The sequence below is a fragment of the Coriobacteriia bacterium genome (assembly GCA_030652115.1).
Lineage (GTDB): Bacteria > Actinomycetota > Coriobacteriia > Anaerosomatales > Anaerosomataceae > UBA6100.
In genome coordinates, this window is sequence record JAUSBK010000013.1 from 55,716 (window position 1) to 169,052 (window position 113,337).

The 113,337-nt window shown below is 66.9% G+C and carries 113 protein-coding genes, 1 tRNA gene and 2 riboswitches (2 of these 116 running past the window's edge); of the genes, 80 read left to right on the forward strand and 34 right to left on the reverse strand.

What is annotated here, in order from left to right:
* Positions 1-186, forward strand: the 3' portion of a protein-coding gene (locus tag Q7W51_10745; protein MDO8848849.1) for a LytTR family DNA-binding domain-containing protein. 555 nt of this gene lie to the left of the window's left edge; only the last 186 of its 741 coding nucleotides appear in the window; its start codon lies off the left edge, out of view; the stop codon is at positions 184-186.
* Positions 186-1,289, forward strand: a complete 1,104-nt coding sequence (locus Q7W51_10750; protein ID MDO8848850.1) for a hypothetical protein — start codon at positions 186-188, stop codon at positions 1,287-1,289. Before Q7W51_10745 ends, Q7W51_10750 begins: the two co-directional genes overlap by 1 nt.
* 79 nt (positions 1,290-1,368) lie before the next feature.
* Here Q7W51_10750 and Q7W51_10755 read toward each other — a convergent pair whose 3' ends face one another.
* The 4 genes from Q7W51_10755 to Q7W51_10770 form a co-directional block, all read right to left on the reverse strand.
* On the reverse strand, positions 1,369-1,836 hold the full coding sequence (locus Q7W51_10755) for a hypothetical protein (protein MDO8848851.1): 468 nt from the start codon (positions 1,834-1,836) through the stop codon (positions 1,369-1,371).
* Between the two features lie 220 nt (positions 1,837-2,056).
* Positions 2,057-2,848, reverse strand: a complete 792-nt coding sequence (locus Q7W51_10760) for a DUF2808 domain-containing protein (protein ID MDO8848852.1) — start codon at positions 2,846-2,848, stop codon at positions 2,057-2,059.
* A 129-nt stretch (positions 2,849-2,977) separates the two neighbouring features.
* Positions 2,978-4,345 carry a PFL family protein gene (locus Q7W51_10765; protein ID MDO8848853.1) on the reverse strand — a complete coding sequence of 456 codons (1,368 nt, stop codon included), beginning with the start codon at positions 4,343-4,345 and terminating at the stop codon, positions 2,978-2,980.
* 13 nt (positions 4,346-4,358) lie between these two features.
* A complete protein-coding gene (locus Q7W51_10770) occupies positions 4,359-4,634 on the reverse strand; it encodes an ACT domain-containing protein (GenBank protein MDO8848854.1) in 276 nt (91 codons plus the stop codon).
* 77 nt (positions 4,635-4,711) lie between these two features.
* On the opposite strand from Q7W51_10770, the gene Q7W51_10775 reads away from it, so the two are divergent.
* Complete coding sequence (locus Q7W51_10775) at positions 4,712-4,930, forward strand: DUF951 domain-containing protein (protein ID MDO8848855.1); 219 nt, start codon at positions 4,712-4,714, stop codon at positions 4,928-4,930.
* Positions 4,931-4,941: 11 nt separating this feature from the next.
* Here the strand turns inward: Q7W51_10775 and Q7W51_10780 are convergent, their stop codons facing one another.
* Complete coding sequence (locus Q7W51_10780; GenBank protein MDO8848856.1) at positions 4,942-5,685, reverse strand: hypothetical protein; 744 nt, start codon at positions 5,683-5,685, stop codon at positions 4,942-4,944.
* Between the two features lie 146 nt (positions 5,686-5,831).
* Positions 5,832-7,037 carry a CapA family protein gene (locus Q7W51_10785; protein MDO8848857.1) on the reverse strand — a complete coding sequence of 402 codons (1,206 nt, stop codon included), beginning with the start codon at positions 7,035-7,037 and terminating at the stop codon, positions 5,832-5,834.
* A gap of 170 nt (positions 7,038-7,207) precedes the next feature.
* On the opposite strand from Q7W51_10785, the gene Q7W51_10790 reads away from it, so the two are divergent.
* From Q7W51_10790 to Q7W51_10840, 11 genes are read left to right on the forward strand one after another with little or no spacing between them, the layout of a single operon-like run.
* Positions 7,208-7,516, forward strand: a complete 309-nt coding sequence (locus Q7W51_10790; protein MDO8848858.1) for a hypothetical protein — start codon at positions 7,208-7,210, stop codon at positions 7,514-7,516.
* Positions 7,516-9,702, forward strand: coding sequence for a V-type ATP synthase subunit I (locus Q7W51_10795; GenBank protein ID MDO8848859.1), 2,187 nt, complete (start codon positions 7,516-7,518; stop codon positions 9,700-9,702). The genes Q7W51_10790 and Q7W51_10795 overlap by 1 nt, the downstream gene beginning before the upstream one ends.
* Positions 9,699-10,202, forward strand: coding sequence for a V-type ATP synthase subunit K (locus Q7W51_10800; GenBank protein MDO8848860.1), 504 nt, complete (start codon positions 9,699-9,701; stop codon positions 10,200-10,202). Before Q7W51_10795 ends, Q7W51_10800 begins: the two co-directional genes overlap by 4 nt.
* Before the next feature lie 9 nt (positions 10,203-10,211).
* Positions 10,212-10,793 carry a hypothetical protein gene (locus Q7W51_10805; GenBank protein ID MDO8848861.1) on the forward strand — a complete coding sequence of 194 codons (582 nt, stop codon included), beginning with the start codon at positions 10,212-10,214 and terminating at the stop codon, positions 10,791-10,793.
* Between the two features lie 7 nt (positions 10,794-10,800).
* Positions 10,801-11,793, forward strand: a complete 993-nt coding sequence (locus tag Q7W51_10810) for a V-type ATPase subunit (GenBank protein MDO8848862.1) — start codon at positions 10,801-10,803, stop codon at positions 11,791-11,793.
* A complete protein-coding gene (locus Q7W51_10815) occupies positions 11,790-12,122 on the forward strand; it encodes a V-type ATP synthase subunit F (GenBank protein ID MDO8848863.1) in 333 nt (110 codons plus the stop codon). The genes Q7W51_10810 and Q7W51_10815 overlap by 4 nt, the downstream gene beginning before the upstream one ends.
* Positions 12,123-13,889, forward strand: a complete 1,767-nt coding sequence (locus tag Q7W51_10820; GenBank protein ID MDO8848864.1) for a V-type ATP synthase subunit A — start codon at positions 12,123-12,125, stop codon at positions 13,887-13,889. It abuts the gene before it with no gap.
* Between the two features lies 1 nt (position 13,890).
* Entirely contained in the window at positions 13,891-15,306 is a 1,416-nt protein-coding gene (locus Q7W51_10825; GenBank protein MDO8848865.1) for a V-type ATP synthase subunit B, read from the forward strand.
* Positions 15,303-15,497 (forward strand): hypothetical protein, encoded by a 195-nt coding sequence (locus Q7W51_10830; protein MDO8848866.1) that lies wholly within the window; start codon positions 15,303-15,305, stop codon positions 15,495-15,497. Before Q7W51_10825 ends, Q7W51_10830 begins: the two co-directional genes overlap by 4 nt.
* A 2-nt stretch (positions 15,498-15,499) precedes the next feature.
* Positions 15,500-16,141 (forward strand): V-type ATP synthase subunit D, encoded by a 642-nt coding sequence (locus Q7W51_10835; protein MDO8848867.1) that lies wholly within the window; start codon positions 15,500-15,502, stop codon positions 16,139-16,141.
* A 46-nt stretch (positions 16,142-16,187) separates the two neighbouring features.
* Positions 16,188-17,243 (forward strand): M28 family peptidase, encoded by a 1,056-nt coding sequence (locus Q7W51_10840; GenBank protein MDO8848868.1) that lies wholly within the window; start codon positions 16,188-16,190, stop codon positions 17,241-17,243.
* Positions 17,244-17,505: 262 nt separating this feature from the next.
* Here Q7W51_10840 and Q7W51_10845 read toward each other — a convergent pair whose 3' ends face one another.
* The 5 genes from Q7W51_10845 to Q7W51_10865 form a co-directional block, all read right to left on the reverse strand.
* Complete coding sequence (locus Q7W51_10845; protein ID MDO8848869.1) at positions 17,506-18,849, reverse strand: TldD/PmbA family protein; 1,344 nt, start codon at positions 18,847-18,849, stop codon at positions 17,506-17,508.
* On the reverse strand, positions 18,846-20,288 hold the full coding sequence (locus Q7W51_10850; protein ID MDO8848870.1) for a TldD/PmbA family protein: 1,443 nt from the start codon (positions 20,286-20,288) through the stop codon (positions 18,846-18,848). Before Q7W51_10850 ends, Q7W51_10845 begins: the two co-directional genes overlap by 4 nt.
* A 60-nt stretch (positions 20,289-20,348) precedes the next feature.
* On the reverse strand, positions 20,349-21,533 hold the full coding sequence (locus tag Q7W51_10855) for an NlpC/P60 family protein (protein ID MDO8848871.1): 1,185 nt from the start codon (positions 21,531-21,533) through the stop codon (positions 20,349-20,351).
* A 153-nt stretch (positions 21,534-21,686) separates the two neighbouring features.
* A complete protein-coding gene (locus tag Q7W51_10860; GenBank protein MDO8848872.1) occupies positions 21,687-24,515 on the reverse strand; it encodes a cytochrome c3 family protein in 2,829 nt (942 codons plus the stop codon).
* 26 nt (positions 24,516-24,541) lie between these two features.
* Positions 24,542-25,273, reverse strand: a complete 732-nt coding sequence (locus tag Q7W51_10865) for a hypothetical protein (GenBank protein MDO8848873.1) — start codon at positions 25,271-25,273, stop codon at positions 24,542-24,544.
* A gap of 233 nt (positions 25,274-25,506) precedes the next feature.
* Here Q7W51_10865 and Q7W51_10870 point away from each other — a divergent pair.
* The 15 genes from Q7W51_10870 (at position 25,507) to Q7W51_10940 (ending at position 43,351) form a co-directional block, all read left to right on the forward strand.
* Positions 25,507-25,583 (forward strand) — tRNA-Met (locus Q7W51_10870).
* 290 nt (positions 25,584-25,873) lie between these two features.
* Positions 25,874-30,355 carry a multicopper oxidase domain-containing protein gene (locus tag Q7W51_10875; GenBank protein ID MDO8848874.1) on the forward strand — a complete coding sequence of 1,494 codons (4,482 nt, stop codon included), beginning with the start codon at positions 25,874-25,876 and terminating at the stop codon, positions 30,353-30,355.
* Positions 30,356-30,769: 414 nt separating this feature from the next.
* Positions 30,770-31,804 carry a 4Fe-4S dicluster domain-containing protein gene (locus tag Q7W51_10880; GenBank protein ID MDO8848875.1) on the forward strand — a complete coding sequence of 345 codons (1,035 nt, stop codon included), beginning with the start codon at positions 30,770-30,772 and terminating at the stop codon, positions 31,802-31,804.
* Positions 31,801-32,646, forward strand: a complete 846-nt coding sequence (locus tag Q7W51_10885) for an FAD/NAD(P)-binding protein (protein MDO8848876.1) — start codon at positions 31,801-31,803, stop codon at positions 32,644-32,646. The genes Q7W51_10880 and Q7W51_10885 overlap by 4 nt, the downstream gene beginning before the upstream one ends.
* Positions 32,647-33,399 (forward strand): NADH:ubiquinone oxidoreductase, encoded by a 753-nt coding sequence (locus Q7W51_10890; GenBank protein MDO8848877.1) that lies wholly within the window; start codon positions 32,647-32,649, stop codon positions 33,397-33,399. It begins immediately after the preceding gene.
* A gap of 8 nt (positions 33,400-33,407) precedes the next feature.
* Positions 33,408-34,724: a Ni/Fe hydrogenase subunit alpha gene (locus Q7W51_10895; GenBank protein ID MDO8848878.1), complete on the forward strand. Its 1,317-nt coding sequence runs from the start codon at positions 33,408-33,410 to the stop codon at positions 34,722-34,724.
* Between the two features lie 71 nt (positions 34,725-34,795).
* Positions 34,796-35,248, forward strand: coding sequence for a hydrogenase maturation protease (locus Q7W51_10900; protein MDO8848879.1), 453 nt, complete (start codon positions 34,796-34,798; stop codon positions 35,246-35,248).
* 126 nt (positions 35,249-35,374) lie between these two features.
* On the forward strand, positions 35,375-36,589 hold the full coding sequence (locus Q7W51_10905) for a branched-chain amino acid ABC transporter substrate-binding protein (protein ID MDO8848880.1): 1,215 nt from the start codon (positions 35,375-35,377) through the stop codon (positions 36,587-36,589).
* Between the two features lie 147 nt (positions 36,590-36,736).
* Complete coding sequence (locus Q7W51_10910) at positions 36,737-37,957, forward strand: branched-chain amino acid ABC transporter permease (protein ID MDO8848881.1); 1,221 nt, start codon at positions 36,737-36,739, stop codon at positions 37,955-37,957.
* A 3-nt stretch (positions 37,958-37,960) separates the two neighbouring features.
* Positions 37,961-39,097 carry an ABC transporter ATP-binding protein gene (locus Q7W51_10915; GenBank protein MDO8848882.1) on the forward strand — a complete coding sequence of 379 codons (1,137 nt, stop codon included), beginning with the start codon at positions 37,961-37,963 and terminating at the stop codon, positions 39,095-39,097.
* A gap of 2 nt (positions 39,098-39,099) precedes the next feature.
* Positions 39,100-39,888, forward strand: coding sequence for an ABC transporter ATP-binding protein (locus tag Q7W51_10920; GenBank protein MDO8848883.1), 789 nt, complete (start codon positions 39,100-39,102; stop codon positions 39,886-39,888).
* Positions 39,857-40,585 carry an ABC transporter ATP-binding protein gene (locus Q7W51_10925; protein ID MDO8848884.1) on the forward strand — a complete coding sequence of 243 codons (729 nt, stop codon included), beginning with the start codon at positions 39,857-39,859 and terminating at the stop codon, positions 40,583-40,585. The genes Q7W51_10920 and Q7W51_10925 overlap by 32 nt, the downstream gene beginning before the upstream one ends.
* Positions 40,586-40,691: 106 nt before the next feature.
* The gene (locus tag Q7W51_10930) at positions 40,692-41,774 is read left to right on the forward strand and encodes a hypothetical protein (protein ID MDO8848885.1); all 1,083 of its coding nucleotides are present in this window, start codon (positions 40,692-40,694) and stop codon (positions 41,772-41,774) included.
* Between the two features lie 8 nt (positions 41,775-41,782).
* On the forward strand, positions 41,783-42,418 hold the full coding sequence (locus tag Q7W51_10935) for a hypothetical protein (GenBank protein MDO8848886.1): 636 nt from the start codon (positions 41,783-41,785) through the stop codon (positions 42,416-42,418).
* Positions 42,419-42,490: 72 nt separating this feature from the next.
* Entirely contained in the window at positions 42,491-43,351 is an 861-nt protein-coding gene (locus tag Q7W51_10940; GenBank protein MDO8848887.1) for a HEAT repeat domain-containing protein, read from the forward strand.
* Positions 43,352-43,375: 24 nt separating this feature from the next.
* Here the strand turns inward: Q7W51_10940 and Q7W51_10945 are convergent, their stop codons facing one another.
* Positions 43,376-44,485: an ABC transporter permease gene (locus tag Q7W51_10945; GenBank protein MDO8848888.1), complete on the reverse strand. Its 1,110-nt coding sequence runs from the start codon at positions 44,483-44,485 to the stop codon at positions 43,376-43,378.
* Complete coding sequence (locus Q7W51_10950; GenBank protein MDO8848889.1) at positions 44,478-45,212, reverse strand: ABC transporter ATP-binding protein; 735 nt, start codon at positions 45,210-45,212, stop codon at positions 44,478-44,480. The genes Q7W51_10945 and Q7W51_10950 overlap by 8 nt, the downstream gene beginning before the upstream one ends.
* A gap of 165 nt (positions 45,213-45,377) precedes the next feature.
* On the opposite strand from Q7W51_10950, the gene ord reads away from it, so the two are divergent.
* From ord to Q7W51_10970, 4 genes are all read left to right on the forward strand, one after another.
* Entirely contained in the window at positions 45,378-46,388 is a 1,011-nt protein-coding gene (gene ord / locus Q7W51_10955) for a 2,4-diaminopentanoate dehydrogenase (protein ID MDO8848890.1), read from the forward strand.
* A 24-nt stretch (positions 46,389-46,412) separates the two neighbouring features.
* A complete protein-coding gene (gene ortA, locus Q7W51_10960) occupies positions 46,413-46,793 on the forward strand; it encodes a 2-amino-4-oxopentanoate thiolase subunit OrtA (GenBank protein ID MDO8848891.1) in 381 nt (126 codons plus the stop codon).
* Position 46,794: 1 nt separating this feature from the next.
* Positions 46,795-48,204 carry a 2-amino-4-oxopentanoate thiolase subunit OrtB gene (ortB, locus tag Q7W51_10965; GenBank protein MDO8848892.1) on the forward strand — a complete coding sequence of 470 codons (1,410 nt, stop codon included), beginning with the start codon at positions 46,795-46,797 and terminating at the stop codon, positions 48,202-48,204.
* Positions 48,205-48,405: 201 nt separating this feature from the next.
* Positions 48,406-48,978 carry a hypothetical protein gene (locus Q7W51_10970; GenBank protein MDO8848893.1) on the forward strand — a complete coding sequence of 191 codons (573 nt, stop codon included), beginning with the start codon at positions 48,406-48,408 and terminating at the stop codon, positions 48,976-48,978.
* 58 nt (positions 48,979-49,036) lie between these two features.
* Here Q7W51_10970 and Q7W51_10975 read toward each other — a convergent pair whose 3' ends face one another.
* From Q7W51_10975 to Q7W51_10985, 3 genes are all read right to left on the reverse strand, one after another.
* On the reverse strand, positions 49,037-49,450 hold the full coding sequence (locus Q7W51_10975; GenBank protein ID MDO8848894.1) for a type II toxin-antitoxin system VapC family toxin: 414 nt from the start codon (positions 49,448-49,450) through the stop codon (positions 49,037-49,039).
* Positions 49,447-49,734, reverse strand: a complete 288-nt coding sequence (locus Q7W51_10980) for a type II toxin-antitoxin system HicB family antitoxin (GenBank protein MDO8848895.1) — start codon at positions 49,732-49,734, stop codon at positions 49,447-49,449. Before Q7W51_10980 ends, Q7W51_10975 begins: the two co-directional genes overlap by 4 nt.
* A 78-nt stretch (positions 49,735-49,812) precedes the next feature.
* A complete protein-coding gene (locus Q7W51_10985) occupies positions 49,813-50,829 on the reverse strand; it encodes a permease (protein MDO8848896.1) in 1,017 nt (338 codons plus the stop codon).
* 337 nt (positions 50,830-51,166) lie between these two features.
* On the opposite strand from Q7W51_10985, the gene Q7W51_10990 reads away from it, so the two are divergent.
* The 5 genes from Q7W51_10990 to Q7W51_11010 are packed head-to-tail and all read left to right on the forward strand — an operon-like array spanning position 51,167 to position 52,534.
* Positions 51,167-51,421, forward strand: a complete 255-nt coding sequence (locus Q7W51_10990; protein ID MDO8848897.1) for a hypothetical protein — start codon at positions 51,167-51,169, stop codon at positions 51,419-51,421.
* Positions 51,408-51,722: a metalloregulator ArsR/SmtB family transcription factor gene (locus Q7W51_10995; protein ID MDO8848898.1), complete on the forward strand. Its 315-nt coding sequence runs from the start codon at positions 51,408-51,410 to the stop codon at positions 51,720-51,722. The genes Q7W51_10990 and Q7W51_10995 overlap by 14 nt, the downstream gene beginning before the upstream one ends.
* 37 nt (positions 51,723-51,759) lie before the next feature.
* A complete protein-coding gene (locus Q7W51_11000; protein ID MDO8848899.1) occupies positions 51,760-52,002 on the forward strand; it encodes a thioredoxin family protein in 243 nt (80 codons plus the stop codon).
* 1 nt (position 52,003) lies between these two features.
* A complete protein-coding gene (locus tag Q7W51_11005) occupies positions 52,004-52,285 on the forward strand; it encodes a hypothetical protein (protein MDO8848900.1) in 282 nt (93 codons plus the stop codon).
* Between the two features lie 39 nt (positions 52,286-52,324).
* Positions 52,325-52,534: a hypothetical protein gene (locus tag Q7W51_11010; GenBank protein ID MDO8848901.1), complete on the forward strand. Its 210-nt coding sequence runs from the start codon at positions 52,325-52,327 to the stop codon at positions 52,532-52,534.
* 7 nt (positions 52,535-52,541) lie between these two features.
* Here the strand turns inward: Q7W51_11010 and Q7W51_11015 are convergent, their stop codons facing one another.
* Positions 52,542-54,449, reverse strand: a complete 1,908-nt coding sequence (locus Q7W51_11015) for an ATP-binding protein (GenBank protein MDO8848902.1) — start codon at positions 54,447-54,449, stop codon at positions 52,542-52,544.
* A 176-nt stretch (positions 54,450-54,625) separates the two neighbouring features.
* On the opposite strand from Q7W51_11015, the gene oraS reads away from it, so the two are divergent.
* Genes oraS through Q7W51_11035 form a run of 4 tightly spaced genes read left to right on the forward strand, consistent with a single transcriptional unit; the run spans position 54,626 to position 60,118 of the window.
* A complete protein-coding gene (gene oraS, locus Q7W51_11020; GenBank protein ID MDO8848903.1) occupies positions 54,626-54,988 on the forward strand; it encodes a D-ornithine 4,5-aminomutase subunit OraS in 363 nt (120 codons plus the stop codon).
* On the forward strand, positions 54,985-57,243 hold the full coding sequence (gene oraE, locus Q7W51_11025) for a D-ornithine 4,5-aminomutase subunit OraE (protein MDO8848904.1): 2,259 nt from the start codon (positions 54,985-54,987) through the stop codon (positions 57,241-57,243). The genes oraS and oraE overlap by 4 nt, the downstream gene beginning before the upstream one ends.
* 28 nt (positions 57,244-57,271) lie before the next feature.
* On the forward strand, positions 57,272-58,759 hold the full coding sequence (locus tag Q7W51_11030; GenBank protein ID MDO8848905.1) for a tetratricopeptide repeat protein: 1,488 nt from the start codon (positions 57,272-57,274) through the stop codon (positions 58,757-58,759).
* 12 nt (positions 58,760-58,771) lie between these two features.
* The gene (locus tag Q7W51_11035) at positions 58,772-60,118 is read left to right on the forward strand and encodes a glutamate mutase L (GenBank protein MDO8848906.1); all 1,347 of its coding nucleotides are present in this window, start codon (positions 58,772-58,774) and stop codon (positions 60,116-60,118) included.
* Between the two features lie 79 nt (positions 60,119-60,197).
* Here the strand turns inward: Q7W51_11035 and Q7W51_11040 are convergent, their stop codons facing one another.
* Positions 60,198-62,054 carry an aldehyde ferredoxin oxidoreductase family protein gene (locus Q7W51_11040; GenBank protein MDO8848907.1) on the reverse strand — a complete coding sequence of 619 codons (1,857 nt, stop codon included), beginning with the start codon at positions 62,052-62,054 and terminating at the stop codon, positions 60,198-60,200.
* Positions 62,055-62,314: 260 nt separating this feature from the next.
* Positions 62,315-62,437: riboswitch (molybdenum cofactor riboswitch) on the forward strand.
* A gap of 263 nt (positions 62,438-62,700) precedes the next feature.
* Positions 62,701-62,821: riboswitch (molybdenum cofactor riboswitch) on the forward strand.
* A 137-nt stretch (positions 62,822-62,958) separates the two neighbouring features.
* Between Q7W51_11040 and Q7W51_11045 the strand changes: the two genes are divergently transcribed.
* The 3 genes from Q7W51_11045 (at position 62,959) to Q7W51_11055 (ending at position 66,445) form a co-directional block, all read left to right on the forward strand.
* The gene (locus tag Q7W51_11045; GenBank protein MDO8848908.1) at positions 62,959-64,425 is read left to right on the forward strand and encodes a GEGP motif-containing diheme protein; all 1,467 of its coding nucleotides are present in this window, start codon (positions 62,959-62,961) and stop codon (positions 64,423-64,425) included.
* 151 nt (positions 64,426-64,576) lie between these two features.
* Positions 64,577-65,644 carry an alanine/ornithine racemase family PLP-dependent enzyme gene (locus Q7W51_11050; GenBank protein MDO8848909.1) on the forward strand — a complete coding sequence of 356 codons (1,068 nt, stop codon included), beginning with the start codon at positions 64,577-64,579 and terminating at the stop codon, positions 65,642-65,644.
* A 39-nt stretch (positions 65,645-65,683) separates the two neighbouring features.
* Positions 65,684-66,445, forward strand: coding sequence for a hypothetical protein (locus Q7W51_11055; GenBank protein ID MDO8848910.1), 762 nt, complete (start codon positions 65,684-65,686; stop codon positions 66,443-66,445).
* Positions 66,446-66,456: 11 nt separating this feature from the next.
* Here Q7W51_11055 and Q7W51_11060 read toward each other — a convergent pair whose 3' ends face one another.
* Entirely contained in the window at positions 66,457-67,707 is a 1,251-nt protein-coding gene (locus tag Q7W51_11060) for a PQQ-dependent sugar dehydrogenase (protein MDO8848911.1), read from the reverse strand.
* Between the two features lie 74 nt (positions 67,708-67,781).
* Here Q7W51_11060 and Q7W51_11065 point away from each other — a divergent pair, with 74 nt between their 5' ends.
* The 6 genes from Q7W51_11065 to Q7W51_11090 all read left to right on the forward strand — a co-directional run bounded on the left by Q7W51_11065 (position 67,782) and on the right by Q7W51_11090 (position 75,758).
* Positions 67,782-68,318, forward strand: a complete 537-nt coding sequence (locus tag Q7W51_11065; protein MDO8848912.1) for a thermonuclease family protein — start codon at positions 67,782-67,784, stop codon at positions 68,316-68,318.
* A gap of 67 nt (positions 68,319-68,385) precedes the next feature.
* Positions 68,386-69,384 carry a hypothetical protein gene (locus tag Q7W51_11070; protein MDO8848913.1) on the forward strand — a complete coding sequence of 333 codons (999 nt, stop codon included), beginning with the start codon at positions 68,386-68,388 and terminating at the stop codon, positions 69,382-69,384.
* Between the two features lie 120 nt (positions 69,385-69,504).
* Positions 69,505-71,736: an immune inhibitor A gene (locus Q7W51_11075; protein MDO8848914.1), complete on the forward strand. Its 2,232-nt coding sequence runs from the start codon at positions 69,505-69,507 to the stop codon at positions 71,734-71,736.
* Positions 71,737-71,897: 161 nt separating this feature from the next.
* Positions 71,898-73,979 (forward strand): hypothetical protein, encoded by a 2,082-nt coding sequence (locus tag Q7W51_11080; GenBank protein ID MDO8848915.1) that lies wholly within the window; start codon positions 71,898-71,900, stop codon positions 73,977-73,979.
* A gap of 27 nt (positions 73,980-74,006) precedes the next feature.
* A complete protein-coding gene (locus Q7W51_11085; protein MDO8848916.1) occupies positions 74,007-74,591 on the forward strand; it encodes a hypothetical protein in 585 nt (194 codons plus the stop codon).
* A gap of 54 nt (positions 74,592-74,645) precedes the next feature.
* Positions 74,646-75,758 carry a hypothetical protein gene (locus tag Q7W51_11090; GenBank protein ID MDO8848917.1) on the forward strand — a complete coding sequence of 371 codons (1,113 nt, stop codon included), beginning with the start codon at positions 74,646-74,648 and terminating at the stop codon, positions 75,756-75,758.
* 28 nt (positions 75,759-75,786) lie between these two features.
* Here Q7W51_11090 and Q7W51_11095 read toward each other — a convergent pair whose 3' ends face one another.
* Positions 75,787-77,100 carry an ABC transporter permease gene (locus Q7W51_11095; GenBank protein ID MDO8848918.1) on the reverse strand — a complete coding sequence of 438 codons (1,314 nt, stop codon included), beginning with the start codon at positions 77,098-77,100 and terminating at the stop codon, positions 75,787-75,789.
* Positions 77,097-77,849, reverse strand: a complete 753-nt coding sequence (locus Q7W51_11100; GenBank protein ID MDO8848919.1) for an ABC transporter ATP-binding protein — start codon at positions 77,847-77,849, stop codon at positions 77,097-77,099. Before Q7W51_11100 ends, Q7W51_11095 begins: the two co-directional genes overlap by 4 nt.
* Before the next feature lie 194 nt (positions 77,850-78,043).
* Here Q7W51_11100 and Q7W51_11105 point away from each other — a divergent pair, with 194 nt between their 5' ends.
* From Q7W51_11105 to Q7W51_11130, 6 genes are all read left to right on the forward strand, one after another.
* On the forward strand, positions 78,044-78,502 hold the full coding sequence (locus Q7W51_11105; GenBank protein ID MDO8848920.1) for a GNAT family N-acetyltransferase: 459 nt from the start codon (positions 78,044-78,046) through the stop codon (positions 78,500-78,502).
* A 164-nt stretch (positions 78,503-78,666) separates the two neighbouring features.
* Positions 78,667-80,247, forward strand: a complete 1,581-nt coding sequence (locus Q7W51_11110; GenBank protein MDO8848921.1) for an ABC transporter substrate-binding protein — start codon at positions 78,667-78,669, stop codon at positions 80,245-80,247.
* A gap of 94 nt (positions 80,248-80,341) precedes the next feature.
* The gene (locus Q7W51_11115) at positions 80,342-81,361 is read left to right on the forward strand and encodes an ABC transporter permease (protein MDO8848922.1); all 1,020 of its coding nucleotides are present in this window, start codon (positions 80,342-80,344) and stop codon (positions 81,359-81,361) included.
* A 92-nt stretch (positions 81,362-81,453) separates the two neighbouring features.
* Positions 81,454-82,356, forward strand: coding sequence for an ABC transporter permease (locus tag Q7W51_11120; protein ID MDO8848923.1), 903 nt, complete (start codon positions 81,454-81,456; stop codon positions 82,354-82,356).
* An 11-nt stretch (positions 82,357-82,367) separates the two neighbouring features.
* Positions 82,368-83,447, forward strand: coding sequence for an ABC transporter ATP-binding protein (locus Q7W51_11125; protein MDO8848924.1), 1,080 nt, complete (start codon positions 82,368-82,370; stop codon positions 83,445-83,447).
* Positions 83,444-84,430: an ATP-binding cassette domain-containing protein gene (locus tag Q7W51_11130; GenBank protein ID MDO8848925.1), complete on the forward strand. Its 987-nt coding sequence runs from the start codon at positions 83,444-83,446 to the stop codon at positions 84,428-84,430. The genes Q7W51_11125 and Q7W51_11130 overlap by 4 nt, the downstream gene beginning before the upstream one ends.
* 25 nt (positions 84,431-84,455) lie before the next feature.
* On the opposite strand, the gene Q7W51_11135 is transcribed toward Q7W51_11130, so the two are convergent.
* Together Q7W51_11135 and Q7W51_11140 are read right to left on the reverse strand one after the other, a co-directional pair.
* Positions 84,456-84,887 carry a type II toxin-antitoxin system VapC family toxin gene (locus Q7W51_11135; GenBank protein ID MDO8848926.1) on the reverse strand — a complete coding sequence of 144 codons (432 nt, stop codon included), beginning with the start codon at positions 84,885-84,887 and terminating at the stop codon, positions 84,456-84,458.
* Positions 84,880-85,179, reverse strand: a complete 300-nt coding sequence (locus Q7W51_11140; GenBank protein MDO8848927.1) for a hypothetical protein — start codon at positions 85,177-85,179, stop codon at positions 84,880-84,882. Before Q7W51_11140 ends, Q7W51_11135 begins: the two co-directional genes overlap by 8 nt.
* 127 nt (positions 85,180-85,306) lie before the next feature.
* On the opposite strand from Q7W51_11140, the gene Q7W51_11145 reads away from it, so the two are divergent.
* The 3 genes from Q7W51_11145 to Q7W51_11155 all read left to right on the forward strand — a co-directional run bounded on the left by Q7W51_11145 (position 85,307) and on the right by Q7W51_11155 (position 86,484).
* Complete coding sequence (locus Q7W51_11145) at positions 85,307-85,639, forward strand: GIY-YIG nuclease family protein (GenBank protein MDO8848928.1); 333 nt, start codon at positions 85,307-85,309, stop codon at positions 85,637-85,639.
* A 64-nt stretch (positions 85,640-85,703) separates the two neighbouring features.
* Positions 85,704-85,979 carry a hypothetical protein gene (locus Q7W51_11150; GenBank protein ID MDO8848929.1) on the forward strand — a complete coding sequence of 92 codons (276 nt, stop codon included), beginning with the start codon at positions 85,704-85,706 and terminating at the stop codon, positions 85,977-85,979.
* On the forward strand, positions 85,969-86,484 hold the full coding sequence (locus tag Q7W51_11155) for a GNAT family N-acetyltransferase (protein MDO8848930.1): 516 nt from the start codon (positions 85,969-85,971) through the stop codon (positions 86,482-86,484). Before Q7W51_11150 ends, Q7W51_11155 begins: the two co-directional genes overlap by 11 nt.
* Positions 86,485-86,499: 15 nt before the next feature.
* Here the strand turns inward: Q7W51_11155 and Q7W51_11160 are convergent, their stop codons facing one another.
* Together Q7W51_11160 and Q7W51_11165 are read right to left on the reverse strand one after the other, a co-directional pair.
* On the reverse strand, positions 86,500-87,729 hold the full coding sequence (locus tag Q7W51_11160) for a DUF4328 domain-containing protein (protein ID MDO8848931.1): 1,230 nt from the start codon (positions 87,727-87,729) through the stop codon (positions 86,500-86,502).
* Between the two features lie 111 nt (positions 87,730-87,840).
* Positions 87,841-88,155 carry a hypothetical protein gene (locus Q7W51_11165; GenBank protein ID MDO8848932.1) on the reverse strand — a complete coding sequence of 105 codons (315 nt, stop codon included), beginning with the start codon at positions 88,153-88,155 and terminating at the stop codon, positions 87,841-87,843.
* Positions 88,156-88,268: 113 nt separating this feature from the next.
* On the opposite strand from Q7W51_11165, the gene Q7W51_11170 reads away from it, so the two are divergent.
* From Q7W51_11170 to Q7W51_11180, 3 genes are all read left to right on the forward strand, one after another.
* Positions 88,269-88,580: a hypothetical protein gene (locus Q7W51_11170; protein MDO8848933.1), complete on the forward strand. Its 312-nt coding sequence runs from the start codon at positions 88,269-88,271 to the stop codon at positions 88,578-88,580.
* A gap of 69 nt (positions 88,581-88,649) precedes the next feature.
* Positions 88,650-88,841, forward strand: a complete 192-nt coding sequence (locus tag Q7W51_11175) for a hypothetical protein (protein MDO8848934.1) — start codon at positions 88,650-88,652, stop codon at positions 88,839-88,841.
* Positions 88,831-89,373, forward strand: coding sequence for a hypothetical protein (locus tag Q7W51_11180; protein MDO8848935.1), 543 nt, complete (start codon positions 88,831-88,833; stop codon positions 89,371-89,373). The genes Q7W51_11175 and Q7W51_11180 overlap by 11 nt, the downstream gene beginning before the upstream one ends.
* 4 nt (positions 89,374-89,377) lie before the next feature.
* Here Q7W51_11180 and Q7W51_11185 read toward each other — a convergent pair whose 3' ends face one another.
* From Q7W51_11185 to Q7W51_11195, 3 genes are all read right to left on the reverse strand, one after another.
* Positions 89,378-89,908: a hypothetical protein gene (locus Q7W51_11185; GenBank protein ID MDO8848936.1), complete on the reverse strand. Its 531-nt coding sequence runs from the start codon at positions 89,906-89,908 to the stop codon at positions 89,378-89,380.
* Positions 89,896-90,432, reverse strand: a complete 537-nt coding sequence (locus tag Q7W51_11190; GenBank protein ID MDO8848937.1) for a DUF6036 family nucleotidyltransferase — start codon at positions 90,430-90,432, stop codon at positions 89,896-89,898. Before Q7W51_11190 ends, Q7W51_11185 begins: the two co-directional genes overlap by 13 nt.
* A 139-nt stretch (positions 90,433-90,571) precedes the next feature.
* Positions 90,572-90,787 (reverse strand): hypothetical protein, encoded by a 216-nt coding sequence (locus Q7W51_11195; GenBank protein MDO8848938.1) that lies wholly within the window; start codon positions 90,785-90,787, stop codon positions 90,572-90,574.
* Between the two features lie 540 nt (positions 90,788-91,327).
* On the opposite strand from Q7W51_11195, the gene Q7W51_11200 reads away from it, so the two are divergent.
* Complete coding sequence (locus Q7W51_11200; protein ID MDO8848939.1) at positions 91,328-91,843, forward strand: ORF6N domain-containing protein; 516 nt, start codon at positions 91,328-91,330, stop codon at positions 91,841-91,843.
* 11 nt (positions 91,844-91,854) lie between these two features.
* Here the strand turns inward: Q7W51_11200 and Q7W51_11205 are convergent, their stop codons facing one another.
* Positions 91,855-92,442 carry a helix-turn-helix transcriptional regulator gene (locus tag Q7W51_11205; protein MDO8848940.1) on the reverse strand — a complete coding sequence of 196 codons (588 nt, stop codon included), beginning with the start codon at positions 92,440-92,442 and terminating at the stop codon, positions 91,855-91,857.
* 184 nt (positions 92,443-92,626) lie between these two features.
* Between Q7W51_11205 and Q7W51_11210 the strand changes: the two genes are divergently transcribed.
* The 12 genes from Q7W51_11210 to Q7W51_11265 all read left to right on the forward strand — a co-directional run bounded on the left by Q7W51_11210 (position 92,627) and on the right by Q7W51_11265 (position 104,858).
* Positions 92,627-93,361: a VWA domain-containing protein gene (locus Q7W51_11210; protein MDO8848941.1), complete on the forward strand. Its 735-nt coding sequence runs from the start codon at positions 92,627-92,629 to the stop codon at positions 93,359-93,361.
* A gap of 200 nt (positions 93,362-93,561) precedes the next feature.
* Positions 93,562-93,978 carry a hypothetical protein gene (locus Q7W51_11215; GenBank protein ID MDO8848942.1) on the forward strand — a complete coding sequence of 139 codons (417 nt, stop codon included), beginning with the start codon at positions 93,562-93,564 and terminating at the stop codon, positions 93,976-93,978.
* A 190-nt stretch (positions 93,979-94,168) separates the two neighbouring features.
* Positions 94,169-97,276, forward strand: coding sequence for a TIR domain-containing protein (locus Q7W51_11220; GenBank protein MDO8848943.1), 3,108 nt, complete (start codon positions 94,169-94,171; stop codon positions 97,274-97,276).
* 350 nt (positions 97,277-97,626) lie between these two features.
* Positions 97,627-97,890, forward strand: coding sequence for a hypothetical protein (locus Q7W51_11225; GenBank protein ID MDO8848944.1), 264 nt, complete (start codon positions 97,627-97,629; stop codon positions 97,888-97,890).
* Complete coding sequence (locus Q7W51_11230; protein MDO8848945.1) at positions 97,887-98,411, forward strand: DNA-binding protein; 525 nt, start codon at positions 97,887-97,889, stop codon at positions 98,409-98,411. The genes Q7W51_11225 and Q7W51_11230 overlap by 4 nt, the downstream gene beginning before the upstream one ends.
* 115 nt (positions 98,412-98,526) lie before the next feature.
* Positions 98,527-98,778: a GlsB/YeaQ/YmgE family stress response membrane protein gene (locus Q7W51_11235; GenBank protein ID MDO8848946.1), complete on the forward strand. Its 252-nt coding sequence runs from the start codon at positions 98,527-98,529 to the stop codon at positions 98,776-98,778.
* Between the two features lie 61 nt (positions 98,779-98,839).
* Entirely contained in the window at positions 98,840-99,658 is an 819-nt protein-coding gene (locus tag Q7W51_11240; protein MDO8848947.1) for a glycerophosphodiester phosphodiesterase family protein, read from the forward strand.
* Positions 99,659-99,851: 193 nt separating this feature from the next.
* Complete coding sequence (locus Q7W51_11245; protein MDO8848948.1) at positions 99,852-100,508, forward strand: DUF305 domain-containing protein; 657 nt, start codon at positions 99,852-99,854, stop codon at positions 100,506-100,508.
* 45 nt (positions 100,509-100,553) lie between these two features.
* Positions 100,554-100,829 (forward strand): hypothetical protein, encoded by a 276-nt coding sequence (locus Q7W51_11250; GenBank protein MDO8848949.1) that lies wholly within the window; start codon positions 100,554-100,556, stop codon positions 100,827-100,829.
* 137 nt (positions 100,830-100,966) lie between these two features.
* Positions 100,967-103,585: a PEP/pyruvate-binding domain-containing protein gene (locus Q7W51_11255; GenBank protein ID MDO8848950.1), complete on the forward strand. Its 2,619-nt coding sequence runs from the start codon at positions 100,967-100,969 to the stop codon at positions 103,583-103,585.
* A gap of 605 nt (positions 103,586-104,190) precedes the next feature.
* Positions 104,191-104,460: an AbrB/MazE/SpoVT family DNA-binding domain-containing protein gene (locus tag Q7W51_11260; protein MDO8848951.1), complete on the forward strand. Its 270-nt coding sequence runs from the start codon at positions 104,191-104,193 to the stop codon at positions 104,458-104,460.
* Positions 104,442-104,858 (forward strand): PIN domain-containing protein, encoded by a 417-nt coding sequence (locus Q7W51_11265; protein ID MDO8848952.1) that lies wholly within the window; start codon positions 104,442-104,444, stop codon positions 104,856-104,858. The genes Q7W51_11260 and Q7W51_11265 overlap by 19 nt, the downstream gene beginning before the upstream one ends.
* A gap of 21 nt (positions 104,859-104,879) precedes the next feature.
* Here Q7W51_11265 and Q7W51_11270 read toward each other — a convergent pair whose 3' ends face one another.
* A complete protein-coding gene (locus tag Q7W51_11270) occupies positions 104,880-105,680 on the reverse strand; it encodes a hypothetical protein (GenBank protein MDO8848953.1) in 801 nt (266 codons plus the stop codon).
* Between the two features lie 116 nt (positions 105,681-105,796).
* On the opposite strand from Q7W51_11270, the gene Q7W51_11275 reads away from it, so the two are divergent.
* Positions 105,797-107,278 carry a DUF2779 domain-containing protein gene (locus tag Q7W51_11275; protein MDO8848954.1) on the forward strand — a complete coding sequence of 494 codons (1,482 nt, stop codon included), beginning with the start codon at positions 105,797-105,799 and terminating at the stop codon, positions 107,276-107,278.
* A 35-nt stretch (positions 107,279-107,313) separates the two neighbouring features.
* Here Q7W51_11275 and Q7W51_11280 read toward each other — a convergent pair whose 3' ends face one another.
* Positions 107,314-108,123, reverse strand: a complete 810-nt coding sequence (locus Q7W51_11280) for a hypothetical protein (protein MDO8848955.1) — start codon at positions 108,121-108,123, stop codon at positions 107,314-107,316.
* Positions 108,124-108,226: 103 nt separating this feature from the next.
* On the opposite strand from Q7W51_11280, the gene Q7W51_11285 reads away from it, so the two are divergent.
* From Q7W51_11285 to Q7W51_11295, 3 genes are all read left to right on the forward strand, one after another.
* Positions 108,227-108,697 (forward strand): hypothetical protein, encoded by a 471-nt coding sequence (locus tag Q7W51_11285; protein ID MDO8848956.1) that lies wholly within the window; start codon positions 108,227-108,229, stop codon positions 108,695-108,697.
* Positions 108,694-109,320: a CheB methylesterase domain-containing protein gene (locus Q7W51_11290; GenBank protein ID MDO8848957.1), complete on the forward strand. Its 627-nt coding sequence runs from the start codon at positions 108,694-108,696 to the stop codon at positions 109,318-109,320. The genes Q7W51_11285 and Q7W51_11290 overlap by 4 nt, the downstream gene beginning before the upstream one ends.
* A 79-nt stretch (positions 109,321-109,399) precedes the next feature.
* Positions 109,400-110,383 carry a glycosyltransferase gene (locus tag Q7W51_11295; GenBank protein ID MDO8848958.1) on the forward strand — a complete coding sequence of 328 codons (984 nt, stop codon included), beginning with the start codon at positions 109,400-109,402 and terminating at the stop codon, positions 110,381-110,383.
* Here the strand turns inward: Q7W51_11295 and Q7W51_11300 are convergent.
* The 3 genes in view from Q7W51_11300 to Q7W51_11310 are tightly spaced (at most 2 nt apart) and all read right to left on the reverse strand, a layout consistent with a single transcriptional unit that may run on beyond the window.
* Complete coding sequence (locus Q7W51_11300) at positions 110,380-111,141, reverse strand: class I SAM-dependent methyltransferase (protein ID MDO8848959.1); 762 nt, start codon at positions 111,139-111,141, stop codon at positions 110,380-110,382. The genes Q7W51_11295 and Q7W51_11300 overlap by 4 nt on opposite strands.
* Before the next feature lie 2 nt (positions 111,142-111,143).
* On the reverse strand, positions 111,144-113,228 hold the full coding sequence (locus tag Q7W51_11305) for a lysylphosphatidylglycerol synthase domain-containing protein (GenBank protein MDO8848960.1): 2,085 nt from the start codon (positions 113,226-113,228) through the stop codon (positions 111,144-111,146).
* Positions 113,218-113,337 carry the end of a glycosyltransferase family 39 protein gene (locus tag Q7W51_11310; GenBank protein ID MDO8848961.1) on the reverse strand. 2,205 nt of this gene lie beyond the right edge of the window, so 120 of the gene's 2,325 nt are visible here — the last part of the coding sequence; its start codon lies off the right edge, out of view; the stop codon is at positions 113,218-113,220. The genes Q7W51_11305 and Q7W51_11310 overlap by 11 nt, the downstream gene beginning before the upstream one ends.

The following is a 113,337-nucleotide window of genomic DNA, read 5'->3' on the forward strand; positions in this document are numbered from 1 at the left end:
GAGGAGCGGCTTTCCGCCGACGCATTCCGGCGCCTTCACCGCAGTTACATGATCAACCTCAACAAGGTGAAGGAGATCGTCCGTGCCGAGGGGGCGTACATGGTGGTCGTGGCCGATCGCGACGAAACCCAGGTGCCCGTGGCGCGCCGCCAGGTGAAATCGTTCCGCGAGGCGGTGGGGATCTAGTGATACGCACACGGCGGGTCGCGGCGGTCCTCGCGCTCGCGATCTTGCTCGCCGCGCTGCCCGGGGCGGCGCATGCGGAGCGGACGATCGCATTGTCGTCGGGAACGTTCGCGTTCACGGTGGACGCCGGCGGCAACGGCGAGGGTGAGGTCATCGTCGGCAACGATGGCGACGAGCCGATGAAGGCGCTTGTCTATGTGAGCGATGTCGAGATCGACGCGGCGGGGGAGCAGACCTTCACGACGCCTCAGCGCGAGGGCGCGAGTCTGATGTCGACCCCGGCCTCGTGGTTCCGCGTCTACATGCCGGCGGACAGCAAAGCGGTGGGCAACACGCCGTATCTTGAGATGGAGCCCGGCGAGAACATCCCTATCAAGTTCGAGTTCACGCCGCCTGCCGGCACCGCCCCGGGCGATCACAACGTGGTGATCTTCTTCGAGATGTTCGAGTTCGCCAATGAGACTGAAGGCTCGGCGGCCGTCATCTCCGGTCGTCTCGGGGCGCGCATCGCGCTTCGGGTGAACGGCACGATCATCGAGAAGGTCACAGTCAAGCCGTTCGAGGTGCCCAAGTTCGTGATCGGAAGGACAGTGCCGTACCAGTTCACCCTCAACAATGAAGGCAACGTCAACGAGACCGTGCTCACGATGGTGAGCCTGCTCGACAGCAGCGAGGCAACGCTCACGGCCTCACAGGTAGCCACCGATACCGCCGTGTTTGCGCAGACGGGCAGACAGTACACGGGTGAGCTCGTGTCGCCGACGGCAAGTTTGGGCCCGCACACGGTCTGGGTGAACACCATCTTCCTGGAGGATGGGGCGACGGTACCGACCGAAGTAGTCGAGAAGCGCACCGTCTGGCTCGTGCCGCTGTGGGCCGTGGTCCTGGTCGCATTCCTGGTGGTCTACTCATTGGGATACCTGGTGTATCGATCCGTGAGGCGGAAGCGTGAACGTCGGGCAGCCAGGGCGGCCCGACACAAGTCGCATCGCGAACGCGAGGCCGAGGCCGAGGAACGGCGGCAGCGTCGCGAGGCGCGGGCGCAGGAGACGGCCGGGCCGACACGAGGCCTCGAGGACTCGCGCGCAGAATCGACCGAGTAGGCGCACCGTGTCGCGAACATGAAGAAGGGAAGAAGGACCCCGCGCGATGCGCGGGGTCCTTCTGTGCGTTGTGCTGCGACTAGTCCTGCGTCACGGTGTAGGTGACGGTCGCGGTGTAGTCTCCCGGGTCGGTGGTCCAGGGCACGTTCACCGTGTACGTGTCGGTATACGTGTTGGCGCCCTTGGCGCCCGAGGCCGGGAAGCCCGCCCGCGATAGTCCCATCAGGGCATCCTGGCCGGCCACTGAGGTGGACGAGGTCCAGCTCTTGTTGGACTGAACCGTTACATCCACGTCCTCGGTGACCGCGGCGGCACCCGGATAGACGTCACCGAACGCGGCCGTCTGCGAGCCGTCCGGGGTGTCGACCGTCAGCGTGAGCTTCGACTTGACGCTCGCCGTGACCTGGACAGGACTTGCGCCGTTCGTTGCCTCGAGATCGCCATCACCGTTCACGGCGCCGGGGTACGGTACGGCGTCCGCGAACGCGGCTCCCACGACACCAAGCACCATGATCGCTGCCAGTGCCAGTACAACTGCCTTCTTCATTGCTTGACCTCCTCTTTGTCCAACGTGCGTGCCATCATGACTGCAGGTTCGATGCCACTATGATGAGCGGTACAAGCGCGCCTTGACGGCCCCTGCGCGTCCGCCGCAGCTCTCCCGCGCTTTCTTCATCGGCAAGCGTGACAAAGAACACAACCCCGACTTTGACGAACGGTTTTCGGCGATGATAGACGGTCATTCCGTGCTTGCGAGCGGCGCCTCCTCACTGCGTCACCGTGTAGACCACGGTCGCCGTCAATGGTATCTCCGGATCGGTGGTCCACAGCGGCGTCAGAACGTAGTCGTCGACATAGCCGGCCGTGCCGGCCGTCTTCGCACCCGTGGCGGTCCCCGATACGAGCAGTCCAAGCTCAGTCCAGCTTCCGCCGACCGTGCGGGCGATGGTGTAGTTTGCTGAGGAGACGACCTGTACGCTGACCTGTCTCGCCGAGGTGGCGACACCCGGATCGATCGTCCCGAAGTCCACGGTCTGCCCCGAACCAGGCGTTGTGATCGTCATGCTGAGATACGGAGCAGCCACGATGCCGTACGTTTCGCCGCTGATGTTGATCGTCTGGTTCGTCGTCCCCTGACGCGTGAACGTCACGGACGGGATGCTGTACGTGCCCGCGGTTGAGGGGTTCACGACATTCCCGAACGCGATGTCGAAGCTGGTCCGCTGGGCGATGGGGGTGCCGAGCACGACCGTGACCGTTCGGTTGTCGGCGGCCACCGTCACCACGTCACCCGCGCCCGGGGAGGTTGCGCCCGAGGCATTGGTGTCGCTCGGGAAGGTCAGTGTGTAGCCGGTCACCGTCTCACCGTTGCCCGTACGGAAGCCGCCGAGATCGTAGGTGGCAGCGTTGTACGTGCCGTTCGGTGTGACCGTGATGGCGAAGTTGCCCCGGGCGGTCACGGCTTCGGCGACCGGGGCTGGCACCAGCGCGACCGCGACGACCGCTGCAAGCAATGCCTGCAACGCGATCCGCCGCCGTGCCGTGCCTGCGCGCAGCATGCTGCCGTTTGCTCCTTCGGATGTGCAACAGGGCACAACTATCCACATCATACATCGGCAAAGAGCAGGCCACCTGTAAGGCACGGGGCTTGTGAACCGACGAACGTGCCCGTGGGCGCGACGAACGCGCTAATTGCGCAGGCTTCCGAGTGGCGCGGGCATGCGCCCGCCGCGCGCGATGAGCTTCGCGCTGCTCCAGGCCGAGACGTCCATCACGGGCGCCGCGCCGAGCAGGCCGCCCCAGCTCGCGTGGTCCCCGGCCTTCTTGCCGGCCACGGGGATCAGCCGCGCTGCGGTCGTCTTGTTGTTGATGACGCCGATCGCGCAGGCGTCCGAGATGATACCGGCGATCGTCTCGGCGGGCGTATCGCCGGGGATCGCGATCATGTCGAGGCCCACCGAGCAGACCGCGGTCATCGCTTCCAGCTTCTCAAGATTGAGTGCGCCGCAGGCGACCGCGCGCACCATGCCTGCGTCCTCGGACACGGGAATGAACGCGCCCGAGAGGCCGCCGATCGATGAGGTGCCCATCGCGCCACCCTTCTTCACGGCGTCGTTCAAGAGCGCGAGCGCAGTGGTGGTACCCGGCGCGCCACAACGCTCGACGCCCATCGCTTCGAGGATGTCGGCTACGCTGTCGCCCTCGGCGGGGGTGGGAGCGAGCGAGAGGTCCACGATGCCCATCGCCACGCCGAGGCGGCGGGCTGCCTCGCGCGCCACGAGCTCGCCCGCACGCGTGATCTTGAAGGAGGTGGCCTTGATGGCCTCGGCCACCGCGGTGAGGTCAGCGGTCTCCGGCATCGCCGCAACGACCGCGCGCACCACGCCCGGGCCCGAGATGCCCACGTTCACCACCACGTCCGCCTCGCCGGCACCATGAACGGCACCGGCCATGAACGGGTTGTCCTCCACCATGTTCGCGAACACCACGAGCTTGGCGCAGCCGATGCTGTCCGCCTCGGCGGTGAGCGCAGCGGTCTCCTTGATGGTGTGCGCCATGCGCGCGATGGCGTCCATGTTGATGCCCGCACGCGTGGAAGCGACGTTCACCGAAGAGCACACGCGCTCGGTGGAGGCGAGCGCAGCGGGGATCGAGCGGATGAGCGCGTCGTCGGCGTGGCCGACGCCCTTTTGCACGAGCGCCGAGAAGCCGCCGATGAAGTCCACGCCCACTGCGGCTGCCGCGCGGTCCATCGCACGGGCCACCGGCGTGAGGTCGTCGCACGCACAGCGGCCGGCCACCGAGGCCACCGGGCTCACCGAGATGCGCTTGTTGCGGATGGGGATGCCGTACTCGCGCTCGATCGCCTCGCACACCGGCACCAGCCGCTCGGCCGCGCGCGTGACGCGCTCGTACAGTCGGCGGCTCATCTCTTCGGCGGTGTCGGCCGAGCACTCGGCGATGGAGATGCCGAGCGTGACCGTGCGGATGTCGAGGTGCTGCTGCTGCACCATGACGAGCGTTTCGGCGATCTCCTCCGGACTGATGCGGAGCATGATGTCCCTCCCGCTACACGCGGTGCATGAAGCGGAAGACGTCCTCCCGCTGCAACGTGATCTGCATGCCGATGCGCTCGGCCACCTCGGCCAGGCGCGCCTGCACGTCGTCGAAGGCATGCGCGTCCTCGTCGACCGTGACGAGCATCGTCATCGAGAAGATGCCGTCGATGATGGTCTGGCTGATGTCCTCGATGTTCACGGTGTTCTCGGCGAGCGCGGTCGCGATGGCGGCAACGATGCCCACCCGGTCTTCGCCGAGGACGGAAAGGACGGCTCTGGTCTTCATGGCTCCCCCGGATCTCAACGCATGGTCACGCGGTATACTCTACCCGCCTTCGCAGGGTCTGTCCGAGGGAGTGTACCGTGACCGTCCCCATCACGCCCATCAAGCTTGGCGATGTGGTGCGCCTCAAGAAGCCGCACCCGTGCGGCACCAATGAGTGGGAGATCACCAAGCTCGGGATGGACATCGGCCTCCGGTGCGTGGGATGCGACCGCAAGGTCCGCCTCGAGCGCTACGAGTTCGACCGGCGGTTCCGGGGCTTCATCACCCGCGAGGGGAGCGGCGGAGGGGCCGGGTAGGATCGGAGGGCCTACGAGCCGCCGGGCTGGGCGAGCTCGCCTTCGGCGGGGATCCGGTTGAACTGCAGGTGCACGTGATCGCCCGCGTTGGCCGTGTAACCCGCGAGCTGGATGTTGATCTTGTCGGACATCATCCGCACGGATGCCAGCTGCGTCACGCCGCCGAGAACGCGGTCGCCAGCCCTCACTTTCACGCCGTCCACGTGGATGAGAACGACGTCCACATCCTCGCGGCCCTCAGGCCGGATGTGGATCTCGTAGTCCTCGTACTTGTCGTACAACAGGTACGGCCGCACGTTGACGACGGTGCCGCTCACCGGTGACCAGACCGGCGTGCCCGGGTTGGCGCCCATGTCCGCAGCCGTGTCGGGTTCCCCCGTGCGATTGCTGCGCCAGAGCCTGAGGACGCACCCCGCCCAAACGTCGTCGTCAGGGTTGTCGCCGCCGTCCACGGGCGGAACCGCGTGCAGCTCCGACGCCAGCACCATGTCGGCGTCGGGGACGAGGGCGGTCATCGGCTGCGCAAGGTCGCCTGAGGCCTGATGGAAGGCCACGGCGGTGAGATCTCCGGGGTCGATCACGAGATGGATCCGCGTGCCGCCCTGTTGGGCGAAGACCGGAGTGGGGTCGCGCTCGGGTTCCTCAGCGCGCACGCTCGCAGCCACGGCCGCGGTTGAGGGTGTCGTCTCGGCTTCCGTTGCCGGACCGTCCCACATGAGCATCCACCCGATCGCGGCGAGGCCGACAATCGTCACGACCACCGTCATCAGGGGGTACGGAGACCGCCTGCGTTGTACGGGCCGGCGCGACCGCACACTGAGGCCGGTGTCGGGCATCGCGCCGCCGACCTGCGCAGCGGGACGTCGGGTGCGGACGCGCGTTCGCCCGGGCGCGGTCCGGCTCACGGGATCACCGCCGCCGAGTCGCCGGATATCTCCACCACGGTGTTGCGCTTGGCGGAGATCGCCTTGAGCCGTTCGAGAATGGTCGCCGCAGCTTGGCCCGTCACGTACTCGGGCCTCCCGTACTGGTCGAGGTACACGGGCGTCACCCGTACCGCGCCGATGCCGCTGGGGCCGATCTCGGCCTCGAGCACGAACGCCTCGCCGGTCTTGCGCGAGTAGTGGTCGAAGACGAAGTCGCCGAGGGAGTAGGCGATGAGCTTCCCGTTGTAGTACTCCACCGCCTGGATGACGTGCGGGTGGTGGGCGAGAACCATGTCGGCACCGGCATCGATCGCCTTGTGCGCATCGGTCACTTGTTCGGCGTTGCAGTCGTCCACGTTCTCGATGCCCCAGTGGAACGAGACGAGCACGTAGTCGTACGTGGCGTCGGCCGCGCGGATGGCTGCCTCCACCTCGGTCATGTTCATGCGGCCCTGCGCGATGCCCGCCCTCGTGTTCGTGGCGACGAAACCGTTCGGCAGGATGTGCGAGAACGCGAGGTAGGCCACTGTCGTGCCGTTCACATCGCGGACGGCGGGCGCCCACGCGGCGGCCTTGTCGGCGCCCGCACCGGAGTGGCCGATGCCGTTCGCGTCGAGGCGGGCGATCGTATCGAGCATGGCGTCGGTCCCGCAGTCGAGCGCGTGGTTGTTCGCGAGCGAGACGAAGTCGATGCCCGCAGCGGCGAGTGCCTCCACCCCGCGAGGGTCGCCCTTAAAGGTGTAGTCCTTGTCGGTGCGGCGTTCACCGAGGTCGGAGAGCGTGCTCTCCAGGTTGCCCACGGTGATATCGGCAGCGGCGAGTTGCGATGCCACCTCGGCAAGCGGCGCGGTGCCGCCTGACTTGTTGATGAGCACCCGCACCTGACGGTCAAAGTGCATGTCGCCCACAGCTGCGACCGTGATGGTCGTGGGGCCCGACGGCGCGGGGGGAACGGTGGCGACGGCGGAGTACGTGGACTCGATCCCTGCGGAGGCGTCGAGCGTGGGGGTCGGCTCGGCAGGTGCCGCGGTCGAGGGGCCGATGTGGCGCACTACGAACCCCGCGGCGGCGGTTGCAGCGAGTACGGCGAACACCGACGCAGCGACGATGATGAGCCGCTTGCGCCTCAGCTGGCGGGCCTCACGGCCTGCCTCGGTTCGATGTGTGGGTCTGGCGGGCATCGCGTCTGTCCGCTCATGGTCGGCCGCCATGCGGAATAAGAGGGTTCTGACGGGGTCGCTGCGTACTATACTGTATGGGTACATCGGCCGTCCCGCCCAGTGGTCAGCCCGGCACACTCGCCGATGTGATGACGTCACTGGCCAGGTCGAACTTCCGAGGGTGGGATCGCGTGGAGAAGCTCGAGAAGATACTGCACGCCGAGGACGCCGCACGCGCAGAGGCCGAGAACGCCCGCGCCACCGCCACAACGATGCTCAGCGAAGCGCGCGCCAAAGCCGCCGAATTGCTGCGCGCGGGCCGGGAGGACCTCCGCGACGCCGTGGCTGCCCGGAGAGAAGCCGTGCTCGAGCAGGCGCGTGCGGACGCCGCCGCGATCGCATCCGACGCCGAGGTCGAGGCCACCACACAGATGGATGCCGCCGAGGGCCGCGCTGATGACGCGACGACGGCCGTTCTTGACGCGCTGAAAGGGATCTAGTGGCCGTTGCGCGCATGCTCAAGGTCACGGTGCTCGCCCATCGTTCAGTGATGGACGACCTCGTGGCCCGCATGCAGCGAGCGGGGGTGCTCGAGATCGAGAGCCAGCCCGCCGAACTCCCGGCTGTTGAGGTCGCTGCCGACGATGAGCGGCTGCGCCGACTCGAGGAATACTTCGCATACGCGACTTTCGTGCGCGACTTTCTCGCGTCCTTCCACACCTCGGACCGCCCCTTCGGCGCATTCGTGTCCGAGAAGATCCATCTGAATACTGCCGAGTACGAGGCGATGCAGGCCGACTCCACGTTCCTGCAGGTCTACCGCGAGTGCGAGGCGATCTCCTCCCAGACCGCCACGCTCGAGCGAGAGCGCGCACGGCTCAAGTCGCTCGCCGACGATCTACTTCCGTGGGAGTCGCTGCACCTGCAGATCTCGCGGTGGAGCGGCACCGAGCATGTGGTGCTTTTCACTGGCATCGTGCCATCGGCCGAAGGTCCGGCCGTACGCCAGGCGCTGCGCGAGGTGACGCCCGACGTGACCGTCGAAGAGCTGCAGTCGGTACGCGGCAGGGCCGCGTGGGTCGTGATGGCGCACTGCTCGACGCTCGACGAGGTACAGGCGGCGCTGGCACTTACGAGCTTCCAGGAGGTTTCGTTCCCCGGGCTCGAGGACTCGCCGGCCGAGGAGCGCGCGATCGCGCTCGCTCGCGTCGAGGAGATCGGCGAGGAGCTGGAGCTGCTCGCCGCGTCGGCATACACGCTCGCCGAAGCACACTACGAGCAATCGGTGGCCCTCGTTGAAGCGGTCGGCTCCGATATCGATGCCGTTCGCGTACGGGAGCACTTCGGCAAGACCGATTGCACCTTCGTGGTGAGCGGCTGGGTGCGGGCGTCGCGGCGAGAGGAGCTTGAGGCGGCACTGGCGCCGCTCGGCACAGAGGTCGACGTCACGCTCCAGGAGCCGGCCGAAGACGACAACCCGCCGGTCGAACTCGACAACCCGCGGTTCATCCGCCCGTTCGAGGTTCTGACCGACCTGTACGGCCTGCCCCGCTACGACGAGATAGACCCCACGCCGCTCCTCGCGCCGTTCTTCCTGGCGTTCTTCGGGATCTGTGTCGGCGATGTCGGCTACGGGCTCATGCTCATCGCGGGTGCCTGGTACATCAAGAACAAGGTCGACGTGGCCCCCGGGGTCAAGCGGTTCATGGACCTGCTGATGGTGGGCGGCGGTGGAGCCATGGTGATGGGCGTGCTGTTCGGCTCATACTTCGCGCTGGACTTCTCTGTGATCCAGAAGTACGCGCCGCCGCTCGCTGCGCTGCGGGTCCTCGATCCGCTCGACCAATTGCCGACGTTCCTCATCATCACCATCGCGCTCGGCATCACACAGGTCACCTTCGGCGTGCTGCTCGCCACATACGATCTCGCACGCCGCGGCGACCGGGCCGCCGCGTTCTTCGACCAGTTCTCCACGGTACTGCTCTTCGTCGCCATCGCCGTGGCGGTAGCAGTCCCCTCGCTCACGCTCCCGGCAATCGTGATCGGCGTTGCCGGGACGGCCGTCTTCAAGGGCCGTGCACTCCAGGCAGCGATGGGTTCGACCGACGTGCCGGTGTGGGACCGGGCGCTCGGGGGTGCGTGGCTTGCGCTGGTAGTAGGTGCGCTCACCGGCTGGGCGTTCGGGCTGAGCCTGCCGCTGGGGTGGGCGGTCCTCGCGCTTACGGTCGTGGGACTCGCCATCTCGAAGACGACGCGGCGCACCCTGGTCGCGTTGCTCGGCGGCCTGTACGCGGTTTACGGGATGTCGGCGTTCATCGGCGACATCCTCTCCTATACCCGGCTGGCAGCGCTCGGTCTGTCCGGCGCGCTGGTCGGCATGGTGTTCAACACCATGGCGGGCATGGTCATTGAGGGTGCCGGAGGGCTGTTCGAAAGCGGCGGCACGGGTATCATCGGCGGCATCGTGGTCGTGGTCCTCGGCTCTCTGGTCTTTGTGGTCGGCCACATCTTCAACGTGGTCATCAACCTGCTCGGCGCGTTCGTACACCCGGCGCGTCTGCAGTTCGTCGAGTTCTTCAGCAAGTTCTACCAGGGCGGGGGGCGGATCCACCGCCCGTTCGCGAAGAGGACGAAGTCACTCGTGTTGCATGCCGGCGAAGCCCGGCAGAAAGGAGCGGGATCGTGAGCGATCTGTTCTTGAAGTTGAGCGGGGCCGACTGGGCGCTCATCGGTGGCGGCATGGCTGCCATCCTGGGCGGCATAGGCTCGGCTATCGGCATAACCATCGCCAGCTCGGTGGTCTCCGGAATCGTGACCGAGGACGGGGAGAAGTTCGGCAAGCTGCTCCCGCTCGCTGCCATGCCGGGCACCCAGGGCATCTACGGCTTCATCACGGCTATCCTCGCTCTGAGCTTCTTCGGGCTCATGGATGGCAGCCAGATCGGGATGGCCGGTGCGGACGGGTTCAAGGTGTTCCTTGCCTGCCAGCCGGTCGGCTGGTTGTGTCTGGTCACCGCGATCTACCAGGGCAAGACCGGGGCTGCAGCCGCAGGTGTCGTCGCGCGCCGCAGCGAGGACGCGGGCAAGGCTCTCATCTTCCCGGCGCTTGTCGAGACGTATGCGGTGCTCTCCCTCATCGTCACGATTCTGATGATGCTGGGTCTGCAGCAGGCCTTCGGACTCTAGGGGCGCTCAGTGGCGATCACCGATATCCTCACCCGCATCGAGACGGATGCAGCGGCCGAGGCGGCTGATGTCCTCGGCGCGGCGCAGGCCGAGTCAGCGCGCATCATCGCGCAGGCCGAAGCGGCGCTTGACGCAGAGCGGGTAGCGGCGATTGCCGCAGCCGAGCACGATGCCGCTGAAGAGGCGGCGACGCTACTCGCGAACGCGCGCCTCCGTGTACGCGATGATCTTCTCGGCCGCAAGCGTGCTCTTGCGGAGCGCGTGCTCGACCGCGCTCGCGGCCAGCTCGAGGCGCTGCCGGATAGCGAGTACCTCGAGATGATCGCTGCAGGGGTGGCGAAGGCGGCGACCGGTGGAGGCACGCTTGCTGTGGCCGCTGCGGACGCCAAGCGTCTCGCAGGGCTCCCGGCGCGGCTCGATGCGGCTGGCGTACGCGTCACGCCCGCGTCCGACCCCGCGCCGCTCGACCATGGCGTGCTCGTCACCGGCGATCGCGTGCGGCAAGAGATCTCCCCGGCCGCGCTCATCGCAGATCACCGCGACAGCTTGCTGTTGGTTGCCGCACGATCGCTCTTCGGCGGAGAGGAGTAGGGCCCGCGTGTACGGTCTGGCCGGCATAGGTGACGACATCCGCTACGGCTACGCCGTGGGGCGCGTGCGTGTGCTCGAAGGCCGGCTGCTGTCGCGCGCGACCTTCGAGCGGCTGCTCGATGCGCCGGATCTGCGCGAGCAGAAGCGGATCCTCGCCGAGACGCACATGGGCCGCTACATCGAAGACGCCGAGACCGCCGCCGACGTCGAACAGGCGCTCAACGCGTCGCTCGCCGACCTCTACGCCGAGTTCCTCGAGCGCGCCGACCTGCCTCCGGCGGTCGTCACGTTCTTCCAGATGCCGTACGACTATGCGAACCTGCGCGCCGCCTTGAAGGCGCGCATCCTCGGCGTTGGGGCAGGCGAGCTCTCCCCGCTCGGCTCGGTGCCTGCCGAGGCGTTTGCAGGCGACGGCGCGGAGCTGCCGGACGCGATGCGCAACCTGCTCACGATGTTCGACGATGCCGAGGAGCCGCCGGCGCTCGACGACGTTGAGGCGCTCGTGGACCGTGCGATGTTCGTGGCGCTTGCCGACGCGGCACGCGCGAGCAAGGTTCGCTTCCTGCGCGGACTTGCCACGTTGCGCATCGACCTAGCCAACGCGCGTCTGCTCATCCGGGCGCGTGCCAAGGGACTTCGCTCGGCCGAGGTGGTCTCTCGTCTCGTACCGGGCGGCTCGAAGGCGCTCGTGAAGCTCGCCTCCGGTCTGACGGGTATGGCTCCCGCCGATCTGGCCGCGGCGATCGTCGATACGCGCGTGCTCGGGGGGCCGAACGAGACCGAACTGGTGGATATCGAGCGCTTTGACATGATGGCTGACTCTCTCGTAGCCGAGCGCATGCTCGCGGCCCGGCGATCGCCCGGCGGTGCCGAGCCGGTGCTCGCGTACGTGCTTGGGCGTGAGGCCGAGGTGTTGCTGCTGCGCACGGCAGTGGTGGGCCGACTCGCCGGCCTCGACCGCGAGAGCGTGCGCGCCCGGTTGAAGGAGCGCATGTCATGAGCGGGATGCGCATCGCCGTGCTGGGCGACGCCACGAGCGTGGCGGGCTTCCGGCCGCTCGGCTTCGAGGTGATCGCGGTCGATCGTCCGGAGGACGCGCGCGACCGGTGGCCGGGGATCGTGCGAGGCGGCTTTGGCGCGGTGTTCGTGACGGAGCCGGTCTTCGCGGCCATCGGCGACCTGGTCGCCGAGATCGCGGACGAGCCGGTTCCGGCAGTGACGGTGATACCTGCGGCCGGCAGTGCCGGCGGCGTAGGCGCGGCCAAGCTCGACCGCGCGATAGAGCGTGCACTCGGCACGTCGGTGCCTCACAGGGAAGAGGAAGAGTAGATGGAACGTGGCACGATCGTGAAGGTCGCCGGACCCCTCGTGGTCGCCGAAGGCTTGAGCGGTGCGAGGATGTTCGACCTCGTCCGCGTGGGCGAACAAGGCCTGATGGGCGAGATCATCGAGATGCGCGGCGACCGCGCGTCGATCCAGGTGTACGAGGAGACCGAAGGCCTCGGCCCAGGCGATCCGGTGGAAGGCACCGGTGCGCCGCTGTCGGTCGAGCTCGGTCCGGGCATGCTCGGGGCCGTATATGACGGCGTGCAGCGCCCGCTCGATGTCCTCGAGCGGATCGCCGGCTCGTACCTCACGCGTGGCGTCTCGGCCCCGGGTCTCGACCGTGAGAAGCGCTGGGCGTTCACGCCCACGCTCTCGGCAGGCACGCACGTGACCGCAGGCGACATCATCGGCACCGTGCAGGAGAACGAGGTCATCGAGCACCGCATCATGGTGCCGCCGGGCATCGAGGGCGAACTGGTCTCGATCACGAGCGGTGAGCACACCGTGACCGAGCCGGTGGCGCAGCTCCGGCTGGCCGACGGCTCGACCCACGACCTCATCATGATGCAGTCGTGGCCGGTCCGCGTTCCGCGGCCGTACGCGCGCAAGATCTCGGCCGATGAGCCGCTCGTGACCGGCACGCGCGTGATCGACACGTTCTTCCCGCTCGTCAAAGGCGGTGTGGCGTGCATCCCCGGTCCGTTCGGCGCCGGCAAGACGGTCACGCAGCACCAGGTGGCCAAGTGGAGTAACGCCCAGGTGGTCATCTTCATCGGCTGCGGCGAGCGCGGCAACGAGATGACCGACGTGCTCATGGAATTCCCCGAACTCACGGACCCGTACTCGGGCTACCCGCTCATGAAGCGCACCGTTCTCGTGGCGAACACCTCCAACATGCCGGTGGCCGCGCGCGAGGCGAGCGTGTACACGGGCATCACTATGGCCGAGTACTTCCGCGACATGGGCTACGAGGTCGTGCTCCAGGCCGACTCCACCAGCCGCTGGGCGGAGGCGATGCGCGAGATCTCCGGCCGCCTCGAGGAGATGCCGGGTGAAGAAGGCTTCCCCGCGTACCTCGGCACCAGACTGGCAGCGTTCTACGAGCGGGCCGGGAAAGTCGAGACGCTGACCTCGGGCGAGACCCGCACGGGCAGCGTATCGGTCGTAGGTTCGGTGTCTCCTCCGGGCGGCGACCTGTCCGAGCCTGTGGTGCAGAACACCCTGCGAGTTGTGAAGGTCTTCTGGGCTCTCCAAGATACCCTGGCATACGAGCGCCACTTCCCGGCCATCGACTGGCTTACGAGCTACTCGCTCTACCTCGAGAAGCTGCGTCTGCACTGGGACGCGGACGTCTCGCCGGAGTTCCGCGTGCGCCGCGACCAGTGCATGGCGATCCTCCAGCGTGAGAGCGAGCTTGCCGAGATCGTGCGGCTCGTCGGCCTGGAAGCGCTCTCCGCCGAGGAGCAGATCCTCATGGAGACCGCCAAGTCCATCCGCGAGGACTTCCTGCAGCAGAACGCATTCCGCGAGGACGATCAGTTCTCATCGCTCGCCGAGCAAGACCTGTTGCTCAAGACGATCTTGCTCTTCCACTCCAAGGCTATCGAGGCACAGGCCGAGGGTGCGCCGCTCAAGGGCATCTTCGCGGCGCCGGTGCGCGAGCGGATCGCGCGGGCCAAGTACCTGACACTCAAAGACATCGCCGTCTTCGACGAGATTGCCTCGGAGATCGAGACGCAGCTCGTCAGCGAAGATGGGGAGGAGGCGTAACATGGCCCGCGAATACAGCACCACCCGCGACATCGTCGGGCCGCTTCTGCTCGTGGAGAAGGTCGCCGACGTGAAGTACGGCGAGCTCGTAGAGCTCGAGTTCCCCGACGGCACCAAGAGCCTCGGCAATGTGCTCGAGGTCAACCGCGACGTGGCGCTCGTCCAGTCATTCGGCGGCACGCGCGGTGCGAACCCGTCTCAGACGAAGGTGCGCTTCCTCGGGCGGTCGCTCGAACTCGGCGTGAGCCGAGACATGCTGGGGCGCGTGTTCGACGGCCTGGGCCGGCCGAAGGACGGCGGACCGGACATCATCCCGGAGGAGCGCCGCTCGATCTACGGCGACCCGATCAACCCGACGGCGCGCGACTTCCCCGACGACTTCATCCAGACGGGCATCTCGGCTATCGACGGCCTGAACCCGCTCGTGCGCGGGCAGAAGCTTCCGGTATTCTCCGGCTCGGGACTGCCGCACAACCAGCTCGCCGCGCAGATCGCCCGGCAGGCGTCGGTGCTCGCGAGGAGCGACGATCCCACCAAGGTAGGCGAGAAGCTCGAAGGCGAGTTCGCCGTGGTGTTCGCCGCGATGGGCATCACCTTCGAGGACGCCGACTTCTTCATCACCGAGTTTCGCAAGACGGCCGCCATCGAGCGCGCCGTGCTCTTCTTGAACCTCGCCGACGACCCGGCCGTCGAGCGCATCGCCACGCCGCGTATGGCGCTCACCGCTGCCGAGTACCTGGCGTACACGTGCGACATGCACGTACTCGTCATCCTCACCGACATGACCTACTACTGCGAGGCGCTCCGCGAGGTGTCCGCCGCGCGCAAGGAAGTGCCAGGCCGCCGAGGCTACCCGGGCTACCTCTACACGGACCTCGCGACCATCTACGAGCGCGCCGGTCGCGTGAAGGGCCGCAAGGGCTCGATCACCCAGGTGCCGATCCTCTCCATGCCCGACGACGACAAGACGCACCCGATCCCCGACCTCACCGGTTACATCACCGAGGGGCAGATCATCCTAGACCGGCCGCTTCACCGCTCGGGCGTCTACCCGCCGATCGCCGTGCTGCCCAGCCTGTCGCGCCTGAAGCAGAAGGGTATCGGTCCGGGCAAGACGCGCGAGGACCACGCCGACCTCAGCAACCAGCTCTTCGGCGCGTACGCGCGCGGCATCCAGGCCAAGGAACTCGCCGTCATCCTCGGCGAGGCGGCGCTCTCGGACACGGACAAGGCGTTCGTGGCCTTCGCAGACGCATTCGAAGACCGCTTCATCCGCCAGGGCGAGCACGAGGAGCGGAGCGTGGAGCGCACGCTCGAGATCGGCTGGGAGCTCGTCGCGTTGCTGCCCACGACCGAGCTCAAGCGCATTAAGGACGAGTTCATCGCGAGATACCTGAAGGAGACGGTCGAGGCGTGAGGGACGTCCTCATCATCCTGCTCTTCGCCGGCCTGGGCGGCATGCTCGTCTACCAGGTCTACATGATCGTGTGGGCGAAGAAGGTCGCCGACAGGGTGCCGAAGACAGTGACCGTGCTGCGGATCATCAACATCGTGGCGCTACTCGCCGCCACCGGGCTCATCGGCTACGTGCTGCTGGTGAGGGGGTAGCGATGCCGCAGATCCGCGCCAACCCGAACCGCATGGAGCTCCTGAAGCTGCGTCGTCGCGGAGTCACTGCCAAGCGTGGCCACAAACTGCTCAAGGACAAGCTCGACGAACTCATGAAGGAGTTCCAGGCCCGCATCACCGACAACCGGCGCCTGCGTCGCGATGTCGAGCGCGAGCTCCAGGCGGCGTTCGGACTGCTGTCGATCGCCCGCACCGAGGCTGGGAGCGGCGCCCTCGCGTCGGCGCTCATGGCCGGAGAGGCGCTGCCGCTGCTCGAGGTGGCCGAGAAGAGCCTCATGAGCGTGCGCGTGCCCGTCTTCACCCTCGGCGAGCTGCCCGAGCCGGGCGGCTACTCGCTCGCGACCACGCCGGCGGTTCTCGACACAGCGCTCGCACGGCTCGCCACGGTGGCGCCGCGAATGCTGGAACTCGCCGAGCGCGAGAAGGCGATCGAGCTGCTGGCGGCCGAGATCGAGCGCACCCGGCGCCGCGTGAACGCCCTCGAGTACGTGCTCATCCCCACCATCGAGGCGACGATCCGCGACATCACGATGAAACTCGACGAGGCCGAGCGCGGCAACCTCACCCGGCTCATGAAGGTGAAGGACATGATCGCGCAGCAGGAGGCGGCCGAAGGGCGGTAAGCTGTACGGAGTGGCCGAGTGATTGCTCGCGAAGGGCGGTCTACTGGTGAGGCTCCGGACCACGGTGCTTGCCGCGGGAGCGGTGGTCGGCGTAGCGGCGATCACCGCAGTCATCGTGTTCGGCGCGTTGCGTGCCCCGGCGCCCGACGTGAGCGACCTCGCCACGAGGGAGAGCACGCGCACCCTCGAAGCCACCGGAGCGGCCACGCCTCCTGCGGTCCAGACCGCCGACCCCGCAGCGACGCTCGCTGCAGTGCAGCCGCAACCGCTCACCGCCACACCTCTCGAGCGTCGGAAGTTCGATGTGAGCGCAGCAATGGCGCACGTCCGTGCGCTGGAGGCGTTCGGCGTGCGCAAGGGCGGCTCGGCGGCCGAAGCGGCTGCCGCCGCCTACATCCGGGACCAGTTGGTCGCACTCGGCCTGAACGCGCGCATCGAGGAGTTCCCGCTCCCGAACAGCACTACGAGCTGCAACGTCGTTGCCCGGGTGCAGGGCTCGAGCGACGTGGTGCTCGTGCTCGGAGGGCACATGGACAGCAAGCCGCCCTCGCCGGGAGCGAACGACAACGGCACGGGTTGCGGGGCGCTCCTGGAGATCGCCGAGATCGTGGCCGCCGACCCAGTGGTACCTACGATCGAGTTCGTCTTCTTCGGCAGCGAGGAGATCATCGACGGTGGGGCCGACTGGCACCACTTCGGCTCGCGGTACCGGGTCTCGCAGATGTCCGCTGCCGAACGTGCGAAGACCGCCGGGATGATCTCGCTCGACATGATCGGCTACGGCTCGGCGTTCCACTCCCGCGCGATGCTCAAGGCCCCCGCCACGCTCTCGGACATGGTGCTCGCGCATGCGAAGAGCATGGGCATCGGAATGACCTTCAAGCAGGACACGTCGTCGACCGGCCTGAGCGATCACGAGGCATACGAGAAGGCGGGGATGCCCGCCACGTGCGTATGCTGGCGCACCGACCCGGTCTATCACACGGCCCAGGACGTCTCGCCGCATGTGGAAACGGCGAAGGTCGCGACCGCGGGCAAGCTGGTGCTCGACTTCGTGCGCAGCCTCGATGCGGCCGAGCTCGCCGCTCTGACGGCTCGCTAGCCTGCCGCTCATCCGCTCAGCAGTGAGCCTCGACCGTTCGTCGCTTGCCCACGGTCCGGTCGTCGAAAGTGGCTCTCGAGGCCTAAAGTCCCAGGTCAGGACGTCCGATGAAGTGAGTGTCAGGATAGTCGGATAGCAACCTGACAGACCGTCCGGCCCGATGGTGGCGCCCCTCCATTCGGAGGGCCGGACAGCGCTCGCAATAGGCCCCGGGGGTCCGAACCCGGGGCCTCCTTCATTCTCTGGTGCGCCGTGCGCGGCGCTACCCGGTCTGGCCGGTGAACTCCCAGCGATCGAGCAAGAGCGCCGGCACGAGCGTGGCACCGCCCTCTCCGGGTCCCACCAGCACGCGCTCGGCGCCGATCGCGCCGAGGTGCGAGAACGCGTCGAGAATGCCCTGGGTGAATCGGAGGTTCTTGAGCGGGCGCGTGAGCTGGCCGTTTTCGATCATGAAGGTGCCGTCGCGCGTCATGCCCGTGAGCACGAGCTTCATCGGCTCCTCGACGTTCACGTAGTGGAACCGCGTGACGTACACGCCGCGCTCCACCGACGCGATCATGTCGGCCTCGGTGGTATCGCCAGCGCCCATCTTGAGGTTGAGCGCCAGGGGCCCGTACGGGTTGGGCGCGGGGAGCGCGTGGCCTGTATTCGGCAGCCCGAGTTTGGCCGCGAAGTACGAGTCGGTCACCACGCCGCGCGCCACGCCCGCTTCGATCAGTGGCACTCGCTGCCGGAGCTGTCCCTCGAAGTCTATGCCGAGACCGATGGTCTTGGGGGCGAGCGCGTCGTCGGAAATGGTGATGCGAGGATCCACGAGCTGCTCGCCGATGCGGCCGGCGAGGAAGGACCCCTCTTCGGAAAGCGGCTTGGCACCGAAGCCGAGCCATCCCATGAACTCGAGGATGTCGCTCACCGCTTCAGGCGCGAGGACCACGGTGTAGGTGCCGGGATCGAGCGTCTCGGGTTCTGCCGAACGTGCGGCGGTGTCCGCCGCGCGGGCGCCCATGGCGGCCGGGTCGAAGCCTGCGGTGCTTGCGCCGAGCCACGAGGCCCAGCCGCTGCCACCGGACGCGCCCATGGTGAGGACGGTCGCGCGGACGTCTCCCGAAGAGGTGGCACGCGCCACGCCGCGGGAGTTTGCGACTGCAAGCGAGTAGAGGCTCTGCGAAACGGTGCCGGCAGCGACAAGCCCCGCTGCGGATGCGGGAGCGATGATCGCAGCTGCTGCCTCGGCGCGCCGGGAAGCGTCGAATACGGTCACGCCGGCGGTGTCCCGCCCGGCCAGGACGCCGGACTCACCCGCGGGCAGTCCGGGAAAGCCCGGGTCTTCGGGGGCATGCCGGGCAGCCTCCACGGCTGCGGAGGCGCAGCGTGCGAGCGCCTCCTCGTCGAGCAGATTGGTGCTCGCCACGCCGGTACGCGTGCCGAGCGCGGCGCGCAGGGTGAGCCGCGTGTCTCTCTCGGCGACGTTCTGGTGGATGCGGTTGCCCGCGAAACGTGTGAGCGCGGCGCTGCCCGATGTGACGACGGCCTCCGCCTCGTCTGCGGCGGTCAGTCCCACAGCGCGGGTTGCGAGGGCGAGCGCCTCTTCGGCCGAAAGCCTCATCGTCCCACCCCCACCCGGACGTTCGTGAAGCGCGCGGGAGCCGCTCCGTGGGCCACGTGGGCGACCTGCATCGGCTCGCCCTTGCCGCAGTTGGGGATCCCCCACACCTGCCAGTGGTCGCGGTTGCCCACCGCGTCGCACGAGCCCCAGAACTCCGGTGTGATGCCCGTGTAGTTGGGGTTCTTGATCATCCGGCCGAGTTTCCCGTTCGTGATCTCCCAGCCGATCTCGCAGGCGAACTGGAAGTTGAGCCTGCGGTCATCGATCGACCACGAGTTGTTCGTCTCGAAGTAGATGCCGCGCTCTGTGTCGGCGATGAGGTCGGGGAGCGTCCAGCTGCCCGGCTCGAGGCTCACGGTGGTCATGCGTACGAGCGGCTGCCGGTTCCAGCCGTCCGCGCGCATGCAGCCGTTCGACGTGCGGCCGATCTCGAGGGCTGACTCGCGTGAGCTCTGGAAGCCGGTGAGGATACCGTCGCGGATGAGGTAGTCGCGCTGCGCCGGCACGCCCTCGTCGTCATAGCCGAAGGCCCCGAGCGAGCCGGGGATCGTCGCGTCGGCGGTCACGCTCACGTGTTCGGAGCCGTAGCGCAGCGCGCCGAGGTCGGTGAGCCCGACCCACGACGTGCCGGCGAAGGCGGCCTCGTCGCCGAGTACGCGGTCGAGCTCGGTGGGGTGGCCGATCGACTCGTGCACCTGGAGGGCCACCTGCGAGCTGTCGATGATGACCGTCGTCATCTCGGCGGGACACGGTGCGGCCGAGAGCAGCGCGGCCGCCTGCTCGCCTACGCGTGGAGCGTTGCCTGCCAGGTCGAGTGCGAGGATCGCCTCCCAACCGCCCTGCACCGCCTGCCCACCGTGCGAGTTGGGGTAGGAGCGGGGCAGCATCTCGCCGCCGCCGAGCGAGTAGGCCGTGATGCCGGCCTGGCTCTCGAAGTACGACTGCTCGATCATCGAGCCTTCGGTCGAGCCGAAGAGCTTCTTCACGTGGAGGAAATCCATCGCCGAGGACGAGATCCGAACGGCCTCTTCGGCGCGCATCGCCTCATCGGCGGCGAGGAGGAGCGCGAGCTTGTCGTCGAGCGAGATGGAGAAGGGGTCGGTCTCGCACGGTCCGGTCCAGGTGTCCGTGTAGGCGCCGACGTCGGCCAGACGGACCGGCGCGAGCAGGGTGCTCGCAGCGGCGCGGGCGAGCGCCACCGCCTCGTGGGCTGCGGCGCGGATGCCGTCGGGCGTGATTTCGCTCGTGGCGGCGAAGCCCCAGGCGCCGTCGGCGATCACGCGAACGCCGATGCCGAGCGACTCGGCGTTCTCGATGCCCTCGACGCGCCCTGTTCGGACGGAAATGGTCTGCTGTCTCGTCTCGACGACGCGCGCATCCGCATAGCGTGCACCCGCCGTCTGTGCGGCGTCGAGCGCGAGCGCAACAAGGTCCCTCATGCGGCCTCCAGGTGTTCGTGCGAGACGATGATGAGCGGCGCGATGCGCCAGCGAGTCAGCCTACTGCACCGCGGTTGTCGGGTCGACGACAGCGCCCGTGATCGGAGAGGTTCGGTACTGCCAGTCGTACCGGCGGGCGCCCGCGTAGTCCTTGCGGTCGGCGAGCTTGGAGAGCTTCACGTAGTCGCCCGTGCGCGGCGCGTGGATGAAGTACCCGGCTCCGACATACATGCCCACGTGGTAGACGGGGGAGCCGAAGAACACCACGTCGCCGGCCTTAAGGTCCGCTGGCGCGACCTTCTCGCCGAGCTGGAACTGGGCCCCGGAGTAGTGCGGCAGGCGCACACCGTGCTGGTTCATCACGTACATGACGAGCCCGGAGCAGTCGAAACCGCTCGGCTTGGCACCGCCCCAGAGGTAGGGGACACCGTGATAGGCGAGTGCGGTCTCGACCGGCGAGCCGGGCTCGACCACGATGCCGGCCCGGTTTGCCCCGGCGAGCACCTGACGGAGCAACTCCGCCTCGGCAAACTGACGCTCGGATGCCCGGCTATCGAGCAGCGCGAGCAGCTCGGTCTGTGCGGCGGCGAGTAGGGTCTCACGCTCCTGGATGCGGATCATGACCTCGATCTGGCGTGCCTGCAGCTCGAACTCGAGCGAGCGGGCGTGCAGCGCCTCGTCCTCGAGCTCGGCCGCCTGGATCGAGATCTGGTCGCGCTGGGCGGCAAGCGCAGCAGCAATATCCGCGTCGCTCTGGCCGATGGCGTGCAGGAACTTGATGCGCGCCAGGAAGTCGGAGACCGACTTGGAGCCGAGCAGGATCTCGATGACGTTGAGATCACCGCTGCGGTAGATGTCGCGCGCACGCTCCGAGAGCGTGTCTTGCTGTATCTCGAAGGCGATCTCGGCGTTGGCGAGGTCCTCCTTGGTCGAGCTCAGGTGTTCTCTCGTGGCCTCGAGCTCCATGACGGCCTTGTTGTAGGCCTCGGCAGCGATCGCGAGTTCCCGGTCGAGTTCGTCGAGCTGCGCCTCGAGTTCGTCGAGCGCAGCCTGCTTGGCCGCCAACTCGGCGCGGAACGCCGCGGTCTCGGCATCGGTAGGCGCCAGGACCGGACTCTCGGCGGCGGGGACCGGTGCTTGGGGCGCGGGTGTGGTGGTCGCCGTCTCGGACGGGACCGCGAAAGCCGGCGCGGAAAGCAACGCGAAGGCGGTTACCAGGGCAACCGTCCGCAGTAGAAATCCCATATGAGTCGTCTTCCTCATGGTGCCTTTCTTGTCAGCACGACTCTCGCACACCGACCTTACCCAGTTCTTGCGAAAACCTTGCCGAGTTTGCCCTTGGCGCAAACACTAGCCGTTGAGCGCCAATGATACACCCCGCGCACCACTCCTTTGAGCCTACCAGGTATCGGTGAACGTGTTCGAGTGCGTGCAGCCGGTATCACATCTGCTTGAGCTCCAGTTCGAGTACGTGTAGCTCTGCAGCTCGACTGCGTACAGCCTGGTCGATGCGTACGTGCCCTCCGTCGTGTAGCCGAGCAGCCGCGGCCGCTTCCAGCCGTGCGGGACCCCGACATGGCAGAAGTTGCACTGGCCTTTGGCGAGCGTGGTGTGACTGCTGTGCGTGTCGTTGCAGGCGTCGAGGTTCGTGTGGCACTTGGCGCAGATGTTGGTCGTGTTGCTCATGCCGGATACCGTGCCGCTGAGATTGGTCGTCCGCCAGTTGGTCGGGTATGCAGGATCGATGATCCAGTTGGTGCTCGATCCGTGCGGTCCCTTCGCCTGTGTGGCCGAGTTCTGGTCGTTCGTGTGGCAGTCCGTGCAGGTCATCATGGAGCTGATGGTCCAGCCGGTCTGCAGGAAGTCCGCGGCCGGCGGTGTCGTCCAGGTGTACGAGGTTCCGTTCACCGTGAACGCGTTCTGCATGCCCACGCTCTGGCCGAGCACGTTGTGCACGCTGAAGTTGCTCGGATTGAACTCCATGGCGATATCGGTCGTGCCGGCAGGTAGCGCGGTGACGTTGGCGCTGTGGCACTTGAAGCACAGGTACGCTTCGGTATCGGTCGTCGCCCCGGTCAGCCGAAGCGGCGTGTACACAGCAGGGCTCGTCCAGTTGTAGGTTCCGGGGTTGGTAATGATTGTCGGCGTCGTCTGGGTGATGTCCCGCACCGCGTCGCCATACAGGGGGACCACACCCCAGGCGCCGAAGACCGCGCTGCCCGGACCGCTCGAGTTCGTGCCAGGCCACGCGGTGTCGTGGACCGCCGAGGCGGATACCTTCTTGGTCACATGCGGATCATGGCAGTCGGTGCACTCGGCGTGCATCGTCGCGCTGATGTCCGCGGCGTCTTCGAGGTCCGAGTGCGCACCGGTTGTGTCGGCGGGATCGTGCGAGTTGGCCAAGATCGCCTTTGTGATCACATCTTTGGCGCCCGCCGCCCTCCGGCTCGTGACACCGGACCCCAGGCTGGTCGTGCCGTTGCCGTGGCACTGATAGCAGAGGTTCTGCTCCTGCGAGGAGGGTGCGTCGGCCGCATCGTTCTCGCGGGTGCCCGCGTTGAGCCCGCTTGCACCGGTGGGCATCGTCCACGCCGTCAGGCGCGGGAAGTTCGACGCGTGCGGGTCGTGACAGGCCGCGCAGGTCGCCTGCCCGTTGGCGGCCGAGACGGTGTAATGCCCCGAACTGGTGAAGCCGAGGGTCGAGTCCGCGCCGATGGCCGACTTGTTCCACGTCAGGAAGTACGGTGACGCGCTCTGGTCGGAGAACGCCACATCGTACGGCACGAGCACGGTCGCCGTATTGGCCGCCGTGGTGGGGGCGGTGCCGTCGTGGCACTCGAGGCAGAACGCCGTGGCGGTGCCGGCGTAGGTGGTCTTCGTATTGCTCGGCAGCGAAGCGCGCACGAGTTGCCACACCGTGCCGGCAGCGCCCTTCTGCACCGCGTGGACGTTGTGGCAGTTGGCGCAGGTGAGCGACCCCGCCGCCGTCGGATGGTGCGACGCCTTGCCGAACTGCGCAGCCACGTCCCGGCCGTTCCAGGCGAAGTTCGTGTTGCCGGTCGCCGTCCCGGCCGCGATCTCAGCGGCATAGCCGCTGGCGCTGTGGCATGCGTAGCAGAGCTCTGCCTGCGCGTAGGTGCCGTCTGCCGAGGTGGCGCTGCTGTCGTCACCGCGGTACGCGATGAGCTTGTCGGCAGCCGAGGCGTGCTTGGCGTGGCAGGCTTCGCACTGGATCCCGGGGTTGGTCTGGTGGCCGTCGGCGTTCGCGAACACGCCCGAGGTGCTGTGCGCCGCGCTCGCACCGTACGTGTGGTCGCCAGCCGTGCGGTCGTACGCGCCGGTGCCGGCGTTGAAGTCCAGCGCCGTCGTGCCGCTACCGTGACACTGCAGGCAGAACGCGTTGCCGGCCGGCACGGCATCGGTACTGTAGTAGTAGCTGGCGTCGGAGATCTCGGCGCGCAAGAGCTGCGTGTACGAGCTCGCGTTCAGCTTGGTGCCGGTAGCCGGGTCCACGTAGTACGGGCTCTTGTGCGGCGTGTGGCACGTAGTGCACTCGGTCTCGTTGTCGATCATGTACTGGTTGTAGTGGCGCGAGAGCGTGGTCGGGATGGTCTGACCCGAGGTGTAGTCGTAGAAGTCGCGCTGGACGTTTCGCACCGCTTTGTCGCCATAGCTCTTGGTGGCGTCGGTGTTGCCATGGCAGCGATAGCAGCCCCATGTGGACGCTGCCCCGAGGTAGCCCTCGGGCGGCGCTCCGTGGACGCTGTGGCAGAGCTGGCAGTTGTAGGTGGCGTATCCGGAGCGCACGCCGCCGTGGACGTTCGGCACGATGTTGCTCGAGACGGCCTTGTTGCCGGTCGTGGTGTTCGTTGCGACCACCATGTAGTAATAGGTGTACTTCTTGGCCAGTTCGTCGGCCTTCGGCGTCACGGTCTCTGTCGTGTTCGAGGTCGTGAGGACGAGCTCACCGTTGGCGAGGTACGTGGCGATCGTCATCGGCACGTCGTCGCGATAGACCTGGTACTGGATCGAGCCGGCGTCGGTATCGGTGGACGCGGTCCACCAGATGGTCACGCCGATACCGCCCTGGTACACGGTGGCATCCCTCACGCCCGGCGCAACAGGAGTGGCCAGAGCAACGGACGGCACTGCAAGGGCCACGACCGTCACCGCCAGACACCACGAGAGACGGGTAGACCACTTCGCGCGTCCGCGAGTGGCAGCCATCGTACTCGACCTCCTCGAGCCGGCCATCACAACACCACCGACTGGACGAACTCCAGATCTGCGCAGGTCTCGCCGAGCGTGCTGAGGCGCCATTCGCCGTTCACGAAGCGCAGCACGATCGGGATGGTGTGCTCCGAGGTGATCCCGCCATCAGTCCAGGTGACGATCGCGTAGGCGAAGTAGAGCGTGGTGTCGCCCGCCGCAAAGACGTTCACGTTGCCGCCAAGCGCCGATTCGGATATGGGCGGGTACGTGCTCGCAAGCCCCTCCACGAACGTGGACTGGTCGCCCTCATCGTCGGCGAGCAGGAGTGACAGATCACCCTCGTCTCCGCGCCCGAGCGCATCGGCCACCGCTTCAGCCATCGCGCCCAGCTCTACGGCGTTGGTCTCCACGACCTTGCGGGTCTCCTCGAGATACGCCTGCTCCTCCGATGTCGTGGGCGGCGGAGTTGAACCGTCGGTCACCGGCGCTGCAGGCGCAGAGGTCTTCTTCGTTGACCTCGTGGACTCTGGCGGGACGATCTCGCCGGTCTCGTGGGTGGCGACGAGCTGAGCGCCTACCGCCGTATCGCCCGAGGTTGCCTGGGCCGTGTCAACCGACCCCGTGCGGTCGACCGGACCCGAGACTGTCAGGTCATCTCCCGGTGCGCTGTCCTCGGACTGGCCGAAGGGGAGTAGGACCGCCGCCATGATGACCAGAACGATCACGACCGCGCCGATCGCGATGCCACGTCGTGAGATCTGCCGAGCCACCATCCACCCCCCACAAGAGAGACTGCTCCAAACCATTCATCGGCCCGCGCGCGTAGTAACAGTAGTGTCCCAAGCGACAGCATTCCGGGAATCGTGCCTGGTCGAACGCCTGTCGGGTGTATTACGCCGCTGGTCCGGTACTTTCCGACGGACGGCGAATGATGATCACGCCGGATTGCATCCCAAAGGGGATGGATTGCATCCCGCTGCGGACCGTGATAACCTCATTCTCCCGTTGCGGGGTGGAGCAGTCTGGTAGCTCGTCGGGCTCATAACCCGAAGGTCGTCGGTTCGAATCCGGCCCCCGCGACCAACAAATCCAGAAGGTCAGAGGCTCAATGCCTCTGACCTTTTTCGATTCTCGGCTCTCGCTGCGATGGACTCATCCAGCCCCCCTGCCGCCGCACGCTCGTCCGAGCCAGAGGAGTCGTGGCGCGCTTCTTGCGTGAGAACGCGTCTTGGCGGGTAGGACATGTAACTAGTGGTACCAAATCCCGTTAACCCCGGGGGGTATCGCGGTATATGGTCACAGCGGTGTCATGCGGGACACCGTGAACTTGCGAAGTACGACACATAGGGGCTGCAAAGTAGGGAGGTAGCGCAATGAACACTCACATGCGTGGCGTGATCGTGAGGCTCGTACTGGTCGCGTCACTGCTCCTCATCGGTCCGGCGCAGGGGATTGCGGTGGCGCAGTCGACCGCTGAGCCCGCTGCGGGGACCACCCAGATGTCGGAAGAAGAGCTCCGCGAGAAGAACAACGACGTGATGAACTCGCGTGTCTCGCAGGAGCAGCGCGAAGCGGCCGCCGTGCGCGCGAAGGTGTTGTGGCAGAACGCCAAGGTCTCAGGCGGCGTGAGCGCGTCAGCCGTGCAGCCCACCCCGAACCCCGGGGGCATCCCCGACTACTTCGGTACGCCGGATCCAATCACGGGTCGCCCGGTTGCCAACTGGGCGTTCAGCCCGCTGCTGCGCAAGTTCGTCGATACGCTGCCCGGAGTCGGGCCGGCGGGTGCCAACAACCTCGGCAACTACATCGGAGTGGCGCATCCTGATACCGTCACGTACCCCGGCTCGGACTACTACGAGATCGAGCTGCGGGAGTACGAACAGCAGCTGCATAGCGACTTGCCTCCCACGCGTCTGCGCGGCTACGTGCAGGTCAACAACGGCACCGATCCCGGTGTGGCGAATCCGACCCTGGCCGACAACACGGTCGCGCCTGACCCCATCGGCTTTCTCGGTCCGTTCGTCTACGCCACCAAGGACCGCCCCGTTCGCGTGAAGTTCACGAACAAGCTGCCGATCGGCGACGGGGGCGACCTGTTCATCCCGGTAGACACCTCGGTCATGGGCGCAGGTATCGGCCCGGACGAGACGACCATGTACACCCAGAACCGCGCGACGCTGCATCTGCACGGCGGCGTCACTCCGTGGATCAGTGACGGAACGCCGCACCAGTGGATCACGCCGGCCGGCGAGGACACAAACTATCCCAAGGGCGTCAGCGTGAAGAACGTGCCGGATATGCCGGACCCCGGCGACGGCTCGATGACGTTCTATTACAGCAACCAGCAGAGCGCCCGACTCATGTGGGTGCACGATCATAGCTACGGAATCACCCGGCTGAACGTCTACGTCGGTGAGGTTATGCCGTACGCCATCACTGATGACGTTGAAGCGGATCTCATCGCGCGCGGGATCATTCCTGATGCCGAGGACACCATTCCGCTGGTGGTCCAGGACAAGACGTTCGTGGATGCCGAGACCATCGGGACCACCGACCCGACGTGGAACTGGGGCTCCACGCCCCCGTATCCCCACACGGGCGACCTGTGGATGCCACACGTCTACGTTCCCGCACAGAACCCGGCAGATCCTGGCGGCATGAACGCGACCGGCCGTTGGCACTACGGACCGTGGTTCTGGCCGCCCACAAGTGACATCGACTTCCCGCCTATCCCCAACCCCTACTATGTGGACGCGGTCACCACGCCGTGGGAGAACCCGACGATGCCGGCAACGCCCAACCCCTCGATGGGCATGGAGGCGTTCCAGGACACGCCAGTGGTGAATGGCGTGGCGTATCCGACGGTCACGGTCGATCCGAAGGCGTACCGCCTGCGGATTCTGAACGGTGCCTCGGACCGCTTCTTCAACCTGCAGATGTACACGGCTGACCCAACGGTGATCACATCGGACGGCCGGACCAATACCGAAGTGAAAATGATCCCCGCGGCGCCGACGCCGGAATACGACACCCTTTACCCCGACATCGTTTGGCCGAGTGACGGTCGGTCGGGTGGCGCACCGGATCCGGCGGCTGCCGGTCCCGAGTGGGTACAGATCGCAAATGAGAGCGGCTTCCTGCCCGCGCCGGTGGTCGTCCCCCAGCAGCCCATCACCTGGAACGGAGATCCCACGACGTTCAACGTGGGCAACGTCCAGGACCACAGCCTGCTGATCGCACCTGCCGAGCGCGCTGACGTTATCGTGGACTTCTCCGCATACGCGGGCCAGACGATCATCGTCTACAACGACGCTCCGACCGCGTTCCCGGCACTCGACCAGCGCACCGACTACTTCACCGGCGGGCCCGACTTCACTGACACTGGCGGCACGTTCCCGACAGAAGCCGGCTTCGGCCCGAACACCCGCACGGTCATGCAGATCAAGGTTGCTGCCGCGGCTCCCGCGCCGGCCTTCGATCTTGACGCTCTCAACGCGGAGTTCGTCTCAACCGGGCCGAACACCAGCGTGTTCGAGCGTGGCCAGCACCCCATAACCGTTCCGGACGCACGCTACGAAGCTGCATACGACAACGCCGTCCCGTTCGTGGATAGCCCGTACGTGCGCATCTACGAGAACCTCAACAAGACCTTCCAGCTGATGGACGGCACGAGCATCACCCTCCCGCTCGAGCCTAAGGCCATCCAGGACGAGATGGGTGAATCGTTCGACCAGATGTACGGCCGCATGTCCGGCAACCTCGGCTTGCAGATCCCGGGTGTTGGCGGAGCGCTGCAGAACTTCATCCTCTACGGGTTCCTGGATCCGCCCACAGAAATCCTCACGGATCAGATGTCGCCGTTGTCCCCGGTGCTTGCCGACGGTACGCAGATATGGCGCATCACGCACAACGGTGTGGACACGCACCCCATCCACTTCCACCTCCAGGACGTACAACTGATCAACCGCGTGGGTTGGGACGGCGCGCTCAGGCCGCCTGATGACAACGAACTCGGCTGGAAAGAAACGGTGCGCGTGAGCCCGCTTGAGGACACGATTGTGGCCTTGAAGCCGGTTGCTCCGAAGCTTCCCTTCGGTGTTCCCGACAGCTGGCGAGCGCTCGACGTGACGATGCCGCTTGGTACTACGGACCAGTTCGCGCCGTGGGATCCGCTCGGCCAGCCGCGCACGGTCACAAACGAGCTCTACAACTTTGGTTGGGAGTACGTCTGGCACTGCCACATCCTGAGCCATGAAGAGATGGACATGATGCGGCCAGTGACGCTCGCGGTTGACCGGGCGATCCCGGACGCACCCAACCCGCTTGCGGCCAGCGGAGACCCGGGCTCGGCGGCCGGAATCGACCTCACCTGGGTCGACCCCACGCCCGTTCGGCCGAACCTGACCATCATGAGCTCACTCGAGACCACCGCCGAGGTAGGCTTCCGCGTTGAGCGGGCGCCGCTCTCCGAAACCGGCGTGGCAGGCGACTTCGAGACCATCAAGATCGGCGAGGCCAACTCCGAGGCGTTCACCGACCTCACCACCATCCCCGGACGCGCCTACCGGTACCGGATCGTGACGTTCAACGCCGCACTCGATCCCACGCTTCTGGGTGCTTCCAACGAGTTCGACATCTTCCCGGCCGGTGACGTCTACTTCGACAGCTTCGTGACCACGCCCACTGCGGGACCTGGCGGCAGTATCTCGCCCGCCACACCGAGCAGCGTGCCGGTCAGCGCGCCTGCCGACCTGACCTTCGACTTCACGCCGGATCCGGGCTATCACGTGGCCGACGTGCTCCTCGATGATGTCTCTGTCGGCGCGCCCGCGTCCTACACGATCCTGGCAGCCGATGCCGCAGACCATACCATCCATGTGACCTTCGCGATCAACGAGTACCCGATCACGCCAACTGCGGGAGCGAACGGACGCATTTGGTGGACGAACACGCAGAACCCGGATCCGGGTGGACCGGTGCCGCCGGCACCTCAGGCGGACCCGTTCGTGCAGCATGCGGTAGAGCTGCAGACGTTCGTATTCGTACCTGATCCCGGGTACCAGATAGCCGACGTACTGGTGAACGGCGTGTCGATACTCGTGCCCGGCCAGGCTCCACCGGAGTTCTACACGTTCTCGAACGTGACGGGACCGAACACGATCCACGTGGACTTCGAGCTCCAGACCTTCACGATCACCCCGAGCGCGAGCGCGGGCGGCAGCATCGCGCCGGCCTCGCCGCAGACGGTCGTGATCGGCACGGATCAGACGTTCACCATGACAGCCGATCCTGGCTATCACCTGTCGGAGCTCCGCATCGACGGCGCGCTTGTGCCGACTGCGAGCACTTACACGTTCACCAACGTGCAGGCTGACCACACGATCGCAGCGACGTTCGTGAGCGATCGCATGCTGCCGATCTACAGGTTCTACAACCTGCTCAATGGCAGCCACTTCTACACGGCGTCGCAGGACGAAAGGGATATGGTCGTGGTGACCTGGCCCGGTGTCTGGGCGTACGAGGGAGTGGCCTACTCGGTCAATCTCGACAATCCGGCGAACGACGATCCGCTCTATCGCTTCTACAATCGGCTGCGTGGTACGCACTTCTACACCGCCTCGCTCGAAGAGCGTGACATGGTGATCGCCACTTGGCCCGATGTGTTCACCTATGAGGGCATCGCCTACAACATCTCCGCAACGGAGGCCGTGGATACGATGCCGGTCTACCGGTTCTATAACGTCCGGACAGGCAGTCACTTCTACACCGCCTCGGCTGGCGAGCGTGATACTGTGATCGCCACATGGCCGGGCATCTTCACCTACGAGGGAGTGGCGTTCTACGTCGGATACTGATGGCGCAGACGTCCGTGAGCGATTCGGCACGGGCCGCTCCTGATTCACCGGATGAACGGCGGGCCGCCCCACACGGGGCGGCCCGCTCGCATTGGGGGAAGCTCCCGGCGGCGCCATTGCCCCATTTGCCCGGCCCCCGATCGATTCGCCGGCGCGACCGGCCCGGCGCCGGGCGGACTTTGTGCCCCGAAGCTACAAGACGCCCTTGCATTCGTTCGTTCCTCACGCAATCATCTACGAGCGGCTGCACGCCAATGTGGCTGCTCCGACGCGCACGCGCGGCATCGCCTGCAAGGAATCATGATCCGTAGGCCTTGCCTTCGGCTGCCGTGCTTCGGGTCAGCCGCGGGCGTAGGGGTACGCTTGTGAGGAATGCTGCCGGTAGAGGGAGGGACCGCCCGTGAGGTGGACGCTATGACCGAGATGTACATCCGCGAGGGGGACTTCGCACCGTTCGTGGACGCGATGATCGCGGCAACGCGAGTCATCGGTCCGGTCGGGAAGCGCAAGAAGTTCGTCTACGAGCCTCTGGAGTCATCTTCCGACCTGCGGCTCGACTTCGATGTGACGGTCTTGCCGCCGAAGAAGGTCTTCTTCCCGCCGGCGCAGGAACTCGTCCGCTTCGACGGCGATCTCGTCGAGGGCTGCATCGCACCGATCGATACCGTGCTCTTCGGCGTTCACTTCTACGACGTCAAGGGCATCGATATGACCGACTTCCTCTTCCGCGAGCGCAACGCTGACTACAACTACCTCGCGCAGCGGGAGGCGACCACGATCGTCGCATCCAACATCCAGGCGATCTCCCCGCGCGCCTTCTGGGATTCGGTGGGGCCGGAAGTCGAGCCGGAGGGCCACGACGCCTTCCTCACGAAGCTCGACGGCGGCTACGTGCTGGAGACGCGCACGCCGAGGGGCGAGACGCTGATCGCGTACGGCGCGTTCCGCGATGCCACGCCGGAGGAAGTACAGGCAGCGGCCGACGTGAACGCCTCGGTGATGGGCCGCTGTCCCGAGCGCCTCGCGCACTCCAGCAACGCGATCGCCGAGAAGGTGCGCGACTCCTTCGGCGATGAGAAGCTGTGGCGAGAGCTTGCGAACGGCTGCTTCAGTTGCGGCTCGTGCAACACGGTGTGCCCCACGTGTTACTGCTTCGACGTGAAGGACACCTGGAACCTCGACCAGACATCGGGACAGCGCACGCGCTACTGGGACTCCTGCCTCACCCGCGAGTTCGCGGCGGTAACCATGGCAGGTGGCGGGACCGAGAACTTCCGCGAGCATCACTCCGCGCGGTTCCGTCACCGCTTCATGCGCAAGACGACCTACCTGAACGAGAAGCTCGGCGGGCCCGCGTGCACGGGATGTGGGCGCTGCGCGCAGGCGTGCACGGTGGACATCGCCGATCCGGTCAAGGTCATCACGACCATCATGGAGGTGACGTCATGAGCTGCTCATGTTCGGGGAACGGCTCGAACGAGAGCCTCTTTCTGCCGCGCGAAGCCAGGATCCTGCACGCCCATCAGCCGACCGCGACCGAGAAGCATTTCACCCTGCAACTTGTCGGCGGTGAGCGTTTCGAGTTCCAGCCGGGGCAGATCATGGAAGTCGGCGTGATGGGTTACGGCGAGATCCCCATCGGACTCGCCAGCTCACCCACGCGCACGGACACGTTCGAGATCGTGGTGCGCACGGTCGGACGGGTCTCGACCGCCATCAACACGAAGGGCAACGGCGATTCGCTCTGGGTGCGGGGACCGCTGGGCCACGGGTTCGATCTTGATGCCCTGCGTGGCCATGACGTGCTCGTCGTGGCCGGCGGCATCGGCATCTGCCCCACGCGCAGTCTCATCCAGTACATCGCGGACCGGCGCGACGAATTCGAGCGGTTCGTGCTCTTCTACGGCGCCCGCGACCCGCTGCAGCTGCTGTTCCCCGAGGATCGTGGGGTGTGGCGCGCGGCCCACGATATCGAATACCACGAGACCGTCGACCGGGCCGATGTCGCCTGGACGGGCAACGTCGGCGTCATCACCACGCTCTTCAAGACCACCCACCTTGCCGCGGACACCCGCGTGGTCATCTGCGGGCCGCCCGTGATGTTCGAGTTCGTCATCCGCGAGCTCGATTCGATCGGCATCAACCGTGAAAACATCTTCGTGGACCTTGAGCGCCGCATGAAGTGCGGCGTGGGCAAGTGCGGGCACTGCCAGATCAACGACAAGTACTGCTGCATCGACGGGCCGGTCTTCCCCTTCTCGGAGATCCAGGCGCTCGAGGAGGCGATCTAGATGACCGAGAAGCGTAAGCCCACCGTCGCCTTCTTCGACTTCGCCTGCTGCGAGGGCTGCCAGATCGAGTTCACCAACTACGGTGACGAGGCGACGCTCGAGCTCCTCAAGCACGTCGAGGTGGTCGAGTTTCGCGAAGCGATGACCGAGACCACCACGGAGCGCATCGACATCGCGCTGGTGGAAGGCAGCTTCACGCGTAAGGCGGACCGCCGGCGGCTGCAGGACATCCGCCGCCGGGCCAGGATCGTCGTGGCATACGGCGCGTGTGCGGCAACCGGCGGCATCAACGCGCTCAAGAACCACCAGGACGACTATCACGAGGCCGTGTACGGCGAGCACGGGCGCGATGCGCACCTGGAGTCCGGCCCCGCGCTGCCTATCTCGGCAGTCATCAAGGTCGACTACGAGGCCAAGGGATGTCCGATGAGCAAGTACGAGCTCCTCGACATCATCTCGTGCCTCCTGCACGGCGCCGAGCCGACGGTCCCGTCGTATCCGGTGTGCGTTGAGTGCAAGCGCCGCGAGACGATCTGCCGCTACGACGAGGGCGACCACTGCATGGGTATGGTGGCCCGCGCGGGGTGCGGCGCGCCGTGTCCGGCCGACGGCATCCCCTGCGAGGCGTGCCGGGGGTTCGTTGATGAGCCCAACCTGCGCTCCCTTGAGAGGGTGCTCATGGAGCGTGCCGGATTCAGTCAGAAGCGTGCGGTCGGCAAGGCCCGCATGTTCACAGCGAACCTGAGGGGCTGATGACGCCGATGCTGCAGAACCTGAATGTGGACATCCATCACCTCACCCGCGTCGAGGGCCACGGCAACATCGTCGTGAACGTGAAGGACGGCACGATCGAGAAGTGCGAATGGCAGGTGCCCGAGGCGCCTCGCTTCTTCGAGGCGATGGTGCGCGGCCGTCACTACTCCGAGGTCGCGCGCATCACGAGCCGCATCTGCGGCATCTGCGCTATCGGTCACACGCTCGCTTCCGTGAAGGCCACCGAGGCCGCACTCGGCATCGAGGTCACGCCGCAGACCAAGAAGCTGCGGACCATCCTCAAGCACGCCGAGAACTTCGACTCGCACATCCTGCACGTCTACATCCTCGTCGCGCCGGACCTGCTCGGCGTGCCTTCGGTGTTCCCGCTCGTGGCTACGCACGGCGAGGTCGTCGCGCGAGCGCTGCGTCTGAAGCGGCTTGCACACGAATGGGGCTCGCTCATCGGCGGACGCACCACGCACCCCACCACGGTCATTCCCGGTGGCTTTGCGAAGCTTCCGACGGTCCGCGAGCTTGCCGCGATGCGCGAGAAGCTGGTCGCTGCGGTGCCCGATCTTGTGGCAACGCTCGAGACCGTGCAGGCGCTCGCGCCGAACATCCCGGCGTTCGACCGGTCCACCGAGTACATGGCGGTCACGTCGGACGACGAGTACGGCCTCTACGACGGCTACGTGCAGACGATCCTGGCCGACGGCGACCGCGCGCGCTACGAGGTGGCGGACTACCGGAGCGTCACCAACGAGTACATCGTGCCGCAGTCGACCGCAAAGCACACGCGCAACCGCCTCGACAGCTACGCCGCCGGCGCGCTCGCGCGCTTCAACGTGAACTACGACCAGCTGCACCCGGAGGCCAAGAAGGCCGCCGAGGCGCTGGGGATCCAGCCCATCTGCACGAACCCGTACATGAACTCCGTGGCACAGGTGGTCGAAGTCGTGCACTCGGCGTATGAGGCGATCCGCCTGATGGACGAGATCATCGCCGAGGGCATCGTTGACGAAGAGCTTGTGCAGCCGACCAGGTTCGGCCGGGGCGCTGCGGCGGTGGAGGTGCCGCGCGGCATCCTCTTCCACGAGTACGAGTACGATGCCGAGGGCATGTGCGTGAACGCCAACTGCATCATCCCGACGAACCAGAACCACGGCAACATCCAGCGCGACTTCGACCAGCTGGTGCCTCAGCTGCTTGCCGCAGAGACCTCGGAGGACGACATGGCACTCCGACTCTCGATGCTGGTGCGTGCGTATGATCCGTGCATCTCCTGCTCGACGCACTACCTGGACGTGGAGTTCCTCAGGTAGTCCGAAACGATGACGCACTCGAGCGCCCGCCCGCGTCGCATGTGGGCGGGCGCCTTCATCCGGAGGGCTTCATGCAGTACCTCGTGGGCATCGGCAACTACAACGGCCTCGACGACTCGATCGGCCTTCGCATCGTCGAGGCGATCGCCGAGGCGGGGCTCGACCGGGGGTTCCAGGCCATCGAGCTTGGTGGCAATCTGCTCGACCTCCTGCACTATCTCGGCGAGGACACCGAGCGCGTTCTCATCGTGGACTCCGCCCGGATGGGCATGGCTCCGGGCGAGTACGCGCTCTTCCAGCCCGATCAGGTGGCCACGCGCAAAGGGTCGGCGGGTTTCAGCACGCACGAGGGTGACTTGCTGAAGGTGCTCGAACTCGGCACAGCGCTCGGAAAGCCACTGCCGCCCGTCACCATCCTGGGAATCGAGCCCGCGGAGATCGAGACGGGCTTCGGCCTCTCGGAGGCGCTCGCGGGTCGCATGGACGAGTACGTGGGGGCGGCGCTCGGCTTCTTCGCCGGGTGATACCGCCGGCGTGCGCACACGCGGAAACACACCGTTCATGCGCGAACTATAGATATTCCAAGCACGCGTGCGATAGAATGCCCTACCACCAGATAGCATCGGCTATCGACGACTAAGGGGGTAGGCATGCTGCAAGAGCGGACACGCAAGGTCCTTGCGCTCGTGCTTGCTGCCGTCCTGACGTTCGGCCTGTTCGGTACCGCGGGCTGCAACCAGGACGACGGCGAGGACGACGGCGAGGACGCCACCGGCGAGGTCGAGGTCATCAAGATCGGCGTTCAGACCGCGCTCACGGGCCCGCTGCCGGACTACGGCGCCGCGGCCAAGAACGGTGTCGAGTTGGCTGTTGAGGAGTTCGGCACGTTCGAGATGGATGGCACGACCTACCAGGTCGAGCTCGTCATCCTCGACGACAAGGCCGAGCCCGCCGAGTCCGCCGTCGTCGCACAGACGATGGTCGACGAGGGCGTTGTCGGCGTCATCGGTTCGCTCACCACCGGCGCCACCCTCTCGGCGATCCCGATCTACGCCGAAAACGGCATCCCGCAGATCAGCGGTTCGGTGACCGGCCCGAAGGCCAACGCCGAGAGTGTCGATACCTTCTACCGCACCTGCTGGAGTGACGCGATCCAGGGCGAGGCGCTCGCTGCATGGGCGATCGAGCTTGGCGCCAAGAAGGTCGTTCTCATGGACGACAACGGCGCGTACGCTGTGGGTCTGGCCGATGTGGCCGAAGCTGCACTGAAGGACGGCGGCGTTGAGACGCTGCGCCAGAACTGCCAGAGCGGCGACAAGGACCTCTCGGCCCAGGTCGCCAACGTCAAGGAGTTCGCTCCTGACGCCCTCATCTTCACCGGTTACCACCCCGAGGCTGGTCTGATGCGCAAGCAGATGATCGAGGCCGGTCTGGGCGACGTCATCTTCATGGGTGGCGACGGCATCAAGTCGGCCGAGTTCGTGGCCGAGGCCGGCGGCGCCGCGAACGCTGCGGGCTGCTACGCCACGTTCGGCGGCTTCCCCGAGGACCAGCAGCCGGGCTATGACGACTTTGCTGCGAAGTACGAGGAAGCATACGGCGAGGCTGTCGGCCCGTACGCGCAGAACAACTACGACGCGTTCGGTGCGCTCATCGCTGCCATCAAGGCCGCCGGCTCCACCGACCCTGCGGACATCGTCGTTGCGCTCCAGGAGCTGGAGTACGAGGGTGTCACCGGCAAGTTCAGCTTCGCTGCCGAGGCTGACGGCGCCATTGCCAAGGGCGACATCGTGGTGGCCGGCCTCGAGCCGTCCAACGTGCCGCGGTATGTCGTTGAGGGCGAGGACTGGGTCGCCGTCAAGTAACTGCGGCTCGTCCAGTACGTGAGTTGATCGGGGGGCGCAGGAGCAATCCTGCGCTCCCCGCGTGCGTCCCGGCGACAGATGGTGCAGAATGCACGGAAGCATCTGCGCGCCACTCCGCCGACAAGGCAGTCCCGCGAGGAGCAACAGTTGAGTCTGGACCACATCGTCAGCGTCACCATCGGCGGCCTGACCGTGGGCATGATCTACGCCCTCATCGCGCTCGGGTACACGATGGTCTACGGCGTGCTGAAGTTCATCAACTTCGCGCACGGCGAGGTCTTCACGATCGGCGGCTACGTGGCGGCGTTCACCCTGCTCTACCTGGGCGTGAGTGACGAAATGTCGCCGCTTGTGCTCGCCGGCTGCATCGCGCTCGCACTTGTCGCAGCCGTGCTCGTGCCGATGATCATCGGCTTCCTGATCGAGCGCATCGCCTATCGGCCGCTCCGGGGCCGCTCGCGCATCATCCCACTGCTCTCGGCCATCGGCGTCTCGATCGTGATGCAGCAGCTCATCATCCTCGTGTTCGGTCCCACGCCGGTCACGATGCCGACGCTCGCGATCGGTTCGGCCGCGTTCGACATCTTCGGCATCCGCATCCGCGTGCTCGCAATCGTGATCATCACGGTCTCGGCGCTGCTCATGCTGGCGCTCACGTACCTCGTGAAGTCGACCCGCATCGGCAAGGCGATGCGCGCGACCTCGCAGGATATGGAAGCCGCTGAGATGATGGGCATCGACACCAACAAGACGATCGCGTTCACGTTCATCGTGGGCTCGGCGCTCGCCGGTGTCGGTGGCCTGCTCGTGGTGATGTACTACGGCTCGCTCAAGTACGACGCCGGTTTCCTGTACGGCCTGAAGGCGTTCACTTCGGCGGTGCTCGGCGGTATCGGCAACATCCCCGGCGCCGTGGTGGGTGCGCTCGTGCTCGGCATGACCGAGACGTACGGCGTGAGCCTCGACCTCGGCTTCCTTGCGTGGTTCCTGGTGGCCGGGCTCGTCCTCGGACTGTACGTGCAGATGGTGCGCGTCCCGCGCCGTCGCCTGCAGCACATCGCCGACGATCGCCGCACGCCGGCCTACGAGCGCAGCATCAACAACGTCTACCGTCTCACTCCGTACTACGGCGTGAAGACGCTGCTGTCCAAGCGCAAGGACGCGCTGCTGTGGGTGTCGGCGGCGCATGCGATGCGGCTGATGTTCGGCAACATCTTCCTCGCGGTGTCCGCGGCGGTGATGTTTGCGAACGCAACGTACCGCATCGACACGCGCTGGCAGCCGGTCATCGCGTTCGTGGTGCTCATGGTGATTCTCATGTTCCGGCCGTCGGGCATTCTCGGCGAAGCCATCACGGAGAAGGTGTAGCCGATGAATCAGATCACCGGTCGCATCTCCTCGCTTCTCGCCAGCGTGCCGCGCGGCGTGTACGTGGCGCTCGGCATCGTGCTCGCAGCCGGGTTCCCGCTGCTCAATCTCATCGGCGTGGTCGAGACGGCGTGGCTGCGCGTGGGCGTGTTGGCACTGCTGTTCGTGATGCTGTCACTCGGACTCAACATCGTCATGGGCGAGACGGGCCTGCTGAACCTTGGCTACATCGCGTTCTTCGCGTTCGGCGCGTACGCGACTGCGCTGCTGTCCTCGCCGAAGTTCGAGATCCAGTGGCCGTTTCTGGCGGTGCTCGCGGTGAGCACGCTCATCGCGATGGCAGCGGGCTTTGTGATCGGCCTGCCGACGCTCAGGTTGCGCGGCGACTACCTCGCCATCGTCACGCTCGCCTTCGGCGAGATCGTGCGCCTCACGATCATCAACCTGCAGGACCTCACAAACGGCCCGAACGGCATCACCGGCATCTACTCGCCGATGCTTGCGAGCGAGAAGGTCGTTGAGGGGCTCGGCGACACTGGGTGGGCGGCGTGGCTCACGATCAACAAGCCGATCGAGTACTACTACCTGGTGCTCGTGTGCGTGATCGCCGTGGCGATTCTACTCTCGAACCTCAAGAACTCGCGGATCGGTCGCGCGTGGAATGCGCTTCGCGAGGACGAGCTCGCTGCCATCTCATCGGGTATCACCGCCTCGCGGGCGAAGATGCTCTCGGTGGTGCTCTCGGCAGGCATCGCGGGCTTCGCAGGCTCGCTCTACGCCTACTACTCCAACGTCATCAGCCCCGAATCGTTCACGTTCATGCAGTCCGTGATCGTGGTCTGCATGGTCGTGCTCGGCGGTATGGGCTCGATTCCCGGCGTGATCCTCGGCGCCATCGTGCTGCAGGCGCTGCCGCAGCTCATCCGCGAGGCCGCGGGTGCGGCACGCAGCGACTTCGAGGTCTACCGGATGCTCATCTTCGGCGTGCTCATCGTCGTGATGGTCATCTTCCGTCCCGAGGGCCTGCTGCCCGACAAGCTGTGGCGACGCGAGTCGCACGAGGTGGATCCGCGCGAGCTGGAGAAGACCCGTCAGAGCCTCTTCGATCTTGAAGAGGGCGAGAAGGACCTGGAGGTGTAGCCGTGGGCGCGATACTCGAACTGCAGGGCGTGTCCATGAGCTTCGGCGGTCTCAAGGCCGTGGACAATCTCTCATTCACCATCAACGAGAACGAGATCGTCTCGATCATCGGGCCGAACGGCTCGGGCAAGACGACCACGTTCAACGTGATCAGCGGTCTGTACGAGCCGGATAGCGGCGAGATCCTTCTCAAGGGGGAGAGCGTTGCCGGTCTGCGCCCCGATCAGGTGCACGACAAAGGTATCTCGCGCACGTTCCAGTCGCTGCGCCTGTTCTCGAACATGAGCGTGCTCGACAACGTGCTCGTGGGCATGCACTCGGTCACCGACGCGGGACTCGTCTCCTCGATGCTGCGCCTGCCGAAGGTCCGCCGCGAGGAGAAGGCGATGCGCGAGCGCGCCCGGGAGATCCTCGAGATGTTCCCGGGCCGGTTCTCCGGTCCGCGGCAGCAGCAGCCTGCGTTCTCGCTCTCCTACGCCAACCGCCGTCGCCTCGAGATCGCCCGCGCACTCGCCTCGGACCCCACGCTGCTCATGCTCGACGAGCCGGTGGCCGGCATGAACCCGATGGAGTCCCACGAGGTCATGGAACAGATCAAGGTCCTGCGCGACAAGGGCTACACCATCATCATGATCGAGCACGACATGCACGTGGTCGAGGGTGTGTCCGACCGCGTGATCGCGATGGACCACGGCGTGATGATCGCCGAGGGCACGTACCACGAAGTCGCCAACGATCCGCAGGTTGTGGAGGCCTATCTTGGCAAGCGAGCAGCAGAAGCCACTGCTTGAGTTCCGGGGCGTCGAGACCTACTACGGGCGCATCCAGATCCTCAAGGGCGTCAACTACGTCGTCCACCCGGGCGAGATCGTCTGCCTGCTGGGCGGTAACGCGTCGGGCAAGTCCACGACGATGAAGACCATCCTGGGCATCGTGAAGCCCGCCAAGGGCGAGGTGCTCTGGGAGGGCGAGGTCATCAACAACCTGCGCACGGCAGAGCGCATCAAGCGCGGCGTGGCCACCGTGCCGGAGAACCGCCGCCTCTTCCCGCACCTCACCGTGCTCGAGAACCTTGAGATGGGCGCCTACACGCGCACCGATACTGCCGAGATAGCGGCCGACCTCGAGCGCGTCTACCAGTTCTTCCCGAAGCTCGCCGAGCGTCGCAAGCAGCGCGCCGGCACGCTCTCTGGAGGCGAGCAGCAGATGGTGGCATTCGGCCGGGCGCTCATGAGCCGCCCCAAGCTCATCTGCATGGACGAGCCCTCCATGGGTCTGTCACCCGCGCTCGTGGACCAGAACTTCGACCTCATCCAGCAGGTGAACGAGCAGGGCGTGGCTGTCTTCGTGGTGGAGCAGAATGCCACCGCCGCGCTTTCGATCGCGCACCGCGGCTACGTGTTGCAGGGCGGGAGTGTCGTCATCGAGGGCACTGCCGCCGAGCTGCTGGAGAACCCCGAGCTCAAGCGCGCGTACCTCGGCGCGTAGCGCGTCTGTCGGACGCCCGGGCCCGCTCGCTCGCAGCCCCTCCCGCACGCCCTGTCCCAGGGAGTACCATCAGTGCAGATGGATCGCCTGAAGGAGGAGCGTCGCCATGTCGCGCAGTCGCCTGTTCGCCGCATTTCTCGTACTTGCGCTGTTGCTGGCCGGGGTCGGCTGTGACGGCGAAGGAGGCGAGGGGGGCGGCACCGAATCAACTTCGGCAGACGAGCTCCCTGACGGGTTCGTGGTCGATGAGGAGAGCGCCGTCGAGCTCGCGGTGACCGGCGACGGCGGCGGCGTGGGCGTGGCGACCGGGGATGCCTACGCGGCGGTCTACGTGCCGCCGGGCGCCGCCGAAGACGGGGCAACCTGGCAGGTCACCCCTCTCGCTGAGGCGCCGGAAGGCGTTCAGTACCCCCTCTGCCCGGGCGTGTATGTGGACACTCAAGGTGAGGACCCCACCGACTGGTGCTCCATCGGCTTCTCGCTTCCGGGCGAGGCATCCCCGAACGCGACCATCGTGAAGCTTGCCGACGACGGCACGGTGGCCGAGGTGGTCGCTACCACCCGCATGGACTACGGCGGACGCACCTTCCTCACCGCCTACGTGCAGGGCTTCTCCCCCTACACCACGTCCGAGGAGGATCAGGCGGCCAGAGATGCCGCATGGGTCGAACAGGCGCAGATGAAGGGACAGACGCCCGACTGGACCATCAAGGTCATCGGGAGCGAGACGCAGAGCGTGCAGGGATGGGAATTCATCTACGATCTCGACATCTTCGCCTCCGGCGGTGGCGTGGGCATGGGCGGGCCGTACAAGGGAACGTGCCTGCTCTCTATGACGGGGAAGTACTCCGAGGATCTTGGCATCGTCCAGAGCCTGGGGGACATCTCCGGCGGCGTTCGTGATGAAAGCTTCGAGTTCTCCGTCGTTGATTTTGAGCTTGTCAATTTGCTCACGGGGGAGACCGGAGGCGAGCCCACGATATGCAGTTCCGGCTACATCAGCGGTGAGGGGTTCGGCAACCTCAACATCTCCGCCACTGCACCTGACGTCCAGGGTGAGTATCATTCCGGCCCCGTCTCGGGTGGTGAGCCCGTTCGCTTCCAGATGCGCATCACCGGCGAGGACGTGCAGGTCGAGATCGAGAACGTCGGCATCTTCCCGGGCAAGATCCTGCGCACGGCTCGGTAGGAGGCGTCATGCTCGCAGCGGCCATCGCCGCACTCATCGGCTCGGCAGCTGTGGCGTACCTGGTCGGCTACACACTCGCTGCTCCGCGCGACGCCTTCATGCGGAAGAAGCGCGGCACGCTCCTGCTCGTCGTGCTCGCTCTGACCTTCATCCCGTTACCGCCGCAGCTACCCGCGCTCGGCGAGGCCGCAGGGCCTCTGAGCAGCGTGGCGGGCAGCCTGGGCTCTGCCCTCGCGTGGCCCGAGGCGCTCGGGAAGGGCGTCTACATGGCGCTTTGGATGATCACGACGCTTCTCGGGCTCCTGGTGGGCATCCGCATCTGGCAGCTAGGCACGGCCGACTGGCGCAGCGGAGCGGGACGCGCGGTCGACTCGTCGGCTGCGAGCAGGGTCATCGGACTCGTGCCGCTTGCCGACTGTATCGAAGACGCGCTCGATGTGGTGAAGCGCGTGGGCCTGACCGAGCGCGAGGTGCCGCGCGTTGCCGAGGCGATGCGCGCCGCAGGGAGGCGGTTCGCCGACAGCCTGCCGCCATCCGACAGCGAGGTGTACCGCCTGGTCTCGGCCCACGTGGCCCCGTCGATCGCGGGCGCAATCACGGGTCTTGTTCTCGAGGGAGCCGGCAGGCGGATCACTCGCGGCTGATGTGTTGCCGGTGTCGATGCGGTCCAAGGCGGGAACGTTCTCCCGTAGTGACGTGCATGGGGGGAGGCCACGATGAGGACGCGACTGTGTTCCGCGATCGTCTTGGGGTTGCTGGTCGCGTCGAGCATTCTCGCCACCGGGTGCGACTCCGGGGTCTACAAGGCCGCCGAAGAGGGCGATGTTGACGCGCTCGTGGCCATGGCCGAGGACGTGACGAAGGACCAGTATGCCATCCGCCAACCCGCCGTCGAGCAGCTCGGTGAGCTCGGGACTCCCGAAGCGGTGGACGCGTTGCTGGGGTGGGCGGAGGGTGAGGCCCCTCTACATCTCGAAGGTGACGTCTACGCGGCACTGGGCGCCACCGGCGACCCGAGAGCGATCGAGCCGCTGCTGACCGCGCTCGCCGCTATCGACCGGAGCAAGTCCGAGTACGACATCGGCCCCGTCGACCAGCTCAAGCTCTGGGGGATCATGCGGGGCCTCGCCAACCTTCCGGACCCGAAGGTGGCCGAGGCGCTGCTCGCCGAACTCGACGCTGGTCACGCGGCTGCCATCAGCGAGATCGAACTCGCCGATGCGCTGGCCGGACAGGGGGAGGCGATCGTCCCGGCGCTCGAGCAGCGCCTGGCCAACGGCGACGAGCCGGTCTTTGTGCCCGCGGCCCGCGCGCTGTGCGACATCTATCGCGCCACGGGCAACGACGCACGGATCACCGAGCTGCTCGCCAACCCCGCGACGTTCCGCATCTACGAAGGAGTGCTCACCACCGGAGGAGTGGTTGAGCCGCAGGTGATGATCGACTCGCTCAACGCCATGGACGATGTGCGCATGGCACAGCGGATGCTCAACTCCAATGTCGAGGAGTACGAGGCTGCGGCCACGGCGTGGGCTGCCGAAAACGGGTACATGATCTCGTCCTGGATCACGCCGTAGCGGCCTCGGCGCGGCCGGCGCGCGTCAGATCCGCCGGTACTTCTTGAGCGCTACCACGTTGGCGCCGAAGAGCACCACGATGAACGCCCAGAGCACGACGAGGTCGAGCCACACCCCGCCGATCCCTTCCGAGCGCAACATCACAGCGCGCATCGCGTCGGCCCCGTAGGTGACCGGGAAGATGCGGCTCAGGAACTGCATCCACCCGGGCGTTTGAGAGAGATCGAGCATGCCCGAGAGCAGGATCTGCGGGATCACGATGATCTGGAGCAGCTGCATCATCTGCAGCTCGGTGGTGGCGAACTCGGAGACCAGGATGCCGAGCAGTAGCGATACGAGCGCCATCGAGAGCGCGATCAGCAGTACGAGCCAGATGCTGCCGAAGTTGGGGAATCCGACGCCGTAGATGCTGGCAAGGACCACGATCGTGCTCTGGGCGAGGGTGAAGAGCCCGAAGCCCTGGGCGTAGCCGAGCACGAGCTCCCATCGGCGGATGGGCATCGCCATGAGGCGTTCGAGCGTCCCGCCGGTGCGTTCGCGCAGGAAGCTGATGCCGCTCGTGACGAACACGAAGAAGAAGATGAACACGCCGATGAAGACCGGGCCGTAGTAGTCGAAGACGCCCATATCGGCTTCGCCGTGCACGTAGGTGATCTCGGGCGCCTCCGGGGCCTTGAACTCCGGCAGGTCGATGTAGTCGGTGATGTCGAGCGTGAGGCCGCCCGGCAGCTTGATCGGCTTGAGGTCGAGTTCGAGAGAGACGAGCGTCTTCATCTGCGCCTGGTTCACCGCTCGCACCACAGAGCCGGTCTTCGCGGCGTCCGAGCCCTCGACCCACACCCTCAGGGTGTCGTCCTCGAGTGTCACGTAGCCGTCGGCATCGGCCTCGCCAAGGCGGGCGAGCGCATCGTTGTACTCCGCGCCGTCCGTCCGGGCACCCGCATCCTCAAGCGCCTCCACGAAGTCGCCGGGGACGTCACCGGTGAGGATGAGCGGCTCGTACTCGGGCGAGCCGAAGATGATGTTGAGCAGGAACAGCGCGAGGATCGGCGCCACGATCATCATGAACAGCGTGCGCGGGTCGTGCTTGAACTGGCGCAGGATCCGGATGGTGACGGCGAGCGCGTTATGCATCGTGATCGGCCCCCTCGGCCCGCGCAAAGTGGAGGAAGGCATCCTCCAGCGTTGCGGCCCCCGCGCGTGCCTTCAGGTCCTCCGGCGTGCCGATGGCGATGAAGATGCCGTCGCGGATGAGCGCGAGGCGATCGCATCGCTCGGCCTCGTCCATCACGTGTGTGGTGACGATGAGCGTCCGGCCTTCGGCGGCCATCTTTCGGAACGACTCCCAGATGCCCACGCGATGAAGCGGGTCGAGGCCGATCGTCGGCTCGTCCAAGATCAGCAGCTCCGGTTCGTGCAGCAGCGCGGTGGCGAGCGAGAGACGGCGGCGCATGCCGCCGGAGTAGTCGCGCGCCTGCTTGCGCGGCTCCACCGTGAGGTTCGCGGTGGCGAGCGCTTTGGCGGCGGCCGCCTTGAGTGCGGGGCCGGTGAGTCCGTAGATGGCGCCGAAGAACTCGAGGTTCTCGCTCGCGGTGAGGTCGGTGTAGAGCGCATCCGACTGCGCCATGTAGCCCATGCGCCGCATGAGCTCGAGCGATGGCATCGGCTCGCCGAATGCCTTGACGAGCCCGGAGACCGGTTCGGCCACGCCTGCCAGGATGTTCACGAGCGTTGTCTTGCCCGCACCGGATGGGCCGAGGAGTCCGAGCACTTCGCCTCGCTCCACGCCGAGCGACACGCCGCGGAGGACCTCCTGCCGGCCGAAGCGCTGGACGATGTCACGGGCGGCGAGAACGGGCATATGCTTCTCCGGATGCGCGCGCGGACGGACAGTGTCGCGAGTGTACGCCTAACCTCCCAACGCGGAGAAGCATCCGCGACCATCTCGCGCGAGAGCGCGCAAGGCGATATCGTGGACTGCATACACAGACCGTCGAACTGCATACACCTTCGGAAGGAGCTTCTCGTGATCAAGGTCGCGGTGTGGGGCACAGGGATGATGGGTCAGGGCCTGCTCGGCTTCATCCTGGACCGGCCGAAAGACATCGAGCTTGTGGGCGCCATCGTCACGAACCCTGCCAAAGAGGGCAAGACGGTCGGCGAGCTTCTCGGCCGCTCGTGCGACGTGAGCATGACCACCGATGCCGCCGCCGTGCTCGCGAAGAACCCCGAGGTCGTGTGCATCTGCACGCAGAGCAATCTGGATGAGATCGCCGATCAGGTAGAGGCGTGCGTGAAGGCCCACGCGAACGTGCTGTGCATCGCCGAGAAGCTCGCGTTCCCGTGGGCGAGCGACCCCGACTGGGCCGAGAGCTACGATGCCCTCGCCAAGGAGCACGACGTGACCGTCCTCGGCACCGGCATCAACCCCGGCTTCATCCTCGATGCACTCATCGTCGCCTGGACGTCGATCTGCCTGCGCGTCGACAAGATCGAGGCCGAGCGCGTGAACGATCTCTCGCCATTCGGCCCCACGGTCATGGCGAGCCAGGGCGTGGGCACCACCGTTGCGGAGTTCGAGCGCGGCGTGGCCGAAGGCACGATCGTGGGACACATCGGATTCCAGGAGTCTATCCGCATGATCGCCGAGGCGATCGGCTGGGAGATCGACGAGATCGTCGAGACACGCGAACCGATCGTGACGAAGGTGCCGCGCGAGACACCGCACGTGAAGGTGGCGCCGGGCGATGTGTGCGGCTGCCGCCACATCGGCCGCGGCTTCAGCAACGGCGAGCTCAAGATCGAGCTCGTGCACCCGCAACAGATCCACCCCGAACTCGAGGGCATCGAGACCGGCGACTACATCCGCATCACCGGCGATCCGAACGTGAACATGTCGAACAAGCCGGAGATCCCCGGTGGCAAAGGGACCTATGCGAGCACCGGCAACTACATCCCGGTCATCACCGAGGCGCCTGCGGGTATCCTCACCGTGACGGACTTGCCCATCCCGCGCTTCTGGGCTCCCACCGAGTAGACCGCCCGAACGAAGGGGCACGCCATGACTGACGAGTTCCGCTGCTCGCCCGGCGACTGGGTCGAGGTCGAGTACGTCCTGCTCGAGCCCGCCGAGCGAGCAGCCGGGCTTCCCGAGGACACCGCGGCACAGCCGCTGCGTGCCTGGGTCAAGGGCTTCGCGCGCGCTGCGGGGATGATTGGAGACGCCATCGAGGTCGAGACGATGTCGGGCCGCGTCGTGGGCGGGCACCTCTCGGCGATCAGTCCCGGCTACACGCACACCTTCGGCACGCCGCCGACCGAGCTTGCGGCCATCGGACGCGAGTTGCGCGCGCGGATCGCGGAGTACCGTGCGGACGCCATGGACGGTGAGTTCGTGCCATCGCACGTGCCGGGCGTCGCCGGCCCGGAAGCGGGTGAGTGAGATGGCGACCCGGTACGAGACCGTCATGGCCCGCAAGGGCGAGATCATGAAGCGCGCGCTCGGCATGGACTACGCCGAGTTCGAGCGGAGTCCGATCGCTTTCGACTACGAGGGCATGATGTCCGCCCACGGCTACACGCTCGAACGGATTCGCGGCATCCAGCGTTCGGCCGGCGTGGGCGGCACGCCGCTGCTCGAGCTACGCAACATCACCGACCTGGTGCGTTCTTATGCCGAACCAGGATACGGCGCGCGGATCTTCGTCAAAGACGAGGCCGCGAACATGGCCGGTTCGTTCAAGGACCGCCGCGCGTCCATGAGCATCCATGTTGCCGGCGAGAAGGGTTTTGCCGGCGTTATCGCCGCCACTTCGGGCAACTACGGTGCTGCCGTGGCGAGTCAGGCAGCGCGTGCCGGCCTCAAGTGCATCATCTGCCAGGAGACCTTCGATTCGCGCCATGTCGGCCAGCCGGAGATCGTCGAGAAGTCGCGGCTGTGCGAGGCGTTCGGCGCCGAGGTCGTGCAGATGACCGTCGGCCCCGAGCTCTTCTTCCACATGCTCGAACTGCTGGACGCGACCGGGTACCTCTCGGCATCGCTCTACTCGCCGTTCGGCGTGTCCGGCATCGAGAGTCTCGGTGCGGAACTCGCCGAGGAGATGACGGCGCTCACGGGCGCGCCACCCACGCACGTGGTGTGCACGCACGCCGGTGGCGGCAACACGACCGGCACGGCGCGCGGTCTCAAGCGAGTGGGCGCGCGGACCGAGATCGTGAGCGCAAGTGTGGACTTGAGCGGTCTGCATATGGCGAGCGATACGGACTTCAACCGCAAGAGCTTCACCACAGGCCACACCGGCTTCGGCGTGCCGTTTGCCACGTGGCCTGATCGCGCCGACGTGCCGCGCAACGCGGCGCGATCGCTGCGCTACATGGACCGCTATCTCACCGTGAGCCAGGGCGAGGTCTTCTACGTGACCGAGGCGCTCTGCAAGCTCGAGGGTCTCGAGCGCGGGCCGAGCGGCAACACCGCCATGGCCGCCGCGATGTCGCTCGCGCGCGAGCTGCCGAGCGACGCCACGGTGGTGGTACAGGAGACCGAGTACACCGGCGCCGGCAAGCACCACTGGAGCCAGCTCGCCTTCGCGCGCACGCAGGGCGTCGAGGTGAGGTGCGGTGACCCGGCCGAGAACGTTCCGGGTAAGGCGATCGTCATCCCCGAGCGTCCCGAGCAGATCCGCGCGCAGGAGGCCGACCTCGGCAAGCTGCACCGCTCCTACGTGCGCAACGCGCTCAAGCACGCCGGCGAGGGCTACCAGCCTACGCCCGAGGACCTCGTCTTCATGGCCGAGGACACGAACACGTCGCCTGCCACCATCGAGGAGATGGTCGCCGGGCTGCGAGCCGGGTAGTCCGTCGCGGGACCCAGGCTTGCGCCGTCCGGCAACGCACGGGCACCGTTCGGCAGCACGCACGCGCCGCCGGGCAGGACACGGGTGTGTTGCAGCGAACGTCTATCGCGAGGGGGCAAGTGGCCCATCTCGTGGCGTCTTGCGACAGCTTTGGTCGATGCCACTCGAATTGCCCGTGCATGTGCGTCAGAGGAGGTAGTGATGATGCGTGACAAGCGACTGTTGGTCCTCGCGTTCGTGCTTGCGGGCATGCTCGCTCTAACGGGTTGCGGCGGCAGTGACGCGGAAGAGGCCGAGAGTGACTCCGCTACCGAGACGAGCGAGGCCGAAGCAGCGACCACCGAAGCTGAAGCTGATGCTGGTGCGCTGCCCGTGATCGATGCATCAACCAACAAGACGGGGTGGGCGCTCGTGTCCGAGAAGTGCACGGTCTGCCACCCCATCACCACGGTGGACGAGGCGCGGCTCGACTGGAGCGGCTGGACCAAGGCCGTCGACCACATGTTGGAGAACGGTGCGCAGCTTACCGAGGAGGAGAAGGCGACCGTCCTCGAGTACCTGACCACACGCGAACAGGTGAAGCTCTACGGCGCCTCAGAAGTCCAGCAGGAGTGCATGGTGTGCCATACCACCGAGCGCGTGAACGCAGCGGTGCTGGACTGGACCGGCTGGGAGGTTGCCGTCGACCACATGATCGAAAACGGCGCGCAGATCGACGATACGCAGAAGGCAGTGATCATCGAGTACCTGGCGATCCGCGGTCCGCAGGGGTAGCCGCTCGACCGCGTCGCATTGAGGGGCCCGGCTCGGGATGAGCCGGGCCCTGTCGCGCTCAGATCAGCCTGAGCTCCACGGGCGTCTCGATGTGGGCGAACGCCTTGCCGTCAGCAGAAACCAGCGGGCACCCGAGTTCCTCAGCGAGCCCAAGGAACAGCGCGTCATAGACGCTGATGTTGTGGCGGTATGACAGCAGGGCTGCGGCGTGCAGGCGCTTTGGAGTGGCCTCGAACAGCTGGATGTGGGGGAGGTCCAGTTGTTCGAGCGCTGTGAGGACGTTCTCCTCGGTGTGCTTCGAGTAGCGAAGGGCGTTTGCCAGTTCGAGCGTCAGGGATCCCGGCGCGACAAGCGCGACCGCATTCCGTGCGCTGGCTTCGAGCAGCGCGAAGGCCTCGGCCACACCGCTCTCACCGATCTGGCAGAACCACTTGAACGCGACGCAGCTGTCGACCACAAGGCATGTGGTCATCGCAGCATCTCGGGGGGAGTGTCCCGGTCCCTGCGCAGCTGCTCCATCATCCGCTGTCCGGTACCCGGCGGCGCCTGAGCTCCTATGCGCTTGAAGGACTCGATCGCGCGCTCGATGTCCTTACGCCGGCGTTCCTCGGCGGACAGGTTCTGGACGTCCACCACGTACCGCGTGCTGGCCTCGGCGATGAACCCGCTTCGGCTCAGGCCGAGCTCGGCCGCGGCCTCGTCGATCTCGCTCACCAGATGCTCGGGCAGGGAGACGTTCACCTTGTAGACTGCCACTCCGGTCACCTCGCAGATACACCAAGTGGATACACCAAGAGTGTACCTACGTGCTCTGACACGCGTCAAGCGGCGGTGCTACACGAACCAGCCGCCGAGCGCGTTGAACGCGTAGCCGATGATCAGGATGCCGGTCACGACCAGGCCGAAGAACGTCGCGAGCAGCGGCGTCTTGACGACCTTCTTGAGCATCACGAGCGACGGCAGCGACAGTGCGGTCACGGCCATCATGAACGCGAGCACCGTGCCGAGGCCGACGCCTTTGCCCACGAGCGCCTCGGCGATCGGCAGCGTGCCGAAGATATCCGCATACATCGGGACGCCGATCAGAGTGGCGAGCACCACCGAGAATGGGTTCTTGTCGCCGAGCACCGCCGCCACCCACTCCTCGGGAATCCAGCCGTGGATGACCGCGCCGATGCCTACACCCGCGAGCACGTAGGGCCACACACGCTTCACGATCTCGGTCACGGCATCCCAGGCGAACGAGAGTCGGTCGCGCCGGGTCATCTCGGGCAGGTCGATGTCGACCAGGTGCGAACCGTACACGAACGGCTCCACGAACCGCTCCATCTTGAGTGCGCTGATGGCCGAGCCGCCAGCCACTGCCAGCACGAGCCCGACGACTACATACGCGCCGGCGATCTTCCAGTTGAAGATGCTCGCAAGCAGGATCACCGAGGCGAGGTCCACGAGCGGTGAGCTGATGAGGAAGGAGAAGGTCACGCCGAGCGGCAGTCCCGCCGACGTGAACCCGATGAACAGCGGGATCGAGGAGCACGAGCAAAACGGCGTGATGGTGCCGAGCAGCGCGCCGAGGATCCTGCCGCCGATGCCGTCGAACCGGCCGAGGATGCGCTTCGTCCGTTCGGGCGGGAAGTAGCTTTGCACGTAGGAGATGACGAAGATCAGCGTCGAGAGCAGGACGAAGATCTTGACCGTGTCGTAGAGGAAGAACTGGACGCTCGCGCCGAGCCGCTCGTCGAGCGGGAGGTGCAGAACGTTCTCCACGAACGCGCCGACCAGGTCGTTCAGCCAGAGCATCTTGAGGAGCTGGTCGTTCATCCAGCCGAACACGGTTGCGAGCAGGTCCATCGGCGTCTCGTCTTTCGGTCGTAGGCCGTACTTCCAGCTGAAGCCCCGGTCCGCGGTCGCTATAACGCTTGTGCCCGTGCCGCGTACACCGTATGCTTCGATGTATGTCGAAGTATACGTACTAGTTCGATGACTGTCGAATCGGAGTTGAGCGACTGTGGCTGACTGTTGCGGGGGGCCCAGAAAGGTTCTTGTTGAGGCGTGCTGCGCCCCGGCTGCTCAGCCGGCGCTGGCGGTCACGCTCGTTTCGGCTCCGGGCTGCGGTTGAGGCGGGGCGCTGATGTGCGACCCCGGTTCGGAGGTCGAATTCGTGGCGGCCGAAGGCTCCACTTGAGACATGCCGTCGGCGTGGCGTGTCCACGTGATCAGCGAGCGGCTTCGCGGCGAGGGTATCCCCGCGGCGGTGATGGAGAAGGATCTGTACTCGCTTGTGGACGACGAGCGCCATGCCGTGCTCGACATCATGGTCCGGCAGCAGGCGGACCCGCCGATGGTGGTCGTGGGCGGGGTGGTTGCCTGCTTCGGCGAGTTGGATCTGGATGCGGTGGTGCGGACGGCGAGGGAGGTGCGTTCCGGTAATGGCTGTTGCTGAAGCGATCACGGAGACGCAGCTCGATGCAGCCCTGAAGGCGCTCGCCTCGGGCCAGCGGCGCGAGATCATCCGCTTCCTGCTCGAGCGCTCGGCGGCGGACACCACCTGCTGCGCCTCTGACGAGGTGTGCGCGTGCAAGCTCTCGGAGCATCTGGGGCTTGCCGCATCCACCATCTCGCATCACATGACCGCGCTCAGGGACGCCGGTCTGGTGACCGCGCGCAAGGACGGCACGTGGGTGTACTACACGGTGCAGCGTGACGTGCTCGCCGCCGTGGGCGCGGCGATCGAAGGACTCTAGCGGCCGCAACCGGCCACGAAACGAAGGGAACCGCTCAATGGAGATCAAGATCCTCGGCACGGGATGTGCCAAGTGCAAGCAACTGGAGAAGACCGTGCGCGAGGCCGTAGACGAGATGGGCCTGGACGCCGAGGTCGAGAAGGTCACCGAGTTCTCGGACATCATGGCGTACGGCATCATGTCGACCCCCGGGCTCGTGGTGAACGGCGAGGTGCGTCTTGCCGGGCGTCTGCCGAAGCTCGCCGAAGTGAAGTCGATCCTCGAGCGCGCCGGGGCGTAGCATGTCCACGCTGTCGCCTGAGGAGTCCACTGCGCCGGAGCATGCGATCTCGGTCGAAGACGAGCTGGCTACGAGCGCCGATGCGCCCCCATCGCCGGGTCGCGGGCGCCTGCTCGTGCTCGTGCTGGCGGTGGCGGTCTTCGCCATCCTGACGGCGATGGTCCTGTCGCGCGGCGGGAGCACCTCGGCGCCGCCTGAGGAGCCGTATGCTACCTCGGCCACGCTCGACGCCGCGCTTGCTGCCGGCGAACCGGTCTACGTGCTCATCCATTCGCTGACTTGAGTCTCCTGCACCGAGCTCGCGGCGGTCGCCGCGGACGTGATGCCGGAGTACGAGGGGCAGGTGGTGTTCGTCGACGCGGTGACCACGGACCCGGCCGCCGATGCGGTACTCGACCGCTACCCCACGCAGTACATCCCCACGTCGGTATTCGTCGGTGCGGACGGCGAGGTCACCGAGACGATCATCGGCCCGCTCACCGAGGCGGAGTTGCGCACACGGCTGGATGGGCTTGCGGCATCCGGGGAGTAGGCCCGGATCAGTGGGGGAGGTCGGGGCGTTCGGGAAGCACGAGCGTGAACGTGGAACCGCGACCGACCGTGCTCTCCACGGTCAGCGTTCCGCCCAGCAGCCGTGCAAGGTTCGCCGAGATAGCCAGACCGAGTCCGGTGCCGAGCTGCGCCGAGCCGGACACGTGCGAACTCTGCACGAATTCGTCGAAGACGCGCTCGCGGTCCTCCTCGGGGATTCCCGGACCCGTGTCCTCGATGCTGATCCCGATCATCCCGGGTGAGTGACGGAAGACCCGCGCCGTTACACTGCCTGTCTCGGTGAACTTCGCCGCGTTGCCGAGCAGGTTCAGTACGATCTGCCGAATCCGGCGGGCGTCCGAGCGGTACGACCTGGCGGCGGGAAGGTCATCGGCGGGCTTGAAGATGAAGTCGAGGCCCTTGCGCTCCGCATCGGGTCTCATCGATTCGACCAGCGCTGAGACAAGTTCGTTGAGGTCGGTTCTGTGGATCTCCAGCTGCACCTGGCCCGCCTCGATGCGCGAGAGGTCGAGCACATCGTTGATGAGCGCGAGCAGGTGTTGGCCGGACCGCTCGATCAGCTCGAGCTGATGGCGCTGTTCGGAGTTCACGTCTCCAGCGAGGCCTTTGCTCATAAGACCGGAGAAGCCGATGATGGAGTTCAGCGGCGTGCGGAACTCGTGGCTGACCGACCGAAGAAACCGGGATTTGGCGTCGCTCGCGGCTGCGAGTCCCTCGTTCGCGGTGGCAAGCTCCTCGCCCGTGTACTGCAGCTCGTCGTTCATCTGCTGCAGCTCCTCGGTGGTGGCCATCAGTTCCTCCGAGGTCGCCTGAAGCTCCTCGTTGGTGGACTGCAGTTCCTCCACCGTGGCCTCGAGCCGCTCGTTCGAGATCGCCAGTTCGTCGGCGATCTGGTGCAGGTCGGCGGTGCGCTCGGCCACCAGCTCTTCAAGCCGCTCGTTGTCGCGCTTGATCTCCGAGGCGTGCATGCGCTGAACGACCAGCGCAGGGGCCGCCAGCACGAGACCGGCCATGATGACCACGAGACCGATGATATACCGCGACCGCACCTGCCAGGCGGCGAACGCCTCGGCCACGTCCACCTTCGAGATCATGAGCCATGGCGTTTCGGGAATCTCCGAGATGTACGCGAGGACCTCACGTCCGCGATAGTCCGGACCTTCCACGATGCCACGCTCGCCAAGCACCGCCTTGACTGCCGGCCTGTCCGTGCTGTCGAGCGGCTCGCGGAGCTCGAGGGCGGTGTCGTCGGCATGCCGCAGGTCGTTCAGGAAGAGCACGTCATCGCCTTCACGCTCCACGAGCAGCGTCTCGGCAGTCTCGCTTGGGGTCGGCCAGCTCTGGATCAGCGGGAACAGGAACTGGTCGACGTCGATGCGCAGGAGGACCGCCGCGATGGCCTGAGCGTCAGGCTCGTCGGAGGCGCTGATGGGCGTGAGCACGTCGAGATGGGGGTCGTGGCCCGACTCGTCGCCGTGAAGCTCGCTCAACACCGGCTCGCCCGACGCCAGTGCCTCCCGGAGGGACTTGAGGGCGTCAGGCTGAAGTTCGATCGCATCGCCGGAGGCGGCGACGAGCATCTCGCCTTCGGTGCTGACGAGCATGACGTCCGCGTATCGGTCGTCGTGCCGAAGCGACCGCAGCGTCTGCACGACCGGTTCGAGGTTCTCATCCGAGGGTTCCGCGAGCCAGTGGATCACCAATTCGCGTGCACCGGGTGCGGCTGCGAGGCGATCGGCGTCAGCGAGACGCTCGCCTCGCCAACGGGCGATCTCCGCCGACTTGAGCTCCGCGATCGTCTCGAGTTCGTTCTCGGCCTGAGCGCGCAGTGTGCGTTCCTGCTCGCGATAGAGCCAGACTCCACCGACGAGGGTCACGACGAGCGCAGAAACCACGGCAGCTGCAATCCATCGCAGCGTTGCGGCTCGCGTAGTGTGTCGCATGGAGTCCCCGCCAAATCGTATCGCGCGGTTACAATCTGCTTTGATAGTACCACCCGACGAACCGATGTCTGCGCTATGCTTGCATGAAACGTACCTTGTTGTGCATAAGTCGACGCGGGAGGACCACGATGGCGCGCGAAGACACGTTTGACGAGGCCCGGAAGCATCTGGTCGGCCTCTCTGACGCCGAACTCGAGGCGCGCTTCTGGGACCTCGCGAAGCAGTGCGTCGATCCGCTCGTGGATCTCGCGCGCACGCACACCTCGCCATCGATCGAACGAAGCGTGCTCATGCGCATGGGCATCGACTCGGTCACCTGCAAGGCCGTGGTGGCCGAATGCGAGGTGCGCGGGTTCCTCGGCCATGGTGCCGGTCACGTGCTGCTCCTGGCGATGGGCGAGTGGGACGTGGATGCGCCCGCAGCCGCAGCCCGCCTCGCGGCTGGCGACGGATGGGACCTCGCCGAGGCGAAGTGGGGTGGCACGCGATGAGCGAGCAGGACCCCCGCTTCGGCAAGCCGCTCAGCGATCCCCCGCTGAGGTCCGACGAGAAGCTCGACGTCGCCGCGCTGCTCGAGGGGCTCGCGGAGTACCGCCCGCGGCGCGAGGGCTGGACGTGGCGAACACTCGTGCCCGGACAGCACGCCTACGAGTTCACCTACCACGAGACGGCCGAGCCGCTCGAGCGCAGCGTGCCGCTCCCGGCGGCACACTACTTCGAGAACATCGACCCGCAGCCTGACTGCGTGATCACGACCGAGATCGCCTCGGGCCGCCCTGAAGACGACATCCGCCGCATGCGCATGGCGGCCTGGCACGGCGCCGACCACATCATGGTCATCCGCACGGCGGGTCAGAGCCACATGGACGGCCTGATCGAGGGCACGCCCGAGGGTGTGGGCGGCATCGCGGTCACGCGCAAGCAGGTGCGCCTCTCGCGCCGGGCTCTCGACCTCATCGAGGACGAGGTCGGTCGCCCGATCAACTTCCACTCCTACGTGAGCGGCGTGGCGGGTCCCGAGATCGCCGTGATGTTCGCCGAGGAGGGCGTGAACGGCGCCCACCAGGACCCGCAGTACAACGTGCTCTACCGCAACATCAACATGTATCGCTCGTTCGTGGATGCCGCGGTGGCCAAGCACATCATGGCGGCGGCGGGCATCCTGCAGATCGACGGCGCGCACAACGCGAACGCCACGGCGGTGAAGGCGTGGAAGGTCATGCCCGAGCTGCTGGTGCAGCACGCCATCAACTGCGCGTACTCAGAGGCAGTCGGCATGCCCGCCGAGCTGATCGCGCTTTCCACTGTGCCGCCGGATGCTGCGCCGGCACCGTGTATGCGCATGGACCTGCCGTACGCGATCGCGCTCCGGGACCTGTTCGGCCGATACAAGATGCGGGCGCAACAGAACACGCGCTACATGGAGTCCGACGGCCGGGACGCGACCGTCTCCCACGTGATGAACCTGCTGATCTCGCGGCTCACCAGTGCGGATATCCAGTCAACGATAACCCCGGACGAGGGCCGCAACGTCCCGTGGCACTACAACAACGTGGCCGCAGTGGATACCGCCAAGCAGTCGCTCGTGGGGATGGACGGCCTGCGCGAGATGGTGCGAGTCGATCGCGAGAACCCGGAGCTCAAAGCGCGCGTACGCGAACTCAAGGAGCGCGCGGTGCTCTTCCTCGAGGCGATGCTCGAAGACGGCGGCTACTTCGCCGGCGTGGAGAAGGCGTACTTCGTGGACAGCGGCGAGTATCCCGAAACCAACGACGACGGTATCGGGCGCGACAGCGCCGGTGGCGTGGCCGCAGGCTCGATCGTGCCGCGGGCGGACGACTACGTGGCACCGGTCTGTCACCACTTCGGCCGGAACAACCTGCCTGTCGGGTACCGGGGGCGTACGTTCGGCGAACAGGCGCCGTGCGCGCTCATGGGCGGCTGCACGTTCTGCGACGATACGAAGATCCCGTTCATCGATGAGCTCGACCCCACCGACAACGCCGCCGAGCGACTTACGCAGACCGCAGAAGCGCGCAGCGCGGGCCTTATCACGCCCGAGGTGGAGTGGGCTGGAGACGGCATCGTGGCGGTCACGATGTTCCTGCCGGCCGCCGAAGCGATCGCCGAGGCCGCCGCGCTCGAGCTCGGCCGTGCGATGAACCTCGAGGACTGCGAGGTCATCCACAAGCGCGTGATGCATCCCGCCGAAGGCACGCTGATCGAGCTCAAGGGCCGCCTCGAGGTGGCGATCGATCCGGCCACCCTCGAGATCCCGGAGCCGCCCGAAGTGCTCACCGACGACGAGATCCGCGACTTCGTCCACGAGCGCAACATCCGTTGCGTGGCGGCCACCGTGGGCGAGGACGAGCACTCGGTGGGCATGCGCGAGATCATCGACATCAAGCACGGCGGCCTGGAGAAGTGGGGCTTCGCCGTGACCTACCTCGGCACGAGCGTGCCCATCGAGAAGGTGCTCGACGCCGCCATCGAGCACGCAGCCACCGTGGTGCTCATCTCCACGATCATCAGCCACGGCGACGTGCATCGCGAGATGATGGAGAAGCTCACCGACCTGGCCGAGGAGAAGGGCGTGCGCGACCGGCTGCTGCTGATCGCCGGAGGCACGCAGGTCACCGACGAGATCGCGTGCGCGAGCGGCATGGACGCCGGCTTTGGCAGGCGCACGAAGGGCATCGATGTGGCAAGCTTCGTGGTGCGCGAAATGCGCGCACGCGAACTGTAACGAAGCATCTTCTGCGCGGAGGCGACCCATGACCAGCAACGACGACTTCGATGTGAACAACCCCGATTCCGCCATCCGCGCTCGCGCGCTCATAGATCGTGGGATCGCGCAGGCCGAGGCCGGCGAGCGCATCGCAGCCATCGCGTCGCTGAAGGAAGCCGAGAAGGTGGCAGCCGATGCGGGCCTCACCTCGATTGCGATCGGGGCGCACATCAACCGCGGCTGGGCGCTGTGGTACGCCGGCGAGATGGCCGGAGCGATCACGCTCTACTCGGAGGGCGCGCAGATGGCGCGGGAGGCGGAGGATATCGAGCACCTTCGCGTGGCGCTGAGCAACCTCGGCGTGGCGTACAGCACGATGGGCCAGCATGCCGAGGCCCTTGCCGTGTACGAGGAGTACCTGCCCTACGTGGTCGACGACGCCGCCGAAAGCGCCGACGCGCATCTCAACACCGGCACTGCGCTCGTGGGGATGGGACGGCCGGATGAGGCGACCGCGCACTTCGAGGAGGCCGAGCGCCTGGCGACCGAGGCCGGTCTGCGCGAGCCGCTGGTCATCGTCCACCTCAATCGCGGCGTCTTACTCGAGCGCGAAGGGGACACAGACGGCGCGTTCGATCTCTACTGGAAGGCGTTCGACATCGCCGAAGAGGCCAAGGATGCGGACCTCGTCGGCAGGGTGACCATGACCCTCGGGCGAGCGTATCTGCGCGTTGGTGACGACACTCACGCGTGCGACTGCTTCGGCGAGGCAGCGAACGCGTTTCGCTATCTCGAGGATTCCGACCGGCTTGCCGACGCCCTTCACCGCCACGGGCTTGCGCTGCGGCGCGTGGGCCTGGGCGACGCCGCAGTCGAGGCGTGGCAGGAGGAGGAACCCATCCTGCGCGAGCGGGCAGACGAGCTCGCGCTCGGCGAGTGCATCTTCTTGCAGGCGCAGGTGCTCGGCGCGCTCACGCCGAGTCCCGCCACCGACCTCACATTCTCCGAGGCTGCGAGCCACTACAACAGCGCGAAGGCGACCGACCGGCTGGCCGAGGTGTACCACGCGCATGCGCAGTGGCTACGCGACCGAGGAATGGATGATGAGGCTGCCAGTCGGCTGAACAAGGCGCTCGAGGCGCTCGAAGCTGTCCCGAACCCGACGGTCGAATGCCGGGCGCGCGGACTGAACGCACTCATGCTCGCGGATTCCCGTGACTTCGAGGCCGCCTCCACTGAACTCGACGCCGCCGAAGCGGTTGCCGAGAGCAACGGCGATCAGCCGGGCGTGACCGGCGTCCGTGCGCGGCGCGGGTACGTGCTGGCGCGGGAGGGGAAGCCGGTTGCGGACGTGATCGCGCAACTGGAGGCCGCACTCGAGCACGCACAGACTCTGCCGAGGCCCGAGATCGGCGAGCAGGCGGTCGACCTGGTGATCGCCGAGATCGATCAGCGCTGCGGCGGCAGCTACGGAGAGACGCTTCGCGGATGGCGAACGCCGCCCCAGGCGGATTCCGCCGCCTCCGCAGAGTAGAGGTAGGAGCCGATGCCCGAACCCCGCCAGGTAGACGCACTCGTTGCTGAGATCGGCTCGACCACCACGGTGGTCTCGGCGTTCGAAGGCCTGTCCGAGGGTTCCGTTCGCCCACTGCGCCTCGTCGGGCAGGGCTTCGCGCCCACGAGCGTGGCCGCAGGCGACGTGGGCGTGGGCGTAGAGGCCGCGCGTGTCTCGCTCGAGAAGACGACCGGTCCGCTCGAGCCTGATGTCACGCTTGCCACCTCCTCGGCGGCGGGCGGTCTGCGCATGACGGTTCACGGCCTCACGCAGAAGATGACCGCGATGGCTGCGCGCGAAGCGGCGCTCGGCGCCGGTGGCGTTGTCGAGTTCCAGACGGCCGGCAGGCTCCGCGACCACGACCTTGAGGCGATCGACCGCGCGCGGCCGGGTCTCATCCTGCTTGCCGGCGGCGTGGAGGGCGGAGACAGCGACGTGGTGGTCTACAACGCCCGGCGCCTGAAGGACCTTAAGTCGCGTCCGATCGTGATCTACGCCGGCAACTCGGCGGCCGCCGATGAAGCCCGCGCCACGCTCGAGGCGGCTCACTTCCGCGTCCGCGTCACGAGCAACGTGTATCCGGGCGTGGATGAGCTCGACATCGTCCCGGCCCGTCACTCCATCCACGACGCGTTCGAGGAGCACATCACCCATGCGCCGGGCATGGAGCGGATCGGTGAGTTCGTCAGCGGCCCGATCCTGCCCACGCCGGGGGCGGTGCTCGTGTCCGCCGAGTTGCTCGCCGAGATGCTGGGCGACCTCGTCGTGATCGACGTGGGGGGCGCCACCACCGACGTGCACTCGATCACCGACGGCTCGCCTGAGATCGCGGCGATCGCCACCGACCCGCAGCCGCACGCCAAGCGCACCGTCGAAGGCGACCTCGGCACGTACGTGAGCGCGCGGCACGTGCTCGAGCTGATGACGCCAGCGGGCCAGATGCACCTGCTTCCTCCCGCGATCCCCGGCACGCCCGAGGAGATCGAAGTTGCTTCGGCGCTCGCGCGGACTGCCGCGCGTGTCGCGGTCGAGCGTCACGCGGGACGCCTGGCGCACCTGTATACGCCGAAGGGTCGGCAGACCGTAGCGCGCGGTCGCGATCTCACCGCCTGCCGGTTCGTCATCGGCACGGGTGGGGCGCTCACGCGGTTGCCCGACGGCGAGGAGCTGCTCGAGGCGGCGCGCGCGGGCGCGTCGGACACCGATCGCCTGCTTCCGCCCTCCGATGCGCGGATCCTCCTCGACCGCCACTACGTCTTCGCGGCGTGCGGTGCGCTCGCGGCGCGCTTCCCGGCCGAGGCGGTCGTCTCGCTCATGCGCGCGAGCATCGGTATCTAGCGGCTTTCAGCAGGGTTCCCGCGAACGGGAACGGGCCGCCCGAAGGCGACCCGTCCCGATCGGTGCTGCGTGACCCGCGCTACACGACTCCCGCCAGGTGCAGCCGCTCGAGCGTCTCGGTTGTGGGGAGCCCCGACTTCAGGTCCCAACCCATCGCTGTGTAGAAGCTGTCGAGCGCCTTGTCGAGGTCCACGACCTGCCCGGCGCCACGTCCGTCTGCGGCCGGTTCGCTCAGGAGCCGCTTTGGCAGCGTGTCGTCCGAGCGATCGAAGCCGAACTTGGCGTTGATCAGGCGCTCGAGGTCGATGACCCGCTCGGCGGAACGGAGCAGGTCCTCCTTCGTCCACACCTCACCTGTGGCCGCGGTGAGCAGCTTGGCCCAGGTGGACGGCTGCACGGCGAGCGTGATGACCGTGAACAGGCACACGCCCAGCTGATTGGTGGCCATCGAGAGCTCCATGAAGGGCTTCACCCAGGCCTTGTTGCCGTCATCGAGGAAGTCGACGTCTTCGGTGATACCGAGTTCCTCATTGCGGTAGGCAAACGCGTCCACGACCGATGCATACGGACGCAGATGGTCAGCGCCGCGTGGCGACACCGCGTGGCTGACCGCCTCGCCCTTGCTCCCGGCAACGCCGCAGCTTGCGAGTTCGAGGCCCTTGACCTCCATCACGTACTTGCCGGCATCGCCGCCGATCTTCTCAGCAGCGCGCCTCGAGCCCTCGGCAAGCGTAGCGCCGAAGCCCTCGCGAAACGCCATCTGGCGGAGCACCTCGGGGAAGATCGTCCCGTTGCCCCACGTGTATTCGAGACCGCCGGTATCGCTGGCCGTGATAATGCCCCGGTCCCACCACTCCATCGCGATCGCGATCACCTGTCCGGCCGAGATGGTGTCCATGCCGAGGTCGTTGCACACGTAGCTCGCCTTGGCGATGGCGTTCACGTCGTCGACGAGGCACTTCGAGCCGAAGGCGCCGAGCGTCTCGTACTCGGGTCCGCCACCGCTTTCGCCGGCCCATTCGCCTGAAGTGATGGTCGTCTTGCGGCCGCACGCCACCGGGCAGCCCGAGCACGCGTACGGCTTCACGTCGAGGGTCGTGTGGTACGCTGCGTGGCCGATCTTGTCGATCGACTCCGGCCACTCCTGGCGCTGCCAGTTCTTCGTAGGCAGCAGTCCGAGCGCGCTGATCGAGTCGTAGAAGCTCGGCGTGCCGTAAGGCTTGAGTTCGTCTTTCACGAACTCCTCGGACAGCAGCTCCTCGCGCGCCGCCTTGGCGATCTCCTTGAGTCCCTCGAGGTCGGCCAACGGGAGGTCCTTGGTCCCACGGACGGCCATCGCCTTCAGGTTCTTCGAGCCCATGGCTGCGCCGCCGCCACCGCGGCCAGCTGCGCGCTCCTTGTCGGTGACTACGCAGCTGAACGCCACGCCGTTCTCGCCGGCGGGGCCGATCGAGGCGAGCTGCCAGCCCTTGCCGTCGAGCGTGGCTTTGAGCGTGTCCTCGGTCTCGCGAACTCCCTTGCCCCACAACTCCGGGGCATCCACGATCCGCACGTCATCGTCATCGATCACCACGTAGACCGGGCTGCTCGCCTTGCCTACGAACGCCACAAGGTCATAGCCGGCCTTCTTGATGGGCGGGGAGAGCTGGCCGCCCACGTTGGCCAGGCCGAGGCCGCCGCTGGTGTACGAGTGGAAGACGAGCACCGTGCGCCCCGAAGACGGCGCCTGCGTGCCGGTCAGGGGGCCGACCGCGAAGATCACGGGCTGCGACGGCGCGAGCGGGTCGGCGCCGTAGTCGGCAAGATCGTTGAACAGGCGCACGCCAGTGCCCTCACCACCGACGTAGTCGCGGAACCACTCGTCCGGGATCGGCCGACGCTCGACCTCCCGCTTTGTGAGATCGACGATGAGTGCTACACCCCAGTTACCCTTCATCGCTCCTCCGATCCTCAGACCAGCCGACAGTCCGCACACCGCCCCGGATGGGGTGGTGGTGTGACCGCAGTCCGCGGCGACGGAGGCCCGTGCGGAGGCGCACGAGAACCGGGGTCGTGAACGCCGACCGGCCGGGGTCAGACGCCGCTATGCAGTCCATACCCATGTTCATGCATGCTTGTGCCGATGTTCACGAGCGAATGTGATGCGCTCGCGATGACGCCGCGCATCGTGTTGACCGTCCTTGAGAGCAGGAGTAGCGTGATAGCTGTCTCCGAGCGTTGCGACCTACGGGAGCAAGAGCTCCACGGTCGCAGGGCCGATAGGGTCAGCAGGGAAACCGGCTGGCCTCCCGCTTGGAAAGGAGATCGCAGGAGCGCCCCCGGCGCTCCGGATTCGCCTTTCCCGCGCGGGGAAGGCGTTCTGCTTCCCTGAACGGGATTGTCGGCATCGCCCGGGAGACGTGGTGGTGCTGGTTGCGCCTGCAACCGCGCCGCCCCGCTCCCTGCGGCGGCAGGACGGCCGGGTCCGCCGTCGCGTCATGAGGGGGCCTCGCTCACGCGGGGCCCCCTTCTCCTGCCCGGAGCACGTCGGCTCACGCGGCGAAGTCCGCCCGCGGCATTGACCGAGTCGGCCGCCGGTAGTAGGGTCAAACGGTCTCCGAGCGCTGCGACCTACAGGAACCAACCCAGGGTCGTAGAGCCGATAGGGTCAGACGTGGAAACGCTCTGGCCTCCCGTTTGGAAAGGGGACCCACAGGGGCGCGTTGTGCCCCGGTCTGCCTTTCCCGACGCGGGAAGGGCTTTCCTTTTCCCGCTCGGGCGCGTTGGCGCGCACCCGGAGACCCTCCGCGGAGGAGGTGGCTTGCGATCGGCTGCTGCCGGTCTGGGGAAGGGGGCGCACTATGCGCAAACGTTGGGCTGTGTTCGGCGTGCTGGCGATCGTGATGTCGGTGGGGGCGATCGCGGTGCTCGCGCCGGGTGCCGAGGCGGCGTATCACCATGCGGGCGAGATGGACTCGGACTACTTCCTGGTGGCACATCCCGAAGCGGCAGGTACGAAGCTCGACTCCTGCACGCTGTGCCACTGCGGCGGGAAGGTCGGCAAGGCGGCACTCGGCACGTGCGAGTGGTGTCACTACACGTATGGGTACGATGCGCACGGCGACATCCTCAAGACGCTCAACCCGTACGGCAAGGCCTACCACGATGCCGGCAGCGACACCAACGCGGTCGTGGCTATCGAGGCGCTTGACTCGGACGGTGACGGCTACAGCAACATCGACGAGATCGCGGCGATCCGCTATCCGGGTGATGCGGACGACGACCCGACCAAAGTCGAGGCGCCGTACAAGGTCTACACGCTCGCCGAGGTCGAAGCGATGCCGTCGCAGACGCAGTTCCAGCTCATGAACACGCACAAGTCGGGCGACTACTACGCTGAGTACACAGGCGTGCCCATGGAGTACGTCCTCGGCGACGCCGGTATGCTGCCGTCGGCGATCGGAATCCAGGTACTCGCCGCCGACGGCTTCGGCGTGACGCATCCGCTCGATCCCACGACGGGCTTTTACCACGTCCGGGGCATCTACCCACAGTCGACGTTCTACTGGGATGCCGAGGCGGACAAAGCGTCGAACCCGGCGTACGGCTGGTGCGATTACAGTGCGGCTTCGGTCGCCGGGCGCGTCAACGGCGACCCGATCCCGGTCGAGGGCGGGGCGCGGCTGCTGCTTGCGTACAAGTACGAGGGCGAGTACCTTGCGCCGGGCGCTCTCAATGCGAGCGGCAAGCTCGACGGTGAGGGTCCGTTCCGCGTGGTACCGCCGCAGCGCGTCCCCGGTCCTCCGGACCAGTCGTCGACGTCGCTCATCCAGGACGTGATCTGGCCGTTCGACCAGCTCGAGCTCACGACCGACCACAACGCGGGCTTCTCGTCGAAGTGCGTCACGGTCGTGAAAGTAGAGCCGCTACCTGCGGGCACGACCGATATCGACACACTCGAAGCCGGCTGGGAGTACGTCCGCGATGGCAAGGTCGTCGTGTATGGCGCCATCGACCCGATCCCGACGGTGCTTGCCAAGACCGCCGACCTGCAGGACTTCGTGTACACGCTCGAGCGCGGGGACCTGCGCGGGAAGAACATGGACGTCGCGTATGCGAAGAAGCTGGACGTCCTTCTCAGGCAGATCGACAGCGGCGCGATCACCGGCGCCGAGGAAAAGATCGTGAACGACCTGCTGCCGAAGGTCGATGGCGTGGTCGAGACCGGTGAGCCGGACGGGGACGACTGGGTCATGGACCCCATCGCCCAGCGCCGCATCTACTGGTCGCTTCAGGAGCTGCTCGTTTTGCTCGCGATCGACGCCTAGTCGATCCGAGCGCCCACCGGGCGGGGGCTTCGCGCCGAAGCGCGGAGTCCCCGCCTCGCATTATCCTTCACCAGGTCGCTTGTCGCGGCTGCCCGCAGTCCCTTGGCGTACGATAGTGGCGCACGCGCAGCCCGCTCGCCGAGGAGCCGCCATGACCGCGAAGGCCACCGTCACCGTCGACCTCGCCAAGGTCACCGAGAACACGCGCCGCGTGGTCGATGCGCTCGGCGGACGCGGTGTCTACGGCGTCACGAAGGTGACGTGCGGTTCTCCCGAAGTCGCGCGCGCGATGCTCGCCGGCGGCGCTGCAGGCATCGCCGACTCCCGGCTCGAGAACGTCGCGCGCATGCGTGAGGCGGGCGTGATCGCCGAGTTCTGGTCGCTCCGCGCTCCGGGCCTTGCGCGTGCCGAGGAAGCCGTGCGCCTCATCGATGTCTCGCTCGAGAGCGAGATCGAGACGGTGCGGGCGCTCGATGCTGCGGCGCGCGCGCTCGGCAAGCGGCACCGCATCGTGGCGATGGTGGACCTCGGTGATCTGCGCGAGGGCATGATGCCCGCCGATCTGCCCGCGTTCCTCGATGTAGCCGAGGGCCTGCCGAACATCGAGGTTCACGGCATCGGCACGAGCCTCACCTGCTACGGCGCGATCGTGCCGGATGCGGAGAACCTCGGCGAACTGGTGACGCTTACACGGACTGCAGAAGCCCAGCTTGGTCGGCGCCTTCACGTGAGCGGCGGCATGTCGAGCTCGCTCGATGCGCTCGTGGACGGCATTCTGCCCGAGCGCATAGACAGTCTGCGTATCGGCGAGTCGATCCTGCTCGGCGTCTCGACGGTCACGCGCGAGCCGATTCTCGGTCTCCACACTGACGCGATCATCCTGAGCGCGCCGGTGATCGAATGTCTGCGGAAGCCGTCGGTGCCGCGCGGCACGAGCGCACAAGACGCGTTCGGGCAGCGGCCGGTCTTCCTCGACCAGGGCGAGCGCCTGCGCGCGATCCTCGCGATGGGGCGGCAGGACGTGGTGCCCGAGGGCATCGTGCCGGTCGATCGGCGCGTACGCGTGCTCGGCGCATCGAGTGACCACCTCGTGCTCGACGTGGAGGATCTGCCCGCGCCACTGCGTCTGGGTGACGCGATCGCCTTCGTGCCCAACTATGCCGCCACGCTTGCGGCGTTCACGTCGCCGTATGTAGAGAAGTGTTTCCTCGGCGGGTAGGAACCAGGCAACACAGTCGGCGCAAAGGGGGCGATCGCCGTGGGGGTGAAGCGGATCGCGGCAGCGTTCACGATCCTGTGCGCGGTGACCGCGCTTGTCGCACTTGGCGGATGCATGTGTTCACCCAGTAGCGAGGCCAAGATCGAGGTCACTGCGTCCGCTCTGGAGGTGGAGGCCGGGGGCACCATCACCCTCACGGCGGAAGCCTACACACTCGGTCCAGGCCTCAACGAGGGGCGCACCAAGTCCGATCGGCAGCCGATCGAAGTGGCATGGAGAGTCACCCCATCGGCGGGCGCGGGTACCGGCTCCTGCAGTCCCGAGTCGGGCAAGTCGACTACCTTCACATCCGAGGATCCCGGGGAGTACAAGATCGTGGGCAAGGCGAAGGACGGCCCCTCGGACTACGTCTACGTGAAGGTCCTCCCCTCCACGTACCTGCTCAACATCGGCAACGGCCTTGTGGTCACCGGTGGCGGCACGCCGCCGAGCTTCACGATCGATGCGCCGCACATGATCACCGAGATGTACTCGTACAACTACGGCGACGGCGAGGGGAGTCCCGGCCCCGGCACCCTCGCGCTCAGGGCCGCGGACGGCACGGTCTACGGTCCATGGGAGTGCACCGCCGACGAAGGCCAGGGAGGCGTGCCGAACGCGCTGTGGTTCGCGTATCCGGATGCAGAGATCCCGGCCGGAACGTACACGGTGGTGAACTCGAACCCTGAGACGTGGTCGCAGAACGAGCAGTCCGGTGGGCTCGGCTTCGCCTATGTGAAGGGCACGCCGGTCGGGGAGTAGGGATATGCCTGCTACTGCCCCAGCATGCGGTACACGCCGCCGTTGAGGTCGACCACGTACAGCTCGCCGTCTTCGTCCTCACCGAAGCTCGCTATCAGCATGTCGTTGTCGATGAGCAGGCGCGTCTGAACGCTTCCGTCGGCCGCCCGCTGCAGGCCCCATACCCGGCCAAAGCTGAAGTCGGCGTAGAAGTAGGTTCCCCACAGCGCCGGCTGCGCGGAACCGCGGTACACGTAGCCGCCCGTGATCGACGTGCCGGTCTGCCGGTCGTACTCGAGCACCGGCATCGTGAAGCCTTCGGCCGAAGGCGATGCCTCCGGCGGGAAGGGGTGGGTCGCCTCCCACGTGCTCCAGCCGTAGTTCTCGCCGCCCGCCGAGGCGCCGGGCTGGAAGTCGATCTCCTCCCACGCGTTCTGACCCACGTCGCCGATCCACAGGTCGCCGGTCTTCCGGTCGAAGCTGAACCGCCACGGGTTGCGCAGCCCGAGCGCCCAGATCTCCGGCGCCCAGCCAGGCTCGCTGACGAACGGGTTGTCGGTCGGCGCGGTGTACGGCGTGCTCGCGTTCGCGCTCCCATCGAGGAGCACGTCGATGCGCAGCATCTTACCCAGCAGGCTTGCCGGGTTCTGGCCGTTGCCCTGCGGGTCGCCGCCGCTTCCGCCGTCGCCCATGCCGATGTAGAGCATCCCGTCGGGCCCGAACGCGATCATCCCGCCGTTGTGGTTCGCGTAGGGCTGCGGGATGGTGAGCCACACGTGCTCGGATGCGGGGTCGGCCTTGTCGCCTGTGACCGTGAAGCTCGAGATCATCGTGGCGCCATCGCCGCGGGTGTAGTTCACCCAGACCGTCTGGTCCTCGGCGAACTGCGGGGAGAACGCCATGCCGAGAAGTCCCTGCTCGCTTTGCGTGCTCACCACGCCTGAGAGATCGAGGAGCGGCTCGACCAGGCGTACGTCGTCCTCGAGGACCCACGCACGGCCGGACTTCTCGAGCACGACCAGGCGGCCCGAGCCGTCGGGGATGCCGGTCACGAAAACCGGCTGGTCGAAGGCGGAGGCCACGGGCTCGAGCGTGAGCGGCAGTTCGGCGAGCGGCGTGGGGGTGGGTTCCTCGGATTCGGCCGGCTCTTCGGCGGCTGGCGTGGTGCCCACCACGTCGGGCTCGCCGGTGGGCTCCTTCTTGCAGCCTGCGGTCACGGCGAGCAGGAGCGCAAGCACGAGCACGATCACCATGGTCCTGATGCGCATGGTCCACTCCCTCATCGAGACGGCCTCCGTCGGCTCCTTAGGTATACCCGCCTGCGGTAGTCGCGATCTCGCACCGCTACAATGGCCGCATGCGAACGCGCGCCGCCTCGACCCTCGTCCTCTTGCTCGCCGTGGTGCTCGCGGCGGGATGCACGCTCCTGCCCGCGCCGTCCGAGGAGCCTGCGCCCGGGGCACCTGTGGTGACGCGTGCCGAGGTGACCCGCCACACCGACGGCGACACCGCGCGCTTCCGACTCGCAACCGGCGCCGAGGAGAAGGTGCGCTTCATCGGCATCGACACGCCCGAGGTGGGTGAGCGCGCCGAGCCCTTCGGCGAGGAGGCTGCTGCCTACACCGCTGGCGCGATCCCCGTGGGCACGACGGTGTGGCTCGAGACCGATGCCGAGCTTCGCGACGAGTACGGCCGGCTGCTGGCGTACGTGTGGCTTGAGGAGCCGACGACAGGCGATGCCGCCCAGGTGCGCGCACACATGCTGAACGCGCAGCTTGTGCTCGATGGCTATGCCAACGCCTACACCTACCCGCCGAACGTGAAGTACACGGACGTCCTCAAGGATCTCCAGGCCGAGGCTCGCGAGGCGGACCGGGGATTCTGGGCCGAGTAGGCACCGCGAGAGGCGTCTCCCGCCGCGCAGTTGTAGACTGCTCGTAACGTCACCCAAGGAGGACTGCATGCCCGCGACCCCCGAACCGCTCGAGCGCCTCAGCTTCGACGCCGCCGTCCTCGTGAGCGAGCACCCGCCGGTGCTCCGCAATACCAACAAGCTGGTTGTCTACACGAGCGCCTGCCCTGAGGGCAGCACGCCTGCCGGCACGATCGGCTACACCCGCTGGTCGGCCATGGCGCTCCCGGATCGCGTGCACCCGGCAGCCGCTGCGGGCATCGCCGAAAGCCGGCCCACCATCTACGACTACGCGCCTGTGGACCCGAGCGCGCTCGAGTGGCACGTCAACTTCGCCGATCCGCTGCTCTTCTACGCATATGGCTCCGGTCTGTTCGCGCAAGACGAGATGCAGTCGGCCGAGCACCCGGCGCTCGGATCGCTCGTTGAGTCCCTGCACGTGGGGACGCACCGCGCACTTGCCGAGGACGACAGCGGCCCGACACCCGTCCTCGTCACCGGTGTGGAGCGTCGGTGTCACGTGGCGACCGACCGCAACGAGGCCGAGGGACGCCCGCGGGGCCTCTACGGCAACGAGTTCTCGGCGGCATCGCAGGAGACGGTGCGCCGCGCCACCACGCGCCTCGACCCGCCCACCATCTCGAACCTCATCGCGCTTGCGGCGCCCTCGTACGGCATGGGCATGTACACGCGCGAGATGATCGCGCACATCCTTGTGACGGCCTATACGGGCTTTGCGGCTGCAGTCGCCGAGTCGGCGAGCATCTGCACCGGGGCGCCGGTCGTCGTGCACACCGGCTACTGGGGCTGCGGCGTCTTCGGCGGCGACCGCGTTGTGATGTCGCTTCTGCAGGTGCTCGCGGCGGGGATGGCCGGCATCGACCGCCTGGTGTTCCACACCGTGAGTGCCGAAGGGGCCGAGCCGTTTGAGGAGGCGCTTGGCATCGTGCGCAACGAGCTTGCGCCCGGCGGCAGCATGACCCCTCAAGAACTCATCAGCCGCGTTGTGACGCGCGGCTTCATGTGGGGCATGAACGACACACGATGAGCGCACGGTGCGCACCCACCCCGCAACGGTAACGGCCGCGGCCGCCCGAGCGTTTACGTGCAATCGGGGCTGTTGTTTGCAGCACCAGGGGCATGCGTTTGCGGCATAGGGAGGGGCACAATGGGGAGACGTTCGATTCGCTTTGTCGTTCTCGTCACCGTGGCGGCGCTCGTGGCTTCGATGGCCGCACCCGCCTTCGGCGTGGTCGCCAGAGGCGGTGATGAAGGCGCCGTCAAACAGCGCGGAAGCGACAAGAAGGCGCATCCGCTCGGCGACAAGAAGGCCGCCCTCAGGGCAAACGCGCTCAAGGATAAAGCCTCCGGCATGGCCACCGGCGACGTCTACGAGGTAGCGCCCGGGCAGTTCGCGGAACTTACGCTCGAGGACACGGGCATGGTCTGGACGGTCCCCGGCGAGTTCTCCGATCTGTCGCACAACAGCATCCTCGAGCCCGACCGCACCGTGGACAACTCCACGATCTGGACCGAGGACTTCGGCACGGAGTACTACAACACGATGCTGTACGCGCGTGGCACCGACGTGAACTCGGTGGCCGAGTACTTCCTTGAGCAGTCGAGCGGGCGCTACACCATCGACGGCGAGTGCGAGGACTGGGTCGCCGTACCGGGTGACCACACCGTCTACGACGACGGCGACGGCACGCCGGATACCTCGGAGAACGTGTGGCTGTTCCTCGACGACTCGCTCGACGGCTGGTACGCGAAGCAGATCGCTTCCGGGATGTCTTCCGCCGAGGTCGACGCCTACCTCGCGCGGTACGACACGTACGACCGGTACGACTGGGACGGCGATGGCGTCTTTGCCGAGTCTGACGGCTACATCGACCACTTCCAGTCGCTCCATGCCGGTGAAGGCGAAGAGGCCGGCGGTGGCGTGCTCGGCGACGAGGCCATCTGGAGCCACAGCTGGTACGCGTACTACGGCCTCATCGGTAAGGTCGGACCGTCTCCGGAGTACCTTCTCGGCGGCGTGCAGATCGGCAGCAGCAGCTACTGGGTCGGCGACTACACGATCCAGCCGGAGAACGGTGGCGTGGGCGTGTTCGCGCACGAGTACACGCACGACCTCGGCCTACCCGATCTCTACGACACCGCGGGCGGCGACAACGCCACGAGCTTCTGGACGCTGATGGACAGCGGCTCGTGGCTCTCGCAGGTCGACTACGACCTCGGCTCGGCGCCGGATCACCTCGGCGCGTGGGAGAAGCTGCAGCTCGGATGGCTGAACTACGCCACGGCCGTGCCGGGGGCGACCGGAACCGTCGTCATCGGCCCTGCGGAGTACAACTCCTCGCAGGCCCAGGCGCTGCGCGTGGACCTGCCCGACAAGAATGTGGAGTGGGACATCGCCGCGCCGTACGCGGGGACGTACTTCTACTACAGCGACAAGGGCGATAACCTGCGCAACGAGATGACGAAGGCCCTCACGCTGGAGGCCGGCGCGAGCCTGGACGCGATGGTCAACTACGGCATCGAGGAAGGCTACGATTACGCGGCGCTAAGGGTCTCGACCGACGGCGGGAGCACATGGGATACGGTGCCCACGAGCCTCTCGAACTCCTCGGTGGAGCCCAACGGCATCGACGGCTTCTCGGGTGGCTGGGTGCCGATGACAGCCGACCTGTCGGCGTACGTGGGAGATGTGGTTCTCGGCTTCCAGTACGTCACCGACGGCGGTGTGGCCGAGGTCGGGTTCATGGCCGATGACATCGCGATCACCGGACAGGCGTTCGACGGCGCCGAGGTTGCTGCGGGATGGGCCTTCGAGGGCTTCAAAGTCTCGACCGGTCACGAGGGCGGCATGTATGAGAACTACTACCTGGCCGAGTACCGGCAGTATTGGGGCTACGACGTAGCGCTGCTCAAGGCCTATAACTGGGGCTTCCTCAAGGGCAAGGACGCGAAGGTCAACTGGGCCGAGCGCTTCCCGTACCAGGACGGCCTGCTCGTCTGGTACTGCGACTCATCGCAGCCGGACAACAACACAAGCGTGCACCCGGGGTACGGTTTCGCGCTGCCGGTGGACGCGCACGCCAAAGCGCTGCGCATCGGCAAGACCAAGACGCTGTGGCGCAACCGCATCCAGACCTACGACTCCACCTTCGGCCTGGAGGCAACGGACTCGCTGCCGCTTCACTACAACGGCAAGTTGTATCCGGTCCCGAGTCTGCCCGGGGTGGCCACGTTCAACGACGCGCTGTTGTACTGGGACGCCACCAACCCGACCGGTAGCGTGATCACCCCGGTCACGGGCACCACGGTGACCGTACTCCGCACCAGCGCTGCTCCCGATGGCGGCAAGTACATGACGGTCCGCGTGACCGCTCCGTAACTGCCGTAGGTCGGACGCACATCGCTCGCACGAAGGGGCCCCCGGAGCGATCCGGGGGCCCTCGGCGTTGCAGGCTCGCATGTTGCAGGGAACCGTCTCGGGGCCCGCTGATGATGGTAGAATCAAAGCAGGTGCGCACTTACGAAGACGGAAGAGACAAGATGCCCAAGCGCAACCGCATTGCCGCCCTGATTTTGGTGGCTGTGCTGGTACTCATCGCGGTTATCGCGTTCGTGAGCCTTCGTTCCACCGAGGGGCCCCGCGAGACCGTCACGCTACCTCCAGCCGATGCCGCGCCCGTCGTATTCGATCATCTCACCGAAGAGGGCACCTGCTCGATCTGCCACGCGCCCACGCGCGAGCATGCCAACATGGAGTTCAATCGGTGCGAAGACTGCCACGCGTATCCCACCTGGGACGCCGAGCACCCGGCTGACCCTGCGTGCGACAAGTGCCACACAGTGACCATTCCGGTGGGCCACATCGCGGTGACCGCCAGCTGTGTCACCTGCCACCCCAACACCGGCGAGTCCTGGGTGTTCGTGCACACGGGCATGGAGACCAACTGCCTCGAGTGCCACACCGCGCCGGCCGACCACTGGGGTGACGACTGCGCGCGGTGCCACGAGCCATCGGTGCCATGGGCTGAGACGCAGTTCCCGCACTCTTCCACGATGAACTGCCTCGAGTGCCACGATCGCCCGCACCAGGACTACCCCGGCGTGTCGTGCGTCCAGTGCCACAGCGGCGTGGGTGTCACCTGGCTGTTCACGCATGGGATCTTCTCGAGCTGCGTCTCGTGCCACGAGGCGGACCGACCTGCCGCTCACTCGGCAGGCGATTGTGTGATCTGCCACAGGCCGCCTTCCTGGACGCCGGCGAAGCACCCGGATGCCTCGAGCAACTGCATCGCCTGCCACATGCCGCCGCACCGCACCGACTACCCGGTGGGTTGCACGTCCTGCCATCCGTACGTCGGCGTGGTCTGGAAGCCTGCGGTCCACGTGCAGCCGATGAGCTGCGTGCTGTGCCACGCGTCGCCGGCTGACAGCGCCTATACGAACCACCCCGACGCAAACTGCGAGTCGTGCCACAACATCCCGCCGAGTACCTGGGCGGACGCTTCGCATCCCACCGCCGCAGTCGACTGCCTCGGCTGTCACGTGGCACCTGCCGGGCACCCGGCGCTCGCCTGCACCAACTGCCACTCGGTACCGCCCGCGACCTGGCAGGACGCCCTGCACCCGAGCTCGGGTTCCGTCTGCACCGACTGCCACAGCTCGCCCGTCGACACGGCGTACACGGCGCATCCCGACGCGGACTGCGGCAGCTGCCACGCGATTCCACCTGCGGCCTGGACCGCAGGGACGCACCCGGCCGCCGACTCCACCTGCCTCACCTGCCACATGCCGCCGCACCGCATCGACTATCCGGTCGCATGCGCCGAGTGCCACCCGCAGGTGGGCGTGGCATGGCTGCCGCTGCTCCACACAACGTATGCCGACTGCACAGCGTGCCACACGGAGCCTGCCGAAACCGCGACCACCGACCATCCGGAGCTGGACTGCGGCAGCTGCCATACCATCCCGCCTGCGGTCTGGCAGGACGGGACGCACCCGGCCGCGGCGGCGACCTGCACCGACTGCCACACGGCGCCGGGCAACACCGCGACCACGGACCATCCGGACCTGAACTGCGGCAGCTGCCATGCGATCCCGCCTGCGGTCTGGCAGGACGGGATGCACCCCGACGCTGCGAGCACCTGCCTCGACTGCCATATGCCGCCTGCTACCGGCCACACCGCGCTGACGGACTGCGCGTCGTGCCATCCACAGGTGGGCGTGGCGTGGCTGCCCGCGCTGCATCCAGCCGCGACGGCGACCTGCACCGATTGCCACACGGCGCCGGGCAACACCGCGACCACCGACCATCCGGACCTGAACTGCGGCACCTGCCATGCGATCCCACCTGCGGCCTGGACCGCAGGGACGCACCCGGCCGCGACAGCGACCTGCGCCGACTGCCACACGGAGCCTGCGGAAACCGCGACCACCGACCATCCGAATGCCGACTGCGGCACCTGTCATGTGATCCCGCCGGGCATCTGGACCGATGCCACGCACCCGACGAACACCAACTGCGTGCTGTGCCACACGCCACCAGCCACCGGCCACACCAAGCGGACGGACTGCGCGAGCTGCCACGATCCGTCGCGGCCCTGGACGGAACCGAACACCCCGTAGCGTTCCCGCCGAAGCTGCAGGAGGCGCATGGCCGGGTTGCTCATCGTGTTGGCGCTGTTCGCGGGGGCGTGCGCGTTCGTGGTGGGTCATGCATTCACCGTCTCGCGCGACTCGTTCTTGCGCACGGCGCCCGGCGGCATGGTGCTCGCAGGCTGCGTGATCGTCGTGCTCCTCGCCCTGTCACTACCCGATGTCGTCTGGCCGCCGGACTCGGGCGCGTGGCCGACAGGCCTTGGCCCCGATCTCTATCGCATCGCGTGCGTGGCGGTCGCGGTGGCTGGCCTGCTCGTAGGTATGCGCGTGTGGCGCATGCGTCTCTTCTCGCCGAACGCCGGGCTCTTCAGCCTCGACGAGTCGCCCGTGAGCCGCGCCGAGAGCGAGCTCCCACTCGCGGGCTCGCTCGCCGGTGCGCTCGACGTGCTCGCGCGCGAGAAGGTGGCGCAGCGCGACGTGGCCCGAATGGCCGCCGTGATTCGCCGCGTAGGCGCGCGCTACTTCCATCAGCTGCCCGAAAAGCCGAGCGAGGTCTACGCACTCGTGGCGCGGCAGCTGCCGCCGGCGGTGGCCGCCGACGTGACCGGGCTGCTGCTCGAAGGCGCCGGACGCAAGTAGGGGAACACGGCATCGTAGCTGTCCGCGTTACACTCTGCCGAGGGGGTAGATCGCATGTCGCTCTTCGCGATGTTCGGCAGGAAAGACCCGTCGGCGTGGCTTCTCGAGGCGGAGGAGCCGCAGGCGCGCTGGATCGCGCTCGCACACCTGCCGATCGACCGTCTCACCGATGCCGAGCGCATCGTCTCACTCGAAGCGACCCACGCTGACGTGCTCTCCCATCCCGGCACGCAGCAGCTCCTCGATCGGCTCCCTGCCAGTTGGGAGGATCCTGCCGAGGCGAGCGGCCACAACAAGCCGGAGCTCGCCACAAACGTGCTCGACCTGCTCGCCACGTTCGGCGTGACTGCCGACGACGATGCACGCATCGCGCCGCTCCTGGACGCGATGCTCTCGCACGCCGATGCCGACGGCCGCTTCCTCGCATACGCCGCCCAGCGCAGCGGCCCCCCGGTGTGGGGGTGCCTCGGCTGCGACACGCACGCCATCGCGGACGTTGCCGGGCGCTTCGGGCGTGCGCACGACCCGCGGGTGCGTTGCGCGCTCGCCGCGGCCGAAGCCGACCTCATCGACACCGAGCTTGGGCGCGCTTGGGGGTGTCGGCCCGACCCGGCCACCGGCTTCCGCGGTCCGGGGCGTGTTGGCGATCCGTGCCCACAGACCACGCTCGAGGCGCTCCGCGCGCTCTCGTGGCTGCCGCCGGAGGAGCGTCCGCCGTGGCTCGCCGAGGTTGCACACACCTCGCTCGAGATCTGGCGCCAGCGCGGCACGCGAAAGCCGTACATGATGGGCCACGGCAGGCAGTTCAAGATGGTGAAGTGGCCGGCGACTTGGTACGGCGCGTACGAGCTGGTGGACACGCTTGGGCGCATCCCGGAGGCGTGGCAGCACACCCCGGAGGACCGTCGCTCGCTAGCCGAGATCGCCGCGTGCCTGCTCGCGTACAACGTGTCTGCCGACGGTCGGGTCACGCCGCAGAGCGCGTTCAAGGGCTGGGAGTGGCTGAGCTTCGGGCAGAAGAAGCAGCCTTCGGCCCTCGCCACCGCGATCGTGTGGGCGTCGCTGGCGGCAGTGAGCCAGCTCGCCGAGGAGATGGCCGTGGTGAACGTGATGAGCCTCGGCAGCAGCAAGGGCGGCACCGGAAGCCCGATGCCGCCCCGGGTGTAGTCGGATCGTCAGCCCCTGCGCAGCGCCGCTACCCCGCGGCCTGCTTCTTCTTGCGCCCCACGCTGAGCTTCATCGTGAGGATGCGGTCGCTCGAGAACACGCGTGCGGCGGCGGTCACGAACACCGCGAACCACAGGAGCTGGTACGCGATCCCGAACCACACGAGCCCGTCGTTGCCGAGGAACAGGTTCGGCCCGGCGATGAACAGGTACGTGAACGGGATGGCCATGATCGCGGTGCGCGCGGCGTCCGGCAGCGCCGAGAGGTCGAGGAACATCGTGAGGAAGTAGGGGATGAACATCATCACCATCATGGGCGTGAGCAGCGCCTGCACCGACTTCACGTTCTCGGCGAAGGCGCCGAGGATGATCGAGATCGACAGCGCCACGAGGATGCCGCCGAAGAGCGTGAGCCCGAGTAGCGCGTAGTCGGCCACGCTGAGCGTGAGACCCAGCTGCTGCATCGCCGCTTGGGATGCCGCCATCGCGCGGTCCGCAGCGCCCTCGCCCACGATGCCCTCGGTGATGCCGGCGGTGAACCGGCTGATGCCGAACATGTACGCCGCCCCCACCAGCAGCGCCACGAGCCCGGCGGCGAGCATCTTGGAGGTGACGATGCTCGTGCGGCTCACGGGATAGGAAAGCAGCGTCTCGAGCGTCTTGTTCTCCTTCTCGGTGGCCACAGCGGTGGCAATCATCTGCGAGGCGAAGATCACCGCCACGAACAGCACGATCGGGATGAACGTGGTCTGCTGGCTCACGAACGCCATCACCGCCGAGGCGGGTGTTGCCGCGTAGCGCTCGCCGATGATCACGTGCTCGGCGGGGACGATCGGCTGCTGCAGCATCTGCGGCGACATGCCGGGCGCGGCTTCGGCACCGATCGCTGCGGCCACTGCCGAGTTGGCGACTCCGAGCGAGTTGGCGAGCGCGGTGACCTCGGTGTTGCCGATGAACGAGAAGTGCTTCACGCGCGTCCAGGTGATGAGGTCTTGCGGCTCGCCCGCGGTGAGGCCGTCGGAAAAGCCACTCGGGATCTCAACGAGGATCGTCGTGCCCGCCTCGTCGAGCGCGGCGTTCACGGTCTCGCCGGAGACCTCGGCGTCGATCATCACGGGCTCGAGGCCCGACTGCTCGAGCGCGGTCACCAGCACGCCGGCATGCGGACCGCCGTCGTGGTCCACCACGGCCACTGGGACGGTGGTGGGCTGCTCGGCACCGACGTCGGCGACCACCTGCCCGATCGAGACGAAGATGCCGATGATGATGAGGAACGGCAGGAACATCTGCAGCGTCACGAGCTCGCGCAGCTCCTTCTTGAACAGCGTCATGAAGCGCCTCATGCTGCCCCCTCCTGTCCCTCGTGCGCCACTTGGGCGAACACCTGCTCCAGGTTCTCGGCGCCGTAGGCGGCCTTGAGCTCGGCGGGGGTGCCGGTGGCGTGGATGCGGCCGGCGGCGATCATCGACACGCGGTCCGAGAGGAACTCGATCTCGAGCATGTTGTGGCTCGAGAGCAGCACCGACATTCCACCTGCGGCCATCTGCTTGATGCGCTCGCGGAGTTCGAGGGCGTTGATCACGTCAAGCCCGCTCGTGGGCTCATCGAGGATGGCGAGCGTGGGCTCGGTCATCACAGTGCGGGCGAGGAGCAGCTTGCGCGTCATGCCCTTGGAGTAGCTGCCGAGCTTGTCGCCCAGGCGGTCGCCGAGGCCGGAGACCTCTCGGCCCACGTCCACCGCACGCGCGGCGCGCTCGCGGTCCTCGAAGAAGACGTCGGCCACGAACTTGAGGTAGTCGATCGCCTTGAGGTTCTTGTAGGCACCGGCCTCTTCGGGCAGGTAGGAGATCTGCTGGCGCATCCGGGCGGGCTCGCGCACCGCGTCGATGTCGCCCATGGCGATCGTGCCGCCGGTCGGCCGAAGGATGGTCGCGACCATGCGCAGCGTGGTGGTCTTGCCCGCGCCGTTGGGGCCGATGAGGGCGAAGATCTCGCCGGGGGCGACGTCGAAGTCGATGCCGCGCACGGCCTGCAGCTCGCCGTAGTGCTTGGTGAGGCCGCGGACGCGCAGGACAGGTGCGGTGTCGGGCACGGTGCTCCAATCGGTAGCCGGTGGGCAGGTCCAGGGTAGTCGCACTCAGGCGCATCGTCGAGCACACGGCCGGGGGGGGGTCGGAGGACGCCGAGTTCTGTCGTGCTAGCGAGCAGGAGCCGGCCCCCTGTGCCGCGAACTATCAGGCGTACCCGCGGGGGCGCAGGCGCGGGTAGGTGCGAAGGGGAGGCGCTATGCGGATCGACTATCTCGCCGACCACCCGTCGCTCGTTCCCGTACTCACCGGGCTGCACTTCGCGCAGTGGGGACACCTTCGGCCGAATGAACCGCTGGAGTCGCGCGCTCGCCGGCTCGAAGCGTGCTGCGGACGGGGCGGCGTGCCGAGCGTGGTGGTGGCGCTCGAGTCGGGCGCGCTCGCGGGCTCGGCGATGCTCATCGAATCCGACATGGACACGCGTCCGGACCTCACACCGTGGCTTGCAGGCGTCTACGTGGTGGCAGGGCATCGGGGCCGGGGCGTCGGGTCGGCGCTCGTCACACGGGTGGAGGCCGAGGCTTCGGCGCTCGGCGTGACGCGCCTGTACCTCTACACACCCGACGCTATGGCCTTCTACGCACGCCTCGGCTGGGTCGCCCGGGAACGGTGCGAGTACCTCGGGCAGGCCGTCACGATCATGTCGAAGCAGCTCTGAGGCCACCGCCGGGCCGCCATCCGGGACGCGCACCCGATGCATCATCCAGGGCCCCGCGTGCATGAATCATTCCTCACGCCCGAACCGTGCGCTACACTTCTAAGAATCATCGCTCACACAGCGATGGCCGGCATGTGATGGCACCAGGGAAGAAGAGGTGGGATATGAAGAGGTCCGCTCGTTTCCTCGCGCTCGTGCTCGTTCTCGCTCTGTTCACCACAGCCCTCGTGGGTTGCGGCGAGAAGGATGAGGGCACCACCGACGAGGAGACAACCGAAGCGACGACCGTCGACACGTTCACGTACGCGCAGGGCGCTGACCCGCGCGGTCTGGACCCGGCACTCGTCGACGACGGCGAGTCTTCGAAGATCATCGTGAACATCTACGAGGGCCTTCTGAAGTACGCCGACGACTCCACTGCGGTGGAGCCGAGCCTGGCCGAGAGCTGGGAGATCAGCGACGACGGCCTGAGCTACACCTTCACCCTCCGTGAGGGCGTCAAGTTCCACGATGGCACCGACTTCAACGCCGAGGCCGTCAAGTTCAACATCGACCGCCAGCTGCCGCCGCTCGTGACCGAGGACATGGGTTACGCGGGCTTCGTCTACGGCTCGGTCAAGGACGTTGAGGTGGTGGACGACTACACCGTGACGATCAACCTCAACCAGCCGAACACCGCGTTCCTCGCGAACCTCGCGATGAGCCTGGCCGCTCCGATCGTGAGCCCGGCCGCGCTTGAGGCGGGCGACAACTCGGTCATGGAAGCGCCCGTCGGTACCGGTCCCTACAAGTTCGTCGAGTGGAACAAGGCCGAGAACGTCGTCCTCGTTCGCAACGATGAGTACTGGGGCGAGCCGGCCAAGACCAAGAACATCATCTTCCGCTTCATCGCCGACAACTCGGCCCGCGTGCTGGCGCTGAACAACGGCGAAGTGGACATGATCGACGGCATCGACGCCACCGTGGTGGGTCAGGTCGAAGACGGCGGCGACGAGCTCTTTGAGGCCGCCGGTATGAACGTGAACTACATGGCCTACAACACGACCACCTCGAAGTTCGCCACCAAGGAGGCCCGCGCCGCATTCTCGCAGGCCATCGACCGCGAGGAGCTTGTTGCGAGCCTCTACCAGGGTTACTCGGAAGTTGCCGAGACGATCCTGCCGAGTTTCGTGCCCGGCTATGACGGCACCGTCAAGCAGGTTGCGTACGACGAGGAGGCCGCCAGGGCCGGTCTCGCCGCCGCGGGCATCACCGAGGTCCACATGATCGCCTACACCAACCCCCGCCCGTACAACGCCGCTACCGGTGTTGCGCTGGCAACCGCCATCCAGGGCTACCTCCAGAAAGTCGGCGTGACGTGCACCATCGACACGTACGACTGGACCACCTACAAGGAGATGGTCAAGGGCGGCGACTACGACATCGCGTTCTACGGCTGGATCGGCGACAACGGCGACCCGGACAACTTCCTCAACCTCCTCTCCGACCCTGACCCGAGCATGAACATCGCTCGTTGGCAGGACCCGACCTACATGGACGGGATCGCAGAAGCGCTCACGCTGCCCAATGGCGACGAGCGCGACGCCGCGTACGGCGAGCTGGAGGCCTACGCTGCCGATGAGGCTGTCTGGCTGCCCATCAGCCACGCCAAGACGCTTGCCGCCTACCGGCCGCAGGTCTCGGGCTTCATCTATCACGTGACGGGCAACACGTTCCTCTCGAACGTGGTCGTCGAAGCTGAATAGCACTTCTGCGTACGAATAGAGCGCGTGCAGCCGGGAACCGAGTACCTGCGATTCCCGGCTGCACCGTTCACGTCTACCACGGAAGTCACGCCACATGCTGAAGTACGTCATCAAGAGAGTGCTGATGGTCATCCCGGTCATGATCGGCGTGTCCATCATCGTGTTCTCGCTGATGCGCGTGTTCTCGCCGGATCCCGCGCCGGTCGTGCTCGGCCAGCATGCCAACGAGGAGTCGATGGAGGCGTGGCGTGAGGCCAACGGCCTGAACGATCCCGTAGTGATCCAGTACTTCAACTACGTGGGCAACGCGCTCAAGGGTGACCTCGGCACGTCGTACTACACAAAGTCCCCGGTGACCGAGGAGATCTTCGCGCGCTTTCCGGCCACCATCGAGCTTGCCGTGGCGGCGATCATCTTCGCGTCGGTGATCGGCGTCGGGCTGGGCGTGCTCGCTGCGGTGAAGAAGAACTCGATCATCGACGCCGCCGGATCGCTCTTCGCGCTCGTGGGCGTGTCGATCCCGATCTTCTGGCTCGGCATCCTGTTCATCATGTTCTTCAGCGGCTACCTGCACCTGTTCCCGTCGGGCGGCCGCATCGACGTGATGCTCAAACCGGAGCACGTGACCGGCTTCTACATGATCGACGCGCTCATCGCCGGTGACGGCGAGGCGTTCAAAGATGCGCTCAACCATCTCATCTTGCCGGCGCTCGCGCTCGGCATGTACTCGATGGCGATCATCACCCGGATGACCCGCTCCTCCATGCTGGAGACGCTCAGTCAGGACTACATCCGCACCGCACGCGCGAAGGGCATCTCCGAGGCGAAGGTCATCGGCAAGCACGCGCTGCGTCCCTCGCTCATCCCGGTGACGACCGTGATTGGCCTGCAGTTCGGCGCGCTCCTGGGCGGCGCGCTCTTGACCGAGAGCGTGTTCTCGTGGCCGGGCATCGGCAAGTTCACGGTGGACTGCATCCTGAAGTCGGACTTTCCCGTAGTCCAGGGCATCGTACTCCTGGTGGCGGTCATATTCGTGACCATCAACCTGGTGGCCGACCTCGCGTACGCGTACCTCGACCCGCGCATCAAGTACTCGTCGAACAAGGAGCGGTAGCCATGAGCGAATGGAACCAATCCTCGGTCGACAAGGTCCCCACGATGGGGAGCGGAAGCCAGAAGGCCGATGAGGCAATGGCGGGTGGAGCGATGCTGCCCGACGGCGAGATCCCCCCGTACGACTTCGACGAGACGCTGCACGAGAAGCCCGAGAACCAGTGGCTCGAGATGTGGCGCAGCCTCGTGGCGAACAAGGCGGCGCTCGTGAGCCTGGTCTTCATCGCGATGCTCGTGTTCATCGCGATCTTCGGCTCGTATCTCACGCCGTACAACCCGATCGAGACCGACATGGCAAGCGCGCTGCAGACGCCGAGTGCGCAGCACTGGTTCGGCACCGATCAGCTCGGCATGGACATCTTCAGCCGCGTGATCGCCGGCACGCGCGTGTCGCTCACGGTGGGCCTGCTTGCGGTGTCGATCGCGCTCACGATCGGCATCGTGCTCGGTGCGATCGCCGGCTACGCGGGCGGCTGGGTGGACACGGTCATCATGCGCGTGATGGACATGATGCTTGCCATCCCGTCGATTCTGCTCGCCATCACGCTCATGGCGGCGCTCGGGAAGGGCATCGACAAGGCCGTGATCGCCATCGGGCTCGTCTCCATACCCGAGTACGCGCGCATCGTGCGCGGCAACATCCTGTCGATCAAGGAGAACGACTACATCGCCGCGGCGCATGTGGTGGGGCTTTCCGACGCGCGTATCATCTTCCGCCACGTGCTCCCCAACGCGCTTTCGGTGATCATCGTGCGCGCCACGCTCGGCATCTCGAGCGCGATCCTCGACACGGCCGCGCTCGGCTTCCTCGGCCTCGGCGTGCAACCGCCACAGGCCGAGTGGGGCGACATGCTCGGCCGCGCGCGCGGCTTCATCTTCCAGGCGCCGCACACGCTGCTGTTCCCCGGCATGGCGATCACCGCCACGGTGCTCGCGTTCAACTTGCTGGGCGACGGGTTGCGTGACGCCCTCGACCCGCGTGCGCGGATCAAGTAGGGGACAAAGCGATGACCACACCCGCCAACACGAACGCGTCCGCCGCCTCGGCACCCGCCGAGGCGAAGACGCTGCTCGAGGTGAGGGGACTTTCCACCGACTTTGAGATGAAGCGCGGAACCGTGAACGCGGTCCGCGACATGAGCTTCACCGTGCGCGAGCGCGAGGTGCTCGCGATCGTGGGCGAATCGGGCTCGGGCAAGAGCGTGGCGGCACTCTCGGTGATGCGCCTGCTGCAGGCACCGGGCCGCGTGGTCGCAGGCGAGGTCATCTACAAGGACGACGACCTGCTCGCGCTTTCCACCCGCGAGATGCGCGATGTGCGCGGCAACCACATCTCGATGATCTTCCAGGAGCCGATGACGAGCCTGAACCCGGTCTTCACCATCGAGGACCAGCTCACCGAGAGCATCCGCACGCACATGAAGCTCGACAAGAAGGCGGCGAGCGAGCGCGCGATTGAGATGCTGCGCCTCGTGGGCATACCTTCGGCCGAGAAGCGCATCCACGACTACCCGCACCAGATGTCGGGTGGCATGCGCCAGCGCGTGATGACCGCCATGGCGCTCGCGTGCGACCCGGACCTGCTCATCGCCGACGAGCCCACCACGGCGCTCGACGTGACCATCCAGGCGCAGATCCTCGCGCTGCTCTCCGAGCTGCGGAGCAAGATCGGCATGGCGGTCATCCTCATCACGCACGACCTCGGCGTGGTGGCCGAGACCGCCGACCGCGTGGTGGTGATGTACTGCGGCCAGGTGGTGGAGGAAGCGGACGCGGAGGCGCTCTTCGAGCAGCCGCTTCACCCGTATACCCTCGGGCTGCTGGCGTCGATCCCGGGCATGGACGCGTCCGAAAGCGACGAGCCGCTCTACATGATCCGCGGCATGGTGCCCAACCCGCTCAATCTGCCCACGGGCTGCGCGTTCGCGCCGCGCTGCGACTACCGCATCGAGCGCTGCACTCGCGAGATGCCGCCGCTTGTGGAGCGCGCCGATGGGCGCAAGCTGCGCTGCTTCGTGGACGTGACGGCCGCGCCCGCCGCGCCCGCTGCGCCCGCCGCCCCCGCTTCCGGGGAGGTGGCCGAGTGACCGAACCGCTGATCAGCCTCCGGCACCTCAGCAAGTTCTTCACGATGGACCGCGACCTGCTCGGCCGCACCACATCGGTGCTCAAGGCCGTGGACGACCTGTCGCTCGACATCTACCCGGGCGAGACGTTCGGGCTGGTGGGCGAGTCGGGCTGCGGCAAGACAACCGTGGGCAAGCTGCTGGTGGACCTCTACACGCCGAGTGCCGGCGAGATCCTCTACCAGGGCACGGACCTCGCAAAGCTGCGCCCGCAGGAGCGCCGCCGCTACTGTCGCGACATCCAGCTGATCTTCCAGGACCCGTACGCCAGCCTCAATCCGCGCATGACGGTGGGCGACATCATCGCCGAGCCCATCCGCGTGAACCGCCTCCAGCCCGCCGAGAAGATCGACGACCGCGTGGGCTACCTGCTCAACGCCGTCGGGCTTTCGGCGAACTACCGCAACCGCTTCCCGCACGAGTTCAGCGGCGGTCAGCGCCAGCGCGTAGGTATCGCCCGGGCGCTTGCGATGGAGCCCAAGCTCATCGTGTGCGACGAGCCGGTCTCGGCGCTCGACGTGTCGATCCAGGCGCAGGTGCTGAACCTGCTCGACGACCTGTCCGAGGAGTTCGGGCTCACCTACCTGTTCATCGCCCACGGCCTCAATGTGGTGAAGCACATCAGCGACCGGGTGGGCGTGATGTACCTCGGCCGGCTGGTGGAGGTGGCCTCCAAGCGCGAGCTCTACAGCAACCCCTTGCACCCGTACACCAAGGCGCTGCTCTCGGCGATCCCGGTCACGAACCCGGCGCTCCGCACGCAGCGCATCCTGCTTGAGGGCGACGTGACGAGCCCGATCGACCCGAAGCCCGGCTGCCGGTTCGCGAACCGCTGCTACGCCAGGAGCGGGTGCACGGGCTGCGCGTGCGAGACCGAGATGCCCGAACTGGTTGAGGTCTCGCCGGGGCACTTCGTGTCGTGCTACCTGCACCCGGGCACGTAGACGGCCCACGCTCGGGGTAGCGCCGCTACTCCACGAACCGCACCCGGCACGAGCGGGTCTCTGCCTGCCTGCGGTCGGCCGTCACCAGCTCCGCATCCAGCGCTGCCGCGAGCGCGATGAAGACGGCGTCGTAGAGCGCGAGATGCTCGGCTTCCGCGATGCGGACTGCTGCGATGAGCAGCGCTTCATCGACGGGTGCGATCAGGAGGTCCATCGCCGCGAGATCGGCGACTACTCCGACGGTGTTGCTGACGACGCCTCCCCGGCACACGTACGCATTGACCACCTCAAGCGGGAGGTGCGCCGGAGCCAACAGCGCGACGTCATCGCGCCGGTGAGCGTCCAGCAGGTCGCCCGCAATCGCGGCGCCACTCTCGGACGTGTCGAACCATTTGAAGGCGATCGAACTGTCGACCACCATTGGCGCGCCGGTGGCCACGCGCAGCGGGTTACTCATCGTCGCGGTCTTTCTGTTCAGTCAGCCATTCGGGAACGGCATCGCGCATCTGTCTGATTATCGTGGCGCCATCAGGACCGGGCGGGAGGGCGCGGCCCAGTTCGGCCATGTGCTTCTGCGCCCGTTCGATGCGCTGGCGCCGCTCCTCGCGCTCTAAGTCATAGTCGGTTCGCGCGATGTAGGTGGCGGTGGCCTCCTGGACGAACGCGCTCCGGGTGATGCCGGCGGCCGCGGCGCGCCGGTCGACCTCCTCCAGCATGCCTTCAGGAAACGAGATGTTCGCCTTGCCCATCGGTAGTCCTCTCGGTAGCACTCGCAGTAGCACTACCGTACGCCCGGGGTCTGACACGGGTCAAGGGCGGTCGGCCACGCGCCTGCGTTACACTCGCCTTGAGCCTGCCGAGAGGGGTGGCCGCTCCATGCCAGCGAAGGCCGTGTACGGCGTCTACGTGATCGAACTCGACGACGAGGTGTATAGCAACGCCAGGTTCCGCAACGCGAATCCGGACTGGAATCCCGCCAAGCCGTGCGTGTACGTGGGGTCCACGGCACTCACCGCGGAGGAGCGATTCCAGCAGCACCTGGCGGGCTACAAGTCGAACGCGTACGCGCACAAGTACGGGAAGCGGCTGATGCCCAGGCTCTACCGAAGCTGGCAGCACTACCCCACGCGGCCTGAGGCCGAGCGCGCCGAAGAGCAGCGGGCGCTCAGCTTGCGCAAGCGCGGTTACGCGGTGTGGTATGGGGTGTGAGCGCGGGCCGGACGCCCTTGCTCCCCATCCTACATTTTCGTAGAGTATCCTACGGAGGTGTGACATGGCCGACTACGTGCAGATTTCGGCGCAGATCAGCGAGGCCACGCGCGCGCGGCTCGATCTCTACGCGCGCGAGACGGGACTCAAGAAGGGGCGCTTGATCGAAGACGCGATCGAGGCGCATCTCGACGCGCTTGACGAGGTCCCCGGCGAGTATCTGGTTCCACACCGCGTGGTGGTGGGCGCGGACACGTGGGAGCGGATCGTGGCCGAGATGGACAGCCCGGCCGAGCCGACGCCGACCCTTGGCGAGCTCATGCGCGCCGATGCGGATTAGATCGCTCGAGCGTTCGGACGTTCGGGAGGGCTTCGGCTGCGGCGTGCCCGCACCCGACCGGTTCCTCGAGCGCTACGCCTGGCAGAATCAGGCGCGCTACCGCCTGGGCGTCACGTATGTGGCGGTCGACGACGCCACGCGCCGCCTGCTGGGCTACTTCACGATTGCAGCTGCGTCGGTGAGCGCCGAGGAATCGTCCGTGCGTGCGCCCGACGGCTACGCCGAGATTCCGTGCATCCGCGTCGCGCGGCTTGCGGTGGACGAGCGCGTGCAGGGGATCGGCCTCGGGAGCGAACTCGTGCGCGCCGTACTCACGATCGCGCTCGCCGAGTCGGAACGCGTGGGATGCGCCGGCGTGATCGTGGACGCGCTGCCCGAGGCAGTGGGCTTCTACGAGCGGTTCGGCTTCCGCACGATGGAGGTGCGTGCCGGCGCCGGGGCTGCGCGGCCCCGGCCGACGCTCATGTGGCTCGGAATGGGTACGGTGCGGCGGGCGGGGGCGTAGAGGGAGCCGGCGGAACTAGGCGACCGGCTCCTCAGGGGCTGTCGACGGTGCCTGAGCAACCGGCACAGGAGCGGGCAGCGGTGCGGCCCCGGCGAACGGCAAAGGTGCGGGCAGCGGTGCGGCATGCGTGCGCCATGCGTCGAACGGCAGCCGCATAATCGCGACGGCGACCGCGCCCAACGCGGCCACGGCGGCTGCTCCGAGTGTGAAGGGGTTCGTGAAGACCGAGATGACGATCGGTCCAATCGCCCGGAATAGCCGCTCGAGCCCGGCCCAGTAGCCGATCGTGCGTCCGATCACCACGATAAATTCGCTCAAGCCGAACGAGAGGAAGGCGGTGATTCCGGCGATGACAGCCACAGCTGCATTTCGGCCGCCCGCGCCGAACGCGGTCCAGTACCCCACGACCGCGCCGAACGTGAGCGCGATCAGGAACACGAGTACGTTGGGGCCGCGGATGAGTCTGAGCATGCCAAAGGTGGTGAACAGGATCGCGTACCAACCTGCACCTGCGGCCGCCCCCACGAGCGCCCCGGGAAGCGCGAGTCCCGTTGATGCGCGCTCGGCTCGCTCGGCCCCCTCCATCACGGACATCCTGGAGTCGACCCCCCGGATGTAGCGCACGGCCGCGAGGGCAGCAACGGCAAGCAGCACCGTGCTGAGCACGTTGCCGACGAGCAGCGCTCGAATCCCCAGCGCGGCTGCAAGTGCGGCGGCGATGTTCGACACGAAGCTGCCGAGCAGGAACGGATACCACCACAGTGCCGGTAGCGGCGAGGCGGGTGACGAGCGCCAGGTGTCGGCGCCCGCTTCCGGGGCCGACGCGCGCCAGAGCTCCTGCATGATCTGCGGCGGCAATACGAGGTTAGCGAACGGGATGAGAAACCAGCCCACTGTCCATCCCGGCGAGAACTGGAGCCCCTGCCGCCCGGCGGCTCGCAGGCGCAGGTTCACGCGCCTCAGCCACACGAGTACGACGATGCCGCCGATGAGGTAGAGCATGTACTGGATGACCGACACCCAGCTCACGCTGTACATGATGGCCCCCCCGGCGGATGTAGACCGGCTGATCGTGAAGGCGAGCACCGCGAGCGATAAGACGCCTTGGAGCAGGTACAGCAGTGCGCCAGCCATGATGAGCGCGATGGCCCAGCGAGCGTCACCTCGCATCACGAGGCTACGCGACGGACGTGCGGACGGCGTTCCGACGGCACTGGCCGAGGCCGTGCTTGCGGAATTGGACACGATTCCCACCCCCTGTGGGTCAGAATGACGCGCGCCGGTCCCTCGGGATGCCGCGGGTGCGTCACTGGGGCGGATTATACCCCCCGGCCGTGTGAGGCTCGCGCCGGTGGTCTACGCGGTTGCCCTGCGCCTGCGGTACTCGCGTCCTCCGCCGAAGACGCCGATGTCCAGCGCCAAGCCGAAGAGCAGGATGAGCCAGTCGAGGCCCGCCACGCCGCCCGGCGACACGAAGACGTAGGCGACGGTCAGCCACGGCAGCAGCAGGAAGCCGAGGAGCGGCCAGAGCCACACAGGGATCGTCCAGCCGCCGAGGGCGAACGTCCAGTTGAACACGCCGGTAACGCGCGCCGGCTCGAGCAGCCACCACACGAACAGTGCGAGGCGCGGCGCGCCTGCCAGCAGCAGCACTCCCAGACAGCAGCCCATGGCTCTCCCTCGGATAGGCGGATGTGGAGGGTTGATACCCCGGAAGGGCGGATGTTGACCTGCGTGGGTACGAACCATCCTAGCGAGTACCGCATCCGAAGGAGTGAACCACCATGGCCAACGAGTCGACCTGGCGACCCTACCCCACGCACGGCAAGCCCGCACCGGACGCTCTGCCTGAGACCGCCTTCGCGTTCTCCGGACGCCGAAAGCTGCCGCTCACCGATGAGGGCAGCGTGCGTACCGCCATCGAGACGTTCGCCGAGGTGGGTGCCCCCGACGACGAACGCGAGCAGGCGTTCGCGAACATCCGCAAGGCCGCAGCGTTCTATCGCGTGCCGATGGACGAGACCGACTGGCGTCAGCTTGGCGGGCAGCAGGTCGAGCGGCCGTACGAGCGCGAGTCGTGGGACGGGAAGCGGTAGAGCCGGGCAGCGCCACGCCCCCGCGTTACACTCGACTCAGGCACTGCCGAGGGGGGGGGTAGCCGTTCTGTGGCAGCGAAGGCCGTGTACGGCGTGTATGTGATCGACCTCGACCCCGAAGTCCTCATGGACAGGCGGTTGCGGCCGAGGCTCTACCGGAGCTGGCAGGACTACCCCACGCGGCCTGAGGCCGAGCGCGCCGAGGAGCAGCGGGCGCTCAGTCTGCGCAAGCGCGGATACGCGGTGTGGTATGGGGTCTGACCGCGAGACGCTGCTCCAGGTGCTCGCGCTGCTCGAGAGCATCGGCAGCGCGAACGATGCCGAGGACCACGGCTATCTCGACGACGCCGAGCGCATGAGGGCCGAGGCCTGCGACGGCATCCGGGCGATTGCTGCGGAGCACCCCGACGTGGCGGCGGTACTGCCCTCGCTCGCCGAGGAGCTCGACTCGGGGCACATATACGGCTTCGGGTGGTCGAACCTCGCGGCGCAGGTGCGCACACACATCCAGGCTACGTGCGAGATCTGCACGCAGCTTTCCGACGAGGAGCGCGGGTACCAGAAGTTCGGCTGGCCGGAGAACGACGTCGACTTGCCATCGGCGGTCGGGCGCCTTGAGGTGGTCCGCGAGCTTGCGCAAGGCGGTTCGCGCGAGCGCACGCTCATGCGCTGCCCGCTCTGCAGCACGCGCTACCTATACAGCACCGACTACGAGTACCTCGTGAACGGCACCGAGGACGAGCAGACGCTCCGGCGCCTCACGGATGCTGAGGCCGACGCGCTGGAGGGATGAGGGGCTACGCGGCCTCCAGGTACCGCACCAGCTCCGCGACGCGATCGAGCGAGAGCTTGGTGGGGACACCCTGCGAGAGGTACGCGTGCAGGTTGCCCGGGTTGAGCCCGAGGTCCTTCGCCATGCGGTATCGGCTCACGCCCTTGCGGGCCTCCAGCTCGAGTACCCGCTTGCGCACCTCGAGCCGGACGTCCTTGTCGCGATTCACCGCATCGCGCCTGGCTACGTAGCTACGCCAGACCTTCGTGTACTCCGGGCGCAGTCGCGGGTCCTCGTGCGCGAGCGCATCCTCGAGCAATCCTGCCGCGTCCAGGCGTGTCAGCTCCCATAGCTCCCGCTGCAGTACCTCCCGCCCCTCGAGAAGCGAGCTCAGCGTGCCGGCGCGATCCGTCACGGCCGCCCACAAGAGGAGGGGTTCGACGAGGCGCGGTTCGGTCTTGGCCGCGGCAGCGAGTCGGGCGAGGGCGAGCGTGCCCTCTCCGGAGAGCGAGCGCACATAGGACTGAAGGAAGCCTGTGAACGTCAGTCGTCGCATGGTCCGCACTCCTGTCGGTAGTGCCGGTAGTTGTGCAGAAACTGCCCATACCGGCGGTCATTCATCTTGCTGCCCTGCATGTCGTCCGCCACTTCAGCGAGTCGCTGCCAGTCCAGCATCTCCAGGACTTCCGGGCGACGGATGTCGAATGCGTCGGCGTTGCGATCCGAGTACAGCTTCGATGCCACGATATCTTCGAGTGAGGCGGCGTAGCACTCGACCGCTGTGGTTCCGAGATCTAGAGCAACGAGCCGGTCCTCGAGGCTGTACGCGAAGTGGTCCACGTACGCTGCGACCCGGCAGTTGATGTCGTAGGTGCTCATCAGATCCACGAGCTCATTCGGCACGTGTAGTGAATCCAGATCGGCGGTCGCCCGAGTGAGGCACCCGATGAGGATCATCGCGCCGCCGCCGACGAGCACGAGGCGGAACGTGCGGCCAGGGTAGAGCAGTCCCACCGCGCGATCGAACTGGCGCAGGCGGTCTTCAAGTTCCTCTCTGCCGAGGTTCAGTGAGCCTGACATTATGCATCCCTCACGAGTGCAATCTTTGAAGAATAGTATTCTGCAAAACACGAAACGTCAAACAACAGCGCGGCAGTGAGTCTCCCACGCCGGCCTCAACCCGATCTCACCCGCATCCAAACCCTGTCACACCCGTGCGCTATTCCCGGAATCCCGCCTGCAAGATGGCCGGCGCAGCCGGTTCGCGGTCCGTGTGCACCCACACCGTCTCCTTCGCGCCAATCGCGCTGACGAGCCGCCGAAGGTCCTCCGGCCACGCGTGGCCACCGCTGTGGATGAAGTGCGGCTCGACTCCCACGCGCGCGGCCCAGGCGCGCAGTGCGCACGTCTCGTGCTCCCAGTAGCCTCTCCACATCGACCAGACGAGGGCGACGCGCTCCGGGCCGATCTTGTCGAACAGATCACCGCGGCGTCGCGGTCGCCGTTCTGGCGCCCGGTGAGCAGGAAATCGATGCGGCTGTTCGTGTAGGGCACGCCAAACTCGATCGCTACGCCGCAGCCGCCGGGAATCGATTCGGTGCCCAGCACCATGTGCATGTACTGCATGGAGTTGTGCCACGACTGCTTCTCGGAGGCGCTCGGCCGGTGGACCCGGCTCTTGAATGCGGACTCGATGCGGGCAGCGATGACGCCGGAGAGAACGTCATCCATGAACTCGCGCTTGGTGGCCTGGTACACGAGCATGCGGCGGCTCCGTGAGGGTGGGAGGTTGCCGTAACCCAGGGTAGCAGAGGGGAGTGACGGGGGTGCTGGGCGGTTCGGCACTCGGCCTTGACGATACGAACATATGTTCTACTATGGTCGCAGGGGAGTTGTTTCGTGATGTCAAGGTGAGCCCCTGAGCGGGGGGAGACGATCTTGACATCACAAACTGTGATTTCAAGTTGGGGGAGACATGGCAGACGAGACTGCGATGCTGCCTGTTGAGGCGGCGGAGCTGCGCATACGGGTCGCTCGAGGTGCACGGATCGTTCTCGATGCTGATCTTGCAGGGCTGTACGGCGTGGAGACGCGCACACTCGTCCAGGCGGTGCGCCGCAATCCTGACCGGTTTCCGCCGGACTTCATGTTCGAGCTCACCACCGACGAGTGGTCAGCTCTTAAGAGCGGTACAGCTGACTCAGTTGGCTGGGGTGGCCGCCGTACGCCACCGCTCGCTTTCACGGAGCAGGGGATTGCGATGCTCTCCAGCGTGCTGCGCAGTCCCCGTGCGATCGCGGTGAACGTGCAGATCATGCGCGCGTTCGTCCGCCTGCGCGAGATCCTCGCTGAGAACGCTGACCTCTCACGTCGACTTGATGACCTAGAGCAGCGCTACGACGACCAGTTCAAGATCATCATCCGGGCGATCCAGGCGCTCACCGCTCCGCCGGTGAAGCCCAAGAACCCGGTGGGATTCGGGCGAAGCTGACGGCCGCCCCGCTACCCCATCGCCCGCCGCAGACGCTTCAGCACCCGCTCGGCTTCCTCGATCTGATCCGGGTCGCCACTCGCCTGCGCGCGTCGCACGGCGCGCATCGCGCTCTCGAGCGCCACTTCGGCTACGCGGGCGGCGTCGGCGAGCGAGTCACGCGCCGCGTCCTCGCTAAAGAGCGCCTCGATCGGCTGTGCGATGAACGCCATGCCGGCAGCGCGCATGGGCAAGCGTGCAGATGCTGATGCGCGGGGGGCCGGCGCAGATGCCATCGTCTCCGGGTACGCCTCGCGGGGCGACATCGAGGCCATCGTGCGATCGTCGCTCTGCATCCGCGCGGCGGCCTTGCTGCTGCTCTCGCGCCCGTACCGGTTCATCATCTTGCTCGCGATCGTCTCGCTCATGAGCTCCTCGGCGGGCAGACCGAAGTGCCGCGCCAGGGACTCCACGCTGTCGGGCGAGGGGAGGCGCTCGCCGCGCTCAACGCGCGAGAGCATCGCGACCGAGAGCCCGGTTGCCGCCGACACGTCCTCGAGCGTTTCGGCGCGCTCGTGCCTCAGCACGCGCAGCTTCCGGCCGAAGTCTTGCTCGTCCATCGTTGCCTCCCGCGTCCGCGTTTCCGCACCGTGCGGCCCCATTCTACACCTCGGGCAAACGATTTGACACAAAAGGCAATAGGTGGGTATCATACATTTGACAGATGTGGCAAACCACTGTTGCCAGAGATGTCAGACCCGCTCGCCATACTCGGCGGGGCGGTTGATAAGAAGGGGGTTCGCCATGACCAGCAAGCCAAAGCCGGAGACAGAGCGCAAGTCAGAGCCGAAGGACCAGGAGGAGCGCAGCATCCTCATCAACTTCGTGCTCGACAAGAGCGGCTCGATGGATACGATCCGCGAGGCCACCATCTCGGGGTTCAACGAGTTCCTCGGCGATCAGCAGCGCGAGGGCGGGGACGCGCGCATGACGCTCACGCTGTTCGACACGCGGTTCCAGACCGTCGCCTCGGCGGTGCCCGTGCGTGAGATAACGTCGCTCGATCCGGGCACCTACATGCCCTCGGGCATGACCGCGCTCTACGACGCCATCGGCCACACCATGAGCATCACCAACGCCTACGTGGCGGCGCACCGGCCGGACCAGGTGCTGTTCGTGATCATGACCGACGGTCTCGAGAATGCGAGCCGGGAGTTCGACCAGCGCAAGATCTTCGAGCTGATCAAGGAGCGCCAGGAGGCCGCCGGCTACGAGTTCATCTACCTGGGCGCCAACCAGGACGCGTATGCGGCGAGCGAGTCGATCGGCATCGCGGCGGATCGCGCGATGAACTGGGAGGCCACGCCGGCCGCGGCAGCCGCAACGATGACGCGCGTGTCGCACAACGTGCGCGCGCACCGCAGGAGCGGCATGGGGCAGCAGGCAGACGGCACGTTCTTCTCGCCGGCCTTCGAGGCGGAAGGCTCGATGGACTACGACGAGCACAAGCGGCGCAAGGACAGCGAGGCCGGGAAGTAGGCTCGGACATGCGGATCGGGGTGCGTGTCAGACCCACGGGGTAGGCTTTGTGGTGGTAGGTAGTACGTAAGGCGCCGATTTGAGCTACAGCTTGCGGGCGCGATACAAGTGCAGCTAAAGCGTGGGTCAGGCGAGCTGGCCCTCCGTGGTCAGGCTCGCCTGCCGCTTGTATCGCCCCGCCCGAAACGAAGGGCGGCGCAGTGATGGGTACGGAAGGCAACCACAGCGAGGGGGCTCCGGGGGATCGCGTCACGCGGTTCGGCGAGGTCATCGTGGACGGCGGGCACGCGTGGGTTCTCGCGCACGACAGCGAGAACTGGTTCTACGAGTGCCTGAAGTGCGGCGACTGGGTGCACGTGCTGACCATCCCCGAGATGAGCAAGGCGGTCCAGCACGGCTACGCGTACATGCCGGTGAGCCATCGAGCGCCCTGGAACCGGCACAGGCCGGTGCGGGTCGTGCAGCCCGACGGCGAGATCGTGGTCAGTCAGGACCCGCCGTATCCGCCGTGTCTCCAGGCGGCGCGGCCGGTTCCCGCGGTGCGTTTGGAGAGCGGTCCGCTCGTAGCGGTGCCGCGGGACCCACATGATGGCAGCGCGGGAGAAGAGCGGTCCTGATGCGACTCCTCGACACCTCCTGCTGGTGCTGGCGCTCCCCGGCGCAGCGCTCGCCGCCGCTATCGCCGAACGCACGCCAAAGGTGGCGTGAGCCGGTAACGCTCACCGATACCCTGTAGGATGTACACGTTCGGCGTGCCAGTGGCGCCAGCCTCGGGCACGCTCGGTCAGGCGTTGCTGGGGGGCAGCCATGGGGGATTCGGTCGAACGCGACGTGAGCGGGCAGCACGACGTCTTCATCTCGTACTCGCGTAAGGACATCGCCTTCGTCCGCATACTGCACGGCATGCTCGCAGAGCGAGGTCTCGGCACCTGGGTCGACTGGCAGGACATCCCGCCAAGCGCAGACTGGATGGCCGAGGTCTACAAGGCCATCGAATCCGCCAACGCGTTCATCTTCGTGATGAGCGACACATCCACGGGCTCGGATGTCTGCCGCCTCGAGCTGGATCACGCGATCAAGAACAACAAACGGCTGATCCCCATCACGGTGCACGATGTGGAACCCGCGGTGTTGCCGCCCGAGGTGGCCGCTCGCAACTGGGTGTTCTTCCGCGAACAAGACGACATCCAGGAGTCCTTCAACAAGCTCCTCGAGGCGGTGGAGACAGACCTGGAGTGGACCAAGGCGCACACCGCGCTCCTGCAGCGTGCGATCGAATGGGACGAGCGAGACCGGGAGGCCGGCTTCTTGCTCCACGGCGCCGCGCTCGCCGACGCGCTCTCCAAGGTGGCCGAGGCCAGCACGGGCCGCGAGCCCGCGCTCACGCAGCTGCAGGTGGACTACGTGCAGGAGAGCCAGGCCGCGCAGGCCGCGCAGGAGCTGCGCTGGAAGCGCCGCACGCAGGTGATCCGCGGCGTCATCTCCGGCGCGCTCGTGGTCTCCGTTGCACTCACGGTCTGGGCGCTCGTAAACGCCGCCGAGGCCCGTCGCCAGCAGCAGCTCTCGCGCTCCAACGAGCTGGTGGCGTACTCGCGGGAGATGGTGCAGACAGACCCGCTCGTGGGCTACCTGTTGGCGCGCGCCGCACTCGACGTGAAGCCCACGCCGGCCGCACAGGCCGCACTCTGGGATCCGCTGCAGTATCCGTTCACGCGCGCGACGATGACCGGTCACTCACAGTCCGTGAGCGATGTTGAGCTCTCGCCCGACGGGAAGTTCGCCGTGACATCGGCCGGGGATGGCACGGCACGCGTCTTTGACACCACCACCGGCGAGCAGCTGCGCGTGCTCGAGTCTGAAGACGGTCACAAGGTGAAGCTCATCAACGACGCCGAGTTTGCCGACGGCGGACGTTTGGTGGTGACGATGACCGCCTTCGCGAACGTAACGGGTGGTAGCCTGGCGTGCGTGTGGGATGTCGCCACCGGGGAGCTCGTGACAACGCTCGTGCACAACGACTTCAGCTTTGGGGCTCCGCTGATCTCGCCGGACCAGACGCTCATCGTCACGTGCGGGGCAGGTGAGTTTGGCGATTGGGGAAACAAGCTGGTCGTCTACGACGCCGCCACCGGTAACGAGCTCCGGACGCTTGATGATCTGACCGACCTCCCACACAGCGCCGTCTTCAGTCCGGATGGCACGCGCGTTGCCGCCGGCTGTCTGGACGGGAGTGTTGTGATCTGGGACGTGGCCACAGGCGGTGTGTTGCGGCGCCTCGAGGGCCATTCGGAGTCAGTGTACGGGGTCGCCTTCTCGCCCGACGGTGCGCAGATCGCAACGGCGTCGTCGGATGCCACCCTGCGGCTCTGGGACTCGGCCACCGGCCAGCAGCTCGGCTCGACCGACTGCGGGAATACGCTCGGTCTCGTGCTCTTCTCGCCAAGCGGCGAGCGCGTGGCCGTGAAGCGCGATCCCGACGAGGTCGTGGTGGTCGATGCGCAAACGTGGTCGCAGGTCTACGTGCTCAAGAAGTCCCTGGAATCGGGGTCCTCACTCTGGGAATCGGAGGACGTTGCGTTCTCACCGGACGGCGCCCTCCTTCTCTCGGCCGCGCCGGACGGCTCGGCACAGGTGAACGACTCGCTCCTGGGTGGCCTCGTGCTGTCGCTGAGAGGGCACGCCAGCACCGTCACGAGCGTGGCGTTCTCCGCCGACGGCAAGCAGGCGATCACCGGCTCCGAAGACGAGACGGCTCGCATGTGGGATCTCGTGGCCGGCCAGGCGATCGTCTCGATCAAGCCCGCGCCCAATCCGCCGTACGTGAGCAGTCTCGAGACCGGAATGCTCTCCTCGGACGGCGCGCGCATCGTGGTCTTGCTGGCTGACGGCACCGGCGCGGTCTACACCGCTGACACCGGGGAGCAAGAGTACGCGCTCACCGAGGATTCCGGCCGGATCACCTTCGCAGGGTTCTCGCCCGACGGTGCGCTTCTCGCCACGTTCTCCGAGGACGGCCCACCCACCCTGTGGGATGCGGCAACGGGTGAGAAGGCGCGCGAGCTTTCCACCAGCAGCGATAGGAGCATGAGCAACTGCCAGTTCTCGCCTGACGGGAAGTACCTTCTGGCAGCGGAGGGCAAAAACGGCGAGTGGAGCGTGCATGTCTGGGAGGTTGCCAGCGGCGAAGAGACGCAGGTGATCCCGTTCGGCTCGGCCGACCTGGGCTCGGCAACGTTCATCCGCGACATCGACCTTTCGGCCGACGGCGTGTACCTGGCCGTTGCCTTCCAGAAGGAGACGACCGTTTGGGACGTGGGCACCGGCAAGAAGGTGGCCGCGCTGGTCCACGAATCCGAGCCCGAGTGGGTGAGGTTCTCTCCTGACGGCCGGGTGCTCTTCGACGGAGTCTCGTACCCGAAGGCCGTGACGGTGGCATGGGACTGGTCGGCGGAGGAGCGGTTGTACACCCTCGAGGGTGCGAAGCTCCTGGACTTCTCCCCGAACGGCATGCAGATGGTCACTAAGGACGATGATGACGCAGTGCGTATCCGGGACGTTGTCACCGACACCATCGTGACCACGATGAGTTGGCCCGTTGCGCCTGTGGCAGCCACCTTCTCGCCCGATGGCACCCGAATGGCGGTGGGCTACGTGGGCGGCGAGGTACGCATTTGGGACGTTGCGAGCGCGCGGACGATGCACGTGTTCGTGGGGCACTTGGAGTCAGCCCAACCGCTCGGCTTCACGCCGGACGGGTCGAGGCTCGTGACGCTTGCCTGGAGAGACTCGGTTCGCGTCTGGCCGGCCACTTACCACGAGATGCTCAAGCTGATGGATGAAGGCTTCCGTGGCGACGTGCGCGATCTTCAGCCCGCGGAACGCGCGGAGTACGGGTTCACCACCGAGGGCGAGTAGTGGGCAAGAGCGGCTCGAGGATCACATCCCGGCGGCCACGATCTCCGGTTTCAACGAGCTCCTCGGCGACAGTAGCGTGAGGGTGGCGAGGCGCGTACGACGCTCACGTTGTTCGACACCGCGCCGTCTTCGAAATGATCAAGCAGCATCAGGACTCCGTCGGCTACGAGTTCATCTACCTGGGCCAACCAGGACGCGTATGCGGCGCAAGGACAGCGAAGCCGGGAAGTAAGGGATCGCGTTCAGATTCGGTTCATGCCCTGCCGGTACCCTGAGCGACACGAAGATAGTGCGTGGTTGTCAGTTGACAACCACGCACTATCACGACTACCCTCACTGAAGGGACGAACGTGTCCAGGCGGCGGCATCATAATCAGCACGTCGAGATTGCGCTTCGGTATGCGGAAGCCCGGGGTTGGCGGGTAGAGCCGGCGGGGGCCCGATCGCACGCGTGGGGCAGAATGCTCTGTCCCCACCCATGCGAGAAGTGCCGGGAAGGCGAGTTCTGCATGGTGAGTGTGTGGAGCACACCGCGAAGCCCGGAGACGCATGCCCAACAGCTCCGCCGCGTTGTGGATGGTTGCATGAACCAGAAAAGGGGATACGAGCGGTGACCGACTACGAGTTCACTCTGCGGTTCCGCATCACCGACAGCAGCGTGGGCATCGACGATCGGCTCGAGCGTCTCTTCGAGGCTGGTTGCGACGACTCACTGCCTGGCATCGGTCGCTCCGGCAGTATCGCGCTCGCGTTCACGCGTTCTTCGGAGTCTGCGCGCGACGCCATTCTCAGCGCCCTCGCGAGTGCGCTTGGCGCTATGCCCGACGCTACGCTGATCGGCGCCTCACCGGACCTCGTCGGCCTGACCGACATTGCCCGGATCATGGGCTTCTCCAGGCAGAACATGCGGAAGCTCATGCTTGGCGGCGTGGAGCCGGGCCCCGCGCCCGTCCATGAAAGCGCCCCGTCTCTCTGGCATCTCGCTGACGCGTTGACATGGCTTGGCGGCAGAGGCTATAGCGTGGACCAGGCGCTCATCGATGTTGCCGTGGTGACGATGCAGGTCAACCTCGCCCTAGAACTCACCCGGGCCGACCCTGCTGCACAACGGGCTATCCAGAAGGCTCTCGCGTAGTCCTGTCGGACGTGTGCGGTCCTGAAGCGACTACTCGACACGTGGCCCGTCGTCCGTCATCTCACCCTGGGGGTATACAGTCACGTCCGTGCAAACGAAGTCGAGGAGGCAACACGTGGGCATTCTGTCGTGGATTATCGTGGGTCTGATCGCTGGCGCGCTGGCCAAGTGGATCATGCCAGGGAATCAGAAGGCCGGCATCTTCATCACTATGGTGCTGGGTATCGCGGGCGGTGTGCTCGGCGGCTTCATCATGAGCCTCATCGGTGGCACAGGTGTCACCGGTTTCAACCTGCAGACGCTACTCGTGGCCACCCTCGGCGCGCTCGTGGTGCTCCTCATATACGGGCTCGTCAACAAGCGCTAAGCGCGATGCGGGACCGGATTGTGGTCCAATAGAGGCGCAGAGCCGCTCGTTTGGAGGCCCCATGCGCACCGCAGCCTGGATCGCGCTTGTCGTCGTGACCGTGTTCATCGCCGGCTACGCCTTCACCACGGGCGGCACACCGACGCGTAAGCCGGCCGAGTGGCTCACCGCGCAGAAGATCTCGCACCGCGGCATGTGGACCGAGGGTCCCGCGCGTCCCGAGGACTCGCTCGCCGCGTTCGACGAGGCGGCCTCGAGCGGCTTCGCCGTCGAGCTCGACGTGCACTCCTCGGCAGACGGCGTGACGGTGGTCGTCCACGACAGTCACCTGGGGCGCATGACCGGCGAGGACGTTCTGGTCGAGGACCTCACGCTTGAGGAGCTGAAGGAACTGCGCCTTCTCGGCGGCGATGAGGAGATACCCACGCTCGAAGAGGTGCTCGCGCTGGTGGACGGACGCGTGCCGGTCTTCGTGGAGATCAAGAACGAGGGCGACGTGGGCGCGCTCGAAGACGACGTGGCCGCGCAGCTTGCCGCCTACGATGGCGAGGCGTGCGTGATGTCGTTCAACCCGTACTCGCTTGCGCAGGTCGCGGCCTCGGAGCCCGACATCGTGCGCGGCCAGCTCGCGAGCCGCTTCAAGGGCGAGGACCTCCCCTGGTATCAGAAGCTGCTGCTCGCGAACATGATGATGAACTGGACCTCCAAGCCCGACTTCGTCGCCTACGACATCGATGCGCTGCCGTGTCCCGGCGTGACCGTGCAGACGTGGCGCGGCCGCCCCATCCTCGGCTGGACGATCGACGACGCCGATGAACTCGCCTACGCCGAGAAGTACTGCGACGGCTTCATCTGCAACCCCGGGGCGCTCGAGGAGTAGCGGCGGAGCGGCGTCGCGCGGCGGGTTCGCATCCGTGCGAACACGCGGTGCAAGGCCTCTCGCGCCGGGTGCGCAAATGCGCGAACCTTCGTATGTGGACGATAATGCCGGTCCGCTCTCCCTGGAGTGGGCGGCCACCCGCGTACATTAGCTTCCTAGGGATGTGGGAACACACCCCTAGGAGGTGATTGCGATGAAGCAGACAACCGGAATAATCCTAGCCATCGCGCTCATCCTGATAGGTCTGGTCGGCCTGGCGCTCACCTGGTCGCTCACAGCCGATCCCGTCGGCTCCTTCACCTGCCCGGGCGGCGAGCCGTGCTTCGGCGAGCGCGGCCGGCTTGGCTCAGACACGGCCGACAACGCAACCCGACCAGACGCGAACGGCTCAGACGCGATGTTCATCGTGGGCATGATCCCGCATCACGACGACGCGATCGAGATGGCCGAACTGGCGCTCACCGAGGCCGAGCATCCCGAGATCAAGCAGCTGGCCGAGGACATCATCCGCACACAGACAGCTCAGAACGTGCAGATGCGCAAGTGGTATTCGGAGTGGTATGGCGGCGACGTTCCCGATGAAGGGGACGGCTCCTTCGGCATGATGGGTGGAGGCGGAATGATGGGCGGAAGCTTCGATGCCGCCCAGCTTGAGGGCGCCGACCCGTTCGACAAGGCATTCATCGAGCAGATGGTCCCGCACCATCAGATGGGGATCATGATGGCCCAGATGGCGGGCGGATCCACCAACCGTTCGGAGATCCGCGGTCTTGCCGACGACATCATCACCGGACAGAGCGCAGAGATCGAGCTCATGCGGGGCTGGTACGACGAGTGGTACGGCAACTGACAGTGAGCCTGCCGCCTTGCGGCGGGGCGAGGAGTTGAGCGAACCATGATGTACGGCAACGGATACGGCAACATGATGGGTGGCAACGGCTGGTTCGGCGGGCTGCTCGCCATATTCTTCGGAATCCTGGTGCTCGTGGGCGTGGTGCTGCTCGTGATATGGCTCGTGAAGACCATGTCCGGGCACAGCGGGACCGCAACAGGCCCGCAGCCGGGCGCACCGGGTCACGACGAGGCCGTCACGCTGGCGCGGAAGCGCTTTGCGAGCGGCGAGCTCACCAGGGAGCAGTTCGACGAGATCATGCAGGCGCTGGGCAGCTAGCGTCGGCCTCGCCAAACCTCACCATGGCTCTCGCAGAGTGAATGGTGTGCGGCAACTTCAATATGGCGGTGCTGTTCGGCGCATACTAGGCGTGTCGTCGACTCAGGAGGGCATCCGCGCGTGAAGGCCCGGAGCCAGTGACACGGTTCGTCCTCAGGCCCGCACAGGCCACCGCCGCCACTGCAGGCCCCAAAGCCGCGGTGCTCGCCCGGGCGCTTGCAGTCGGCCTGCCGGTGCCGCCCTTCGTGGTGGTCTCGGCCGACGCCTACCGCCAGCACGTCTCCCGCGCGGGCGTGCGCGCCGTCGACCCAGCCGCCACCCGCGCAGCGATCACCGGCACCGCGCTCGCCTTCGACCTCGGCATGCAGCTCACAGCGGCGCTCCAGCGTCTCGAGCCGCCGCTTGCGGTGCGTTCGTCGGGCACCGCCGAGGACCTGCCGGGCCTCTCGTTCGCCGGGCAGTACGCGACCACGCTCGGCGTGGATGCCGAGGAACTCGACGCAGCCGTGCTCGCGTGCTGGGCGTCGGTGTGGGGCGATCGCGCGGTGGCGTACCGCGAGCACAACGGCGTCTCCCACGACCGCGCCGCCATGGCCGTGATCGTGCAGCGCATGGTCGAAGCCGACCTCGGCGGGGTGGCGTTCACCACCGACCCCGTGAGCGGCAAGCGCGATGTGGTCGTCGAGTCCTCGGCCGCCGGCGCCGAGGCGATCGTGAGCGGGCGAGTGGCGCCCGAGCGCGCGAGCTTCAAGCGCAAGGAGCTCAAGGGCGACCCGCCGGAGCCGCTCTCCCCCGCCAGTGTGCCGGCCGCGGTCGCACGCCTTGCGCTTGCTGCCGAAGAGCTGCTGGATGCGCCGGCCGACATCGAGTGGGCCTTCGACGGCGAGCAGCTGTGGCTCCTGCAGGCGCGGCCGATCACCGCGGTCGCAGGTCAGGACCGCAAGGACGCTCCGGCCGCTCCGGCGTACGACGCCCCGATCGCACCAACCACGACCGCGAAGTCGCCACCGCCAGCCGCCGCCCCGGCCGCGCCTTCGGCCACCCCCGCCGGCTACCGCCCCACCGCCTGGAGCAACGTCAACACCGGCGAGGTGCTCCCTGGCGTGGTGACGCCGATGACGTGGTCGGTCGTCGGCAAGGTGGCGACCGGACTCATCGACGCGCTCTTCGGCAAGCTCGGCATCCGCGTGGACACCGACCGCCTCACCACGCTCATCGCAGGCCGCGCGTACTTCAACGCGTCGCTGATCGGCTCGGCGTTCGAGCAGATCCCGATGCGCGGCGACGCGGACATCACATCGGTCTTCGGCGGAAGCGATGCTCCGCCGGGCTTTACCGACCTCCCGCTCGCCCCCGAAGACACCGCGCACGTGAGCACGCTCAGGCTGGTCGCCGGCGTGCCGCTCGTGGCTGTCTACTTCCTCCGGCACTCGCCGCGCGCGGCCGCGCGCCTGTGTGCCCGCGTGCGCACGGAGGCAGCCGCGGCACTCAGCGGCATCGCCGCCGCCTCCAGCGAGGACGCGCTCGCCGCGCTCACCGATCGCGTGGTGCACTCACTCGACACCATGGTGGACGCGATCGCGTTCTCCGGCGTGGCGATGGCGCTCCACGGTCAGTTCGTGGCGTCCGCGAAGAAGCACTTCGGCGAGGACGGCCCCGCGCTTGCGAACACACTTCTCGCGGGACAGGGCGGTGTGGCAAGCGCCGAGTCCGGGCTCGCGCTTGCGCGGCTGAGCAGGCTCGGTCGCGAAGACCGCGCGGTGGGCGAGGCACTCCGGTCGTCCGCGTCCTGGGCCGAGGTGCGCATGCGCCTGGAGGAAGCGGGCGAGGACGGCTACGCGTTCCACGAGGCGTGGGCCGCATTCCTCGCCGAGCACGGGCACCACGCGCGCGGGGAGCTCGAGTTCGGGTCGCCGCGATGGGCCGAATGTCCCGACGACGTGCTCGCGATGGTCGTCGGCCTGCTCGACATCCCTATGGTCGACGACATCATCTCGGCGCATGAGGCGCGGGGCCAGCGCGCCGCCGAGGAGCAGGCACGTGCACTGCGCACGCTCGGCCCGCTCGCCCGCGTGCGGTTCCGCTGGCTGCTCAAGCGCGCACGCGCGGGCGCGCGCATGCGCGAGAACCTCAAGAACGAGGGCGTGCGGATGCTCGCGGCCGGACGTCAGGCGCTCCTCGCGCTCGGCGCGTCGATGGCGGAGCGCGGCGTGTTTGCCGGGGCCGACGACATCCTGTTCCTCACCTGGGACGAGGTCGCGCCGGTGCGTGCCGGTACGCTCGAGGCCGCGCCGGTCGTGGCCGAGCGCCGAAACGAGTACGACGCCAATTGCGCGATCACGCCGCCTCCCGTGGTGATCGGGGAGTGGGACGGCGAGCCGCACACGCCCGACCTCGCAACGCCGTTCGAGCCCGACACGTTCACCGGCCTCGGCGTGGCTGCCGGCGTGGCGCGCGGACCGGCACGCGTGATCTGCTCGCTGCAGTCTGCCGAGCGCGTGCTGCCCGGCGAGGTCCTCGTGGCGCCCTTCACGGATCCGGGCTGGACGCCGTACTTCATCCCGGCCGCCGCGATCGTGGTGGATATGGGCGGGATGCTCAGTCACGGCAGCATCATCGCCCGCGAGTATGGCATCCCGGGCGTGGTGAACGTGGGCCCCGCGACGACGCTGATCAACACCGGCGACATCGTCGAAGTGGACGGCTCGCGCGGCGTGGTGACGGTGCTCGAGCGGGTGGAGAAGCCCGCCGGGTAAGGGGGCGCTGCGGGCCGCGACGGCCGCCGTAAGCCGCTGGAAGGTCAGCGAACGCCCGGGGCCGAGTGCTTGTGACCGTTCGACCCCCGTGAAAACCGTTCAGACGTGCGAAACGACCGTTACGCCTCATTTGGTTACCGTTCGTCACCAACCTCGACATTTCGCGATTTGCCCCTTGCGCGCCGATTCCGGGTGCCGTAAGGTGGGTCTTGTCCCGAGAGGTCGATCCGGGAGAACCGCCAAAGGCGACGTACCAGTAGCTGTCGGCGGGGTGTTCAGAGGAACGGGCTTCGCGCAAGCTGGCCGGTTTCACTGGGGCTCCAAAGGCGTGAAACGGGAAGTCGCGGAGTAACGGATCTCACAGGTGAGGTTTCTCGGGACACCTCTTTTTCCTCGGCCTGTTCCGGCCACTCTCCGTGTGCGTACGACGACGCCAAGGCCCGGGCGTACCGGGACCTCTTCGGCGAGTTGTAACGCGTTCAACTCCAGGCGAGATGTCGTTGACCAGGCGTGCGTATGCTGTGGGTGTCTGTTGCTGTCGGCATGGACGCGTCTTACAATGGTGCGGAAACGTAAGACGTAGTCGACCGCAAGCAGGTGACCCGATGAAGGTGCGCGTGTCGTCGAAGGGGCAGATCGTGCTGCCGGCTGAGATCCGGAAGAAGTACGGGATAGATGTGGGCTCCGAGCTCGCTATCGTAGAGTGGGCGGGTTCGCTCTACCTCGTGCTCATCGAGGAGGGCGACCCACTGGAGCAGCTGAGGGGCCTCGGCGCCGACGTGCCGGGCTTCTCCTCGGAGGAGTTTCTGGCCGATCGACGGCGGGAGCGCAATCGCGAGAACGAGGAGCTGGAGCAGTGGCGGCACTCGTCCTAGATGCACAACCGCTCATCGCGGTCATCGCCAACGAGGCGCTCGCGGAGGATGTTGCCGCGCGTTTGGAGTCCGCACTGGCCGCCGGCGACCGGCTCGTGATCTCCTCGGTCAACTGGTGTGAGGTGCTCTACACGACCCGGCGACTTCTGGGCTCGGCCGTCACGCGTCGGGCGATCGATTTGATGCGGCGTATGCCGATAGCGGTTATCGAGGCCGGAGAGGAGCACGCCACGTATGCCGCCGAGATGAAGGCGCGCCACGGCCTTGGGCTCGGCGATGCGTTTGCGGCCGGGCTCGCGCTCGCCCTCGGCGCGCCGCTGCTTACCGGCGATGCGGACTTTCTGCCGCTCGCCGTGCACGGTCTTGAGATCGACTGGGTAGGGAGCGAGGAGCGCTAGATGGTGCCGCTCCCGCCCGCTCTATTCGGCCACCGGGTAATAGAAGCCGCTCATCCCTGGGATTCCCGGCGCGCTGCCGTACGAGGATCCCGCGTCGCCTGCGTGGAAGATCGACACGTTGGACAGGAGGGGCGAACCGGTGGACTGGAGGGCGAGTTGCAGAAGGCTCTGCTGCGTGACGTCGCCCGCCGGGATCCTGGTCCTGATCACCAGGTGAGCGCCCGAACCGTAGAGGTCCTCGAAGGTGATCGACTCGATCGAGGAGTACCAGGTCTCATCCGGTCCGAGGGTGACCATCCCGCCGGGGCCGTAGACCATGTCGAGCCAGGCCTCGAACTCCGGGGCGTTGGTGGGTGCGGTGGGTAGGTTGAAGGCCTCGTTCATCGGCATGGGCCCGGTCGCGCTCGACGACACCAGACGCCAGACGGTGCCCTTCCCGTCGACCATGGCTACGTTCGCCGCTATCTCGATGTTCAGCGCGGGAAACACCTCCTGGATGCCCTGCTGCTTGGCGTTACTGGCTTCCCAGTCGGCGTCGTCGGCGCCCCACGCCACGTGGAGCACGAGCACTTCGGCGCCGAGGTAGGTCTCCATGGTGTAGTCGGTGATGTCCGGGTACCAGTCGGTGTCGGCGTAGTCCTCGGCGAGGACCGCCTTGAGTTCGTCGATGGTGGCGATCGCGTCAGAATCCGACGAGCTGCTGCCAGAGCTGCTGCTGCCGGAGTCACTGCCGCTGCTCGAACCGCCGCCGCCTCCGGAGTCGCATCCCACGAGCCCGAGCGCGAGCACGAGAACAAGCAGGCACACCAGCAAACGCTTCATGAGGCCCCCTCGGTAGACGACAGCATCAGTATGCGTTGACAGGCCCACGCGCGCCACCGCGCGTCACCGTGTCAGAGGCTCGCGCTACGATGTGTCCAGGATGGAGATGATGCCGCATGGCGAGGACGCTGTCGAAGTCGCGGTTTCAGAAGGGTCTGCAGTGCGAGAGGGCCTTGTGGCTTGCGGTGAACCGCCGCGATCTTGCTGCGCCGGTGAGCGAGACACAGCAGTGGGTGTTCGATCAGGGTAGCGAGGTGGGGCGTGTCGCGCAGCAGCTCTTCCCCGGCGGCGTTGAGGTCGCCGACGATCACCTCCACCAGGCCGAGGCGCTCGAGACAACCGCGCATCTGCTCGAGGAGAAGGTCGCGGTCCTCTACGAGCCGGCGTTCAGCTTCGGCGGAGCGTTCGCGCGCGTGGATATCCTGGTCGCCGCGGGCGATGGAACGTGGGACCTCTACGAGGTGAAGTCGACCGTGTCGCTCAAGGACGTGCATATCACCGACGCCGCGGTGCAGGCGTTCACGGTCGAGGGGTCGGGCCTGGCGCTGCGTACGATCAACGTCGTGCACCTCGACTCCTCGTGCGAGTATCACGGCGGCGAGTACGACGTGCATTCCCTCTTCACGATCGAAGACGTCACCGGTATGGCGCGCGAGTACATGCGCACGGTTCCCGCCGAGGTCGCACGGCTGCAAGAGATGCTCGACGGCTCAGAGCCGGACGTGCGCGTGGGAATGCAGTGCTCGCATCCGTATCCATGCGAGTTCGAGGGGTACTGTCACGCGTTTTTCCCCGGCGAGCATCCGATCACGGCGCTTCCGCGGCTGCAGGAGCGGCAGCTCCACGACCTGCTCGACGCGGAGATCACCTGCATCCTCGACGTGCCGCTGGACTTCCCCGGGCTGTCGGCCGCGCAGCGTGAGACCATCGAAGCGGTGCAGGCGGGCGAGCCGCATGCCGATCCGGAGAAGCTTGCGCAGGCGCTCTCCACGCTCGACTGGCCGGTCTACCACCTGGATTTCGAGACCGTCATGCCCGCGCTTCCGCTGTGGCCCGGCACCAGGCCGTACCAGACGGTGCCGTTCCAGTACTCGGTGCACCTGCAACGGCGTGACGGCATAGCCGAGCACCGCGAGTACCTGCACATGGGCACCGGCGATCCGCGTCGGCCGCTCGCCGAGCGCATGATCGCGGACCTCGGCAAGCGCGGCTCGATCGTGCACTACACCGCCTACGAGCGCACGCAGATCGAGCGTCTCGAGGCGGCGCTGCCGGACCTCGCGCCGGAACTCGCGAAGGTGCGGGCGCGCCTGTTCGATCTCGAACCGGTGATCCGGCGCAACACGCGCCACCCGGCTGCGGCAGGGCGCTCAAGCATCAAGTACGTGCTGCCCGCGTGGTGTCCCGATCTCTCGTACGCGGGGATGAACATCGCCGACGGCCAGACCGCGAGCGCGCGCTATCTGCGCATCCTGAAGGGGCTTGCAGACGACGGCGAGGCCGAGGCCACGATGCGCGACCTCACCGAGTACTGCGCGCTCGACACGCTCGCGATGGTCCGCCTGCTCGACGAGATGCTACGCCGGGCGGCCGGCTGAGAGCCGACGCCCGTTCTGTTCGAGGCTCGGGGCTGCTAGTCCTGTGGGATCCCCATGATGATCACAACGCCCATGCCGCCGGTCTCGTCGTTCCACGACCACGTGGCGGGGTCCGAGTCGGTGACCGTGTAGGTCCCGGCTGGAATCTCGATGTTCGGCTCCACGTACCAGTAGGCGTTGGGCACGCCGCCCTGGCCGTCAGCGGCCTTCGACAGACTCCACGGGCCGTACTTCGTGCCGTCCTTGGCTACGAGCCCGATCTTCCCGCCGCCCGCCGACCCGGAGCCGTCGTTCCAGTGGTAGGTGAGCACCGAGGTGATGATCGTATCCTCCTCAAGCGTGAACACCGTGGGATTCGGCGGGTTGCCGGTGTTCACCGAGGCGTCGCTGTGCGTGCCGAAGACCTCCACCGCATCGCCGGTGTCCACCGACAGGGCGACGTCACCGCTCGCCTCGCCCTCGGAGTCTTCCTGCTTGAGGACTTCATCGTCGGACACGATCACGGTGGTCGAAGCAGAGCCGAGCTCCCCGTAGACCGTGACTACATACGTGCCGGGCATGGTGGCCGTGAAGACCCCTTTGCTCGTGACGGATGCGCCTTCCGGGGGGTCGATTCCCCAATCGACGTTGCGTACCTCCGCCCTCTCCCAGCGAGGATCACATGCGCAGCCGTGGTCGGTGTTGATCCGTGCGCTCGGTTCGAGATCCACGGAGACACCCACCTTGGTCTCGAACGTGTCGGACTTGAAGCGGTAGCTGTCGTCCTCCCCGCAGGCGAAAAGCGGGATGAGCAGCATCGCGGCCACGATCGTCGTCGCAACAACACGGCCGAACGAGATACGCATGGCGACCCTCCCCAGTCGGCATCACCGCAAGTATGACCGGCCGCGCCCGCGTCTGCTACCGTGACAGGAGAGACGCATCCACCGCCCGAGCATGGGGGAGTTTGTGAGCACGCTGAGAGAACCGTTCTGGCGTACCCATCTGCCTGCGATCGTCGTGGGGCTGGCCGACGTGTTCCTGATCGGTCTGGGCATGGGCGTGCCGATCCTCGCTATCCTGCTCGGCTTCGGCGCAGGCTGGTGGGTCGCGCGCAGGGCCGCGCCACCGCTGGTGCCTGGCGCCGACGTGCTTAGGGTGCGCGTACGGGGGCTGCTCGGCCCGGCCGGCGCCCTTGCCGCACTGAGCTTCGTCGTAGTGCTGGCGGTGTGGGGGCCGTGGATCCCCTCGGCCTTCGATCCGGCGTTCGATGCGAAAGCGTGGGGAATCCCGCTCATCCTCTACACGTCCCAGGCTTCGATGATCGGCTGGCTCGCGCTCATGATCGTCATCTCACCGGTGCTGCAGTTCATGGCGGTCGTGACCGGAGGCGCGCTCGGCCTCGCCTGGCGGGCCCCTCGAACTGACGGCTCCCGGTGACGTCGGCCGCGGCCACGACCGTCCCGCTCGGCGGGTTCCCCGCGGCGGCAGTCGTGATCGGTGCGTCCACGGGCGGCCCGCCTGTGGTGGAGCACATCCTGCGGGCGCTTCCTGCCGACTTTCCGGCGCCGGTGGCCATCTGCCAGCACATTTCGCCCGGTTTCGTGGAGCAGTGGGCCGAGCGTCTCGACCCGCTGTCTTGGCTGGACGTGAAGGAGGCCGAGAACGGCGAGGCGTTCGTCCGAGGTCACGTATACATCGCACCTGTGGGCATGCACCTGCGGTTCTGGCGGGACGGCACCGGCCCCCGGTGCCGTCTGGATGCGGACTCCACCGGCTCGGTGCACGTGCCGTGCGTCGATTTCATGTTCACCTCGGCGGCCGAGGTCTTCGGCAGTCGGACGCTCGGCGTGCTCCTCACCGGCCTCGGCGCTGACGGTGCGCAGGGGCTCAAGGACCTTCGTCAGCGCGGCGCGTACACGCTCATCGAGGACCCGGCGACCGCGGTCGCCTCGAGCATGCCCGAGTCGGCGCTCCGCCTGGGAGCGGTCGTCGAGACGGTGCGCACCGATGATCTGCCGCAGGTGATCGTCCGGCGTGCGAACGGCGACTACGGCGGGTGAACGCCGCACGTCCGTGCATGTGTTCTGACCTGCGGATATACTCTTCCCAGCACCGCGGCACACACAGGAAGGCGCATCCATGAAGCCGCTCGTCTCGATCGTCGTCCCGATGTTCAACGAAGAGGACAACGCGCCGGTCACGCTCAAAGCAGTGGCCGACGCGCTTACAGCCGAAGGCTGGACGTACGAGCTCCACCCGGTGAGCGACGGATCCACAGACAAGACCGCCGCGGTGCTCGCCCGGCTTGCGGCGAGCGACCCGCACATCGAGCCGGTGGCATACCCCAAGAATCGCGGCCGCGGCTACGCGCTTCGGCAGGGCTTTGCAGCGGCACGCGGCACGTACACGGCCTCGCTCGACGCGGACCTCAGCTACTCGGCCGACCACGCGGTGCGCATGGTCAAGATACTCATCGAGCGTCCCGAGGTGGACGTGGTGCTCGGCAGCCAGTGGATGCCGGGCGGCACGACCGAGAACGTACCGTTCATTCGCGCGTTCCTGTCCCGCGGCGGCAACGTGATCCTCAGGTGGGCGTACGGCGGCCAGATCTACACCTCCACGAGCGTGTGCCGGGCCTACCGCACGCCGGTGCTGAAGTCGCTCGACCTGGTGGCCGAGGACAAGGAGATCCACCTCGAGATCCTTTCGAAGGCGATCGCGCTTGGCTACACCGTGGTTGAGATGCCGGCCACGCTGGCGGCGCGCACGAAGGGCAAGTCGAAGTTCCGGCCCAAGCGCACCATCCTGAGCCACCTGTTCTTCAGCGTGCTCGCGCGGCCGATGACGCTCTTCTCGGTCTTCGGCCTGGCGCTCATCGTCAGCGCGCTCGCGGTGGGGGTCTATCTGCTCACCGAGTTTGCAGCCGGCACCCTCAACCCCGAGCGGCCGCTCATGACGATCATGGTGCTGCTGTTCGTGGCGGGCGGCATCCTCTTCAGCTTCTCGCTGCTCGCGGCGCAGATCATCGAGCAGCGGCGCGCGATGATCCGCCTCCACGCCGAGGTGAAGGGGCTGCGGCAGGACCTCGAGGGGCGAGAGAGCCAAGCCGATGACGGCAGCTAGGCCCGGTGGGCCGGCGCCGTGGCGATGGCCACCCAGTTCACTCCGAGACGGGTCCGAGCCAGTGCGCGCTGCGCGAGGATGGCAGGCGCGAGCGTGATCCGGTTGAACAACAGCCCGTAGAGCGCATCCGACAGCGGGAGTGCCCGATGCAGGCCGCTTTCCGCGGTTCGCTCCTCGGGCGATGCCGCCTCGAGCCCCCCGTCACCGAGGAGCCGTCGGTTCCGACGCGCCAGCAACGGCTTGCCGAGATTGGCTAGCGGCACGCCCATCGAGCGAATGGCGATGTCCTCGTATCCGGCGGCCTGAAGCGCGACGACCAGGTCGTCGTGTTCGTACCGCCTGACGTGGCCGGAGACCGCGTCCGTGTCGTCCCACAACCCCTGATGAGCCGGCGTCGACAGCACGAGGCGCCCGCCGGGAGCGAGTACCGTGCGAATCTTCCGCAAGAGGGACACGTCGTCGGCGATGTGCTCGATCACCTCGAAGGCAAAAACCGTGTTGAACGGTCCGGTGACGTCCAAGACCGTGCCGAGCGCGACCTCCACGCCCTCTGCGCCGGCCGCAGCCACACGCTCCGCTGTCCGCGCGACCGCCTGCTCCGAGGGGTCGATGGCCGTGCCGTGATACCCCCGCCGCACGAGCTCGAGGGTGAAGTCACCGGCTCCGCAGCCGAGATCGAGGAAGCGTCCGGCACCCTGCGGTCCGAGAAGCGAGAACGCGAGGTCGAAGCGCAGCACAGCGAACGGTCCGACGGCCATACTCACCGCCCCGCTTCCGCGATGAAGTCGTAGCCCTCGGCCACTTCACGCGCCACCAGAGGCCAGGTGTACCGCTCGGCCGCCGAGCGTCGTGCGCGGTCTGCGAGTCCCGCAGCCCACTCGCGGTCGGTGAGCGCCCGGTCGAGCAGCCGGGCCAGCGCCGGCACGTCGCCCGGGGCGTGCAGGGAGTCGCTTCCGCCGAGGATCTCGGCGATCGCGCCCACGCCGCTCGCGACGACGGGCGTGCCGAGTGCAGCGGCCTCGAGCGACACCACGGAGAAGCCTTCCGAGCGGCTGGGCAGCACCAGAACCCTTGCGTGTGCGATGACCTCGAGAGCCTCGGGGTGTGGGAGTGGGCCAGGGATGTGCACCCGCCCCGGCAGGCCAAGCTCGTCTACCAGTGTCTCGATCGCGTGCGCGTCGCCAGCGCCTGCGAGTGTGAGCCGCGCGCCGCCCGGAATGAGCGCGAGCGCGCGCAGGGCGTCGAACGCGCCCTTGGCCTCGGTGAGACGGCCGATGAACGCAACGCCGCTGCGTTCGTCCTCCGGCACGACGCGTTCGAGCAGCGACGGGTCGATGCCGTTACCCACGACCCGCACGCGATCGGCGGGAAGGTCGGGGACGAGACGCCGCACCGCCTCGGCCATCGCCTGGGAGACGGGGAGGACGAGTGTGGCGCGGCGGCAGGCGAACCGCAGCGCGAACCGCCATACGCCGCCCCTCTCGGCGAGTGCCACGTCGGTGCCGTGGAGGGAGAGCACCAGCAGCGTGCGGCGTCCGGCTGCGAGGCCGGCGATCGCGCCGACGGGTGCCCAGTGCGCGTGGAGCACGCTCGATCGGTGCGCGGCCTGGCGCGCGGCGCGGCCCAGGCCGATGAGGAACATCGGCAGGGCGAGTGCGGCGACCGGGTTGCTGCGCAGTACGTGCGGGATGCCGAGTGCGCTGTAGCCGAGCACCTCGGCGCGCTGCGGAAGGTAGCGGAAACGACGGACTTCGATATCGCCGAGGTCTTCGTGCTCGGTCAGGCCGGCCGCGTGCGGCGCCACGACTGTGACGCACCATCCCGTCTTGGCCACAGCGCGTGCAAGCGAATCGATGAACGTGCCCATACCGTCACCGGCATGACGCGGGAAGACGGTGGTGAGCATGGTGACCGAGCGCTCGCCGACGGCGCCCGCCGCCCAGCGATGCTCGCCGACGGTTGCGTAGAGCACGAGTCCAACGAGCGGCGGGAGCAGCGTGAGCCCGAGCTGGCCGATTGCCGCGTGCGCGGCGGTCTGCGCGGCGACCCCGTGCGCCACGAGCATGGCGGCGAGCGTGGCTTGCGATACGCCGATGCCCGCGAGCGAGATTGGGAGCAGCGTGGCGAGCGTCATCAGCGGCCCGATGGTGAGCATCGCGGTCGGGGAGATCTCGGCGCCCATCGCGCGCGAGATCGCGAAGACCATCGCGTACGTCAGCACCCAACCCATCGCGGACAGCGCGAGCACGCCCAACAGCAGGGTGCGAGGCACCTGAATCGCCGCGGCGATCTTCTCGTCGCTCACATCAGCGCGGACGGCGACCACGCGCGTCACCAACCGCCAGGGGATGAGCCGTGGCATGAAGATCACAAGCGTGGTGACCGCGCACAGCGCCGCCGCCACCGCTGCGAGCGCTGTGCTGCCAGCGGCAAGACCGCCGGCGATTGCCATCGCGCTCACAGCGGCGAGCGAGGTGAGCTTGTCGATCACAGAACTCGCGACCAGATGCTCGGGTGCCTCGAGCGCCTTGCCCGCGATGTGTGCCTTGAACAGCTCGCCCGTCCAGCTCGGCATCACCAGTGCCGCGGCGCTGCCGACGAGCGTGAGGTAGGCGGCCTGGGGGAAGGTGACCAGTGATTCACTGTGGTTGGTGAGCAGCATGAAGCTCGTGATGCGCACGGTGGCGCCGAGCACAAGCGCCCCCAGCGCGATCGTGATCCACGCGGGGTCGGCAACGCTCAAGGCTTCGGGCACATCGCGCCACCTGACCCGGGTGGCAAGCGCGCCCAGCACCGCAAGCGAGAGGACGAGGCGGATCGCGTAGCCTGCGACCTTACGGCGCATCAGGGTCTCCCAGAGCATCCTCGAATACCGCGGCGATGAGCGCTTGCTCGTCGGTGTTCTCGGTGAGGAACGCGTGCCAGACCAGGTTGTAGCCGATCCAGTACACACG

Coding starts and splice junctions, on each gene's coding strand:
- Q7W51_11135 (MDO8848926.1), bottom strand. CDS start 84,887: ATGAGTAACCCGCTGCGCGTGGCCACCGGCGCGCCAATGGTGGTCGAC.
- Q7W51_11060 (MDO8848911.1), bottom strand. CDS start 67,707: ATGAGGGAGTGGACCATGCGCATCAGGACCATGGTGATCGTGCTCGTG.
- Q7W51_11105 (MDO8848920.1), top strand. CDS start 78,044: ATGCGGATCGACTATCTCGCCGACCACCCGTCGCTCGTTCCCGTACTC.
- Q7W51_10995 (MDO8848898.1), top strand. CDS start 51,408: ATGGCTGTTGCTGAAGCGATCACGGAGACGCAGCTCGATGCAGCCCTG.
- Q7W51_11085 (MDO8848916.1), top strand. CDS start 74,007: ATGGCCGGGTTGCTCATCGTGTTGGCGCTGTTCGCGGGGGCGTGCGCG.
- Q7W51_10860 (MDO8848872.1), bottom strand. CDS start 24,515: ATGGCTGCCACTCGCGGACGCGCGAAGTGGTCTACCCGTCTCTCGTGG.
- Q7W51_11245 (MDO8848948.1), top strand. CDS start 99,852: ATGAAGCAGACAACCGGAATAATCCTAGCCATCGCGCTCATCCTGATA.
- Q7W51_10975 (MDO8848894.1), bottom strand. CDS start 49,450: ATGACCACATGCCTTGTGGTCGACAGCTGCGTCGCGTTCAAGTGGTTC.
- Q7W51_10970 (MDO8848893.1), top strand. CDS start 48,406: ATGATGCGTGACAAGCGACTGTTGGTCCTCGCGTTCGTGCTTGCGGGC.
- Q7W51_11185 (MDO8848936.1), bottom strand. CDS start 89,908: ATGCGACGACTGACGTTCACAGGCTTCCTTCAGTCCTATGTGCGCTCG.
- Q7W51_11260 (MDO8848951.1), top strand. CDS start 104,191: ATGAAGGTGCGCGTGTCGTCGAAGGGGCAGATCGTGCTGCCGGCTGAG.
- Q7W51_10930 (MDO8848885.1), top strand. CDS start 40,692: ATGTCGCGCAGTCGCCTGTTCGCCGCATTTCTCGTACTTGCGCTGTTG.
- Q7W51_11200 (MDO8848939.1), top strand. CDS start 91,328: ATGGCAGACGAGACTGCGATGCTGCCTGTTGAGGCGGCGGAGCTGCGC.
- oraS (MDO8848903.1), top strand. CDS start 54,626: ATGGCGCGCGAAGACACGTTTGACGAGGCCCGGAAGCATCTGGTCGGC.
- Q7W51_11190 (MDO8848937.1), bottom strand. CDS start 90,432: ATGTCAGGCTCACTGAACCTCGGCAGAGAGGAACTTGAAGACCGCCTG.
- Q7W51_11150 (MDO8848929.1), top strand. CDS start 85,704: ATGGCCGACTACGTGCAGATTTCGGCGCAGATCAGCGAGGCCACGCGC.
- Q7W51_10895 (MDO8848878.1), top strand. CDS start 33,408: ATGCTGCAGAACCTGAATGTGGACATCCATCACCTCACCCGCGTCGAG.
- Q7W51_11145 (MDO8848928.1), top strand. CDS start 85,307: ATGCCAGCGAAGGCCGTGTACGGCGTCTACGTGATCGAACTCGACGAC.
- Q7W51_11270 (MDO8848953.1), bottom strand. CDS start 105,680: ATGAAGCGTTTGCTGGTGTGCCTGCTTGTTCTCGTGCTCGCGCTCGGG.
- Q7W51_11120 (MDO8848923.1), top strand. CDS start 81,454: ATGCTGCCCGACGGCGAGATCCCCCCGTACGACTTCGACGAGACGCTG.
- Q7W51_10760 (MDO8848852.1), bottom strand. CDS start 2,848: ATGCTGCGCGCAGGCACGGCACGGCGGCGGATCGCGTTGCAGGCATTG.
- Q7W51_11240 (MDO8848947.1), top strand. CDS start 98,840: ATGCGCACCGCAGCCTGGATCGCGCTTGTCGTCGTGACCGTGTTCATC.
- Q7W51_11280 (MDO8848955.1), bottom strand. CDS start 108,123: ATGCGTATCTCGTTCGGCCGTGTTGTTGCGACGACGATCGTGGCCGCG.
- Q7W51_11180 (MDO8848935.1), top strand. CDS start 88,831: ATGGGGTCTGACCGCGAGACGCTGCTCCAGGTGCTCGCGCTGCTCGAG.
- Q7W51_10950 (MDO8848889.1), bottom strand. CDS start 45,212: ATGCCCGTTCTCGCCGCCCGTGACATCGTCCAGCGCTTCGGCCGGCAG.
- Q7W51_10985 (MDO8848896.1), bottom strand. CDS start 50,829: ATGGACCTGCTCGCAACCGTGTTCGGCTGGATGAACGACCAGCTCCTC.
- ortA (MDO8848891.1), top strand. CDS start 46,413: ATGACTGACGAGTTCCGCTGCTCGCCCGGCGACTGGGTCGAGGTCGAG.
- Q7W51_11165 (MDO8848932.1), bottom strand. CDS start 88,155: ATGGGCTGCTGTCTGGGAGTGCTGCTGCTGGCAGGCGCGCCGCGCCTC.
- Q7W51_11090 (MDO8848917.1), top strand. CDS start 74,646: ATGTCGCTCTTCGCGATGTTCGGCAGGAAAGACCCGTCGGCGTGGCTT.
- Q7W51_10945 (MDO8848888.1), bottom strand. CDS start 44,485: ATGCATAACGCGCTCGCCGTCACCATCCGGATCCTGCGCCAGTTCAAG.
- Q7W51_10880 (MDO8848875.1), top strand. CDS start 30,770: ATGACCGAGATGTACATCCGCGAGGGGGACTTCGCACCGTTCGTGGAC.
- Q7W51_10770 (MDO8848854.1), bottom strand. CDS start 4,634: ATGAAGACCAGAGCCGTCCTTTCCGTCCTCGGCGAAGACCGGGTGGGC.
- Q7W51_10935 (MDO8848886.1), top strand. CDS start 41,783: ATGCTCGCAGCGGCCATCGCCGCACTCATCGGCTCGGCAGCTGTGGCG.
- Q7W51_11170 (MDO8848933.1), top strand. CDS start 88,269: ATGGCCAACGAGTCGACCTGGCGACCCTACCCCACGCACGGCAAGCCC.
- oraE (MDO8848904.1), top strand. CDS start 54,985: ATGAGCGAGCAGGACCCCCGCTTCGGCAAGCCGCTCAGCGATCCCCCG.
- Q7W51_11205 (MDO8848940.1), bottom strand. CDS start 92,442: ATGGACGAGCAAGACTTCGGCCGGAAGCTGCGCGTGCTGAGGCACGAG.
- Q7W51_10855 (MDO8848871.1), bottom strand. CDS start 21,533: ATGGGATTTCTACTGCGGACGGTTGCCCTGGTAACCGCCTTCGCGTTG.
- Q7W51_11125 (MDO8848924.1), top strand. CDS start 82,368: ATGACCACACCCGCCAACACGAACGCGTCCGCCGCCTCGGCACCCGCC.
- Q7W51_11030 (MDO8848905.1), top strand. CDS start 57,272: ATGACCAGCAACGACGACTTCGATGTGAACAACCCCGATTCCGCCATC.
- Q7W51_10825 (MDO8848865.1), top strand. CDS start 13,891: ATGGCCCGCGAATACAGCACCACCCGCGACATCGTCGGGCCGCTTCTG.
- Q7W51_11005 (MDO8848900.1), top strand. CDS start 52,004: ATGTCCACGCTGTCGCCTGAGGAGTCCACTGCGCCGGAGCATGCGATC.
- Q7W51_10755 (MDO8848851.1), bottom strand. CDS start 1,836: ATGAAGAAGGCAGTTGTACTGGCACTGGCAGCGATCATGGTGCTTGGT.
- Q7W51_10785 (MDO8848857.1), bottom strand. CDS start 7,037: ATGCCCGCCAGACCCACACATCGAACCGAGGCAGGCCGTGAGGCCCGC.
- Q7W51_11050 (MDO8848909.1), top strand. CDS start 64,577: ATGACCGCGAAGGCCACCGTCACCGTCGACCTCGCCAAGGTCACCGAG.
- Q7W51_10875 (MDO8848874.1), top strand. CDS start 25,874: ATGAACACTCACATGCGTGGCGTGATCGTGAGGCTCGTACTGGTCGCG.
- Q7W51_11195 (MDO8848938.1), bottom strand. CDS start 90,787: ATGTGGAGAGGCTACTGGGAGCACGAGACGTGCGCACTGCGCGCCTGG.
- Q7W51_11080 (MDO8848915.1), top strand. CDS start 71,898: ATGCCCAAGCGCAACCGCATTGCCGCCCTGATTTTGGTGGCTGTGCTG.
- Q7W51_11035 (MDO8848906.1), top strand. CDS start 58,772: ATGCCCGAACCCCGCCAGGTAGACGCACTCGTTGCTGAGATCGGCTCG.
- Q7W51_10890 (MDO8848877.1), top strand. CDS start 32,647: ATGACCGAGAAGCGTAAGCCCACCGTCGCCTTCTTCGACTTCGCCTGC.
- Q7W51_11045 (MDO8848908.1), top strand. CDS start 62,959: ATGCGCAAACGTTGGGCTGTGTTCGGCGTGCTGGCGATCGTGATGTCG.
- Q7W51_11040 (MDO8848907.1), bottom strand. CDS start 62,054: ATGAAGGGTAACTGGGGTGTAGCACTCATCGTCGATCTCACAAAGCGG.
- Q7W51_10885 (MDO8848876.1), top strand. CDS start 31,801: ATGAGCTGCTCATGTTCGGGGAACGGCTCGAACGAGAGCCTCTTTCTG.
- Q7W51_11115 (MDO8848922.1), top strand. CDS start 80,342: ATGCTGAAGTACGTCATCAAGAGAGTGCTGATGGTCATCCCGGTCATG.
- Q7W51_11070 (MDO8848913.1), top strand. CDS start 68,386: ATGCCCGCGACCCCCGAACCGCTCGAGCGCCTCAGCTTCGACGCCGCC.
- Q7W51_11065 (MDO8848912.1), top strand. CDS start 67,782: ATGCGAACGCGCGCCGCCTCGACCCTCGTCCTCTTGCTCGCCGTGGTG.
- Q7W51_11220 (MDO8848943.1), top strand. CDS start 94,169: ATGGGGGATTCGGTCGAACGCGACGTGAGCGGGCAGCACGACGTCTTC.
- ortB (MDO8848892.1), top strand. CDS start 46,795: ATGGCGACCCGGTACGAGACCGTCATGGCCCGCAAGGGCGAGATCATG.
- Q7W51_11000 (MDO8848899.1), top strand. CDS start 51,760: ATGGAGATCAAGATCCTCGGCACGGGATGTGCCAAGTGCAAGCAACTG.
- Q7W51_11095 (MDO8848918.1), bottom strand. CDS start 77,100: ATGAGGCGCTTCATGACGCTGTTCAAGAAGGAGCTGCGCGAGCTCGTG.
- Q7W51_11300 (MDO8848959.1), bottom strand. CDS start 111,141: ATGGCCGTCGGACCGTTCGCTGTGCTGCGCTTCGACCTCGCGTTCTCG.
- Q7W51_10940 (MDO8848887.1), top strand. CDS start 42,491: ATGAGGACGCGACTGTGTTCCGCGATCGTCTTGGGGTTGCTGGTCGCG.
- Q7W51_11275 (MDO8848954.1), top strand. CDS start 105,797: ATGGCGAGGACGCTGTCGAAGTCGCGGTTTCAGAAGGGTCTGCAGTGC.
- Q7W51_10815 (MDO8848863.1), top strand. CDS start 11,790: ATGAGCGGGATGCGCATCGCCGTGCTGGGCGACGCCACGAGCGTGGCG.
- Q7W51_10835 (MDO8848867.1), top strand. CDS start 15,500: ATGCCGCAGATCCGCGCCAACCCGAACCGCATGGAGCTCCTGAAGCTG.
- Q7W51_10765 (MDO8848853.1), bottom strand. CDS start 4,345: ATGCTCCGCATCAGTCCGGAGGAGATCGCCGAAACGCTCGTCATGGTG.
- Q7W51_10820 (MDO8848864.1), top strand. CDS start 12,123: ATGGAACGTGGCACGATCGTGAAGGTCGCCGGACCCCTCGTGGTCGCC.
- Q7W51_11155 (MDO8848930.1), top strand. CDS start 85,969: ATGCGGATTAGATCGCTCGAGCGTTCGGACGTTCGGGAGGGCTTCGGC.
- Q7W51_11250 (MDO8848949.1), top strand. CDS start 100,554: ATGATGTACGGCAACGGATACGGCAACATGATGGGTGGCAACGGCTGG.
- Q7W51_10865 (MDO8848873.1), bottom strand. CDS start 25,273: ATGGTGGCTCGGCAGATCTCACGACGTGGCATCGCGATCGGCGCGGTC.
- Q7W51_10845 (MDO8848869.1), bottom strand. CDS start 18,849: ATGAGGCTTTCGGCCGAAGAGGCGCTCGCCCTCGCAACCCGCGCTGTG.
- Q7W51_11140 (MDO8848927.1), bottom strand. CDS start 85,179: ATGGGCAAGGCGAACATCTCGTTTCCTGAAGGCATGCTGGAGGAGGTC.
- Q7W51_11010 (MDO8848901.1), top strand. CDS start 52,325: ATGCCGGAGTACGAGGGGCAGGTGGTGTTCGTCGACGCGGTGACCACG.
- Q7W51_10905 (MDO8848880.1), top strand. CDS start 35,375: ATGCTGCAAGAGCGGACACGCAAGGTCCTTGCGCTCGTGCTTGCTGCC.
- Q7W51_10915 (MDO8848882.1), top strand. CDS start 37,961: ATGAATCAGATCACCGGTCGCATCTCCTCGCTTCTCGCCAGCGTGCCG.
- Q7W51_10900 (MDO8848879.1), top strand. CDS start 34,796: ATGCAGTACCTCGTGGGCATCGGCAACTACAACGGCCTCGACGACTCG.
- Q7W51_11110 (MDO8848921.1), top strand. CDS start 78,667: ATGAAGAGGTCCGCTCGTTTCCTCGCGCTCGTGCTCGTTCTCGCTCTG.
- Q7W51_11295 (MDO8848958.1), top strand. CDS start 109,400: ATGAAGCCGCTCGTCTCGATCGTCGTCCCGATGTTCAACGAAGAGGAC.
- Q7W51_11305 (MDO8848960.1), bottom strand. CDS start 113,228: ATGCGCCGTAAGGTCGCAGGCTACGCGATCCGCCTCGTCCTCTCGCTT.
- Q7W51_11075 (MDO8848914.1), top strand. CDS start 69,505: ATGGGGAGACGTTCGATTCGCTTTGTCGTTCTCGTCACCGTGGCGGCG.
- Q7W51_11210 (MDO8848941.1), top strand. CDS start 92,627: ATGACCAGCAAGCCAAAGCCGGAGACAGAGCGCAAGTCAGAGCCGAAG.
- Q7W51_10850 (MDO8848870.1), bottom strand. CDS start 20,288: ATGAGGGACCTTGTTGCGCTCGCGCTCGACGCCGCACAGACGGCGGGT.
- Q7W51_10990 (MDO8848897.1), top strand. CDS start 51,167: ATGCCGTCGGCGTGGCGTGTCCACGTGATCAGCGAGCGGCTTCGCGGC.